The following is a 115,343-nucleotide window of genomic DNA, read 5'->3' as shown; positions in this document are numbered from 1 at the left end:
AATGCTTGAGGTTGGTGGTCAATTCCTACTTGCACTACGAAGCAGAATATTTCTAAATAGACGAGCAGTTAACCCTATCCTTGTTGAGTATCTTAAATATGTAAACCATTCTAGGGAGCCAAAAACTAGGTTTTTATATCCATTTCAGAAACCTAAAAATCTTGATAAGAATTCGATTTTTATCGCCTCTTGTTGGGGCGAGTGTTCAACTAATAAAAATAATACGAAACGGCGTCTTTTAATTCAAGGAGATTCCTGGATGGAACTCCTGGACAGAAATGTCATTAATCAATTTAAGGATTTCTTCAATTCAGGATATGAGATAATTAATGGAGGTACGACTTCCTTCTCTCCCAGCCTTATGGAAGCCCAGTTCGGATATCTAATCCAACGGGGTAATAACTTTGAGAAAGTTGTAGCATTTGTCGACCATACTGATATAGCAGACGAGTATTATAATTATAGAAAGTTACTTCAGACTAGTGGAAGGTTTGCTAAAGTCAGACCCATCCAATTGATAAGAAGTAGGTCAGGGATTGAGTTCATACTTACTAAACTTGGAACAAGATTCATACCAGGAATGATGGCTCCAACTTTTTCTGAAATTCAAGATCCAATAAGAAATCAAAATTTAGAAGTTATCAATCATTTTAAGAATCGTCTAAGATCATATATTCAATCACTTGTTGATAATAATGTTAAAGATATTTTCCTTGTTACTCATCCACACTATCAACACTATACAGGCGAATATACCGTCAATCTCAAGCATATTGTGTCTGATGTTCTTAAAGACGTCGAAAAGAAATTCGCTAATATCTCTTTAATCTATATCGATCCAAAAGCAGAAGGAGTCTGTAAAAAGCAATTTTGTGAAGATTATTTTGCCCCTGGAGATTTAGCTAGTCATCCTAGGGGTGAATCATTTAGATTCTTTGCTAAATCGCTTATAAATAAAATGAATACTAATTTACGTTAAACTTTTTATTTACTATAACATTACCCTAATTAATCTTTATACCTAATTTTCTTTTATTTAGTTTTTGCCCATATTCTTATCTATCTATTACTTTACTAATCTAAATAAACTGTTTGCAAATATGTCACATATAAATTAGGGTGTCGTGATCAAAAAAACCTTTTTACCACATTTGTTTTCAAACCCTTGCAAAGATTCTTTCATTTCACTGGAAATTTGACCATAGAAATATGGGTTCTTTATAAGTTTCTCGTATAAACTACAGGCCTTCTGGGTAGTACCTGTATCAAAATCTTTTTTAATTTGGTTAATCTCAGATAAAAATTTTAACTCCTGAGAATCTTCATGATTTCTTGAGGTTTTCTGATCTGGTGTCAGAAAATTGGAACATGAACAACATGAAAATATAATCACCAAAAAACTGATTCGATAAAGACTCATTTTTCTTTTAAACCCCCATTTCATTAATTTTACCTCTTATCCTACCTTTTGATGGCAAGTTTACACACCAAAGTTAATTACTTTGTCTTTAAGTTTCCTGATCCAGCACCAATCAATTAGAACTCTCAGGTAAACCTTGAATAAAAAAGGACCATGCACCAAAGGGTGTGTCAGTAGTCTTTAGATACTCTGGGAAAATTCATAGGATTTCACCTCTAAAAAAAAATGCAGTTGTCAGCTCAAAAAGTAAAATTGAAAAAATTGTGTTCAGTATTATGATTCTATGAAATTTTGTCATTAGAGGCCAAAGTTTACATACGGAGCTAAATCCAAGTGCTGTGCGATCAATGAGATAGTTCTTTCTTGATAATTACGAGTTCTGCTTGTATCCAGCCCATATCCCAGGAAAGCCTATATATCGATTCTTAATTTCAAGCCTTATGACGATAAAGAAAAAGTGAATCTCCAATTTTTAAAATACTCTATGGGGAGGCAATCCCAATGATCGCTCAATTCAGAAAGTTCCAACAATTCCAAAAAATTTCCGGCAAATGAGATGGCCTCCTAATCAAGCATGGACATCTGCAAGCAAGCGAGAAGGCTATCGCCACTTCGAGGTGAAACAGTTCGGAGGAAAAGGATCTGAGCGATGGGTAGAGCTATTTCCAGTCAATAAAAAAGAACTTCGAATCAAAGTTTCTTGGGACGAATTGAAGACTCACACCAAGTGGACTAGTGGTTGGTTACAGCTACCGAAAGATGAGGACGCAGTGGCAAAACCGAAGATATCACTGACTTCCTAGAAGAAAGTCAATAGAAAACGCTAGACGAAATTGTCCTCTTTTCGTCCTCCGCTAGGTTATGCAACTCGTGAGAAACCAGTCGGGGCGACAGGATTCGAACCTGCGACCTAGTGCTCCCAAGACACTCGGTGGACTTTAGGTATCCGTTTAAAATCTTCTAGAAGTCAGATGACAATGATTTTTGCTGATAACTGGGCGAGAGTATTTGTTGTGATTACCTTCCTAGGTTTTGGGGAGGCACAGATTATTGGAGGGATTGTTCCCAATATGATTGCTTTTGGATTGTTTGTTGGGGCTATTGGATACTTTGCTTTAACTGGCAAGATGGCAGAAATGTTCGGTCTAAAGAAACCATCCAAATGAGTGAGCAGTGGAAGCCAACAAAGGAACAAAATACTGGGCCTATTTCTCGTGTTTCTGAGTTCTTCATTGATGAACTCAACGAATTACAAGAGGAGCTTGAATGCCCTGACGAATTTATTTACGACTTCATGGAAGCGATAAGAAACCGTTTGTCGCCTGATAGTTGCCATAGCAAAGCGAGAAAGCTCAAAAGAAACAATCCTGATGCGAACTAAACCTTTTCAGGTTCTCTATAAATACCCAGAGCCCCTAATAGTCCACCTATAAATCCACTGAAATGTCCTATCCAGCTAATACCTTGGGGCACATTCCATGGCAGCAAAGATGGAAGGAAGTGGCCATACATTCCAAAACAAATCACGGTGAGGACAATTGCAAGAAAATGTTTTTCTAAAAAACCAATAATCAACAAGTATCCAAGGAGGCCGAACACCACTCCTGACATCCCATGTGCTGGAGTAGCCCAAAAGAACACTTGGAATATTTCGACAAATAAAACACACGCCCACACGGAGATGTAATCACGTAGTCCTTTTGAAAGAACTAACCAACTCAAAGGGAGAAACAAAAGTGTGTTTGAGAGCAAATGACTAAATCCGCTGTGACTGAAAGGAGCAGTAAACAGTCCCCACCATGGATACCCACCTCCCATTAGAAGGTTCCAATTCCCACCAAGCCAGACCTGATCAATTAGCTCCTGAACCCAAGCGATTCCAATCAAGAACAAAGGAACTAAGAATCGCAATGATTTACTAGCACTGTTCATTTCTAAGTTGTGATTAGTCAAATCTCTTCTCGGTATTTTCCATTCGAGCAGCTTGCGCTACGAAAGCTTCTAGTCTTCCATGGTTTTCTCTGAACAGAAATCGTTTAACAGGTTCTTCTCAAAAGGGTGGTTGTGAGATGGAACCTTTAGAGCTGCTAAGCAAATTGCTGATGTGATGTGTCACACCTTGGATACTCACCTCATGAGCTACGCCAGGTTCATTCCAGATGGGACAGCTGACCTCTATGCGAAAAGGAATACTGCCAAAAAACGCAGGACTACTTAGAAATATGCCTCGTTATAAGTTGCTCAGCCATTTAGCCGCATGACGATCAGAGTTTTAGAGCTAGCTGAGCAGCTCAAAGTTGGTACTGATGACTTGCTGGCTGTTTGCACGCTTCTAGAAATACCAGCAACTTCAAGGATTAGTTGCCTTAGCCCTGAGCACATCAAAAAACTCACGGCCTACTACCAAGAGGAACTGGAGAAGAAATAGGCATTAAGGCGGATTGCAGTTTTGTAACGGTTGATACATAATTATTTCACTGACACACGGAGGGATAAATGATCGACACTCCGCCTGAGTATCAAATAGAAGCGAATTGACTTCTGGTCCCTGCTCCAACATTCTCATTTTATAAGTGGGCTGGTCGTAGATGCTTTCCTAAGCATTAATGACACTCTTATGCATCGTTTTAGGTGCCCTTAATTGAGTTTTATCAGCCTTACACCTAGAAACTTGGCCCCAGGCGATCAAGAGCAAGAAACTTCTAAAAATATGCACATTAAACCGACCTCTTTGCTTCAAAAGGAAGGTCGGTTTTTGTTATTTGTATACGACACTTCAGACTATATTTAATAGCCCAGATAAGGTTAAATCTTAAAACTTTATTAAGTCATATTTGCTGGTAAGGATTACCTAATCACTGCATATTTTGTTACTAAATTTCTAAAATACAATTTTTTATGATAGGTTCTGCTTCAATCTTAAGGAGGTGCAAGTCATGCTTACAAGAATACCTTATGAGATGCAAGATATTAACATCGAACACGATGCCATTGATGACTATTTTGAATGCATTACTGCCTGCTCTTTAGGTGATGATGGTATCCAATGTGTCACTCAATGTATAGAGGTTCATCTTAAAGAGGAGGCAAAAAAATGATTACGACAAATCCCTTATTGATTAGCCCTAAAGGCGGGTCAATTACTTGTTTTAGAGGTGATACTGGTCGGATCTTTCGATCATGCTCAAGAGGCCGCTGTGTGTATTCAAGTGACTTACATTCTGCTAAGGCATACTTGGATGATTTGGAAGATAAAAATAGTTTGATTACGGAAGTTTCTAATAAGGTTTCTCCTCAAAGGAAAACCACATTGAAGTGGAGCAGTGAAGGTGAACTTTCCGCAGTGGACATGACAAGAATTCTCGATCGACTCGCTAACCCAGAATTGACCGAATGTGATTTGGCTTGTGATTTAAAGGATCCCTCTCTTAAAGATCAAGAAGGCATATCTTCTATGCCACTGCCTGCAAGTTCTTGGCTTCCATGAATAGATTATTGAGTGTAAGTACTTTAGTAATAGCACCATAGACATTGTTGCTATTAACAATTAAAAATTAAGTAGAGCCTAGATGGGCAATAAATACAAGGTTAATGCTCTGACTGGCTTTAGGGGGGCTTTGGTCGCAAGCCCCTCGCAAAACTTCCTCAGGAGGTCTGTAATGAACTATCAAGAAGGACTCAACTTAATTGAATCTATTCTCCCAATAGCTGTTGGTGTTTCTCTTGGATGCTTGGCTTTTCTAGGTGCCCGGGAGTTCTGGCATGAATTTGCAGTTGCATGCAAAGGAGGTTTCCAATGAAACTAACTACAACATTCGACATCCTTGGGGATGCAATGAAGAACAAACCACTAGATAACATCGTTTGTACGATCGATGATGTTGATGTGCCTATTAAGGAATGTGGTCTCGAATTAGAGGTAAATAACCAAGAGCCAAATTTAGATTTTTGGGATGAAGAATGCGAAGAGCATCCAACCAATTCTCATTGCAAGGTTTATGACGATTGAGTTTTCTTCCTTCGAGATCAAAGCCTTAATCATTTCTATTCTTCCTCAGTCGACTTTTTCTGCTTTTTGAAATTTGTAAATCTGAAATTGCAAGAAAAAGGGACCCTCTTAGGGCTCTCTAGACGTCATTAGTGATCCCCATCACTCAGCTAGCCGAACGGCTTAATCCTTAACATCACACTTTTCAGTCTCTTCAGTAGAGAGTTCAGGGGTTTTTTCTCCTGGGGCTAACGCTTTGAGTTCTTCTTGAAGCTCATGCTCTCGCTCATCAATGATTTTGATGCGAGATTGATAGGTCTTTTCCAGTCTCTTGCGGGAAGCTTCAAGATTGTCGAGTTCCTCCTGCCGTTGCTTAAGCTTGATCTCCTCTAGTTGGCTGTCAGAGACCACATAAACAGTCCTCATTGGAGAAAAGAATGAGTCAGCAAAAACTGCATCGAATAAGGATGTGTACATGATGTTTTATGCGGGAACACCATTATTCTGCACCAAGTTTCAGCAAGAACTAATGATGTAAACCGAAGAAATCTATACGGTAAATATCACCTGATTCGGTTAATAACACTTTAGTGAGTGAGAACCGTAAAGCATAAATACTTTCGTAAGAACCCTATATTTAATTCACGCAAATGTGTTATAAATGAATCAGCCGAACAGGAGAATTATGAAATTAAGAACTCCTTTTACTGTAATAGAAAATGTACTGAGAGATCTTGATCGCATCCATGATTTCTCTTACAATTTGCCGGATGAAAAGCAACTTAAATTTTGGGAAGAGGAATGCAAACTTCATCCCACAAAATCCTCTTGTAAGCTCTACGAAGTGTAGACAGGATTATTTGTCGATATCTAGGAGATTTGCATTCAGAAGCTAAGCATGTGCAGTCTGGAGAAACTCTTAGGACCGATGCACCTATTGACCATGCAGGTAAAGGAGAGAATTTTGCTCCTACTGATTTATTAGCTACAGCTGTAGGGACTTGTTTCCTTACAGTGATGGGAATCACTGCCAAAGAAAAAGGTTGGAAATTAGATGAAATAACAATTGCAATTGATAAGAAGATGACAACTCAAGGTCCTCGCAAGATTAGATCTTTATTACTTCAAATTGATATGCCAACTAATTTAGGAGCTGATCAATTAAAGGTCCTTCAAAAGGCCACGAAGGACTGTCCTGTTTTGAGAAATTTAAATGACTCAATAAAAATCAAAGTCAAGTGGAATCAATCAAAAAAGAAAAAAAAGACTTCTCTGAATTTTGTCGCTACTAATGTCTTTCGTGAAACTCCTCAAGTCACGTTCTTTGATGCAGGAGTCAACGGCTCTAATGGAGCTGATGTGGTAATTCATCACGGAGCTGCAATTTCTCCTCCTAACGACAATGAATTTGAGCAGTATTACGTTCATTACCATCAGATTGATCACAACTTAGTTTTAGAAGGAAGTCGCACTTTTACTCTCCTCAACCCTGCATGGGATGAGCCTCATCACGTGATTTACCTCAATCCAAAAATGGGTGCTCTTCAAATACCTATTGGGACTTATCACCAATCTGTTTCAGGAACAGAGGGCAGCATGGTATTGAACCAAGCAGTAAGAGATAAGAATTTTGATCCAAGTAAGGAATTTATTCCTGTCAGTTTGCGAGATAGGGCTGATTTGCGTAATGCAAAAGCAGCTGAGCCTGTTTATTGGATTTGGGATGATGGAAGAATCAGAAGATTGAAAGTAGGTCGTGCTAGCAAAGCTAATGTTTTTTGTAAAAGAAACGCTGCTCCAAAAGTCGGTTAGATATTTAGTTTTCAAGATGCGTATTCAAAGAGAGAAAGTATTGCTATCAAGCTAAGAGCAACCTGAATTGATAATGCAGCACCATCTAATCGCGTGGGAGTTTCCAACAGTTGAAGGTGCATGGTCTTCTTCTCCATGCTTCGCCGACTACATCAACTCTGGTGCTCCTGGAGACAAGTTCGATGGCTTTGAGCTGAAGTATCGAGTTTGCGAACCCATCAGCGGCAGCGGTGTTGCAATAGCAATAGCTACTGATATCGGCAAAGTCTGGGCTCATCTTGGACCTTGGATCAAGGAGTACGGCATCCAGTTTGAGGTCAAAGCTGTTGTATCAGATGCAGAATTTGCCTCTATGTGGCCAGGAGTTTCTGTTGCAGCATCTGTCGAATGAAGTGAGATAACCAATGCGTCCTAAGTAGCTAGTCTTCAAGAGATTGACAGTCGACTTTCAAGGGGGCCAACTCAGGTCCCTTTTTAATGTCTGGGTCCTTCCTAGATCTTTCATCGTGGGTCATCCGAAGGCTCGGGATTTTCCTAGGCGCTGAATTTCAAATAATGAGAATGGATTGGTATTCTCACGTCTGCAAAACGTCAGTATTTAACGGTTTTAAGAGTGATTAGGGATTAACTATGGCTGCTTAACTTTGCTGCTCTTGTTTGCTCAAACTTGTCTCGAACTCTTTGCAGTGAAACCTCTTCTTTTGGGTCGAACATAAACATTTCATGCTCACCTTTGAAATTAATGAGTGATCTAACTCGTTTTTCCAGTGTTGGTCGCTGACCTCTACTTCCCATCTCCAAATACAGGACGCCTTCTACATACTCGATGTAGTCATCCAATAGCCCATCTCTAATGAGCCTATATAACGTTGCTGGACTCTTGTAGTTGAGATAGTAAGCAGCTTCAGTTGGAGTGCAAAGCATTGTTGTTGTTGATAGTAAAAATGCTTGGTATGACTTGGATGTTGGTGGTAAAATGATCGATTTTTGTTCGCTGATTCTCAATCAAAAAAAGCACGCTAGTTAAAAATTGAGATTCGAATACCCCTCTTGAACAAAGCTCTACGAAGGACCCATAACCAGCTCTATTGTCTCTATCGCTTCTGAAAAATGACAGACAGGTTATTGGCAGGCATTTCAAAAACATCATGGTTCTCAAATCCGTTCTTTATTCCTACTTCACTGACCACATCTAAATCCCGAACACCCCAAGTTGGGTTTTGTACCTTTAGTGACTGGTCAAATCGCGCATTGCTTTCATTAGTGTGTTCACCATTCCTTTTGAAAGGTCCATATAACATCAACCATTGATCCTCCTTTAAGAGGTTCCCAGATTCTTCAAACAACGCTTGTGTACAACCCCATGGAGATATATGGATCATATTGATACAGACGATGGCTTTAAGAGACGATCGAAATTCGTGAGTTAGGGGCCAAGGTCTTTTTTGAACATCCAGATCTAATGGTTGGGGCATCTTGGCAATCAATGCTTGATGCTTAATCCACGCGCTAATACTTTTTCTATAGGAGGGATCCGGATCACTTGTTTGCCAATGAATGTTGGGAAAGCGTTCTTGAAATGTCACTCCATGCTCTCCACTACCACTAGCTATTTCTAGAACAAATCCATTTGAAGGAAGGATTTTCGAAAGGACCTCTCCTATGGGGCCTCTGTTTCGTTCAGTTGCCGGAAAAAAGATTCTTTCGTCCATTGGTGCATCTAGTAAGAATCATTTAAGCCTGATCTCCTAACTAAGCATTCAGCTTCTCTAGAAGTAAACCCCAACCAAGTTCAGAAGCCTCGGCATTAAAACTTGAGCGTTGCTCACACATAAATCCGTGATCGGCAGACTCAACTTCGATATAGGTCATTCGGCTCCCTTCTGGATCTTCTTTCCTCAAGGCTTCTTGTATTGAGGTTCGATCAGATAGGGGAATTAGAGGATCAGAGGTGCCACATAGACAAGTCAATTCTCCTGAAACAGTTGGGAGTAATTCCAAGCTGGGCGAACCACCACCAGGCCGACTGATACTCACGCCTGCACCATAAAAGTCAAAAGTGGAGCTGACTGTTGGGAGTGTTGAAGTAATCAGTGCAGCATGACCACCAAAACAAAATCCAACGACCGTGATCTTTGATTGTTGATTTTGCTGTTTTAACCAAGCAATTGCTGCAGAAGCATCGGCAAGAATCTGCTCAGTAGTAGTGAGTTCTTTGTGTCGTCGTCCTTCAATCAAATCGCCTTCGCTATAGCCAAGATCCAATTCTGGAGCTGTACGAGCAAAAAGAGGCATCGCCAAAGAAGCGATACCTTTCTCCTCTAATCGATCAACAACAGAGCGAACCCAGCTATTAATTCCAAAGACCTCAGGCAAAATCAATACAACATTTTGATTACCTTTATTTGGGTTGCCCCACCAGCAGCGCAAGGGAACTTGACCACCATCGATTACTACCCATCTTCCTGCCATTAGTCAGAACACAAACTACTGAACTCACTACACACCCTATGTAGAAAAAGTCTTAACGCCATAAACCCATAACGGTCGCCCGCCTCCTGATTGAATGGAGAATTGACACCAAGGCAGGTAGTGATCTGGATGTGCCTTAGCTCTCGCAATGCGAAGTTGCCAAATAACTATTTCAATCGAGAGTTCTCTCGGTAAGCTGGGGCCATTACTTTTTGCCTCAGCCACCGTTGCAGCGGTGGCTTTTTTCATAAAACGAGGGCATCAGGTCTACAAGCTTTCTGATACGGAAATGGCTGCATTTATGGGGCACACCGTTCAAGTGCATAACGCTGCGTATGCACAATGGAGCAGTGAATCAATGCTGGAAGCATCGATGGAGCGCGGCATTCGATTTAGGGATCTGACCGGCAAGGTCTTCCCCTAATCAGGAGAGGTGGAATCAGATATTCATCTCCAGAACTAGAAATTATTGAACTACTACCCAATGAGATGTCCAAGCTTAAAAAATCATCATGCGAAATAAAAATCACTTACAATAACGTCATTTGCTTTTCATTTAATAAAAACAGATTATTCAAGGAATCGGTCAAGTATTTATATGATGCAATACAATCTATAAAGCAAATAAATGGAATAGAGAGAGGAATCATAGGCAATGAATTGTTAGATGAGACAATAAAGAAATTAGAAGAAAATATCACATTGGATAATACAGATCATGCAAGTTATTTCAATCTAGGGTTTTGCTATCAATTGTTAAATAACCATCAAAAGGCAATTGAAAATTATGACAAAGCTATTGATATTTCTCCAGATATTGCTCTTTATTATAACAATAGAGGATGTTCTTTTGGGGCACTAGAAGAATTTAAAAAGGCGCAAGATGACTTCCGAAAATCCATAAATATGGCTCCAGAGAGAACAATCAGTTACTTGAATCTAGCTGATACACTAATTGATAGTAGAGACAACCAAAATGCAATTATAAGCTATACAAATTTCATTAATAATAATACTACTCTAAAGGAAACAGATCAAACATATGTTTCAGGATATATGGGAAGAGGATTTGCATATAGGAGAATAGAAGACAAAGCAAATGCATACTTAGACTGGGCTTATGCTATGGAGTTAGGAGAAGCTAGTGCAGCCTACTTTTTTTCTAGAGATAGGCTCAAAGATCTTACAACTCATGATGCATTATCAGAATTAAATACGTCTGAAAAATTATTACTTCATGAAAATACAGATGAATACAAAAACTGGTTTGAGAATGAATATGATTATGAACAGGTGGAAAAGATTAAGCTTAAAAAGCATGTAGAAGTTAATTCTCTAATTAGAGATGAAGAGAGAAAGCTAAAATATCTAGAAAGATTTGTATCTAAAAAGGATTATAATCGCTATGATTTCTGCCTAATTGTTTTATCCTATGCAGACAGTGATGGGAAAATAAATAAACAAATTGCCGACAAGCTTTTGACTCTACATAATCTCAGATGGAATGATGAGTTGAATCAATTGTGTGAAACTCAATTAGTCAAGTTCGGCAAAGGAACCAAGAAAATTAAAACGCTCAGAGCAATCTCATTGCTGGATTATATTGGTTACTAAGAGTTATAGGGATGACCAGGACTTGTTCCCAATTGTTGAATTTACATCTTATATATAATTAAGTTGTTTCTTTTAGATCAACGGGATATTCGATTTAAGGATCTCAATTCTTAAACAAAGCAAGAGCCCTATAGCACTCCTAAAAGGGCGCTTTTTCTAGGCTGATAATTAATTAGTTTCATATCAAGAAATTTAAGCCAAATAAATTTTTCCAGCAAAGTCAAAACAACACTCGAACAATAATCTGAATCTTTGGAATCAGTTGGATAGAGAAGGAACTAGATAAAAGAGCTTGGCTTCACTTTCCCATCCTTATCTATTCGTTAGTAGCACCTTAAATTATGAATAAATCAAATTCTTATGATGACAAAAGTAAAAAGAAAAGGATCGGGAAGAGGTTTAAACTATCAACAGAAAATTTACCTATTAGGGTTTTAAAATATGTTAACGAAACAATTGAACTATTAAACATTCTGAAAGCTCTAGAAGAAGAAGAAGAAGAAGAAGAAGAAGAAGAAGAAGAAGGTTTCTCTAATGTGAATAGCTAAAGCAATGAATGAAAAAATGTCGAACTCATTTCAAAGTGCATCCAAAAAGGACAGCATCAGAGTCTCCATGGACCTTCCCAAATCACTAATTCCTAAACTAGAAAGATTGAAAAGCGAATGGGGTCTACAGTCCAGAGGCTCAGTAGTAGCACGCCTTCTCGAGGAGATTCTGCAGGATAATAAAGACAATCTAGAGAGTTAACGAGGAAACTAGGCCTCAGTATTTTCTACCTCTGGCGAGCTCAAAATTTTCTGGTTTAGATGATGAGCTATCCAAAAAAAATCAATGGTGAAAAAGGCAAAGGCCAAGAAAAAAAAGAAGTCACTCGAGCTCAAAGGAACTGAACAACTCAAGCATTCAGACGAACTGACTGCTCTCGAAAGCATCCTGACCACAACCTTTAACGAGATCGAAGGTCGTTCGCTTGGTACCTCTGTTGCAGGAATTCCAGTGAATTTCTACGACTTCGATGCCATGACGCAAGGTCTGCAAAGAGGTTCTTTAGTTGTCGTTGCTGGCAGACCTGCAATGGGCAAAACCTCATTGGTGACAAACATTGCTAAAAATGTGGCTCAATTACATGAGCTGCCTGTTTGCTTTTTCAGCTTGGAAATGAGCAAAGAGCAAATGACCTATCGCTTTCTTTCAATGGAAGTCGGTATTGAAACAGGACGCCTGAGAACAGGACGGCTAGAACAAGATGAATGGCCAATCCTTGGAAAAGGCATTGAATCTCTTGGAGACCTACCCCTGTTCATCTGCGATAAAGGCTCGATAACAGTCAACGAGATGTTGGCTAAAAGCCAAGAGATCAAGGAAAAATGGGGTAATGGTGAACTTGGGTTGGTGGTAATCGACTTTGTCCAATTAATGGATGGGCCGAATAACGAATCAAGAGATGAAGAACTGTCGAAAATCATCTTGGATCTCAAAGAGATGGCCAAAATCCTTGATGCGCCAGTGGTTCTGATGTCTCAGCTCAATCGACACGCTGAATATCGAGAAAACAAGCGCCCCATGCTCAGTGATCTGAGAGAAACCGCAGCACTAGAGAGTCATGCGGACATAGTGGTCATGCTTTATCGAGATGAGTACTACAACCCTGAATCAGATGAAAAAGGGATTACAGAATTAATCATTTGCAAGCATCGCAATGGTCCCGTCGGAACTGTAAAACTCCTATTTGAACCTCAGTACACACGATTTAGAAACTTAGCCGCGTAGTACGCCTAATAGTGTTAAAGCCTTCCATTGGAATCACCTTGAAAAGCATAGAACTAAGTATTGACAAACTAAGTCAACTTATCCCAATCCTTCTGTGAAGGTACTGATTTGGAAATTACAAAGACAGAATATAAATGCGTGATTCATGGTTCAGAGCACTTGTTGGAGTCATCGCTCTTGGAGTCATGGCGATAACTATTGAATTAGCTCCTATTTCTCGTAATGCAGAGATCAAATATCAGTGTGCTTTGAAGGGAAGTCGTATGGGTGGAAAGCTCGATACAAAAGCAAGAGAGAAGCTGGCTTCAATCTCAGGTTTAGATGATTTACGGATTGATATTCTTTGCTATGACTGGAGTGGCATTCGAGGTGCGCACTAGTTTTGGAAAAAAAATTTCATTGGAATCACTTTTAGAAGCACAGAACTAAGTAATAACAAGTGAAGACAACTTTCCCTATTAATTCTGGGAATCATAAAGTTATGAATGACAATGATTATTGGCAATTATATCAAAAGATTGCTGATGTTAGTTATAAGCATAGAAATTATAGAAAGGCAGGAGAATTTTACCTACGTGCTTTAAATATCAACAAAAATGATCAGGAGACTATTGTTTCATTAGCGTATTCGAAGTTATCTGAGAAGGATTACGATGGGACAATACTTGCTTGTACAAAGTTATTAGAGTTAAATCCTAAAAATTATGGATCATTATGCATGCGAGGTGTTTGTCGATACGCTAAAGAGGATTTTATACAGAGTCTAAATGATTATAATAAAGCTATTGAAATTCATCATGATTGGGCAACATTTTACCGTTATATTGGATATTTTAAATATATATTAGATGATTATGAAGGAGCTATAAAGGCTTTTGATGAAGTGATTGATATGGGATCAATTTATTATTATGATTATTTCCTTAGAGGTATCTGTACATCCCATACTGGGGATAATCTTAGAGCCTATTACTATGTAACCAAAGCAATTGAATTTGCATTGGATTACAGAGCTGTTTATTTATATCTATTTAGAAGTCGCTTACTGATTAGCCTAAATGATTACCCAGGCGCCTTAACAGATGCCAATAAAGCAGTTGATATTAATCCTGACAAACATTTTTGCTATATAAATAGAGCAAGCATTCATGTAAGTCTTAAAAATAAAGATCTTGTTAAAGAGGATGTTAACAAGGCAATGTCTATAGGAGTCAAATATGGGTCTACGTATTCATACTTAGGTAATATACTTGATGAACATGAAGATTTCAAAGGAGCAATTGATGCTTATACAAAAGCAATAGAAATGGATTCTGAAGACGATATGAATTTCTATTGGCGAGGAATTTGCAAATATAAACTTGGAGATTATGAAGGTTCTATTTCTGATTTTATGGACTCAATTGACTTGGAAGATACGGATTCCTCTTTTGAGGTTATTCCTGATGTTGACTATTTTCAGCCTGAAGAAGTTAGACTTTATGTATGTTGTAAGTTAATGAAAATCTTTCCAAAGAAACTTGTTGGCTACAGGGTAGCTTGCAGACTATTGTGGGAGAAAAATGAATTAGAATTAGCAATTGAATTATTATCAAAATATATGAGTTTTAAACCTAATAATACATCAGCTTTATGGGCTAGAGCTGGATTATTATTTGAATTAAAGAGATATAGTCAGTCCATACAATTTATAAATAAGTTGATTAAAAATATTAAAAGTAATAGAATGCTTAAAAGCAGCTATCTACTTAAAGCTGATAATTATTTTTGTTTAGGTGAGTTCAAGAAGGCTGTTAAATACTATTCAAAGGGTCTGGAGATGAAGAAACCTAATTGGTCATATTACAATATATTCTTGTCTGAAAAATATCTAAAGAAAGGAGCTTCATATTTAAATTTGCAAATAATAGATAAATCCCTTAAAGAATTAAAAACATCACTTAAGCTAAATTCTGAGTTTGAGAATATTATGAAAATAATAGATATTTTATGTCAGTTTGACCAAAATAATAATGCGCTTATTATTTGTAATAAGGCTATAAAGCTTAATCCTAGAGCTAAGGACTCTATTCTAGAGAGAAAAGGAGATATCCTTTTTGACAAAGGGAAATATGATCAAGCTATTACTGCGTATAGTGATATCTCAAGTAAGTACCTCAACTTATTTGAAATTTATGAAAAGATGGGCGATTGCCTATTTAAGCTCGGCAAATATGATGATGCTATAGATAATTACTCAATGTCGATTAAAGAAAATCCTATGGGGTATTACAAAAAGCGCTCTTGCTATCAGAAAAGGTCAGATGCTATTTGTCAATCAATCAAACTCTATAAAAAATAATATAGAAACAGAGGGCTTGATTTTGGGAATCACTTTCAGGCCCTCAGAACTATAAGCAGATAAGCCAACCTCAACAAAATGACTAATCCCTTGATTAGAACAATCCAAAAGAAGTTTCATCAGACTTCTCCATCAATTCCTCAGATCAGCCTTATGGAACCGACAAGTTTTGATGAGATCCCACGAATTGGTGATGCAATCCTGGAAGGTAAAACTCTAATATTGAATCTCACATTGATGTCTCCGGATCTAGTCCAAAGAACCTTGGACTTTCTTTCAGGAGCAACATTTACTAATAAAATGGTTCCAAGAAAAATAAGTGAAAATATTTTACTTTACACAAATAACTCTGTTGTTATTAAAAAATCATATGCAAGTTGCCCAAAACCCGCATGGAAAAAAGATCCACAAAATAAATCTATGTTGGCAGCAGATCTATCGAGAACTTTTAAAAGTTAATCTTATTTATCAGTCTATTGATAATAAATTATTATGTCAAATAGAATTGATTGTACATGTATTCATTTCCATTGCCAGAAAATTATTCTTATTCCTTGCTTTATGTTGTCTTACCTTACAATGTGATTATGAAATTAGAATCTTTCCACACGCTTACTGGAAATAGATGCAATTTAGATGAGACAATATCACAACTAATGATTGATAAGATAGATGCAATGAACATCGCTATCTTTCCTGAAGAAGACTTTCGATATATCTCTTGCGAAAAACTAATTAGGATTGCTCTGCCGCTTGAATTAGAAAGGAAAATATCTAACTTGGCAGGTAAGCTTCGACTACCTTTCTCAGCTATTGTAAGGAAAATACTTATAGAAATCATATATAATGATTGTTCCTAAATTAGAAAGTTTTATCTCTGTATTGGATTCGATAGGGTTAAACCTATTTGGAGTAGAACTAGCTGATTTAGGTGGGCTCTATAGAATGATCATGGCGATAAACGTTAATTGGCCAATCTCTACACCGAATTATGCATAATTGATTCCTTTAACCAAGGTGTTGGTCTAAAGAATTTTGAAGGAGCTTCTCTAGCGCTCAAAACCAATACAGAGACTGAGTCAGAGGAGACAGACAGAAGACTTTGGCAACATTGTCAAGACAATGAGTATCTTTCAGATGCCCTGCTATGCCTGAGATGTCGAGTAAGTCATCCAATAGTAGGCAAGGTAAAACAAATCTTTAATCACAATCGTAATGAGTATGAACTAGATCTCTTGGAAATTTTGGCTTGTGTTCTTGATGATTGCGGAGAGAACTTTTTAAGAATCCCAAAAAACAATGATGAGAAAAGCCTGGATTCCATACGCAAACCATTTTGTTGGAACTCTCTTGCCTTATTTCCAGGAAAAAAGATCAGGCCCTTTGGAGCTGAGGTTATTTATAGCTTTGACCCGTCCTTATCAAATCTCTCAACATGGGCAAAAAACAAAGTTCAGTCCAATGCTGAACTGAAGTCTTGCTTACGTAATTCCGGCTTGCTTTTAATCAGCAAATGGGCCTTGATTGCAGATAGCAGTCCTACCAGGGTTTCTCAGGCTTGGATGAGATACGGTCGTGGTTCAATGCAACTAGAAGGAGTCGAGAAGCTTCATGCCTCATATTTAGTTGAATATAAGATTGCCAAACAGATTTATAAGAAACGCACGGGTAGAAATTCTGGCTGGGAACCAGATAAAAAGTTTCTTGTCTCGTTAACGCCTACTCAAACCGACCTCAAGAATCTAGTTTTAATCGACGATGCTATTCGTAAATATCTTTCAGGGGCCAATTACGGAGTTGAAGAATTCAAAGATGACATCCCTCAAGCCAGCTCTGATCAAAACTCAGAATTTAGTGAAGAGCTTATAAACCAAATTCTCCAGTCACTCACCAGGACAGCTTTTAAAACAGTCAGTCATGAAATCAATTCAGATCGGTCTAGATGGGAAAAAGACCCTAATCGGAAATTAGCCTGGCAGCTTTACTCCGAAGGCTTAGGACAAAGAGATATCGCTCTTCGTTGTGATCACAAGCAGGGTTGGGTGAGTAAGTTGCTCAAAGAAAAAATGCTTGCCGAAATCATTGCCCAAGAATCAGCTGAAGAACTAATAAGAAGAACTGATTTCATCTCTATCCGAGTCGATCCTGTAGGACTTGATCGCATGATTGAGCAATTGACTATTTATTTGACTACTTCTAAACAAGAAAGTGGTGTCTCTTTATTGCGGCAATCAGTCGCTACCGCCTTGAAACAATGATTGACAGCCCTTCCAATAATCAACCTATGGAAGCTGTTCCTATCCCAGAAGGTGCTGTGGCATTGCCTCTTGCAGAAGGGGCAACCCTAAAAGAACTCGCTATCGCTGCTCTCAAGAAGACGCTCGAAATTAGAAATTTAGATTTGCCTTTAAACACTGGCTTTAGCCCTAAGAATCTTAATCAGCTCTTAAAGCTGAATCATTTTGCTGTTCAAGTCGTAGCTACAGGCTTTACATCTGATCAAATCACTATCCCTCTCAAGCCATGGTTTAAAAAAGGATCGGCACCTCAGCTTCTACTTATTGCCCAAGTTGATGATGAAAATAATGTGGTGCACTTTCCTGGAGCTCTTACAGCAGAAGAGTTTGTGGCACTCGTCTCAAGTTCAATAACCGAGAAACAGAACATCACGATTCCGATCGAGAAGTTTTCAGGAGGTGTTGATCGACTGCTGAGATTTGTTCGATTCCTCGAGCTCAGTGCTATTTCGCAAAACGGTTTAGCAGTTAACCAAGAATCTTCGTTATTAGGGTCAGAAATCTCTAAAAAGATTAAAGCTACCCTTTCAATAGCTGCACTTTTGGGAGGAGCATTAATAGTTGGGCCGGAGATTTTCAGGCCAAGACTTTCACTAAATTTGGCCTCGTTACCTATTAACTCAATCAAAGTCTCCTCTTCAAGATCAGCCTTGTCCTCAACTCAACAAGCAATTTGTTTGTTATCACCTGCCATCTCAGACACCGAAAGCAAAGCGGAACCAACAGCAGAAATCTCTATTGATCAGCCATTGATTTTCTCCCTAACCCCTTTAAGTGAAATAAGTATTTTTAGAAATGGACAAATTGCTTGGAGTGAAATTGCCTCGCCAGGAAAAAGTATTCAGGCACCTATCTCATGGCCTATTGAACCAATTGAAAGTGGTCAAGAATATTCTTTAAGGCTCAGACCAAAAGGCACTTCTATTGGCGAGCAAGTAAATCTGAAGTTGAGGTTAACTACTAAACAGTCTCTACTAAAAATTACACCGATAATTTCATCTCTTGGAAAGAATGAGTCATTATGGGTAAAGACTATTAACCGAAAATTAAAGCAAGATAGCAATCTAGCTTTGGCTTTATTATTCTCAGAAGATGCTCCAAAAATAAAAACTCTTAATTTTGGCAAGCAAAAGCTTTCGAATATCAACACCTGTTCGGAATGATTAATTTCCCTAAATACAACGTTGATGAGACAGGAATGGCACTTCCTAAAGGAGGGATAAAGAAAGAAGCATTAGATGTCAGAGCATATACAGAGTCACAGCTTTACTCCCCTTACAATCCTTATTTAGATGACAAGCAAAAAAATATTTGTGAGATATGGTATACCCTTCCTACGGTTACCTTTATTCTTTCCTTCCTATTATTTTCTATATATCCAGTAGGTATTAAGCCGGTCTTCACTTCGATCTATATATCTTTATTGCTCGGATTTTTAATGACGATAGTTAATAAAGAGATGATTTCCAAATTGATACCTGTCCATTATTTCTTGTTCGCAAACCCATTCTTTATTTTAGGCCTTATAGGGTGGGCAATACTCTCAGGAAGTATTAGTTGGATAAGTGGCTTTGGATTGGGAATTATGTTTTTTACTGGGCTCTTTACTCCTGGTCATACGGTCTCTAACAACTGGGCCCGCAGCAAATATCCAAGACTTAATTCAAGATATGGAGCTGCTAAAGAACTTTTTAAGATTGAGTTTCCGTTTGAAAAATATCTTCCACAATCTAAGACACTATTAATTGAAGATTTAGCCTCAGCTAGAGGCTCTCAAGTATTAGCTTGGGTAAGTCTATTCCTCGTTGTATTTACAAGTGTTGTTTGGGGAGCGACTTGATAGAGCTTAATTTGATAAAATCTATTTTTAAACAATATTTATTTATTAATAGGCCTCCAATCACCACTAAGTTGAAATGCTGCCCAATAGTATGGTTTTTTCCAGTCAAATATTATTGGATTAGAACTTGTAATTCGCCCATCTCTAAAGTCTCTTTGTGTTAAAGCTAAGGCATCTGCCTTACTGGCTCCATTACTCAACCTCTTGTAAAAAGTTTGCATAAATACTGAAGTTGCCTCATCATCAACTTCCCATAATGACAATAGACTGGATCGAGCTCCTGCAACTGCGATAGATCGTTTTAGACCATATACTCCTTCTCCAAAACGGAAATCACCTCGACCAGATTCACATCCAGAGATCGTTACAAGCTCAATTCCATTCCAATCTAGGGTTGAGACTTCTAACGCATTTAGGAAGCCATCATGCCTACTCTTAACATCAAGTTGGTTTACACCAGCTAAAACAATCCCACTCCTTAGTAATGGATTGTTGTATTTACTAAATAGTGGTGAATCATAATAGGCATGACTAGCTATATGAAGAACTTTAGGTGGTTGCTTCAAATTTTGAATAACAGATTCTGTAGCGTCCTCGCTCACTAATAATTTGGCTTTTAGTAAATTAGCAACTATTTCTCCTTCTTTTTGCGTCTGCTCAAGTTGAGTAATTTTATATCTAACCTTTTTACCAAAATTGGGATTTGCAAGTACAAGTGATTGATTATTTGTTAATTCTGATATTTTATTGAGATTTAGCAATTCTCTTCCGGTAGATAAAGGATGAATTTTTAGATCATCACCTAAGAATCCTTCACCATTTACAGAACTCAAGAGAGCAAATGGAATTTTGTTCAGATCTGCATCTGCGGTAATAAATAACCTCTGACTGCCTGCTATTGCATCTTGAAGGGGTTTAATAACAAGATCAGTAACTTCATCCCAAAGAACATATTCGGAATCCTTTCCTTGTGTTGTAGCAAATAAAGCTTCATTGATTTTACTTTCTATAGCGGATGCTGGTCCTAGATCCACCAAATCAATATTACCGTCTGGTTTAAGTATTAAAGATAAATACCCCTCTTTTGATTCAAGTTCCTTAAATGGGTTTTTCCAGCGAATATCATATTTCTGAAATTCAATTAATACAGCATTTTTGGGTAAGACTTGTGCGATCTGTTTTACCTCCACTATTCTTGGCTCTAATTCTGGAAGTGAGGTATATAATATTTTCTCTAGAGCGATTCTTTTTATCTCTAACTCTCTACGTTCCTTCGCTAAAAGATTAGGAGATGTAATCTGATTAGTTATTAGTGAGATGTCTTTTTTTAATTGGATATCTTCGTCACTTAACTTCTCTAATTTAGACTGTCTATTCTCCAATTCTTGCAACAATCCATAATGATTTAAGCGTGAGAATAAAGCAATTTCATTATAAGACTTAGCATCTAATGCCCAACCAAATGGCATCATATATGGACCTGCGTAAGAAACTAGAAAACTTTGACGTTCTGAAGTGGAAAGATTTTGGGATTCGGATTGAATGAATTTAAATAAAATTTTAATTCCTTTATTTGCAAAATCAATTGCATCAACTTCTTTGTCTTGTAGTTTATATAATAAAGCCAAACTATTAATTGGTTTAATGTTATTTTTATTCTCTTTACCATGCAAGATATCATTTAGTTTTATCGAGCTCTGAAATGCTTTTTCAGCAGGCGAGTATAAACCATTGGCTAGAAAATTATATCCCAGATTATTTAATAAGCTGGGTTGAAGATAATCTTCTAAGGTAGAAAGATCATATTTTAGTAGTTGTTTGTAATAAGGAAGTGCTTTTGCAAATAGTTCAAGACTATCGTAGTGCCCAGCTAAAGTGGCAAGATTCAGTAATGTTGCAGGGTGATCATTTCCTAAGGTTTCTTGACTTGACTTCAAAAGTCTAAGCAAAATTTCTTCCGCTTCTTGATCTTTTCCTTGAAGAGTTAGAGCTGTAGATAAAGTCCTTAAAACTGTATTTCTTTCTTTATGCTCTGGATTTAGTTGTTCTAATAAATCCTTCAATGTCACCTCTGCAGTTTGAAATTTTCCTTGTTGGATATATATTTTAGAAAGCCCATATTCAATTTTATCAAGGATAGACTCCTCAACTTTATCTAAATCCTTTTTATCTAGTTTATTTAGCCCATTCAATGCAATAGCATAGAACTTCTCAGCCTGAGCTAAATCTCCCTTGATTTCAAGAAGTTCTGCTAAATCTTTAGTTACTTTATAAGTCAGTGGACCTTCCTTTCCCCAATATTTGTACATAATCTCCAGTGCAATTAGATTTGAAGCAATTGCTAAATCGTATTGATTAGCTGATTTATATAGTGCTGACAAGTCAATATAATTAGTTATTAGCTCGGGAGAATTCTTTCCATATAGATCTCTTTCAAGATCTAAAGCTTGTCTGTATGACTTTTCTGCAAGAACAAAATCCCCTAATGCTTTGTGATATTCTCCAATCTTTTCTAATGTAGCAGCTGCATAAATACTTTTTTGTTTAGACGTTGTATCTAGACTTTCAATTTTGGAAAGAATTTGATAAAAGATCTGAAGAGCCTCTTCATTGTTTTTTGCATTTTTTGCCTTTTCTAAAAGTGGTAAGAGTGCTTGATAAGACTTATCTGTAGATTGTAATGAGCTTTCTTCTGAAGAACTTAATCTGGCATAATTATCCAAAACTAATCTAAAAAAGCGTCCGGAAAATAAAGCCGCGGAAGTGACGATTAGAAATATAGTTGCTGTTATGAATTGCTTTCTCATCTATTTTTAGGCTATTGAAAAGCCTATGAAGTTGTCTTGTTCGAAAATACCGTTGTAAAGCAATAAATTCTTTTTCTTTTGTACTGGAATCACTTTACGAAAGATGGAACTACATCGGTTTAGATAAATATGTGCTGGCACAGCAATGTCTCCTAGTGAATTAATCGACTATCTCACCAAGTTAATTCAAAATTCAATACCTATCAGCACAATGATCTGGGGGGCTCCAGGAATTGGGAAGTCTTCAATTGTTGCTTCAGTTGCACGCCAAGCAAAGATGGGGTTCATCGACATTCGCTTAAGTCAGCTAGCTCCTACAGATCTAAGGGGTCTTCCAGTGCCAGAAGCCCCATCAACCGACAACGAGCTTGGTATATCCAAATGGTATCCGCCTGAGTTCTTACCAACAAAAGGGAAAGGTATTCTTTTTCTGGATGAGCTCAACATGGCTCCACCTGCCATGCAAGGTGTTGCTCAGCAATTAATTCTTGATCGACAAGTAGGTAGTTATAAGCTTCCTGATGGTTGGTTTATCTTTGCAGCAGGCAATCGAAAAGAAGACCATGCTTCTGTATTCGATATGCCTGCTCCCCTTGCTAATAGGTTTCTACATCTATGTGTTGAAGTTAATTTCGAGTGCTTTCGAAAATATGCCTTAGAACACAACTTCTCAGAAGAGGTCATCGCGTTTTTAGGGTATCGCCCAAAGTTATTGCATCAACTTCAATATGAAGAGTCAGCCTGGCCATCTCCAAGAACATGGGAAATGGCTAGCAGCTTGTTCAAGGCAAGTCTTCCTGTTAACCCTGCAATAGGAGATGCAGCAGCATCAGAATTTAAGACTTACCTAAAAATTTATAAGAAGCTTCCTGATCTCAATGCAATTTTAAATGGCAAAGGAGAAAAGATTGCCTTCCCTAAAGAGGTGTCTAGACGTTGGGCAACTGCTACTGGTCTAACTTCTCGCTCCAAAACACCTTTGCAGGTGAAAGAAGCTTTTCATTGGTTGATTCACAAAACCACGTCAGAGTGGATTCAACTTTATGCAACCGATGTTATTAATCAATTCAAGAAGCGTAAGAAGTTAGTAGATCTTGCCGGTGTTCTTGTGAATGACGAATCAATTGGAATGTACATCAAGCAATACGAAGAAATTCTATCCACATGATCATCAACAATAGTTCTAAGGCAAAGCAACTTGAAGATTTAATTGTTGCTTCAAGACTGAGATTGCGTAGATATTCGCCCTTCTTTGCGGCTCTTGCACTATATGCAAAAGCTATTTTCACAAGAAAAGTAAATGTTGCAGCAACCAATGGCAGGGTAATTTTTTTTCATCCTGAGAGGTATGGGAATCTGCCCAAAGAAGAAAGAGATGCTGTGTTCTTACATGAGCTATTACATGCAGCCTTGCTACATCCAATGAGGCGAGGAGTTAGAGATCAAAAGATTTTCAACATAGCTGCAGATATAGTTGTTAACGGAATGGTTGCTAAGGAATCGAATGTCGAGCTGCCTAAGGATGCAATATGTGATGAGCAGTTAGAGCATTTAAGTGTTGAAGAAATTTATACCATCCTCTTGAAAGATCCCAAATCTCTTGAAGACAAACAAAATCGATTACTTTCAGACTTGTTAGATCCTTCAAAGGATATAGAGACTTCTTATACCGAGGATGATTTAGAGGACCTAGAGGCGCAATCGGAGATCAAGGAATATTGGACTGGAGCAATCCAAGAATCATTAACTTTGATTGATGCCGACGAAAGGCACAGATTACCTACAAGTTTTACTAGACATTTAGATGAGGTATCAAAACCACAGATTGATTGGAAGACTCGGTTGTCTAGGCACTTAATTCGTACACCTACAGACTTCAGTGGATTTGATAGACGTTTTTTGTATAGAGGTCTCTACCTGGAACAGCTTGAAGGTGAGAAGGTAATGGTCTTTTGTTGTATTGATACAAGTGGGTCAATTGGTAAAGAGGAACTCAGTCAATTCCTTGGTGAGCTCAAAGGTATTCTTTCAGGCTATACACATCTTGAGTGTCACCTTTGGTATGCCGATCACGATTGTTATGGGCCCTATAAGTTGGAATCCATAGAAAAAGTTCCTAAGCCCAAAGGTGGCGGTGGAACAAATTTTATCCCTTTTTTTCAAGCAATAGAGAAAGACTTTCCAAATGAAAAACAAGCAGTTTGTGTCTATCTAACTGATGGGTGGGGATATTACCCAGAGAAAACTCCTGAGCTACCAGTTCTATGGATCATTAATGCTGGTGGCTTGGATAGTGAGGAAGTCCCATTTGGGGAAGTTTGCAGACTGCCTTTATAAGAAACTTTTGATTTGGAATCGTTTTTTGGAATCAGAACTAAAAAAAATTAATTGCAATAAAGAAAATCAATGGAAATACTTAAAGCAAACAAAGAAATCATTGGAGAAAAGGATGTAATAGAATTATCAACAATATTAGAATTAATAGAAGATATTAAATTCAGAAGGAATCTATACCCTTCCTTAAAAGAAGTTTCTGAGATATATACAAGTTTACTTTTGCTTAAATTAGAAGGTTCTGATGATATCAATATAGATTTTATAACGGAAGCATTTGGAGTTAAAAATTTTCAAAAACATTATAAAAAGATGTTGAATTTAAAAAAGTTTCTGCTGGATAATCATATTTATTTGGTTGAGAAAATAGCGCTTTATTATACTAAAGATAACAAGGAAAGTAGAATAAACTTAATGCAAGAAGGTATGATCGGACTCGAGCGTGCAATTTTAGGCTTTAAAAGCTATTTTAGGGACAGAAGTATTAATAAATTCGATAGATCAATGAAGTTGTCATGCTCAAATTTTAATACTGATAAGATCAATACTTTCTCTAAATATGCCTTCGGGACAATTGTAGGGTCTATTATTCAAGCAATAAGTTGGGAAGAGTACCTAAATATTGTCAAACCAATCTTTCGGTTCAAGATCGAAAAACTAATCAGTTGTTCAATATCATTTTCAGAGAAACATAGAAGAAGACCAAATCTAATTGAAATATATAAACTTATGGGTGGTTGTTTTGCCTCATTCGATATATTTGAAGACTTTATATTACATCCAAATCTATGGGAACTACCTTTTAAATATGAATATATACCAATAGAAGATGCCAGCGAAATAGTTGCTTTATATAAGACAATATTTAATGATTCCCTAGACTATGCAACGATAAGATTTACACAGAGACGTCATAGTTATTTCTATAGAAGGAGAGAAAACGATTATTTTTTGGATACCAAATATCATTCTAATGCTTGGCTTGGTGGAGATATCAGCAAAGTTCATTATTTTATTGATTATCATAATAATGGAACTTGCTCAATTATTTCTTAAAGATTGACAGAGATCAAGCTATAAAGTTTGGAATCGGACTAACAATTCAAGAACTATAAGGAAATGTACATACGCCTCTTATGCAGACTTAAAGCCATGTTATTGAAAGATTTAAATGCAGCAACGATTCATTGTATTTTTGAGTCGTCCCCACAAATTCAATCTGAGATTGTCGATGATGACATGTGCTTAGTAATGAAGGATGCCATTTCGAGCGTTTGGGTAGATCTAAAGAAATCTGTTTTGAAATTTTCTTCTTATATTCCAGCAAGAAATTTTACTAAGCAAGAGATTGATGAATTAGTTTCTTTTTTAAATAGAAATCTTCCACAATTAAAAGTTAACTACGATGAATATACTAATCCCGATGGCTCTAATGATCTAACTCTTTCTGCAGAAAAGTTCATCCAACCCTCTGAAGAATTTAGCTTTAGCTATATACACTTTCTCCATCATTGCTTCGAGGAACTTGTAACAGAAGCTGCTTTAAACTATAGAGAAAAAAGCATCTCAAGAAAATATAAATTCAAACAGTTAGAACTAAACCTATCTCCTATTTAATGAATTATTATGATGAACTAACTGAACTTAAAGTTTCTGAGAATCAAACCCAAGCAACATTGTATGAGTTAGAATTAGAATTAAAAGAGCTCCAATCGCATTGGGAGGGGCTGTGGCGATGGGATTTAGATGTGGAGAGAGCAGATAGGATATCTGAGCTCTTGGATCAAATCTCTGTTCTTAATGGCATATTGGAAACAATCCAAGTGCAAAGAAGACAGATTGAGGTCCTATTACACCTTTGTGGTGATGACTGACTAAAAGCACAAGATTAAAGTCGAGCTTTTGGAATCAGGTTTTCAAACTCAGAACTAATAACAAATAGCTCATAGGAATCTAATGCAACAATCATGCTTGGTTGGACAAGAGTTGATTAACAAGTTTATTGAGTTTGGGAAAACATCTAAAGCTAATATTGTTAGGTCTTGTGGTTATATTAAATACGATAGATATGGGAATGCCGTCCCTGACTTTACTACATTTTATAATAATCTTTTAACAGCTAATGGTTTGCTTATATCTAATCAAAATGAATCAAATACCGATGGTACTGAATACGTAATAGCACAGCCATTATTAGAACAAAGCCTTAATGAATTAGAAAATCTAATAGGTTTATCTTCTATAAAAAAAGAAGTACACGAAATCATTTCTTTAACTAAGATCATACAAGAACGGAGATTTCATGGACTCTCCAATGATAGTAACTCTAGGCATATGGTTTTTCAGGGTCCTCCTGGAACAGGAAAGACAACTGTTGCAAGAATTATAGGTAAACTATATAAATCACTAAGCGTTTTATCCAAAGGGCATTTTGTAGAAGTAGATCGAAACAAACTGATTGGCCGATATATAGGTCAAACTACACACAAAACCTATAAGCTTCTTGAGAGAGCATCCGGTGGTGTCCTTTTCATCGATGAAGCGTATAGCCTTTCAAAAAGCTGGGGAGATAACCAGTCAGACCCTTATGGTGAAGAAGCTATTGAAATATTGCTTAAGTTCATGGAAGATTTTCGAGATGATCTTATAGTAATAGTTGCTGGGTATCCAAATTTAATGGAGAGCTTTCTAAAAAGTAATCCAGGCTTAAAGAGTCGATTTAGTACTTATATATCCTTCCCTAACTATACAGAAGATGAACTTTTAAAAATCCTGATTAAAAAAGCATTCCAAAGTGGTTATATACTTAGTAAAGATTCTAAACCTATAATAGATCAAATTATAAAGATACATATGGCAAACAAAAAAGAGAATAATGGTAATGCAAGATCTATGCGTAACCTTTTAGACCTTGCCATCAAAAAACAAGCATTTAGGTTAATGCAAAAAGTTTCAAGAAGTAAAGAAGAACTTATGAGATTAACCTCTCAAGATTTCCATCTTTCGGAAATAGAGCTAACTAATCTTTAGTATATCTATGATTGCAATATTTTGAATTAACCAAAAATTAGTTTATATTCTCAATAAATAACAACTATTAATGTAGTAATAGATTTTATGGAATCAGTTAAGACACTCTAGAACTACATACAGACAACAACATAAAGCTAAAGTGTCTAATTCTAAATTTAATGAATATGCTGAAGGAATCTTTAATGATGTTTCAAAGAAAATAATGCTTTATCGTTTTAATCAACTAAAGTCAGGTGAAGATATATCTAAAGACTCTGAAGGGAAATTCCCTAGATTAACTGGTCAAATAGTTATTGATATTCTAAAAGGATACAACCAATTAATGTTTGTAGATGATCATCGGGATCTACAGGTCCTCGGTAATAGTAAAGACTCTGATAACAATGAGATTCATTGTTATATGTTTACACGTAATTGTAGTAATCATTATTTACTCTCATTAAAAGAAAAGTATAATGGTAATGTCAATGACCTTAATCTTTGCTCTCATTATGCAATGCTTCTTTATTTTGAAAGAAGCTTGACGAACCAATTTAATATTGATTTAGAAGCCATAATAAAAGGCAAGAGCCAGCTATTGTATGACCACCTTATCTTTTTATTGAATCAAATTAATCCTATAGGTGAAGAACATCCATTTGGTTTAAATGAATGCTGGGTGAAATATTGGGAGCAATCGATAGAAGGTATGTTTTCTGCAAGGACAAAGAAAAATAAACAGTTTAATTACGAATCATACATAACGAAACAACCCAGTTTTGTTAAATCTCACTCAGAACTATTGAATCAAGAGGTGATCTCTAATGATTTAATAGATAAAATTAATAATTGGTCAGATGCCTATGAAGAGGCTTATAGAGACACAAAGATAGATATGAGCTGTTTACCTGAGACAATTATCCAATATGATTGGGATACGAGATTTCTTTGGCTGTCAACTCATTTAATGCTCTTTATACATTGGGGTGGAATGATAGACAAATTAAAAACAACTCCCCTAGCTTTTGTCTATGGACAATTAGTTTCGAATACACTTTGTATACTAGATGATATTGGGGTTGATCAATATCAAGCAATCAGAATTATTCCAAACTTTTTTATAAGGCTATATGACTATCTAGTAATGCATTTTGGAGCCAGACTCGGCTATACCGATGATGATCTAGATCATCAAGCATTTCAAGCTTGGTATGCCATAACGGCCTCTGACCTTTTAGAGACCAATCATCTATAAAAAGCATCCCAAACTCTCAAATAACGATTTCTTCTTCCTCAAACCAAACTTGTCTTGATGCCTTTGACTGAATCAAAGCTCAATTGAAGCAAAGATCATTCATCGTCTTCCTTACTCTCTTTAAACCAGCCCTGCTCTGTTCTTCTCTCATTAGGGAAGTGATCAACGCACCAACAAAAACGCTCCATTAATTCCATGATTAACAGCAGCGGGGAAGGGGCATTCCCTCCAGTAACTTGGCTTAATGGGTCAAGTGTATCCATTTGAGGAGAGCTGTCTCTTCAATGTTAATGAGTCCTAAACATCAATAACGCTGCCGCCCTCAAGTGCATTCAAAGACTCTCTAATAGCCCGTAGTTGTTCTGCATTCTCCCTGTCAGTGACACTCTTATCGATGATGGCAAACACTGCCTGACAAGCACTGACAGCGGCATAGTTTTTGGTATTGGGATCTAAGGCAATTTGGAGTAGACGCTCTGCCACTGCGGGGGCATTGGCAATCAAAACTGAATGACTTTGATCGAGGTGATCTTTAGTTTGCTCTTCGAGGAATTGCAGACTGTCTGGATGTGCTCTCACATATCGCCTCAATGTTCTGTAGTCCATATCCACTGCGGCCGCTGCATCCTTCCAAGACGCACCACCACTCCTGAGAGTTAATGCCCTTTGAACATCAGGAGGCAATGGGATTTCTTCTATGGGTGGACGACCTCGACTCTCACGTTTTCCGTGGTTTGTAATTGTCATCAATTCATCAATCTAGGAATACTTTTATGAGCTCAATATGGCCGCTAATCATAAGCTGAGGCTTGAAATCTTGCGGGGTGTAGCACATTAGAAATCATTGACGAAAATATTGAGAGCTAGATACAGGTTCCCTGGACGCTGATCCCAATCCCAAGAATCTCTTACCCTTCCCCCTTCTTACCAAGACAGCTAAAACAGCTGCTATAGCTTTCGCTTAATCAAATAAACCGCTATCCCAATTAAAACCAACGTATCTACAACACTAATTCTTATGAGCAGGGATGGACTCATTTGGGTTCGTCCTGCTTTTTCATGCCTCGCCACACCAGCGGGTTATTCCCTTTCGTCATTACTGTTATAGCTTTGCCTAAAAACCAACTTCCCACCAGGAAGCCCACAGCGGCTACGGCATACAACACATTTGCTTGTGTAGTAGTGGCTAGAAAAGTTGGAAAGTTCATATCCCTATTAAAGAGGGCCGCCAAACTATTTTGCTACTTCTCTTTCTTGGAAGAATCTTCCTTGCTCGAATCATTTTCTATTAGCGGTACAAGTGCATCAAGAACACTGCGGGCCACCTTCATGCGTGCCCTGTTTAACCCGTCCCACAAGAGCTTGAAGGGGTTCATTTATTTTGCCCTTGACGTTAATTACTAAATCCCATTCTGTGAGGTCATCTGGATTCGGTTGGGCCTCTGCTGCATTGTCTTTAACAAACCTGAGGATGGGGGGATGTTGAGCAACTGAAAGCTTTGCAACTTTGGCTCGTAGACGTTCCAATCGAAGTGTGTAATTCATCTAAGTAAATTTGTTTCCTGAGAGATTAAACAGTCTTCAAAATGGCGATAAATGACATTAATGAATTAACTCAGTTTTACGAATCCATTAGCTGACGTTCCAGCGACTTACGCGCGTGGAGAGGTTGTAGATAGGTGTACCACCCTAGGAAAAGATAGTGGTGGAGCGGAAATAAGGGGGGTACAACCCCCTGGTACAGAGCCAAGTTGTACCCCCTCTGGCATAAACGAACCTGTACCCCCCCCACCTGTACCACCCCAAAACCCAGTGGTGGAGAGGAAAGTCCCCTAGATGGTACATCTGGTAAATATCCCCGCGCGCGCGTAGGGACAGCGTTGCAATCAAGAATGGCGAATGAGAGGGCAGTTAATTCATGAGAGTTGGAGCTGCCCAATTGGCAAAGACCTTTTCTACTTCTTCGAGATTCCAAAGATATTTGCAAGTCTTCGTTATCCCTGATTTGTAGTAGTGAACACCTTGTTCAAAATATCCTTCCTTTCTTTTCTGAAGCAGGGTGAGTGGATGTATTCCCAATGCGAAAGCACATTGAGACGTGCCGATCCATTGGACCGAATTAAGAGTTTGCACGAATTATGCGAGGGGTATTCCTTTTGCTCTTGCTACGGCTTGAACAGATTCCGGCCAATTGCCTAATTCCCAGACAATTCCATCACGCCCTTCAGTAAGACGGTCAAGATCCTTGTCGATTTGAGATGCAGACTGCTGAGAGACAAGTGGGACGGCAACTGATATGCCATTCACTTGTGATCTATTGGCGAACTTGTTCTGTTTTCGTGGCATAGAGCCCAAGGCAACAACAGAACCCGCTCATCAATCCACCAAAAACAAAAGATTTCGAGGCCTTTTGCTGGCAGTCCGACTCCCAAATGGGAGGTTGGTTTAGCAGGACTAACCTGGGCACCCAACTGGATTAAAAGAACTATAGAGATTTTTTTAGTTTTTTAATCGGGCAATAACACCATCTGCAGTGTCTAATCTTCTTCTTCCTCAAAACCTCGTGACAGACTCAATAGAACTCAGAACTAATCGTTCAGGAGGGCCCAATGAGGGCCCAATCCCAATTCGAGATCTCCAAAAAACCAGTCGGGGCGACAGGATTCGAACCTGCGACCTAGTGCTCCCAAAACATCCGGAAAGGTATTAGTACAACTCGGGGGTTGAGTCATACCAATATTTTGAGGATCTACAAGGTGGCATGTGCACACATCAGGAGATATTTTGGATACCTTTTGGGCACTCTGAATAGTTCAATAGATAGAAATTTGCAAAGCAATAGTTAGTTGTCGAATGATTTACCAAGTTCTCATTTAAAGAATTTAGTTTTTGGTTTCTTCTAATTGTTCGATTAGTCGATCCGTTAAACGCTGAATCCAGGTAATACGACGAGATCCCGATGGAGGAATAGACGCACTGTCACTGATATGAAGCTCAACTCCTGGAGCAAGAGTAAATCGGCTCCATCGAGATGATGCCAAACGAGTGCGACTATTCTTCGCAGAACTATTTGAGTCAGGCAAAGCCGTTGATTTAAGGGGGGCTCCAAGCAATTGGAGCAAAGGGTTGGATTTGCCTGAATCTTGTTCTCTACTCTCTGAAATGAGAGAAGCTTTAAATTTCTCTTCTGCTGATTTGTCGAAACTGAGAATCTGTAACTGCATTTCTTCGTTAGGGAGAGCGGCAAGGGGGGCAATAGCAGAAAGACTCAACCCGCGTCTTGCAAGAAAGCGAATTAGGACCAATTGCAAAAGTTGACGTCTCTCATAAATTGCACTACGACCATCTTTCCCAGGCCGATCAATCAATCCCTGAGTCGCATATAAGCGAACGGTTCTTTGGCTGATTTCTTCTCCAAGTTCTTCACTTGCAACTTTAAGAAGCTCCTCAAGGCTGAAGGTTTGAGAATCGCTAGCCAAGATCGAATAGGCAATAACAATCAGACAAGAAACTTACACAGTTGCAGTGCAAGTGTCAATATAGTGCTATTGTTTTTAGTGGGGCTGCAGTCCTTATGCCTTCTCAAAGTCTGTAGTCATTTTTAAATTGGCCATGAAACACTTCCCTTCTAGCTCTGAATTTCCGATCAAAATAGTTGAACTTCCACGTTCTGAACTTGAAACTTCTTACTTAAGTCTTCGTGATTGGTATAAACGTCTGAAGATCAGCAGGGGACTGCATGTCTCTCACTCCAAAACAAAATCTCTAGTTCTTAAGCAAAACCAAACTATTCAAGCTACTAAGTCAGATTTAGAGGCACGTATAAGAGCCATTGCCATTAAAGAAGCTTCAGTAAGCAAGGAGATATACGAGATCCTCGACTTAGTTACAGATGCATTTGAACAATTTGAAGATGCCGGCAATAAGCTTGTCCTTGGATATGAGGAATATGAGACAGGTAGACGAAGCTTCCAAGGAGGTCGATCTCTAAAAAGCTTGCTTGATTCTGTCCGTGACTTCTTCAAAAGTTGGAAAATTATCAAGGACCTCATCAAATCAATTGCACTAAAACAAGTGTCGGTAACAAAGAAATTGGAAGAGAAAAATGGGAGAACTCGCTAACATCCTTCGTGCCAATCTGCGCGAACTTGCTCATTCCCATTCAAGGACTCTTCGAGGGATTGATGCGGAATTGAAGGCTGCTCGTGAATCAGAAGTTCTTCCTAGTGACCAAAATCAAAGTGATTTTTTAAAAGCTCTTCTTGGTCCAGGTACCTTTATGCAGCAAAGCAAAGAGACCCTTAAAGCCTTAGGGAAAAACCATGGGGTCAAAAGGTATGGGAACAAGCCTTTTTCAAAATTGAATAAATCAGATCTTTCAGCAGCCCTTGAAGAAAAAGGAGTGGAGGCACCTCCAAGGCCTATTGAAGATCTGAATAAAAAAGAATTAGTTGTTTTCTCTAAAAATTTGATGGATCTTCTTCTCAAGGCCGAGATCAAGTCAGTCCAAAAAGAATTGGCAGCTTGATTTGGACTGATAAATCTTGGATACACCTTGAAAATTCCCTGAGGCCAATTAGGCATTTGGGACACCTTTTTTAGGCACCTTGGAAATCTCTATTCCTTGAAAAGGCCGCAAATGCTTTGGCAAGGTTTTCCCGTAGTTGACTTGTCTGCGTTTTGTCTGCGCCAAAAAGCGCATTCCTTGAAAAGCTAGTCGGGGCGACAGGATTCGAACCTGCGACCTAGTGCTCCCAAAGCACCCGCGCTACCAAGCTGCGCCACGCCCCGTATTCAATCATTGTAGGGCCTGACATGGCTTGATTTTCATGCAGTGGAGGTAGGGAGAGTCGTTAATCTTTAAAAATAATTCCCAGTTAAAAAAGGGGAGGGGGCTTTTGATCTGTTTGGCTGAGAGGAGTTTGTCTCTGTTAGGGGATCCAAGAAGGTTGGAATAAAAGGATTGCGGAAACTTTTCATGCTTTCTTTAGTTTTTTGGTTGATTGAGTTATCAGAAATGTTGCTCAGCGCCAAACCCTTAAAAACTTAAAGAAACTGATGGTCCAGGCATCCCATCTTGTCTTTCCTGAACTGTCTTGTTGATGACGAAGATTATTGTCGCCTAAATTCACTAGCGCCTCTTTGTTTTTCCACCAAACCCAATCGCGTATTGGTGGACTTTGTCTCAATTCCTCTCTAGTAAGGTCTAGTTCCAACTGAGATGAGACTTCGAGAAGAATATCAAGCATTGCTTCTGCATCCTTACATTCAGACAAAGTTTTATTGGTCTTCTCGGCTCCATCCAATGACTCAACAAGTAATTTGATCCTCGCTTGCACAGGTAGGTTTTTTGTGTTCATTCTGCCGATCTAATTAACTACAGGATACTGATTAGCTTTGTTAAGGCCACCAAGCTTTGCTTCGTAACCTAGGCTTTTGGATTTCGACTTGTGGGATAGATGTGTTTTCTTTATTCATTCATATGAAGAAGGACGGTAGTTGCTCGATCCAGATTGATTAGGCTCCGTTGTTAGCGCTATTGATCTTCCTGTTAAAATCAGCATAGAAATATCTCTATAGCAAATAAGATTTCTCCTTCTAACGCTTTTATCTATTTAGAAGGGGGGTTAGTTGGCAATTAATAGTCAGTGAGAGGCTTTGCACCTCTCATGCCGCTTGAACGGATCTGACTGAAGGCTTTACTTTGCGGTAGCAGTAGCAGTAGCGGTAGGAGCTCTTCTGGCTCTTCTGGCTTTTCGAGGAGCGGTTGCTTTAACAGGAGCATTCTTTACGACAGCTTTTTTAACTGTAGGTTTTGTGCCAACGGTTTTCTTTGTCACTTTCTTTACTGTTGCCTTCTTAGCTGCAGGCTTTTTAGTAGTTATCTTTGGAGACTTGGCTCTTTTCTGAGGTGCTGGCTTTGCGCTCTTGCGTGTGCGATGAGAGAGTATCAAGGCCCATTCTTCAGCGGTTATGTTTGCAGGCTTGTTTCCATGCACTTCAGATTGTTTGGCGGCTTTTTCAATATCCTTGATGAGATTCTTCCATGAAGCCGCATAACGCTTGTCAGATTGCGATTTTGCACCACTTTCCACAAGTGTTTCAACGACACCTTGAGCCGTTACTTTCTTTCGCCTTCTATTGAAGATTTCCTTTTGAAGTTGAGCGATCATGGCATCTGCCTTGGCGCTCACTTTGATTGTTAATTGAGCCATTAGTTGGTTAACTCCTATCTGTATAACATCTAGCAAGAAAATGGGACTTCAGTCAATTATTAGCTACTGAATAGAGCTGTAACTACTCAATTGTCGATCCTTTAAATAGCTTCAGGAAAGTTGAGGTTAACGCCGTATTGGCCTGCAATACCTATCAAGTCGGCCATTTCAAGACCTAAGAAATAGCCTTTGATGGATTGAGAATTGTTTAAGCTGTCAATGTTACGACAGTCTTGATACATTGCTCTTGTGATGCGTATTGCGAGCTCTTCTTTAGTCATTACGTTACCTCTGGATACCAACCGAACTCCATTGCAAAGCGTTTACTCCATAAAGGACACCTTTTCTTGAGATGTTCTCCATGAGGAATCAGATGCTCACTTATTTGAAATGTAAGAAGAGGTCTGCAATTTCTGTCGGATGAAAAAACAAAATGCTGGCAGGTCATAGAAATACAAGCTGAATGTGATCCTTGGGGAGCACTTTCTTCGACGTATTCCCCATTTTTATTTTCTGGATAGCTTTTCGTGAGGATTTTTTTTTGTGTGTCATGCGGAGACATTGACCTATTCCAATGGGTTGAGGAACAGGAAAACTCCAGTCTTCAGAGCGAAAAACAGCGTATGGAGATGCAGGTGAAGTCATGCAGTAGTAGCAGTACACCTGTACTAGCAAGCTGGGAAGGTTTTGTCAATAAAAGATCAGTTGGGATCAGCTAGTAATTCTTTTAAGGTTGAATGCTGGGTTGTCTCGATGAATGCTTAGCGGTCTATGCAGGTAAAAAGTTGAAGAAAGCTTTAGGAATGTCTATGAAGGGCGAGTTATTCGTTAAGGGGTGATTTTAGTAATGCATTGATTTAGGGGGTGGCATTTCAAAGTTTTGATTAACTTGCGAATTTTTTATAACAGTACAAGCCGATAAATATGGCTCATAACAGTCTTGTTCTGATTATTAGAAGTTCAGATCTGCTGATTGCAGCTATTTAGAACCAAAAAATTTGCCCGTCAGCTTGTATAGGAAAACGGAAGAGGTATAAGCCTTGTAACCTCGATCAGCGAGAGATGAATGGGATTAACGAATGTTGCTTTTCTTGCGTTTCGTTTCGTTGTGCTCGTTGAAGAATCTGCTAAGTCGATAAGTACTTTGCTTAAGAACTCGAATTCGACTTCAGGAACTTTATTAAACCTAGTTTTATATAAATTAAATTTCTAAGCGAAGCTTTTCTTCTAGAAGTGTTGCAATTAATGGCGTATGAGGATGGTTTAGTCCCGATTCTTGAATAATATTGGCTGAGGATAATTATGTGTCACTGACCAGAGAGAGACGTGCTGATTGAAATTTTTAGCCACAGTTCTCCATTTCTTGCCTTACTTCTTTTTGTTTTGGTATTACGCTTTGGGTTGCAGGCTGTAAAGCAAAACCAATCAAACAAAAACTTATAATAGGTCTACCCATTATACCTTTAGGATTTATTTTTTGTTTAATTTAAATAGACTAAGTGTTCGGAATATGAGTTCCTAATCAAATTCCTTTATGTCGATTTTATATATAAGTCCTTTCTCGCAGCTTTGCAAAGACTTTTTTACTTCTTTAATTGTCTCTTGATTCAGTAAATAGGTTTTAGTGAGCTCCTTAGGAATTATTACTTCCCCCTTTTTGTTTAGCCTTATTCTGCCACCAAACCATGCATAATGATTTGGTATAAAGGCTCTGCAACGGGGTTCTTGTGTTTTAGAATCGATTTTTCGCTCTATCTCCCAACGCCCCACTTTGTCTAACGTTGTAAATTTATCAATACCTGCCTTAGTTGAAGCTCCGAGCAGATAAAAAATTAAAATTAAAGTTCTTAAAAGATATTCCATTAATTTTTATGCTATTCGAGGTTCTAAGCAAATCATTAAGAATAATTCCTATTAAGATTAGGTTGTTTAATGATGGTTAATCTATCATCTTAGCATTTTTAAGAAAACATTGCTTGGACTGATTTTGGCTAAATCAACAAAGGATAACCCATTAAAAGACTCGACAAAGAATCCATTGAAATTGTTTTATGAACACTTTTGGGTCCCAATTTTTGGAAGGATTCTTAGTATTTTTTCCGGGTTAATAGAGGGAAATCCTCCTGTTGAGAAGCAATCTTATAACTTGAAAGAAGAGGACTGAAAACCTTTAATCAGAAACATTTGCCTAAGAGTCTTTTCTATTTGTGGTTAGTTAGAAGTTGGTTTTATTCTTTCCCGAGAGTTTTGATAAAGCCTCTTTCCTCTCCATCACTTTTATTTCTATGGATTGATGGATCTAATCTGTGTGATGCCTCTTTTGTCTAAATTTTTACCATAGAAATTATCTTTTTTTATTTTACACGTAAAGGATTAGATTTTAGAGGGGTGAAAATGTTGTTTGAAATCTATTATTAGGAACTGATGATAAGGCTTTGAGAAAAGGCTTTGAGAAAAGGCCCCTTTGTATATGGTGTTAAATAATTTCGAAGATATATCTAAAGTCTTGTGGGCTTCTTAGTATAATAAGGATTATATTGTCACTTTGAACTCTTTTTTCCTGACACAATTATGGCTAGAGATGCATTCAAGTCCTTTGACAGTTATCTTGTTGATTGTATTTTTAATATCCTTGATTGGTTTGTTTTATGTGATAACCAGTGAATAGGTGGCACTTCATAGCGCTTAATGCGTTGATTTGAGAGCTTTGTACTCTTTCCTTATGGTTTTGAGGAGCTCTCTTCGCTTCTTGATAGAGGCGAGCTTGCGTGCTTCTTCAGTTGTCTGCCTTTCTTCCGGACTCATTTCCATCCATGTCTTAATGCTTTGAGTTCTTTTCCTCTTATAATTATATTTCTTCAATAATTTTTGTCTAATTGTCAGAAATAGGCTAATTGCTCCTATAGAAATTACTAGTAATAGGAGTGATGTCGACATTCTCCTCCTGAGTTCATTGTCTTAGTTATTAACTATAGCTCATAGCAGGCTGACGGCTTTGCATTTATTAAAGTCAAAAGTTTTCTTATTCGTATGCGACTAGATTGACTTTCGTGAAACCTTTAAAATTTATGATCTTGCTTATTGTTGCAATTATAGTTGCTTTATTTTATATTTTGATCAGGAGAAAAGGTCTCAGTATTTTTCAACCCAGACGAGAGAATAATGAATTCAATAATAATAAAAATATTGTCAGAGAGAGGTTCCTGATGGGCATTTCTGATTTTCTTATGGCGGATCCTGAGCGTGATATTAAGACAACTATTTGGGACTCTGAGGAGGAACTCCGTGAGAAGGCGGATGTCCATCGTTCTAGGTTGAAAAAATACGGATGTTCTAAGATGAATGGGAAGATGCTTTATCTGGGACCCAAGGGTGGTGTCTTTAGATATACATCTAAAGGTAAAAGAAGATATGTTTAACAATATTCATTATGCCTTAATATTATTTCTTTTTGTTTGTACTTATTACAATGACCAAGGAAGATGTAAGCCAAGCTTGCTAAACAAATATGCTCCAAATGCAACCTTCAAACCTGTAGCGAGTAGTCCCCAACTTATTATTTGTTTTCTTGATAACCCAAAAGGCATTTTTTTAAATGGTCTGTAAAGAGCAGGAATTTGAGATATCAAATTAATCATAGCCTTATCTCAATACCTCAAGTCGAAAGACGTGAAACATATCTTGTAACCCAAAGAATTTATGGGTCGCCTGAGATTCGAACTCAGGACCAGCCGGTTAAAAGCCGGATGCTCTACCGCTGAGCTAGCGACCCATTCCTTTAGTGCTTTACTAGCACAAATGGAAGTTATCACGCGGGGCATCACGACAAGGCACTTCATTCGTTTTTCCAAGTAAATCAGAGTTTTGGCAAATTTCTAAAATGTTCCAATTGCTTAGTTTTTGATCAACTGTTGCGTAATTCGAGACAGTTCTGCCCCCTTGTCCGTAATATCCCCGAATAAATTCAAATTTCTTGTCATGCTGCTTCGGCTAATACTCGTTTCATTCCCGATTCTTGCTGCTCTTGGTTGGGTACTTTTCAACATCTCCGAACCTGCAAAAGACCAGTGGAGGAGTATGGACTAAGCATGCTAAACAGGCAATTTGCCCTCTAAGAACGGCTTGTATAGCTAACTAATTTGTTCTTTTTTGAACATTGAGCAATTACTCTTCTGTAAGAGTTATCGGTGCTGGCTTGGCTGGTACCGAGGCTGCTTGGCAAGTGGCTCAGGCAGGTGTTCCCGTGACTTTGGTTGAGATGAGACCTCTAAGGAGGTCTCCAGCTCACCATACGAATGAATTTGCTGAGTTGGTATGTAGTAATAGCTTTGGAGCTAAAAGTAGTGATCGTGCAGCAGGTTTGCTTCATCAAGAGCTGCGATTATTGAATTCATTGGTTATTGGGAAGGCAGATATAAATTCAGTGCCTGCAGGCGGAGCATTGGCAGTTGATCGATCAAAATTTAGTTTTTCTCTTACTGACGTACTTGCCTCTCATCCTTTGGTGACAATTGAGAGGGCTGAACAAGTAAGCCTTCCAAACCCTCAAGAGATCACAGTATTAGCAACTGGTCCATTGACTAGTGAAACTCTTGCGGAGGAGTTGAGAAAATTTACTGGAATTTCTCATTGTCATTTTTATGACGCTGCCAGCCCAATAGTTTTAGGCGAATCAATAGATCTTTCCGTAGCCTTTCGTGCTAGCAGATATGACAAGGGAGATGCAGATTATATAAATTGTCCAATGAACAAAGAACAATACCTGGAGTTCCGTGAGGAGCTAGTCAATGGGGAACAGGCAGAAGTAAAGGACTTTGATCAAGCAAATGCTTGTTTCTTTGAAGGATGCCTTCCTATTGAGCAACTTGCTCGTCGAGGCGAAGATACAATGCGTTTTGGACCTTTAAAGCCCATTGGGATTTGGGACCCTCGCTGGGGAGATTTTAATGATCGTGATCTTCGGCGAGCTAAGCGGGCTTATTCAATTATTCAACTGCGTCAAGAAGATCTTGAAGGACAGCTTTGGAACATGGTTGGATTTCAAACTAATCTCAAATGGGGAGAGCAGAAGAGGATTTTTCGCAAGATACCTGGTTTGCAAAATGCTGAATTCGTTCGTCTTGGTGTTATGCATAGGAATACTTTTTTGAATTCTCCAAAGTTGATAGAACCAACTTTGCAATTCAGTGAACAACCTAATTTTTTGGTTGCTGGTCAATTAATTGGTACTGAAGGGTATGCAGCTGCAGTCGCTGGCGGATGGCTTGCAGGTACTAATGCAGCACGCTTGGCGAAGGGCATTGAGTCAATTTCTCTTCCTTCTACAACAATGATTGGAGCTTTAATTGCTTTTGTGACAAGTCCAGAAAGAGCTAAACGCTCCAAAGGCGAATTTCAGCCTATGCCTGCAAACTTTGGTCTTTTACCGAAACTGTCAAAGCGGATAAGAGATAAACGGGAACGGTATGGCGCGTATCGTGATAGAGCATTAGCAGAATTAAAAGGTGCGATTAGCTGTGAATTTCTTTAAAGACCTCTTCCTATGAATAAAGATGATCTTCTTGATGCAGTTGTTATAGGTTCTGGTATTGGTGGCCTTGTTACAGCTTCCCAGCTTGCTTCAAAAGGAGCAAAAGTTTTAGTTTTAGAGCGATATACCATTCCTGGTGGTAGCGGAGGCTCCTTCTCTCGTAATGGCTATACGTTTGACGTGGGAGCCTCGATGATTTTTGGTTTTGGGGAAAAGGGCTTTACAAACCTTTTAACAAGGGCTTTATCAGCTGTTGATGAAGCATGTGAAACTTTTCCAGATCCTTCACAACTTGTTTACCACCTTCCTTCAGGTTTTGAATTGGAAGTTAGTAGAAACTATGAAATATTTATTTCAAATCTTATTCAGAGATTTCCTCATGAGGAGGATGGGATTCGCAAGTTTTATGGAATTTGTTGGAGTGTTTTTAATTGTTTGGACTCTATGCCTCTTTTATCTATTGAGGATCCATTGTACCTTGCAAAAGTTTTCTTTAAAGCGCCTTTAGCTTGCCTTGGACTAGCTAGATGGTTGCCAGTTAATGTTGGAGATGTTGCAAGACGATTTATAAAGGATCAAGTGCTTCTCAGATTTATAGATATTGAATGCTTTTGTTGGTCTGTAATGCCTGCTGATAGAACACCAATGATTAATGCGGGCATGGTATTTTCTGATCGTCATGCAGGAGGAATTAATTATCCAAAAGGAGGAGTTGGAGTGATCGCAGAAAAGCTAGTTAAAGGTTTAAGGGCTCACGGAGGTGAAATTCGCTATAAGTCAAGGGTGAAAAAGATAATAATCGAAGGCAAAAAAGCCCGAGGTGTTCAATTGTCAGACGGAGAGATTATTTATGCTAAAAAGATTGTATCAAATGCCACAAGATGGAATACTTTTGGCGGTGAAAAAGTACGAAATTCTTTAGTTGAGGAATCGCAAATACCAAAGTCAGAGATCTCCTGGAGACGTAACTATAAGCCTTCCTCTTCTTTCCTGTCTCTTCATTTGGGTGTCCAAAAATCCTTGATTCCTGATGATTTTCAATGCCATCATATTTTATTAGACTCCTGGAAGGAAATGGATGCAGAACAAGGTGTAGCTTTTGTTTCTATTCCAACTTTACTCGATTCAGAATTGGCTCCAGATAACTCTCACATAGTTCATGCTTTTACTCCTTCTTCAATGGAATTTTGGACCGATCTAAGCCCTTCTGATTATTCAGCCAAGAAACAACAAGATGCTTCTACTCTTATATCCAGATTGGAAAAGATTTTACCTGGCATTACAAATTCTATTGTCCACAAAGAGATTGGCTCCCCTCGAAGTCATCGACGTTTTTTAGGTCGACATCAAGGTAGCTATGGCCCTATACCATCTCGAAAATTATCTGGTCTTCTTCCAATGCCTTTTAATACTACTGGAGTAAAAGATCTTTTTTGTGTTGGTGATTCTTGTTTTCCTGGCCAAGGCCTTAATGCTGTAGCTTTTAGTGGTTTTGCGTGTGCTCATCGAATTGGTTCTGAACTTGGAATTAATGCTTGGAACCTGCCAACATAAACAGAATAAAAATTTTTTTAAGTATTACTTTTAGTGATTTAAATATAGATTATTTCGGTGAGTGATTTATATCAAAATCGATTTGACTTGGTTAGCAATCTTTTAGTTATGAACCTAAGGAATCAAGGCTAAAGCGATAACCTTGTTGTCTTACGGTTGTAATTCCTCCTCCTTCACCAAGTCCTGCCTGCTCGAGTTTTCTTCGTAAGGTTAAAACCTGTGTATCTACTGATCTAGGCCCTCCACTAAAAGGTGGCCAAGCCATTCGAAGAAGTTCTTGTCGACTTCTCACCATGCCTGGAGGCATTAATAAGGCACATAGTAGTGCAAATTCTCGTGGGCTTAATTCAACTGGCTTTTCTCTAAGAGTGACTTGTCTAAGTAATAGATGCACCTCTAGAGGACCAACTGTTACGCGCTCTTGAAGTCCTGTTCTTCCTTTCTTTAGCAAGGTTCTGCAGCGTGCGGCTAGTTCTTCAAGGCCAAAGGGTTTTCTCATCACGTCATCAGCACCTTGATCAAGCAATTCAACCAGCGCTTCCGACCCTGCTCTTGCGGTGAGAACAATTAGTGGACAGCCAATCTTCTGAGCTAGTCGTAATGCAGAACTCTTTGCGATCAATTCCGCCGAAACTAGTAGATCAGGCGTTTGATCTCTGCAAAGCCCAATAGCTTCATCAGTTGTGCTTACTGCAGCAGTGAGATGACCATCTTGCCTAAGTCGCTGAACTAAAACTGTTCTAAGTGTTGGATGAGGTTCCACAACAAGTACCTTTGCAGGGTCTTGGGGCGCTTCCTGCACTAGATACGATTGAGATTGTGAGGTGGTTGAGTGCTCCATTGATGGGAGTTCTTTAGGGATGGAGATCACTGTCAACAATATTGCCTTATTAAGCTAACCAAATTAGATGACGGTTTGTTGGCTTAGTTTGATTTAAATTGAGACCATGACATCTCTCAATCATCCTGACTCGATTAGACATTTCCAATCTCTTTGTGATGCTTGCCAAGAGTTGATCACTCGAAGGCATAGCGTATCGGAGCTTCGTCTTTATGCAGATGGATATATTCATGCTTTGAGGCGTTCTGAGAAGTTAAATCCTAGGGAACAAGAGAAGTTTGAGAGCCTAGTTGATCGCTGGATTCTTGACCCTTCAAGTTTTGTTGGTGTCGATGGTGACATGAGGAATTTGTTTGTCAAGAAGGAAAAAAAGTGGTGAGTATTTGCTGAAGCCTTTAGGAGGCGAGCGCAATTTCTAACTTTTCTTTAAGTTCACCAGAGTTATACATCTCTATCAAAATGTCCGAACCACCAAGAAATTCTCCTTTCACATATACCTGAGGGATGGTTGGCCAATTTGAATATTCCTTGATCCCTTGGCGGATTTCATCATCAGAGAGCACATCAAATGTTTCGAAACTCATTCCTAATGAATTTAGAATTTGCACCACATTGTTGGAAAAACCGCATTGGGGCATCAATTTTGTACCTTTCATGAAAACCATTATCTGATTGGAGTTGATAAGTTCCTTGATTCGATTTGTAGCATTTGATTCCATAGCGATTTTCCTTAAAGAGAATTGATTAAGAGGGTACTGAAGTGGTTAATGCGAGAGCATGAATAGCTTCGCTGGCAATTTCATTACTCAGGGCTTCATAAATTAGCTGGTGTTGACGCACCCTAGATAGTCCATCGAACTTTGATGAAATAACACTTACCTGTAGGTGGTCACCAGTACCACTAAGGTCTTCAATTGTGACTTGTGCTTTGGGTAAAACACGTTGAATCGCAGTCTTTACTTCTTCTGGAGTAACCATTTTTCAAGTGGTGGGTTTAATTAATTGATCTAGATAGATTGTTTGAAACTCTTTAACTAATTAAAGGACTTCCTATCAGCTGAAGAATAAGGAGTTTCAACGAACCCTAATTCTAAGAGACGCTGATAAGCTTTTTGTCCTTCTGGTTTTGCTGGGGACATAAGCCTTACTACTTCAACTAAAACTGGAACAGCAATTTCAGGTTGGTTTTGGCGACGAAAAAGGGCCGCAAGTCTAAGGTTTGTTTTAGCCAGTAGGCCTAGAACTCTTCTCCCTTTTGCATCCATTTCACGCGGTATACGTGCATCTAACCCCCGAAAAGCCCCACTTAGATCTCTATAGAACGAGAGTAGTTGTTTTGATGCAGATCTAGCTTGATCATAGTTTTTCTTAGCTTCTTCTAACTTGCCTGAAGAAGCAGCTGAGTCTCCTTTTTTGATTAGGGATTCAACTGCATCAGCATTAAAGCCAGCACTTTTCTGGGCTAATACTCTTGAGCTTGACAAGGGATTAGTCTCTGCAACAACGGAAGCAGAAGAGCAGCTTAGTGCTGTAAGTAGGGCGAAAATGGTAATCCTTATGCGATATCGCATTAATGGTTTAAGCAATATGAGCCAGACTTTATGCGATTTCTAGATTCTTCCAACAGCTTTAAGGGCAGCTTGTTCAGCTGCATGCATGCGTCGAGATAATTCTTTGTTGAAATACACCGCAGATTCTTTGTTTGAATTTTCTAATTGGAGTTTTTCTCCGAAGCAGATCGCTGCCTTTCCAAAAAGCTTTGGTATGGCATTGCTATAGCCAATGCCTATTGGAACTACAGGAACTTGAACCCCTTTACTTTGGGCCATCTTAACTAGCCTTGCTAGGCCAGGTTGAAGAGAAATCTGCTCATTCCTGCGTCTGATGTGGCCTTCTGGGAATAAAACTAGTTGATGACTGCTAGCCATCAAATCAATTGCATAGCGCAAGCTTTTCAAAGAAGGTTTGTTTTGATCTATTGGGAAACAGCCCAGCCTTTTTAGGAACCACCCTTGTAAACCTTTCATTTCGGTAATGGTGACCATGAAGCGACAGTCTCTACCAGTTACTCTTCGACCAGATGCCATTGGCAACATAAGTGCATCCCAACGTGCTCTATGAGTGGGAGCTAAGACAACTGGCCCAGTTTTTGGCAAAAGCTCTCTACCGATAACAATTCTTTCACGAAAATAGTTCCTCAGAAGCAAATCCTGAGTGAGGACCATTGCAAGTGGACTCCAAAACGGGTCTACTCCAAGACATAAGTTGGTTTCTCGGTTTGTCTGGGCCGAAGCCACGGGCGATAAATTTGCAATGCTATGAACCTAAAGGGCATTCAGGCGAGAGTACGTTTTTTTTGGGCAGTTGATTTTGCGGCTATCTGTAAAAGATTGGATAAAAGGTAATTGTGTGATTTCCTAATTAAAATATCCTTTAATTCGTTTTTATTATGGCTAGTCTCGGAGTCAATATTGATCATATCGCCAATGTTCGTGAGGCTCGTAAAACAGTCGAGCCTGACCCTGTCCCAATGGCATTGTTGGCAGAATTAGGAGGTGCAGATGGCATCACAGTCCATTTGAGAGAGGACCGTAGACATATACAAGATCGAGATTTGGAACTACTACGTCAAACGGTTAGAAGTCGCCTCAATCTTGAGATGGCTGCTACTTCTGAAATGCTTGCAATTGCTTTAAAGATTTCTCCAGACATGGTGACTTTGGTGCCCGAAAAACGTGAGGAGGTAACTACCGAAGGGGGTCTGGATGTTGTTAATCAGCAGTCTCATCTTTCAGAGATGATTAATGAATTGAAATTAGAGTCAATCCCAGTGAGCTTATTTATAGATCCGTTATCTCCTCAAATTGAGGCGTCTTCAAAGGTGGGAGCGAATTGGATAGAGCTTCATACGGGAAGTTATGCAGAAGCAAGTTGGCAGAATCGACAATTACAGCTTTCTAGGCTTATAGAGGCAACAGCTAGAGCAACTTGCTTGGGCCTTAGGGTTAATTCGGGTCATGGATTGACATATCAAAATGTAGAACCAATCGCTTCCATAAAGGATATGGAAGAGTTGAATATTGGCCATTCTATTATTTCTAGAGCATTGGCTGTTGGGCTTAGACAGGCAGTAAGAGAAATGAAGGATTTGATTAGAAATCCTAGAAATAGTAATTCATTAGGCTAACCACTTAAAATTACTGTTTCAAGCTGAATAGATTAGCGTGATTATCTACCAAGACTTTCTAGACATTTCTTATATTAAGCAATAGACGTCTTCTTAGCATGAATAATATTTTGAGTTTATATCTTAGTTTGGAATCGGTGTATTTATGTTTGTGCAAAATATTATCATATGGAGAAATCAGCATTAATATTGGGCTTAAAAGCTAGTAAACCGGTGACACAACTTTGTTAAAAGTCTTTCGAGGGAATCGGATTGAATGGCTAGCAAAAGTTCTTGGGGAGGAGCTTCGGTTAAACCCTCCAAGCCCATTCGATTCAATTGATGTGGTTGTAAGCACTTGGCCAACTAGTCGATGGCTTGGTGAGCAACTTGCAACTGTTAATGGCATTACTGCTCAGGTGCGATTCCCTTTCCCGGGCTCATTTTTGAAGAAGCTTGTTGGCATTATTCTTGGAGCTGACCCTGATATAGATGATCCTTGGAGGCCTAGTCAACTTGTTTGGTATTTGTTAGAGGTATTACCAAATTTTCTTGAGAAGGATGAAGCAGAACCTTTACGAAACTTGTTGGGTAGAAATCCTTCTTTGTCAGGCCAATTGAATAAGGATGAATGGACACTCGTTTATAAGATTTCTAAGGCGTTTGATGATTACGCAATTTATCGCCCTGGCTTAATTCAAGATTGGCTTGAAGGTAGGAATTCTTATGTAAAAGCCTATAAGGATCTTCCAGAATCGATGCAATGGCAACCATCATTAATTCGTTTGCTTGGTAAGGAAATTTCGGCAGAACCTTTTGGAATAAATGCTAGAAAGGCAATCTTCAAGATTCGTAGAGGAGAGGTTGCTTCTTTTGAGTTGCCTAAAGTTCTTCGTTTCTTCGCGATAAGTAGCCTCTCTCAAGTTCAAATTGAATTTATACAGGCCTTGTCTGGGTTGATAGATGTACACATGTATATTTTGACTCCATGCTCAGATCTTTGGCAGAGATTGAGAACCAGGCGAGACAAGCTTGGTCTTTCTTGGATAAACCCTTTTGATGGAGAATGGTTGTTAGAAGAACCGAGATTAGAGGGTTTTCTTGGTCGTATGGGTGCTGAGTTTCAGCAACTAGTTGAAGGGACTGGAGAGAGCCAATTAGGTGAATGCTATACAGAAAATTTGTTTGCTGCACCAGCAAATATTTCTATAGCTGCAGGACATGAGCCATCTTTATTGGAACAATTACAGCAACAGTTGGTTGAGCCAGCTTTAGCTTCGGAACTGAAGAGAAACCCTAAAGATAATTCTCTTCAGTTTTTTAGTTGTCCTGGAAAATTTCGTGAAGTTCAGCTTATCCGTGATCAAATTATTCAGTGGTTTGCGGCTGACGTAAGCCTGCAACCTCGTGATGTTTTGATAATGACTCCTCAAGTTGAGTCTTTCGCTCCTCTTATCTCTTCTATATTTAATGATATTGGTGCGACAGGGGTAAATATTCCTTGGCGAATAACTGATAGAAGTCAATTAGATACTCCAGGTTTGATAAAAGCAATGTTGGATCTTTTGCAATTGGCAAGTGGAAGATTGACGGCATCTTCCCTTCAGGAATTGCTTTCAAATCCTGCTATTCAGAAACGGCATGGTTTGGATCAGGAAGAAGTTTTCAATATCACCAAGGCCCTACAGCTCACAGGATTTAGGTGGGGCCTTGATGAAGAAGAGCGTGGTGGTGATGAAACTCACAGTCTTAATTGGTGCTTAGAACGTTGGTTGTTGGGATTAGTTTTCTCATCAAATGCCTCAATTGCTCCTGGTGGTTTGGCACCATTCTCTGAGGGATTGGATCCATCTCAACTGATGAGCTGGTGGGACCTGCTTTCAAAGCTCTCTAATCAAATAAAAGATTTACGTCTTCCACGAGTTTGTTCTGAATGGGTTGGGTTGCTTAAGTCTCTTTTGGATGAAAATTTTAGCGAGGCTGAAAGTTGGCATTGGGAGAGAGAAAGCTTTCTGACTGCCCTTAATGATTGGCTTAATTGTGCAAGAGAATGTCCTCTTTTACTTGACTCAGGAGTCGTTTTAGATTTATTAGCTGATTCTCTTGCACTTCATAGTGGCAGATTTGGTCATCGAAGTGGCGCATTGACTATTAGTGCATTGGAACCGATGAGAGCTATCCCCCATCGGGTGATTGTTCTTATGGGATTAGATGCCAATTTTTTTCCAAGACCTTCGCGAAGATCGGCTTTTCATCTTTTAGAGCAAGAAAGGAATCTTGGCGATCCAAGTGGTAGTGACCAAGATCGCTATGCTCTTTTAGAGGCTTTAATGTCGTCAAGGCAGCATCTTCTGATCACGTGGAATGGGAGAGAGGAGCGAACGGGCGAGTATCTTCCTCCATCAAATCCTGTTCAACAAATGATTTCTCAGTTGAAGAAAGAGCTTGGGCCTCTTTCTTTTGAAGGTCTTTTATTACAGCATTCCCCAAACCCTCTAAGTCGTGAAAATTTCGTCTCATCCAATAATCGTCCTCCTGTCAGTTGTGATCGACGTTATCTAGACGCGAGGCTTTTGTTGGATAGCTGCTCTTCTGTTCCTCAAAAGTCATTCGCAGTTCCATTGGAATGGAAGAAACCTGATTTAAGTGTCTCAAAAGAAGTGCCAATTAATATTTTGCATAGGTGGTTAAGTGCTCCTCAACGTATTTGGCTAGAGCATTTAGAATTAAGGCCAGGCGAATGGATTGACCCTATAGAAGATTTGGATTCTGTTTCTTTAGAGGAATGGCAAAGACAAACCTTATTTACTGAATACCTTGACCATTGCTTTGATCAAATCGAATCCAATGATATACAAATAGTAGATCTAAATATGTCTTTGTCGAGATGGGAGGAGAGGTTTGTTGGACAGGGTAAATTACCTTATGGAGCTTCTGGAAAACTAGAGATAAGACAACTTTTCTCTAGATTTAAGAATTTGGAGGAAACTATTTCTACAATAGGTAAATGCACTATTAGGACTTTAGATTTAGGAGATATTCGTAAGAAGACTTTATGGGCTGGAGAAAATATGTTAATCATTCAACCGGGTAGGATTACATCGAAATGTATAATGGAAACGTGGATAAACCATCTCCATATTTGTAGTGGCGAATTCAGTTCTCCATCAACATATATAGTCTCAAGAAGTTTATCTTCATTAAAGAAAGATGAATTTGATTTGAGCATTAAATTCTCACCTATTTCGCCTTCAGAAGCCTTTGAAATGATTAGAGGAATCAAAACCTTAGCTTCGATTTATATACATGAGTGTTGGCCTGTTCCTCCTGAGAGTGGTTGGGAATATTCAATTTCAGAGAACAAGCTTTGTGGAACTGGCTTTATTGCATTTGAAAAAAAATGGAAAGGTGGCTTTATGCATAAAGGTGAATCTAAGAGGGCAGAGATGCGTTTATGCTTTGGGGATAGTTGTGAAGCCTCTGACCTTTTTGAGATAGAGGGTTTTATAGATGCAATGTCATTTCTTTATCAGCCAATAATTGATAACATTAACTCCTGAAATTTTTTGTATTCTTTTGAACTCTCAAAGATATATAAGGATTTATAATTGTCTAAATAAGAAGACGATTGTTGAACTTTTACTGTTAAGTACATTAAGTTGTAAGCTCTAAGGCCCTATAATGTTTTAATTGCTACATGCTTGATTAGTAGCTTTGGTAATATAAAATCCAAGTAAAAGGTTTGAAATTATTTTGGCTTCTTTCGAAAAGGTTTATCTAAAACCCGCTCCCAACAAATGGATTAGGCAAACTTCAATTGATGCAGGTAGGCGTTCGTCGGTTGTTGTCTTTGCGACTAATTGCCCTATGCAAATTGATAGGAAAGCGAACTTTAAGGCACCTAAAAGCTAACATTTTTGTCTTGTAATGTATCTTTTTTGGATTTTCTTGGTAAATAGTGATTGAATGAAACTTCAAAAAATTGGTTTTTGCTTCTTTTTATTTATTGTTCATGCGTAGCTTCTTTGACCAGTTCGGCTCCTTTGATTTTCGTAGTGCATTTTCAGGATGGAAGATTTCTTGGCAAGGCTTCATTGATAACTCTCAGGGTGAATGGTTTTTAGTAATTCAATTAATTCTCGTATTAGCTCATCTTTTTCCTGCCTGGCCGGTTTTTATTGACCTTAATCTATTTTTGTTGCTCTTTTTGAGGATTTTTGGTTCTGTACTTTTCTTTTTTGGATTTTTTAGAGCGTTGACATCATTTCTGAGATTGGGCTCAAGTCTTTCACCGTTCCCGGAACCGAAATCAGGCGCAAGTCTTGTTACTGAAGGGATTTATAGTCGTTGTCGCCATCCTCTTTATCAGGCTTTATTGCTTTGTTCAATAGGAGTCTGTATTTTTCTAGCGAGCTTGTTTCATCTACTTTTATTTTTGATTTTTGCAATTATTTTGCGAGCTAAAGCTTTGAGGGAAGAAGCTCGGCTCAAATTGATCCATACAAATTATGTTAAATATATGGCCAAGACACCAGCTATAATAAAAGGTCTAATATTTTTAGATTGGAGATTTTGAGTACTAATGGTGAGTATTTATTTCGAAGTGTTGTTGCTAATGAAATATTTTTCTTAGTGCAAAAAGATATTAAATTCAATTCTTTTAATTTCCAGGTGACTGATTGAATAAATTGGTCTCGAAAAAATACTTCTGCCTGGAAACCTCTTTATGCTTGTTATGCAATGTGTTCCTATATGCAGTCCAGCAGTTTTTGCAGGTTCAATCTCTTGATCCCTAATAGTTTTGTGGATACCAGTAATGGATGATCTTAGATGTCGTTCAGAAGTTCGATTTGAGCCAAATGAATACCCTTTAGGCCAAGGCTTAAGGCTTCTTGAGGCAAGTGCAGGTACAGGTAAAACTTTTGCTTTAGCTCATTTAGTTTTGCGCCTGGTCACCGAGAGGACAGTTAACATTAAGGAAATTCTTGTTGTCACCTTTACAGAGGCAGCAGCAGCAGAGTTAAAAGCCAGGATTTGTAATCGCCTTGAACAGGCTTTAGAAGGTCTTGAGTCTTTTGAGGGTGGAATTGATTACACCTACCCAGATGAAGTCCTTAAGGTATGGTTGGAGACAAGTCGTAAAAATACGTCTCAAAGAATCTCATATATACAGCTTCTACTTGAGGCTTTGGAAGGCCTTGATTTTGTTGATATAACTACTATTCATGGTTTCTGTAGCCGTACTTTGCAAAAAGACGCACTGTATAGCTCTGCTGGTGTCGATCCCGTTCTTGAGGGGGATGGACAAGAAATTATTTTTGAGGTAGTTAACGACTACTGGAATCAGAAGATTCTTACTTTGGACCCAGATGATCTTAGAGGCTTTTATGATGCTGGTTTAAATATAGACACGCTATCAGAATCGCTACTGAGATTAGATAATGACCCAAGTATGACTTTAAATGATGATGATTTAACTTTCAATAATTCTTGTCAATTTGAAGTTGAGTTCAAAGATTATTTAGAAACTTGCTTGAAAAATTTTCTTGATCTTTGGCGCTTAGAAGGGCAAAAATTAGAAGAGGATCTATGCCGTCAAGCTCAAGAATGGCGAAGTCTTGGATGCGATAATACAAAACCCTTTAGTTCTAAACCTAGAAAGAATAGATTTGAGATCGTAAATAACTGGGCAGAAACCTTTTTTGAGAACAGAGATCTTGATCAAAGAGGCTTAGATATCTCCTATGGATTTATAAGGGACCAAACCTTATTAAGGAATTATTTCCACCCTGCAATTTTTTGTGATACTGCGCGTAGGTGTGGGGAAGACTTTCCTAAACTTATTCATCCACTTTTACAGAAATCTATAAGTGCATTAGTTGATTCTCCTGCTGAAAAGGTATGGACTCATTCTCTTCACTTCTGTCTAAAGACTCTTGAGGAACGTCGTCATCGTCAAGGGGTTATTTCCTATGGAGGTCTCCTTAGAGCTGTTGAGAATGGTTTAAGGGACTCATTTACCTGCAATCCTGAAATAAAGAAGCAGAACAAATGGTTAAAGACTATTCAACTAAGGTATAAGGTTGCTTTGATAGATGAGTTTCAAGATACGGACCCTCTTCAATGGCAAATTCTTAGAAGGTTATTTGGGACAAGCCAAGATCATCTTTTGTTGATGGTCGGCGATCCCAAGCAGGCAATTTATAGGTTTCGAGGAGGTGATTTGAATGTTTATTTAGAGGCTAGAGCTAATGTAGATCGTATAGATGTTCTATTGGATAATTTTCGTGCAACGCCTACTTTGATGAGTGGATTGAATTGCTTTATGGCTAATGGCCTTAGAGTTTCAAACCTCCCGATACCTTCATTAAACTCTTGTGGTAAAGATGATCCTATTCGACTGAATAAAGGTGAGTACCCTCTCCAGTTGATTACTCTAGAGAGTTTTGATTCAGGAAAAAATAACCTTTCTTCAAAATTGCTGTCAAAAACCAGAATTGAAGAATTTATTCCAGAGGTTGTTGCAAATTCTGTTTTAGATCTTTTGGATCGACATAAAGGCGAACTTAAGCCTGATGATTTTTGTATTTTGGTGAGTCGTCATGATCAGGCTAGCGCTATTCGATCAGCAATGTCTTCAGTTGGATTGCCAACACGACTTGTAAGCAGTGGCGATGTCTTTCAAACCGAAGGTGCTGAGTTGCTTCAATGTTTCATGGATTGTATTGCTAAACCAACTGATACAGCTTGCCTTCGACTTTTAGCTTGCTCAGCATTGTTCCAATGGAATGTTTCCAGATTAGAGGCTTCCGAAATGAGCGGAGAATTAGATGAATTGGCTGAGAGGTTTTCTGATCTTTCCCAGAACTTCTCACACTTAGGACTTCTTGGCTGCTTAGCAGATAGTCTTAAGGGACAGACTATTGCTAATCTTTCGGAACAAGGGCGTTTGTTGGGGGATTTACAGCAATGCGCACAACTTGTACAAGAGAATATACATTCAAGATCATTAGATCCGTTAAGTGCAGCTATATGGTTTAGGCGTGAACGTCTACAACCAAAAGCCCATATTCCTGATAATCGACAGCCTCATAGTGATCTTGCGGACAAAGCTGTTTCTGTTGTCACTGTTCATAGGAGCAAGGGGCTTGAGTACAGAGTGGTTTTATGTCCTTATTTATGGCAAGCTCCTCCTCACGAAAGGAATCCTCTTTTACGAGACGCCGAAGGACCTTGCTGGAGACTGGCTTTAAGTCATGGGTGGGGTCAAGGAAGGATTATTTCTCAACAAAATAGTATCGCTTCGATACAAGAAGCAGAGAGAATTGCATATGTTGCAATGACTAGAGCTCGATCGATGTTGATTTTGTTTTGGGCTCGTGGATTAGGTCAGGATGACAATCCCTTGAAGAATTTCTTGCATAGTCCATGTGATAACAAAGCATCTAATGAGAAACTTTCTATTGCTCAGATGAGAGCATGGCTACTTACTAATAAGGTCCCAATTACTATCTATGAAGCACGGGCGAATTATCACAATAGACGATGGGTAGATCAGGAAATTAAAGGGGAACTTTCCTTGGGACCGATACCTTCTAAAAGTCTAGATACAAGTTGGGGCCGGAGTAGTTATTCCGCTTGGATCTCTGGAAAGGATAGTGTTGTCAATGCAGAATCTCTTGATCCTTTTGTCATAGAAGTCGGGCGTGATACTCAACAAGAGAAGTCTGACTTGTCAGACTCTTTTGAGTTAATGGATGACGTTCTAGAGAACTCTTGTAAAAGTGAATGGTCAACAAAAGGACCTCTTTTTGATTTTCCGAGAGGTGCTGTACCAGGGGATTGTTTACATCGGATTCTGGAAAAGGTAGATTTTTGTCGCGCATTGGATGCTTCGTCAACTGCTCAATTGATAACCACAGAACTCTCAAGAGCAGGGCTAGAGAAGGAACTCTTGTCTTCTGTCCAAAATGGTTTGGAAATGGTTTTCAATACTCCTTTGGGTGGCCCCTTAGGAGGGTTGAAATTTAAACATTTGACTAAGAAGAGGCGAATTCATGAAATGAGTTTCGATCTTCCAATAGCGCAAAATGGCAAACTGGTGAGTTCAGATGATTTGGCTGATGCTTTTAGGCAGGGTTCATCTGCTCGGTTTTCAACTAATTATGCTGATATCCTTTCTAAACTACAAATCTCTAGCAAAGGGTTTTTTACTGGATCTATAGATCTTGTTTTTACAGATAACGATGATTTAGCTAAAGCTCGATGGTGGGTTGTCGATTGGAAAAGCAATTGGATTGGCGAAAGGGATGGAGAAGGTAATTGTCAAGCATGTGGTCCATTTCATTACACCAATACTGCGATGGAGAAGCAAATGCTTCGTCATCATTATCCATTACAAGCCAATTTGTATTTGGTTGCCCTCCATCGATTTCTTCGATGGAGGCTCCCAAGCTATGTTCCATTGAGACACCTTGGTGGATATATCTATGCTTTTATTAGAGGCATGCCTGGAGAGGTGGCGGTTTCTAAGCAAAGTCCAAACAATTTTATCCCTGGGTTAATTGTTGAAACAACTTCTCTAGAGCGAGTCTTGGCTTTAGATCGATTGCTTGAACAGGGAGGGAGATGAGCCTTTTCGATTTCGATTCTTGGTCTCCAAGATTGGCTAGTGCTACCTACAAGCTACTTTTAAAACGTTTGCCCCCAAAGGTGAGATCATCCCATCTAGAAGACATCGTAGATGTTTTGATCTATTCTCTCTCTAATGGCGAATTGTTTTTTGACTTAACTTCTGATTACCCAAATTGTGAGTTGAGACAACCTGGTTGGCCTGAGACACATCTAAAGGCTTTGCGCGAAAGTGGTTGGATCGATGGAGATTTAGCGCCAATAGTGTTAAGTAAGTCTCGACTTAGTTGGAATAGATGCCATGAGGATTTGAAAGTTGTCTTGGATGAACTTTTAAGGAGATCTCAGGGATCAAAAAAACTTTCATCAGAAATTCTTTCAATTGATTTTGATTTGCCATCTGGACTTAATGAGGAGCAAGCCAGAGCTGTTGCAGCAATTGATGACCATGGTCTTCTGTTAATTAGTGGGGGTCCAGGTACTGGAAAAACGAGTACTATTGTCCAAATAATTGCAAGGGCAATAACACTACGTCCCGATTCCAAAGTAGTTGTATCAGCCCCCACAGGTAAGGCAGCTAGGCGTCTACAGGAATCTATGCAGAAAAACATTGAGAGACTTGATTCGCTGCAGAGGGAAAAACTTTATAAACTTCCTTGTATAACTCTCCATCGTCTGCTTGAGGCTAGCAGCGAAGGTTTTCGTAGAAACAAGAGAAACCCACTGGCTATTGACTTGTTAATCGTAGACGAGATGTCGATGGTTGATTTAAGCCTTATGAGTGTCTTGTTAATGGCTTTGCCTTCTAAATGTCAACTGGTTCTTGTTGGTGACCCTGACCAATTACCTCCTGTTGGAGGTGGTTCGATTTGGCATTTACTTCAGTCTGAGGCTTTCAAAAATTATCATGATTGTTCTGTTCATTTTCATCATGTATATAGAAATAAGGGAGCCTTAAGCTATTTAAGTAATCTTCTTCGCAAGGAAGGTTTATCTTCATTTTGGAAAGGAATTATTGATTCGTCTCAGTCATCTAATTTCTCTTTGCACAATTCTCAACTTAATGGGATACCCTCTCATCTATCTAGCCAATTAGAGGCTTATAGCTATCAGTTGAGCAAATTATCGGGGGAATTGGTAGCTAAGCAATTCAAGCACGATATTCCCACAATCATTACAAGACCAGACACCTTAACCATTGCTTCTCAGCTTTTTGATGTTTTGGATGAATATATGGTGTTATGTCCTCGACGCAGTGGGGTATGGGGTATAGATCACGTTCACCAAAGTTTTTTAGGGAAGAAATTTGGGTTAGGAGTTATGTATTGGCCTCAGGGATTTCCTGTAATGTGTTGTGAAAATCAGCCAGAGATAGCTCTTGCAAACGGAGATATTGGGCTAGTTATTGGCGACGGGAAAAGACGACGTATTTTGTTTAGGGTTTCTATTGATGAGGTAGGGGGATCCATTATTTTAATAAATCCTTCCCGGATAAAGGCTTTAGAGCCAGCAATGGCTTTGACAATTCATAAATCTCAAGGAAGTGAGGCCAAAAATGTTTTTGTTTTATGGCCAGAAGAATTTCAGGTTGCTCAGTCTCAGATAAATACATCAAAGAACACCAATCAAGAATATGAGATGAGATTGTTATATACAGCTATAACTAGGGCCAGTGATCACGTTGATTTATTTATGCCAATTGGTAAAGATGGCTGAGAAAACTTTTTATCAATTTATTTAAATCGAAAATTTACTTTGTCAATCAGGTTGGTACAGCATTCTTTTGCTTGGAATTCTAATGAGTGGTAGGCCTCGGGTGATAAAGTCAAAAGGAACCTTTAAAGCAAAGGCAAAGCAACACTGCGGGTTTTCTGCCGATTGGGAGTTGCTGGCCTGATTTGAAGGATTAATCAGGCTAATGATTTCTAGTCATGACTAATGCAAAACCGCATGAGGGATCCTCGTGCACTGAGGACATAAGTGCGTCTAAGATCCTGTCTCTAGAGGATGAGATTTCAGTTGACGAAAAACGGCCAGATTTAAAAAGTTCTGACCAAAGCCCCTCCAAAGAAATAGAGGGCTCTGTTCAAGGTGACGATAAATCTATTTTTGAGACAGGTTTTGATGGGTTTGGTTTTAGCAGTACTCTTTTGAAAACCCTCTTAGAAAAAGGGTACAAGAACCCATCTCCTATTCAGAGAGCGGCTATTCCTGAGCTAATGCTGGGCCGTGATTTAGTTGGCCAGGCTCAAACTGGTACAGGAAAAACAGCAGCCTTTGCGTTACCTTTAATTGAAAGGCTTCAGGAGCATCAAGTTAGTCCACAAGCATTAGTTCTTGCTCCCACTCGTGAGCTTGCATTGCAGGTCGCAGATTCTTTTAGAGCCTATGCAGTTGGGCATAAGCACTTAAAAATTCTTGCTGTTTATGGAGGTGCAGACTTTCGCTTTCAAATTAATTCTCTCAGAAAGGGTGTAGATGTTGTAGTAGGTACACCCGGAAGGGTAATGGATCACATTCGTCAAAAGACTTTTGATACTTCTAATTTGAAGAGTTTGATCCTTGATGAAGCTGATGAAATGCTGCGTATGGGATTTATTGATGACGTCGAGTGGATCCTTGAACAGTTACCTTCAGAGCGACAAATGGTTCTCTTTTCAGCAACCATGCCTACTGAGATTCGTCGGCTATCTAAGAGATATTTAAATGCACCTGCTGAAATTACGATTAAAACGAAAGCCCAGGAAGCTCGTCGAATTCGCCATCGTTGTATAACTATTCACAATAGTCGTAAGCTGGAGGCTCTTAAAAGGGTTTTGGAGTCTTTTGTAGGAGAGGGAGTCATTGTGTTTGCACGTACTAAGGTGATTACTCTTGATGTGGCAGAGTCTTTAGAGGCTTCCGGACATGAAGTAGCCGTTTTGAATGGAGATGTGCCTCAAAATCAACGAGAACGTACAGTTGAAAGTTTAAAAAATGGCCGAGTTAATGTTTTAGTGGCGACAGATGTTGCCGCTAGAGGCCTTGACGTTGATCGGGTTGGTCTAGTCGTTAACTATGACATACCTTTTGATAGTGAGGCTTATGTGCATCGAATTGGACGAACAGGAAGGGCTGGACGAAAAGGAGAAGCAATTCTTTTCATTAACCCAAGAGAAAGACGCTTCGTAAGCACCCTGGAAAGAGCTGTTGGACAGCCTATTGAGGCCATGGGAATTCCCAGTAATTCAGAGATTAATGAAAGCCGTGTTAATCGTTTGAGAGAACGACTCACTTTGACCTCCAAAACACTTGACTCCAGTAATGAAGAAACTGAGCTTCTGAAAGAAATCCTTTCAGGCTTAGCAAAAGAGGAAAACCTTAATTTAGAAGATATTGCACTTGCAGCTCTTAAACTTGGTATAGGACCTGATTCTTTGCTTTTTGATGGTGACGAAAGATGGATAGATGAACCATTACCTAGAGGCCGACGTGTTGATCGTCGACAGGATCGTCATGGTTCAGGTAGACGTCAGGATAGGAACGCAAGGCCTCCTGAGGAAAACATGGAACGTTTTAGGGTCGAGGTGGGTCATAGAGATCATGTGAAACCTGGTAATTTGGTAGGTGCAATAGCGAATGAATCAGGTTTACATGGAAGAAAGATAGGAAGGATACAGATTTTCGATACGCATAGTTTTGTGGACCTTCCAAAGGGGATGCCAGAAGATGTTTTTAAAATTTTGAAGAAGCTAAAGGTTATGAATCGAGAGTTGCAAATACAACGGACCAGCTAGGCCTCCTTCTTATCCGTGATCAAAAGGCTTAGTAGTTTGGTTAAGAGAAGTTTTTGAAAATTTTTTGCTGGATTTTCTCAAGAACTAGTTCACTCTAGTTGAGTAGTTCATTAGAAGATGAACTCTTTTTTTGCAGCAAACAGAGATTTTTTCCTGCTTTCAGGAAAGATTTTTGACTTTTTAATTATTAATTATTTGTTTTTTGAACTTCTTTTATTTCCCTTTAGGTAGCTTTGTTGAGTAAAGTGTTTTTGTACATAGGCCCTGAATGGCTCGCTCCCTAGGCTTCAGCTAATAAGCTATTGCATCAAAGGACTTTCCTTTTTGGACCAACGTTTCACAGATCAATCCTCATCGGTCCAATTAGGCAATGACCATTTACATAGGCAATTTGTCCTTCCAGGCAGAACAAGAAGACCTGATCCACCTTTTCAGTCAATATGGTGAGATTAAGCAATGCAGCCTCCCTTTAGATAGGGAGACGGGTCGCAAACGTGGTTTTGCGTTTGTTGAAATGGATAACGACGCTGATGAACAAAAAGCAATTGATGATCTTCAGGACGTTGAGTGGATGGGGAGAATGATAAGAGTCAATAAAGCAACACCTCGTGAACGATCATCTGGAGGGAGAGGAGGCCCGAGCTGAAAAAAAAACTATCTCCTCTAAGAAATTAAACTGCCTTAATATATATTGTTAGCATTTTGATTTACTTAGTTTAAACTTGTGAGAATTTACTATTCGTCTTAGAAGAAATTTTCAAATCTGAGTATTGAGGACATTGTTTAAGCGATTAGTGTATGTAAACAGGCTCAGAGAATTAATCTATTTGAGGATTGCATCACTTAGTAGTAAGAGTATTCTTCAATAAACTAAGTTGTATATACTTATGCATTATCTTGATCAAAATGATCTTTTTCGAGAATGGAGTTAGTTTCTGATGTCTTCACGGGCTAGATTAAGAAAAAGTTCTTTAAGAAGATTAATCGATAGCCTTAGAAGTAGGCATAGATTAATTGTTGCTGCGGCAAGTTGTTCTGTTCTGAATAAGTTTTTTGATCTCGCTCCACCAGTAATTATTGGATTGGCCGTTGATGTTGTAGCAATGGATCAGAATTCATGGCTATCTAAAATCGGATATGAAACTGTACCTGCTCAATTAATATTTTTGGCTATACTTTCTTTCTTGATTTGGAGTGCAGAGTCTTTTTTTGAATATTTATATGGAGTCCTTTGGAGAAATTTGGCTCAAGTTGCACAACATAATTTAAGGCTAAAGGCTTACGGACATCTTCAGAAACTTGAGATGGCTTTTTTCGAATGCGGCAGCACTGGCCAAATCATGGCCGTTCTTAATGATGATATTAACCAGTTGGAAAGATTCCTTGATCATGGAGCCAATCAAATTCTTCAATTAATTACAACGGTTGTTCTAGTTGGAGGGGCCATGGCAGTTCTGGCACCTGGGATAGCATTTCTGTCATTTATTCCGATACCCATAATCTTATTTGGATCTATTTATTTTCAAAGGCTCTTATCACCAAGATATAGAGAAGTTCGAGAAAAAGTAGGTGATCTAGCGGCTCGATTGAGTAATAATCTTGGTGGAATACTTACTATAAAGAGTTTTGCTACTGAAGATTGGGAGTTGGAACGTATGCGTATAGATAGTGAGGCTTATAAACATAGTAATGCGAAGGCAATAAGGCTTTCGGCGGCTTTTATTCCACTTATTAGATTCGCTATCTTATTTGCATTTCTAGTGATCCTGATATTAGGTGGACTTCAGGCTTGGCAGGGAAAAATCGGGGTTGGAGCATATAGTTTTCTGGTCTTTATTACACAAAGGCTGCTTTGGCCTCTTACTACCCTTGGCCAGACATTGGATGAGTATCAACGCTCTATGGCCTCTACGAATAGAGTCTTAGATTTAATTGATACACCAATAAAAATATTAGGTGGTCTAAAGAGACTTTCTCCTGAAAAGATTAAGGGAAGGATTAGATTTGAGAATGTATGTTTTCAATATCAAAATAGAGATCCTTTGCTTAATAATTTTAATTTAGAAATACCAGCGGGTAAAACTTATGGAATTGTGGGTAATACTGGATCAGGAAAGAGTACATTGGTTAAACTAATGCTTCTTCTTTACTCACTAAACTCCGGCAATATCTATCTTGATGATATGTCTATAGATTCCTTAAATCTAACTGATTTGCGGAAGTGTTTTGCTTTAGTTAGTCAAGAGGTATATCTTTTTTATGGAACAGTTGCGGATAATATTTCATATGGAAGTCAAGAAGCAGGTCATGATGAAATTGTTAGAGCTTCGGAACTTTCTGAAGCCAAGGAATTTATTGAGGCTTTGCCACAAGGCTTTAATACTTTAGTTGGTGAAAGAGGTCAGCGTTTATCGGGTGGGCAACGCCAACGAATTGCTTTAGCTAGGGCAATTCTTAAAGATTCACCAATACTGATATTGGATGAAGCAACAGCCTCTGTGGATAATGAAACGGAAGCTGCCATACAACGATCTTTAGAGAAAATAACAAGGGGAAGAACAACTATAGTAATAGCTCATAGGCTAAGTACTGTAAGGCATGCAGACGCAATTATTGTTATGGATAAAGGGCGCATTGTTGAGCAGGGTACGCATGATGAGTTGATAAAAGAAGGTGGTTTTTATTCTGATTTATGGAGGATTCAAGCTGGTCTAAGAGTTGACGATAAAATTTTATTTTAAAAATGATTGACGTAAAAAATATTCCAAGATAAGGATTTATAATTAATCCTATTAATCTGTTAATTTATTTTTTAGGATCAAGATTCTATTAACGAGAATTTAATTTAGTTTTCGACTTCTAGATTAAGAAAGTAAGTGATGTGACAACTGTTTCAAATAAATTCTTTACTCGTAACCATCTAGTTTCATTTGTACTTGTTGCAAGTGTATATAGGGTGCCCCTGTCAATGACGACAGTTGCGAGTTCATGCCGGTCTCTATTTTGTAGATGAACTATGTATTCCAGGTCGTAGAAAGTATGGTCATTATTGTCTCTTGCTTTTGCCTCGACCAACTCAATTTCTCTACCTGTTCCCTCGGGTGCGATTACGTTATTAAATATCGCTACGCCAACTGAATCAGGATCTCCCAGTTTTGACAGATCTATCGATTCATCGACTTTTGAGACGACGAGACTCAATGTTTCATCGCTGTTGATTAGATCATGAAAAACGACTTGGGGGCCATCGTTTACAGCTACCCTTGTCCATCCAGTCGGGTATAGAAAAGCGTAGCGTCCATCGGGGCTTTGGAAAGATTCCATTCCACCTGTATTGCTATTACAGGCAACTAGCAATATGGCGAGAAAAAAAGCAAACAAGAATCGTGATGAGGTTCGGAGAAAATTCACCATTGATTTCGCTAGAGGTCTATCCATTCTGCCGGAGATCCTAAATGTTGACTTCTTAGTAAGATAAATGCCTAGTCCAATTATTTGCTTTTTTGTTCTGAGCGGTTTTACGCGCCCACTTGCCCGCCTGATTGATCAATTTGAGCGGTTACCTGGGATAGGCCCTAGGACAGCTCAAAGACTTGCGCTTTATTTGTTAAGGCAACCCGAAGAGAAAACCAGAAGTTTTGCTGATGCATTGCTTGCTGCAAGGTCTCAGGTGGGACAGTGTCAAAGGTGTTTTCATTTGAGCTCAGAACCGCTTTGCGAAATATGTAAAAGCTCATCCAGGAAGAATGATTTGCTATGTGTAATTGCTGACTCCAGAGACTTACTTGCCTTAGAACGTACTAGAGAGTACAAAGGCTTTTATCATGTTCTTGGAGGATTAATTTCCCCTTTAGATGGCGTTGGTCCAGAAATGTTAATGATTTCAAGTCTTGTTAGAAGGGTTGATCAAGAAGGAATTGCTGAGGTAATACTTGCGTTACCTCCAAGTGTTGAAGGCGACACTACCAGTCTTTATCTTTCAAAATTGATCAAACCTTTTGCGAAAGTCAGTCGTATTGCATATGGGCTTCCTATGGGAAGTGAATTGGAATATGCTGATGAAGTAACTCTTGCTCGCGCTCTTGAAGGGCGAACAGCTATGGAATGAAGGAACAACGAAACGATGTCTATCGGCCGCAAAGAAACTCGCTATAGCCATATTCTTCCAAGCGAGAAGTTGCCTCTATGGTTAAGAAGATCTATTGGCAGAGTTTCAGAGTTAGAAAGAGTTGATTCTCTAGTGAAGGAATCTCGCCTGCATACCATATGTGAAGAAGGAAGATGTCCCAATAGAGCCGAGTGTTATTCCGCAGGAACCGCTACTTTTTTGCTTGGTGGATCTATTTGCACGAGAAGTTGTGCTTTTTGCCAAGTGGAAAAAGGAACCCCTCCTCAAAAGATCGATCCTTTAGAGGCCGAGCGAGTCGCGAAAGCTGTCATTAAGTTAGGCCTTCGGTATGTAGTTCTTACCTCTGTTGCTAGAGATGATTTGCAAGATCATGGTGCAAGTCTTTTCACAAGTACGATAGCCGCTATTCGCAGGTCTAATCCTCTTATTGCCATTGAGGTTTTGACTCCAGATTTTTGGGGTGGGACTTCTGATTTCTTTATGGCTACAAGGAAACAGAAAGAACGTCTGAAAATTGTTTTATCTGCTAAACCGGTTTGCTTTAATCACAATCTTGAAACGGTACAGCGACTACAAGGGGAGGTTAGAAGGGGCGCTACGTATGAGCATTCATTATCTTTATTGAAATATGCAAAAGAAATTGCGCCTCAAATACCTACAAAGTCAGGCTTGATGCTAGGCCTTGGCGAAGAATTTGAGGAGGTTATTCAAACACTCAAAGATCTTCGTGAAGTTGACTGTCAGAGGGTGACTTTCGGACAGTATTTAAGGCCTTCATTGGCACATATTCCAGTTTATCGCTATTGGACACCAGATGAATTTTCCTCTTTAAGGGAGATTGCTATTCAGTTAGGCTTTTCTAAGGTTAGTAGTGGTCCTTTGGTACGAAGTAGTTATCATGCAGAGTATGGCGAAAAGTAAGGCTAAATAGCAATGATAGATTCTCCTGAGTTCAACAAACGTCGAAGACTTCTTTCGTAAACCAATTTGCATTCTCCTGTCATAAGAGTTCCTGCACCTCCCCAAACCATTCTAATCGGAAGGTCTGATGGACTTGAGCCAACTTGCCTTGTTTTGCTGAAACCTCTTTGCCTGAAATACCTAACTAGTTTTGTGTGATGATTTTCTTCGTCTCTAATTGCGAGTAAGCGAGCTTTGCGACATGGGGTCTGTTCAATCGCCCATGCCATTGTTGCCGCCCAAATAAGGTCACCAATTCCAGTTTTTGAGTTTGGAGAAACTCTCATTGTGTCTAGCTGCAATCCATTCTCCCCTTTATAGGCCCACGCCTTCATCTCTCCAAGAATTCTGATGCGCTCTTCTGAGATTTTTTCTGCCACGACAAGTCTTAATGACCATAAGTTTAGAGGTCTTTGAACTTGTAGACGAAGAAGGAGGTCTTGCTTTGCAGCGTGTCTTTCTAATTCTGCTAATGATGTTGTAGTTAAATTCATTTCATTGATTTAGAGTTGACCACCTTGTATGTGGTTTTGCTTTTCATATTGGCGTTGACGCTCTGCAAAACGTTTTCTGTCAGATTCATTAAATAGATCTTTACATTGATGACATTGAACTCCAGGTATGTAGCATTCTTTCTTCAAATCCTCAGGTGCTAGTGGAAATCCACAAGCATGGCATAACTTGTACCTTCCAGGCCCAAGATCATGGTTTAGAGATACTCTTTGGTCAAATACATAACACTCACCCTGCCAACGGGATTGGTTGTTGGGAACCTCTTCTAGGTAACGAAGAATGCCACCTTTTAAATGATGGATGTGAGTGAAACCTTCTTGGATTAAATATGAACTAGCTTTTTCGCACCGGATCCCGCCAGTGCAGAACATTGCGATTCTTTTAGGTTTATTTTCTTTGAGAAAAGAGGCGAGATGATTTTTCACCCATTTTGGAAATTCTCTAAAGTTGTCTGTATGTGGGTTTAAAGCATTTTGAAAGGTTCCAATTCCTATTTCATATTCATTTCTGGTGTCAATTAGAAGTGTTGATGGATCATCTATAAGTTCATTCCATTTAGAGGGCAAAACATATTTCCCAACTGCAATTAGGGGGTTAACCTCAGGGATCCCCATCGTAACAATCTCCTTTTTTCTACGTACTCTTAGCCGTTTAAAAGCGAATTCATTTGACCAACTAAATTTCTTATCTAACTTCTTCTCAGGAAGATTAGACTCAAGTTTCTCAAATAATTTCTTTACTCCACTTTCAGATCCACATATAGTTCCGTTTATGCCTTCTTCGGCAAGAAGAATAGTGCCTTTTATCTGATATAGGTCTCCGAACTCCTTTGCCTCTCTGAGTATCAGGTTAATTTCCTCATCTGACAAAGGTGTGAATTTATAGAATGCTGCTATTAGGTACAAACTCTTGTGGCTTTTTTCTGTAGATGAGAGCACTATTTCTATCGACTGATTTTTGTGTTTACTCCAGCTTGAGAAAGTAGCTCACGATCGCTTCCGATGTCAGGATTTCCGGTTGTAAGGAGTTTGTCACCATAAAAAATTGAGTTTGCGCCTGCTTGAAGACAAAGGATTTGGGCCTCTTTTCCTAGCTGTTGTCTACCAGCGCTAAGTCTAATTTTGCTTTTAGGCATAAGGATTCTTGCTGTGGCAACCATGCGAACCATTTCTAATGGTTCTACTTTTGATTGATGTTCTAAAGGTGTGCCTTCAACTGCTACAAGGGAATTGATAGGAACGCTTTCAGGGTGTGGATCTAATGAAGCTAGCACTTTCAATAGAGATGCTCGGTCTGAAATTGTTTCACCCATACCTATGATCCCTCCGCAGCAAATATTTATTCCTGCTCTTCGAATTCTTGCCAAAGTATCAAGTCTTTCTTGATAAGTGCGCGTAGTAATTATTTCACCATAGTTCTCTGGACTTGTATCTAGATTGTGGTTGTAAGCGGTTAAACCAGCTTCTGCTAGGCGAGAAGCTTGTCGCTCAGTAACCATTCCTGCAGTTACACAGGCCTCCAGTCCAAGGGACTTAACTCCACGAATCATGCTGAGCATTTCTTCAAACTTTTCCCCATCTCTTATTTCTCGCCATGCCCATCCCATGCAGAACCGATCTGCACCAGAATCTTTGGCTGTTTTAGCTTGTCTAAGTACTGAATCAACTTCTAGGTCGGGCTGACCAGATACGTCGCTACTGTTATGTATCGATTGAGGGCAATAAGAGCAATCCTCTTGACATCCACCGGTTTTGACACTCAGTAGTGACGCTAGTTGTACTTGATAGCCTGGATTTGCTTTTCTGTGGACATTCTGAGCTTTCCAAAGAAGATCAATTAGTGGTCTTTCTAATAGTTCTTTTATTTCATCAAGAGTCCAGTCATGACGTTGGATGATTTCATTGGATTTAGCAACTTCTTTTGTAGACACTTTCTTTCAGGGTTTTAGTTAGAAGATAGATTTAGGAATTGATTTGCTCAGAGGGAGAGATTGGATCCAAACCTCCAAAACGTCTAGAGCGTGATTGATAATCAATCAGTGCCTTTTTGAGCTCAACCGAGTTGAAATCAGGCCAAAGAACTTCTGTTACATGAATTTCTGCATAGGCCAACTGCCATAGAAGGAAATTGCTTATACGATTCTCCCCGCTTGTTCGTATTAGTAGGTCTGGATCTACTTCATCTGCTGTGAGGAGTTCCGCAGAAAAAATATTCTCGTCAATTAAAGCCGGATCTAACTCTCCACTAGCGGAACGTTCAGCAAGTTTCTTCGCGGCCAGTACTAGTTCTCGCCTACCTCCATAGTTTGTGCATACATTGAAATGAATTCCTTTGTTTAAAGCAGTCCGCTTTGTTGCTTCTTCAATAAGATTTTGCAAACGCTTTGGAAGGGCTTCAAGGTCTCCTAAAAACCGAATTTGAACCTGTTCTTTTTCAAGAGAATCTAGTTCCTGTTGTAGTACACGTTCAAACAGTGTCATTAAAAAACTTACTTCGTCCCCAGGTCTAGACCAGTTCTCTGTGGAGAAGGCATAGGCAGTAAGCGCTTTTATCCCCCAGTCATTGCAAAGGCGAAGCGTAGTTTTAAGTGCCTCAACCCCTGCGCGATGACCCATCATTCGGGGAAGACCACGTGCCTGTGCCCACCTTCCATTGCCATCCATGATGATGGCTACATGGGCAGGCATCCGATGTATGTCCAGATCCGATGGAATTCTGGAAACTTGAGGATGTCCTTGGCTGGTGGTCGAAACGCAGCTCACTTAAGGGAGTGTCTTTATAACCTCTTACGCTAACCCTTTACGGAGAATTAGTCTCGCTAGGGGCGGAAGAAGGCTGTTTAGATGCGCTAATAGAGCTTTTTGTGCTTGTTGGTGAAGCTACTGATCCACCTGTTAGCTCAGTAAGCAAATCACCCAACCTGCTACTTGTTATGGGTCTTTCAAGCTTTCCTTGGCTCGCAAGGGAAAGCGTCCCTGTCTCTTCAGAAACAACTACACAAATACATCTGTCGAAACGTTCTGTTATGCCAAGGGCGGCTAGATGTCTTGTTCCATATCGGCTTATGCCTTGTCTAGAGAGAGGAAGAATCACTCCAGCAGCGATTATTCTGTTTCCCTTAATTAGTACAGCACCATCGTGTAGAGGAGTGTCTGAAGCGAAAAGATTAAGTAGCAATTCGCTGCTTAGTTGGGCATCAAGGGGTATACCAGGATAAAGAAAGTCTTCTGGACGCAAGTCACTTCCCATGTCAACAACAACTAGGGCTCCTCGACGGCTTTGAGAAAGTCGTCCTGCTGCTTCGGTAAGTTGAGCAACGGTACTTGCAGTTGCTCGTAATTCTTTTTGAGGGTTTCCTAGGAGGACTGCCAGTCGACCTGTCCCTAGTAATTCCATTAATCGTCTCAATTCTCCCTGCCAGAGAATTGCAAGCGATAAAGAGCAAGCTAATACAAGAGCATCAACTAGCTTCGAAGTAAGCGGAAGGGTCTCTAATCTTTGTATAAACCAAGCACTGGATACAAGTAATAGATATCCTCTGAGCAGCCACAGGGTTCGTGGTTCGTTGACTCTTGAAAAGAGCAACACCCCCAGCCCAAAAGCTAAAAGTATGTCAAGAAGGAGGCGCGCATCGAACACCCCCCATGTCATCTTGACTCCTAAGCAGACTTACTTATTTAGATTACCTTCCGAAGGTGCTCAGGAAAGACATCGTATCTCAGAAGTTCTTCTGGCTGCTCCCTTCTTTGGATTAAGTCAGAGCTCCCATCGTGAACCAGGACTGTTGCTGGCTTTGGGATACGGTTGTAATTAGAGCTCATTGATGAGTTGTAAGCGCCTGTTCCAAATACAGCCAGGATGTCTCCACTGGAACTCTGTGGTATAGAAAGATCTTTTATGAGAACATCTCCAGATTCGCAATGTTTTCCTGCAAGGGTGACAGTTTCTTGGGGAGTGTGTAATGGGCGGTCAACCAGGCATGCTTCATAGGCAGACTGATATGTAATCGGTCGAGGATTATCACTCATTCCACCATCAATAGATAGGTAGGTTCTTATTCCTGGAATATCTTTTCTAGAGCCAATTTTATAAAGAGTCACCCCAGATGTCCCTATTAGAGATCTTCCTGGCTCGCAAATTAGCCTTGGAAGTTTAAGGTTCCTTTTCTCACATGCTTTTGTGATTGCACGAGCTACTGCTTCAACCCAGTTTTGGATAGTTGGAGGGTCATCAGAATTTGTATATTTGATACCTAGCCCTCCTCCTACGTTTAGATCATTGATCTGATGTCCTATTCGCTTAGCTAGCAATAAAGTCTCTGAAAGGACTTCAGCTAGATCTTGATGAGGTTGTAACTCAAAGATTTGGGAACCAATATGTGAATGAAGGCCCTCGAGTTTTGCCCATTTGCAATCCCTTAATTGATATAGGATCTCCTCAACCTTTTCAGGGTCAAATCCAAATTTACTATCAAGGTGCCCAGTGCGTATATATTCATGGGTGTGACATTCTATCCCTGGAGTTACCCTTAGCATGAGTTTTACAGGTGTCTCTCCTCTTGGAATGAGTCGTCCTAGTTCAGTTATATCCTGCTCATTATCAATTACTATGGTTGATTGACTTTTGTAAGCTAGAAGCAATTCTTCTTCGGACTTATTGTTGCCGTGTAGAAAGATTTTCCCCCCTTCAAATCCGCCTTTAAGGGCTGTAATTAATTCACCTTCAGATACTACATCAATACCCAAGTTTTCGGATTTTATAATACTACTAATAGCTATAGAACTATTTGCTTTAGATGCATATATTGCTAGAGAATCTCCTGGGTAATATTTGCATAGGGCCTCTCTATACGCAGCACAGGATAGTCTTATGGTTGATTCATCTAAAATATAAAGAGGTGTGCCATACTTCTTAGCTAGATCACTTAGCAAGCATCCTCCAATCAATAGTTTTCCCTCCTTATTCAGGATGGTTGAGGTTGGTGCAATATTTCTATTCGGACTTAAAAGGTTAGGCTCTTGTTCATATGGTTTTTGATCGGCCATGGAAATTGATAATTGGCTATTACTCAATCAATTTAGGTATATGGTGGTCAAAATGATACTTTTGTGTGATCTACTAGGCAATTATGGGCAAAGGGCCTCAGCATTTAGTCACTCTTGACATAGATGATTTGAGCTCTTGCATTGATTTAGATCAATTGGTAATGGGTGGATTTTGGAGTAAAGCACAATGGCAGGCAGAATTGGTTAATCAAAAATGTCTATGTTTAGGCTTGAAGAACTCTTCATATTTGTATGCAATCGCCTGTGGTCTGCTAGTAGTTGATGAGTTGCATTTAAATCTAATTGCAGTGCACCCATCTCATAGGAGAGCTGGGAGTGCGAAGAAGCTTCTTTCAAGTCTTTTAAAAAGGGCTAAAGCGGCTGGTGCAAAATGGGCAAGCCTTGAGGTTTCAGGCTTGAATCTAGAGGCACAGTCTTTCTACAAGAATTTTGGCTTTAATACTAGGGGTGTCAGAAGGAATTACTATCGTGATGGTAGTGATGCTTTTATCCAATGGGCCAATTTGGGAACCTAATGAATCTTCAGGTATAGATTTTAGATAGTTCGGTTTACCCACCAGAAAAAGTTGGCCATTTTTTCAGAAAGAGATTTTTATTTTCAACTTTTACAATAGGTTTTTTAAAAAGGATCTGATTGAAAACTTAAATACATCGCACTGAACTCTAGGCCCTGATAACTTGGTTATACATATACGTGGCTTAGCCCATGTTTGAGCGGTTTACTGAGAAGGCAATCAAGGTGATAATGCTTGCCCAGGAGGAGGCTCGTCGTCTTGGTCATAATTTTGTTGGCACTGAACAGATCCTTTTAGGTCTGATTGGTGAGGGTACTGGTGTTGCGGCAAAAGTACTCAAATCAATGGGGGTCAACCTTAAGGATGCTCGCGTTGAGGTGGAAAAGATTATTGGTCGAGGCTCAGGATTTGTTGCTGTTGAAATTCCGTTTACCCCTAGAGCTAAAAGGGTTCTTGAATTGTCTTTGGAGGAAGCCCGACAGCTTGGCCATAACTACATAGGTACTGAACATTTGTTGTTAGGTCTTATTAGAGAAGGTGAGGGTGTGGCTGCACGGGTTTTGGAAAATGTAGGAGTAGATCTTTCGAAAATACGTAGTGAAGTTATAAGGATGCTGGGCGAGACGGCTGAAGTCGCTGCAGGTTCCGGAGGTGGTGGTGCTAAGGGATCACAGAAGACAGCCACTCTTGATGAGTTTGGTACGAATTTGACACAACTAGCTAGTGAGTCAAAACTAGATCCAGTTGTTGGACGACAAAGTGAGATAGATCGAGTAGTTCAGATTTTAGGAAGACGCACAAAAAACAATCCTGTATTAATTGGAGAGCCAGGTGTTGGTAAGACTGCTATAGCAGAGGGCTTGGCTCAGAGAATTCAACAAGGGGAAATTCCAGATATTCTTGAAGAAAAGAGAGTTCTTACTTTAGATATTGGATTGTTAGTTGCAGGAACCAAATATAGAGGGGAGTTTGAAGAGAGACTTAAAAAGATTATGGAGGAGATTAAATCAGCAGGGAATGTAATTCTCGTAATAGATGAAGTACATACCTTAATTGGTGCAGGTGCTGCGGAAGGAGCAATTGATGCTGCAAATATACTCAAACCAGCTTTGGCGAGAGGCGAACTGCAATGCATTGGTGCTACAACTTTAGATGAATATAGAAAACATATAGAGCGGGATGCTGCCTTGGAAAGGCGTTTCCAGCCTGTGATGGTTGGGGAGCCTTCTATAGCGGATACCATTGAGATATTGCGTGGATTGAGAGAGCGGTATGAACAACATCATCGACTGAAAATTACTGATTTAGCCCTTGAAGCAGCAGCAAATTTGGGAGATAGGTATATTTCTGATCGCTTTCTTCCTGACAAGGCAATTGATTTAATTGACGAAGCAGGAAGTAGAGTTCGATTATTGAATTCAAAGCTTCCTCCAGAGGCAAAAAAAGTTGATAAGGAACTTAGAAGTGTTCAGAAGCAGAAAGAAGAAGCTGTTCGTCAGCAGGATTTTAATAAGGCTGGAGAGTTGCGTGAGAAAGAGGTAGAATTAAGAGAAGAGATTCGGAATGTTTTACAACTCAAACGGAAAGAAGTTGAGGTGCAAGGGGAAACTTCATCAGAGGGGCTTTCCGCTCCGACCGTTAAAGCAAGTGATGAATCTGTAAAAGATAACCTAATAGAAAATACTACTTCTTCTAAATTAACTACCCCTCAAGTTGATGAGGATGACATTGCACATATAGTCGCATCATGGACCGGTGTTCCTGTTCAGAAGCTTACTGAAAGTGAGTCGGTAAAGCTTTTAAATATGGAAGATACTCTTCATCAACGATTGATTGGCCAAGATGAAGCAGTTAAAGCAGTTTCTAAAGCAATCCGTAGAGCAAGAGTAGGACTTAAGAACCCAAATAGGCCTATAGCAAGTTTTATATTTTCTGGCCCTACAGGTGTCGGTAAAACAGAGCTTACTAAGGCCTTAGCTGCATATTTCTTCGGTAGTGAAGAAGCGATGATTCGATTAGATATGTCTGAATTCATGGAGAGGCATACTGTTAGTAAATTGATTGGCTCACCTCCTGGTTATGTGGGTTTTAATGAAGGTGGACAACTGACTGAGGCTGTTCGTAGGAGGCCTTATACAGTTGTTCTTTTTGATGAGATTGAAAAAGCTCATCCGGATGTTTTTAATCTTCTTCTTCAATTGTTAGAGGACGGAAGGTTGACTGATTCAAAAGGAAGAACTGTTGATTTTAAAAATACATTGATTATTATGACTTCTAATATTGGATCAAAGGTAATAGAAAAGGGTGGTGGAGGTCTTGGGTTTGAATTTTCAGGAGAGAATTCTGAGGAAACCCAATACAACAGAATTAGGTCATTACTAACTGAAGAATTAAAGCAGTATTTTAGACCAGAGTTTTTAAATAGATTGGATGAGACAATTGTCTTCCGTCAGCTGACTCGAGAGGAAGTTAAGTCAATTGCAGAAATAATGTTAAAGGAGGTGTTCCTTCGTATGCAAGACAAGGGAATTGAGCTTACTGTTACTGATGCCTTTAAGGAACGATTGGTTGAAGAAGGTTATAACCCAGCTTACGGTGCTAGGCCTTTAAGAAGAGCTGTGATGAGGTTGCTAGAAGATAGCCTGGCGGAAGAAGTGCTCTCAGGGAGGATAAAGGATGGAGATAATGCTGAAGTGGATGTAAATGAAAACAAGGAGGTTATAGTTCGACATTTACCTAAAGGTTCTTCTACACCAGAATTAGCGGAAGCTAGTGCTTAAGGCAATGCTCTCCTATATTTGCCATTAGTTATAATCAATTGAGAAATTTTTCTAAAAATAATATTGCACCAAATGTTGTTTTCAGAGGTGAAGGAGCATGGGTAGAGGGCCGAAAAATAATTCCTGATTTATGTAGGAGGCCTCTATTTATTGGAAGAAGTCAAGATACATTTGATTTGAGAAATAACCTCTTTGAAGATCTGAGAGGAATGTGTTTAGAACCTTTCTTCGCTGAGCTAGAGAATGATTGTTGTGAAGAAGACTTGTCTTTATTAGAAAATATTATGAAAGACCACTCTTCTGATGGAATTGTTGCTGCAGGAGGAGGTAAAGTTCTTGATTCAGGAAAACTTCTTGCTAATCGATTAGATATTCCCTGTATTACTGTTCCATTGAGCGCATCTACCTGTGCAGGATGGACTGCTTTGTCAAATATCTATTCAGCTAAAGGTGCTTTTATAAAGGATGTTGTTCTTAATACTTGTCCTCAGCTTCTGATTTTCGATCATTCTCTTGTAAGAACAGCTCCTACAAAAACTCTTGCAAGTGGAATAGCAGATGCGATTGCAAAATGGTATGAGGCATCTGTAAGCAGTGGCTCAAGCGATGATGGACTTGTTCAACAGGCCGTTCAGATGGCAAGAGTGTTGCGAGATCAATTGTTATTGGATGGTACAAGAGCCTTGCAAGATATACATAGTAAAGAATGGATACGTGTTGCTGAGGCCTGTTCTATCACAGCAGGTTTGATTGGTGGAATTGGAGGTGCTAAATGTAGAACAGTTGGGGCACATGCAGTACATAATGCATTAACACAGTTAGACTCTCCCTGTAAATCTCTACATGGAGAAAAGGTAGGCTTTGGAGTCTTAGTGCAGTTAAGACTTGAAGAGTTATTAGGAGGAAACCATTTGGCAGGGCAAGCTAGAAAGCAGTTAATCCAACTATTTAAACAACTTAATTTACCTACATCTCTTGAATCTCTTGGGTATGAGAATTTAGATAAAATTACTCTTAAAGAAGTTTGCAATTTCGCCTGTAGGCCTGGATCAGAAATTCATTATCTTCCTTTTGAAGTTAATCAGGATGCTTTACTTATTGCCTTGTTAGAAGCTGGTGAAAAAGACGTGCCTAAACTTCCCTTAAAAGTTTAGGAGTTTAAATTAAATTGAGCCCTACAAACCAGAAACTATCCGATCAAGTCTCTTCAGGAGAGGTCTTATTTAGAGAACTCACTAAAGAATTAATTGATCCTTTGGCTAAGGACTTAGCTCAAGAAGTTAAATGGATTCCTCTTAAAGGTATTTCATCCAAGACTGATAATTATCCAGTCGTGATTACCGGACAGGGGAACCCTTTACTTCTCTTGCATGGTTTTGATAGCAGCTTTCTTGAATTCCGTCGCCTTGTGCCTTTGCTGAAGAAAAATCATCTATTGATCATTCCTGACTTATACGGATTTGGATTTTGCCCTCGACCAGTTGATGTTGATTTTGGGCCAGAAGCCATTTTTCAACATCTTCGAGAGCTTTTGGAACGAGTCATTCCTTTTTCAAGGCCTGTTGGTTTGATTGGCGCTTCAATGGGAGGCGCAGTCGCTATGGAGTTGGGAAGAAGATATCCAGAAAGAATTCAAAGATTGCTTTTATTGGCACCAGCGGGACTTACAGGTAAACCTATGCCATTGCCCCCAGGTTTGGATCAATTAGGTGTTTGGTTTCTCAGTAGACCTTTTGTGAGAAGATCATTGTGTAGACAAGCTTTCTCTGATCCTGATCTGAGCGTAGGAGAGAAGGAGGAACAAATCGCTTCTCTTCATTTGTCTGTACCTGGCTGGGGCAGGTCTCTTTCTTCTTTTGCCCGTTCTGGAGGCATGGCTAATTGTGGAAGCCCGCTGCCGGATAAGGCTATAAATGTGATTTTTGGGAAAAATGACCGTATTCTGAGTTCAACTATAAAAAAACAAGTTCATAAACTCTTAGATCCAAACGTAGAAGAACTTAAGGATTGTGGTCACTTGCCCCACCTGGATTGCCCAGAATTTGTAGCGAGAAGATGGCTTGAATTTTCTAGATCTGTATGAATGATTCCCCAGGGAGCAAATCAGATCCATTACTAAATATCTTAGCTAAGGGATTAAAAATTTGGATTCGTTCCAAGTGTGAATCGGTAGCCGACTTATCTTTGGTCATAAATGGATCAGGTTTAGAGTTGCTTCGAGGTAATCTTTCAGGGGTATCTGTTAATGCTAGGGAGATTAGTTTTCGGGGACTCCAGATTGATGATGTTGAGATTCAAAGCAATTCGTTAAAGCTTTCTTATAATTTAAAGAAAATAAATAAGCTTGTTTCACTTAATGAGCCCTTTCACATTAATGGGTGCATTAAACTTTCTAATGCTGGCATTAATGAATTTTTCTCCTCTGAATCATTCAATAATTTGGGGCAGACAGTTTTGGATAAATTATTCGGAAGTGTCAGTTTTTTTAAGGCGAATATTAAGGATGATAGCCTTTTCTTAAAAGTTATAAAAGACACAAATTCAGAGATGATTGAGGATAGGTTTACTATTAGATCTGATAATAAAACAATTCTAATTTTTAATGAATGTAAAGAATTTTCCTTGCCAATGGATAGTTCGATATCAATTAAGACAGCTTATATTTATCAAGATAGTCTTTGTATTGATGCGGAAGCAGAAGTTAGACCTTAGTTGTTTGCAAAAAACAATGGTAAGACTAAGTTTATTGAATAGTAGACAACTGCTGGAGTAAAAAGATAACTGTCAATTCTGTCAAGGATCCCACCATGTCCGGGAAGTGCCGCACCTGAATCTTTAAGACCTGCGTTCCTTTTCATCATTGACTCGGTTAAGTCTCCTACGAGTGCAAATAATGCCACTAATCCGCCTAGTATTCCTCCGATTAAAAATCCATATGGCCATCCGATTATTGAGCCATTTATGCCTCCCATAATGATTGCGCAAATTCCTCCGCCGATCGCCCCTTCAATAGTCTTTCCTGGTGAGATTGGTGAAAGAGGAAGTCGCCCATAGTTTTTCCCAAGAAAATATGAACCAATGTCACTCGAAACAATTATTAGGCAAGCCATGAGGGTGATGGTCATTCCTGGAGTTAAGAAATCAACCCATCTTTCTGTTATCAGAGTTAAATTCGGAGTAAGATCAGGGCTGGTAATATTTCTAAGTTTTAGCCAATGGCTGGGAAGGAAGCCAAGATAAAATAATCCAAAGATTGATACCGCTATATCAGCAATTGAACCTGTTATTGGTTGCAGTAACAACCATCCACAAATAGCCGCACCCGATAATGGTAGAACTGCGGAAGTGAAGTCAGTAGATAAAATTCCAATTGCCGCCAATTGTGTGCTAAATATTAATAATTGACATGCTAAAAGAGTTGTTTTAGTGGCAGGTCGAATCCCCGCAAACTGAGCCATTCGAAAAAATTCTAAAAGGGCTAGATGAACTATCAAACTTACTGCGAAGGTGAACCACCAGCCTCCTAGACCAACAATCAAAAGGCCAAAAGCTCCGGCAGCAAGACCGCTTTTTAGTCGGTTGTTTGGTGAGACTGGTGCCATCAGAATTTAAAACTAGATCAGAGTTTCTTCACGGCAAACAACTGAGATCTCATCGGATATCTGATTGGACCAAAATAATCGTTGTTTTAATAACCAGTGAACTAAGTTCATGTCAAGGTACATGCCAGGAATCACTAAGGGGATTCCTGGAGGGTAAGGACATATCAATTCTGCTGAAATTCTGCCAATAGCCTCTTTTAATTTCACCTTTTGTTTCTTTGAGAACCAGGCTTTTGTAGGGGATATTGATGGAATTGTCAGCAATCCATTAGGGGGACATTCAAATGGACCTAGTGGGTTTGTTGGTCCAACAGAATCTAGAAGCTGAAACCACTTACGAGAAATGAAATTTGAAAGACCTTTATGCCGAACCATTCCTAGACAGAACGTGATACATCCAGGTTCAGGAAGCTCAGCCACTAGTCCATGCTCAATAAACCAACCATCAGCGATTAAGCCATTAATACCATGTGGTGCCGTATGGAGGATTAGTCGTAAAGGGTCTTGTGTAGTTAGTAGTGGTACTCCTCGTTCAATTAATTGTGAGTAGATTATTCTTGCTTCATAGAGCCGTTGCTGTAAATTTTTCAAGGCTTTCGCAGAAAGTAATTCTCGGATTGCAGAGTCACAAGAAGCCATTAATAGGGCACTTGGACTTGTTGTTTGTAGGCACTCAAGATTTTTTTCTATTTGGTTGGGATTAATTTTATTGCCTTGTAACCAAAGGACTGCAGTTTGATTTAGCCCACAAGCGGACTTGTGTAATGAGTGAACAACTAGATCCGCTCCTGACCCTAGAGAGGATGCAGGCAGGTCATTGTCGATGTTGCCTGCCAAATATGATCCATGTGCTTCGTCTACCAAGACAGGCACTCCTTTTTTTTGCAGAAGCTTGACTAATGGATTTAAGTCCTTTGCATACCCGTGGTAAGTAGGGTGAATCAATACAGCAGCATCTATTTGGATATCGTCCTTTGTAAGTTGTTCCAAAACTTGTTCTAGCCAATTTAGATCAGGAGGAGAATAATGGCCTCTATCAGGCAAGAAAGGAATGTCGAAAAGAACCGGAGATAAATTTCCAAGAACACATGCGTGGATCAAGCTTTTATGAGTATTTCTCGGCATTAATACCTTGCCTCCTGGCTTTGTCATTGAAAGAAGGCCAACTTGAAGGAGACCAGTTGCTCCATTTACTCCGTACCATGCGTTTTTAACTCCCATCGCATTAGCTACGAATGATTGGCTTTCGGCGATTATTCCGTTTTTTTCAGTAGGGCCTCCAATCTCATTTAGTTCAGGTAGGTCCCATAAACCAGGTTTTTTTTTGAGTAATGCAATTAGATCTTTTGGGAGCGCGAGACCACGACCGTGTGCCGGGAGGTGTAGAGACCTGCTTTTGGTATGAAGTTGCGTCAACAAAGGAAGAAGTCTCATGAAAGAGTCTTTTGGTGATTAGAGTTTGATTAAATGTCATTCCCTTCGTTCTACTGAAGGTCTTGAGGAAGCCGTTAAAGCCATTAGCAAGTAATACTTTGACTTGCTATGACCCAAAGGGTGATTTTATATGGCTTATATGTAGGCCATTGATATGGTTGCCTCGATTAATTCAAGTAAGTAGTTCTTTCCTTATATTTGTTGTTAACCTTCTTATATATGGCTCTAGTCAAAAAGAACGTGTTCAGAGAAACCTTGCTCAGAATCTTTTTTCTACTTTTACAAGTTTAGGACCTTGTTTTATTAAACTTGGCCAGGCACTGTCGACAAGACCAGATTTAGTTAGGCGTGATTGGTTAGAGGAATTAAGCAATCTTCAGGATAATTTACCCCCTTTTCCACAAGATGTTGCCTTAGACATTTTTGAAAATGAACTTGGCATAAGCCCTTATAAAATTTTTAAAGATTTTCGAGGCGAACCTGTTGCTGCTGCAAGTCTCGGACAGGTTTACAAGGCAAGGTTATATAGGAATTATTGGGTTGCTGTTAAGATTCAACGTCCAAATTTAGAATTTATAATCCGGCGTGATTTAGTTTTAATAAGATTCTTTGGAAAAATTTCAGCTCCTTTCTTGCCGTTAAACTTAGGTTTTAGTTTAACAGAAATTATAGATGAATTTGCTCAGAGTCTTTTTGAAGAAATTGATTACGAACAGGAAGCAAGAAATGCAGAAAGGTTCTCTAATCTCTTTTCAGAGAATCCGACTATAACTATACCTAAAGTAGAATACTCTCTTTCTTCTAAAAAGGTTATTACAACAAGTTGGATTGAAGGTGTTAAATTACGAAGTAGAGAAGATCTTGAGGCTCACCATTTAGATCCTAAAGCTATTATTAGGACAGCAGTAATAAGTGCTATTCAACAGTTATTAGAATTTGGATATTTTCATGCTGACCCTCATCCAGGGAACATATTTGCTTTAAGAGGTAAGTCTGGAAAGTTAGGACACCTGGCATATGTTGACTTTGGAATGATGGATTCAATTAGTGATTATGATCGTATTAGTCTCGTGTCAGCAGTCGTTCATCTTATTAACCGAGATTTTTGTGAATTAGCAAATGATTTTAAAATACTTGGCTTCTTAAGTCCTTCGACTGATATAAAGCCTATTATTCCTGTATTAGAAAATGTTTTAGGGGCTCAATTAATAGACTCTGTTAATTCATTTAACTTCAAAAAAATCACAAACCAGTTTTCAGCGTTGATGTATGACTATCCGTTTCGTGTTCCTGCTAGATTTGCATTAATAATTCGTGCTGTTGTAAGTCAAGAGGGGTTAGCACTAAGGCTTGATCCTAATTTTAGGATACTTGCAATTGCATACCCTTATGTTGTAAAGAGACTTTTAATGGGTGATACCGAAGAGATGATAGAAATTCTTTTAGAAGTTATTTTTGACTCAGATGGTCATCTTAAGCTTCAAAGAATTGAGAGCTTGCTTTCAATTTTAACGAATCCGAATTCCGACTCTAAAGATGAGTTACTTCCATTAGCCGCATCAGTTTTGAAGCTATTACTTAGTGAGGATGGCTCAAAACTAAGGAAAGCTTTTCTTATGGCACTTATAAAAGATGACAGAATTGATGTGTCAGATTTTAAGAAGTTAATTAGGCTATTAAAACAAAAGATTGGCAATGAATTCTCATTAGGAACTAGTTCTTGAAATACATTTGATTAAATTAATTATTTAGACTGATGTGTATTATCTGATTTAAGTGGCATTGAAATAGTCGGTCTCTATTTGTTTCTCCTTTAGTTTTTTTAAGCCATCTCTCTCTAGTCTCCTTGCTCGATCACGACTCATTCCCAAATCTCTCCCGATACCAGTAAGGGTCATGGGATCATCTCCATCAATCCCATATCTCTTTCGCAATACAAGACCTTGTATTTCTGGTAACTGATCAATTAATGCATGTAAATCTCCTTTCATGCAATCAGCTTCGACTTTTTCACTAGGTAGGCTTTCTTCTCCTGGAAGTAAGTCAAGCAGGATCGTGTCATCACCCTCTCCTACTTTCTTTTCCAAACTCATTGGTTGACTAGCTCTATACATCAATTCCTTGACTTCTTCTTCTTTTAGCTCAACAAATTTCGCCAATTCCGATATAGAAGGAGTCCTTGCAAGCTTTTGACTTAATTCTCTTTGACCTTTTTTCAGTTTGTTCAACATTTCAGTGACGTGAATAGGCAAACGAATAGTTCGGCTTTTCTCAGCCAATGCCCTTGTTATTCCTTGTCGAATCCACCAGTAGGCGTATGTCGAGAATTTATAGCCTCGAGTAGGGTCAAACTTTTCTACCCCTCGCACTAATCCGAGAGTACCTTCTTGGATTAGGTCCAAAAGCTCCATATTCCGTTTCGTATATTTCTTTGCAACGCTGACAACCAAACGCAAGTTTGCAGCGACCATACGCTCTTTAGCGCGTCGCCCAGATTTAAGTTTTTTCTTTAGCTGGGTAATGGAAATCCCTGCTGCTTTAGATAATTCGTCAAAACTGGGCTTCTCACCATTGGTTAGTTCTAATTCGGTGCCCAACTGCTCAAGAGACATCAGCTCCTGGACTTGTCTTCCTAAAGTAATTTCTTGATCATTCGTCAACAAAGGAACACGACCTATATCACGTAAATATGAGCTGACCAGGTCTAGATTTAGTTGTGAGGCCGAACCACCCATTCAAATTTCGAAACTTTTTAGTTTCCTAATTTACCACCTTTTAAAATATTACGGAAGTAGCTTTATGGTCTTGGTGATATGTGGTACTAGGCTCCAGTTCGTTTTCCTGTTTTCTGCAAACTTGCATTTCCTTGCTTCATTTACATCCTTATATATAAAAAGCTTGCTTATATATACTTCTTATTTTATATAAATGATAAATTGCAAAAATATTTAGTAGCTAATGCCCAAGTTAAGGCTTCAAAAAGCAATTGCTAATTCAGCAATATGCTCAAGGCGTAAGGCCGAGGAGTATATACTGCAAAAGAGGGTTAGTGTTAATGGTAAGATAGCAACGATAGGTCAAACGGCAGATCCAATTAAGGACCTTATCCTTGTTGATGGAAGGAAACTTCCAACTCCGCTTCCTCCAAGGGTATTTCTATTAAATAAACCTTTAGGCCTTATAAGTAGTTGTAAAGATCAAAGAGAAAAAAAAAGTGTGTTATCACTTATTCCTAGAAATATTAGATCAGGACTACATCCAGTTGGAAGATTAGATTTTGACACTCGCGGAGTTCTTTTGTTGACAAATATAGGAGATTTGACATTACGGTTGACGCACCCAAGATACCAACATGAAAAAATCTACCGAGCTTTGGTAAATGGAAAACCATCACAGGATAAATTGTATCGATGGCGTAATGGTGTTGTGTTAGATGGGAGATTAACTATGCCAGCATTTGTCAAGAATTTGCAATTTGTTGATGGTAAGAGTTTATTGGAGATTCGAATTAGGGAGGGGAGAAACCGCCAAATAAGACGTGTAGCAGAAGTATTGGGTCATCAAGTATTGGATTTGCAAAGAATCGAGTTCTCAGGGATTTGTTTAGGAGAACTACGTGAGGGGAGTTGGCGAGAGCTCCATAGGACAGAATGGTTGCATTGGTTGGGTCCAATAAGCTGATTCAGAGGTATTTCTGAAACGTTTCCATAATGAACAACTAACAAGAATGCGTTTTAAATCATTTTGGAGATCAAAGAATAAGCCTGTTGCGGCTTTTTATTCGCCAGATAATATTTCTTTGGAATCGTTAAGAGAACTTGGCCTTTTAATCAGAAGTAGGCGTGAGAGTCAGGGAAAAACTATCGCACAGTTGGCTGTTAGTACTCGTATCTCTATAACTGTACTCGAAGCAATTGAAAGAGGTTGGATTGATCGTCTGCCAGAGCCAGCATATCTTTCTTCAATGCTTGCATTATTGGAGGCGCAGCTAGAGATTCAAGGTGGAACCTTAGATTCTTTGCTTAAGGCTACATATGAAAGGAATAAAGAATTTAAGAGTGGAAAACCTCTTCCATTCACGCCAGGTAATATTGACATCTTAACTACTTGGCAAGGAGCTATTGTTTATTTATTCCTTATGATTTCAAGTGTTTTTCTGCTTAACCAACAGCATAAACATATTGCAGAAATTAACAGCATTTCGTTAAGACCTTTTGCCTCAAACAAATCGGTTTCAATTCCTGATTCTTATGAAACACCTCTTGATCAATATAAGCCTGTTGTTTCTGCAACTCGAGGGTCTAAGAAAGCTTGGCTGGATTTAGCATCTAGAGTTCCAAAGAAACTTTATAACTCTGGGCTTTTGGTTATCAACTTAACTAAAGCAAGGTCAATATCTTTAAGAAGTTCAGGCGGCTCTAAGTTAGAGCTAAAAGAAGTTATAGGTAAGATATCACTAAGGATAGTTCCTCCACTATTGATTGAGATAAACCCTCCATTACCTTCTACTGAAAGTATTTATTGGAATGGTAAGAAATATTCTTCTGACATAAGGACTCCTGGGGTTTACCGACTCCCTAATGACTCAGATAGTTTTAAAACTGATTCATTTGATCTTCCCCAGAAAGAGCCTCGTTCTTGAAAATCTTTTAAGGCGTTCTCAATAGGCAGACCAAAAGAGGATAATCTCCAACTCCAATTTCCAGATGTTGTTCCTGGGGTATTAAACCTTGCTTCGTCGTCTAAATTTAATAAATCTTGTATGGGTACTATGACTAAAAATGCTTCAGTTTTGAGTGCTAGTTCTAAAAGTTGCCACCCTGGAGCCTCAATATTGCATTGGACTGTCTCACGGACTCTATCTTTAGATTCTTTCTCTAGGTTCTGCCACCAGCTCAAAGTGGTTGGGTTGTCATGAGTTCCTGTGTAAACAACCCAATTATTACCCTTAATATTTTCTGGTAAGTAAGGGTTCTCTGGATTGCCATCAAAGGCAAACTGGAGAATTTTCATGCCTGGAAGAGAAAATTTGTCTCTTAATCTTTCTACTTCAGGAGTAATTAAGCCTAGGTCTTCAGCTATTAAAGGAATCTTTCCATGGAAATCATTCCTTATCGTCTCTAATAAGTCTATCCCTGGAGAGGATTGCCAGTGTCCTTTGACTGCATTTGTCTCCTGACCAGGCACAGCCCAGTAAGAATCCAGAGCTCTGAAATGGTCTAACCGTAATAAATCAAATTGTTGCCATTGACGTCTTAATCGCTTCCTCCACCAGTTAAAGCTACTTAGACGATGAACCTTCCATCTGTATATAGGAGTTCCCCATAGCTGACCTGTCTCGGAAAAATAATCAGGTGGAACTCCACTTTGTACTTCCATTTGTCCATTAGAATGGATTGAGAAAAGTTCACGATTTGCCCATACATCGACGCTGTCTCGAGCAACATAAAAAGGCAAGTCGCCAAAAAGGATTACTCCAAGACTTTTTGCAAGTTTTCTAATTGCCTGCCATTGTCTATCAAGATGCCATTGAACAAGTTGATGTTCTAACAAGGCTTCATTGTTGTTTTCCTCCCATTCTTTTAATGCAAGTGTTTTATGTTGAGCTAATGAGTTAGACCATTTCCACCATGGGAGGTCATCGTTTTGTCGACGCAGTTCCATAAATGCGCTGTGATCTTTCACCCAAGGATTTTTTCCAAACCACTCTTTAAATGCTTTATGCCGACTTTGTCCTTGTTCGCACCAGGATTCTCTTAACAGTCTTCCTAGGTATCTACTCCGGTCATTTGCCAGGGCTAAATTCAATGATGAGTGGCATTTTGAGGACGCTCTTTCTTGTGGAAGCTCGTGAAGTGCTGAGACAGTTATAAACCCTTCCGCGGCAAGATCTTTGGCATCTAGGAACCATGGATTTATCGCAAATCCAGAGGGTGAGCTATAAGGTGACCCTGTTCCATCGGTAGGGCTTAGTGGTAATAGCTGCCAAACACCAATGCTGTTGTTCGAGAGAATCTTTAGCCACTCTCTAACAGGATGGCCAAAAGTTCCGCATGCTGGCGATCCAGGAAGGGCTGTTGGGTGTAGTAAAACCCCTGTAGTTCGAGTTGAAGGCAAATTAATTAGGGTTTAAGGAATCCAGCATCTTTGGTGAAATTCATAATGAATGCATTAGCTTTAAAACAAAGCTAGAAACAAATGGCATGATTTTTAGACTAATATGCTAATGCTATATGAATCCTCCATATGATGGTCTTCTGACTCAGCCATGTGATCCCCCTTAGTCTTTAGAAGTCTTATTTTTACGTTGCATTTAAAACTAGGTTTTCTTCATTGAATTCAGTCTTCTAGAATGTACAAACCTTTGCTAAAAGTTATTCTTCAAAAAGGATTTAGAGTTTTCTACTCCTCTACTTTTGGATATGGAGGACATTTCTTTGCTTGTAGAATACGTAAATTTCTTTTGACTTAGTCAAGTCTAACGTTGAATATAAAATGGATAAAATTACAACCAAAATCAGTAGAAATAAAAAGAAAAGTAGATTTATTTTGGGTCGTTACCCTGGAAGAACTCTTCAACGACTGGGTGCTGCGGTTACAGGTTTTTGGTTAGGAGGGTTGTCTTTGAATCTTTTCTGGAATGAATTTAATGAAAGTAGTTTATATGAGAATAGATCTGAGATTAAACTGGAAGATAGCGTCTATAGATTAAAGAAAAGAATTATTTTACTTGCCATATTGGTTGACGGCTTTAACGATGAACCAGGTAAAAGTAGAATAAATGAAGAAAGAATTAAAGCAGAGTCTACTGCTTTAATTCAATTTTCTCCAAATGGAGATGTTGACATACTCCAGGTCCCATTAGAGATTCAAATAACATTACCAGGTGATAAGAGTTTAAAACCCTTATCTGATATGTACTTTAAAGGCGATGTAAAGCTTATGTCAGATATATTATCAGATTTAATCGGTCTAGAAAAAGGTAATATTGATCGGTATATTGTTTTCTCACACAATAGCTTAAGAGAATTCTTGATAGGTTTTGGTTCTTTCCGGATTGTAACAAGAAAACCCTCATTGATTAATGATAAATATTCCAATTTGCCTCTTTATCTTCCTCCAGGATCACATGTCTTGAGTGGTTCAATGTTGGCTGATTATTCAACTAGAATTCCAAGGGAATTTTCTTCTGAAGGCAGATCAAGAAGAAAAGTTATGGTTAACTCTTTATTCTCTAAGATTAATTCAGCAGAAAAAGAATATAGCTACCCTGTTTTGTTAAATAATTTGATTAGACAAGTTAAAACCAACCTTTCTTATGAAGAAATGGTTAGCTTGCTTTATAGCATCTCAAAATCAAACCACGAACCTAGATGGGAAACCTTACCTTTATCTAAGCAACTTTTCAAACAAGTTCGTAGACGCTTGGAAAGTGATTCTATTCAACCCTTATGGCCAAATATTGACTAATTCTAATAAGTCTTTCAAATCTTTAATATAGATAACCTTTGCTCTATTACCTTAATAACTAAGTCTTGATGACTGTTTCTCATGGACAGGTCCTCAACATCTTGTTTTGTTGGAGCTTTCTCTTCAGGTAGCCATCCACACCATGGAAGCCCGTCTGATTTTCGCTTTCTGGGTTCCCATTCCCCTGCTATTTGGATTATCCCTATCAATGGCAGTTTAAATTTTTCGCACAAAGCTACATAAGCAGATGCTGTCCCAGGGATTTTTCCTGTCCCCAATTGCTTAGTAAATAAAAGTGTGGGTTTTCGCCATGAGCTCAGAGCCTCAATCCAAGTGCAATTATTTTGATTCTCTGCAGCGGGGTCTCCGCATATTTGTATTACAGAGGCTCTTTCCGGAAGCTTTTTAAGGACTTCATTCGGGTTCACAGTGGAATGATGATGAGTGTGCTCACAACCCCATGAATTTGCTAGAAGACTTGTTGCATATTGCATTTCTGTTCCTGTAACAGGACCAGTGTTTAGGAGAAAAAGCGTTTGGTTAGTCATCTATAGAAAATTTTAGATGAAAAAATTTGGATAGCGGCTTCATCAGCACTAGCATCGGTATCAAGTTTTGGCTGCGACTACCGTGAAGACTTTCCTTAGCGCAGTAAGAGACGAGCATAAGAATGTAAGTCTTGATTCGCAGCGCCTTCGTTTGTTCAGTGGGACTTCCAATCCTTCTTTAGCAGATGAGATTGCCACGTATCTGGGCCTGTCAGTAGGCCCAAAGGTTTGCAAACGATTTGCTGATGGTGAGCTTTATCTTCAGATACAGCAATCAATTCGTGGATGTGATGTGTTTTTGGTTCAACCTACTTGTGCTCCAGTTAACGACAATTTGATGGAACTGATGATTATGGTCGATGCCTGTAAACGAGCATCAGCTAGGCAGATAACGGCAGTAATTCCTTATTACGGGTATGCAAGGGCAGATAGAAAAACAGCAGGACGGGAATCAATTACTGCAAAACTTACGGCGAACCTGCTAGTTAAATCCGGTGTTGACAGAGTTCTTGCAATGGACTTGCATTCTGCACAAATTCAAGGCTATTTCGATATCCCCTGTGACCATATCTATGGATCACCGGTTTTAGTTGATTATCTTTCAAAAAAGGACTTAGGAGAGATCGTTGTCGTTTCACCTGATGTAGGAGGTGTAGCCAGGGCAAGAGCATTTGCTAAGCAAATGATGGACTCTCCTTTGGCCATTATTGATAAAAGGCGCGCTGCTCATAATGTTTCCAAGAGTCTTACTGTGATTGGAGATGTGAAAGGGAAAACAGCAATACTCATAGATGACATGATCGATACCGGGGGAACTATTTGTGCTGGTGCAGAACTTTTAAGAAAGGAAGGTGCAGAAAGAGTTATAGCTTGTGCTTCACACCCTGTGTTTTCCCCTCCAGCATCTAAACGTCTTTCTCAAGAGGGTCTGTTTGAGGAGGTTATTGTCACAAACAGCATTCCATTAAGCGAAAAAAATGTATTTCCCCAGTTAAAAGTACTTTCTGTTGCAAATATGCTTGGTGAAGCAATTTGGAGGATACATGAAGAAAGCTCGATTAGTTCAATGTTTCGTAAATAAGAAGAATATTATTTGATGAGCTCAATAATCTCTCTTGTGTTTGAAGATATTTTTTCCTGAGCAACAATTTCAATGGCTTTCTTCATCTTACTCCTATGTGAATGGTTATATTTTTTCCAATTGCTAAATATCTTTACTAAACGAGATGCAGTGATAGCATTTTTTGAGTCAAGAATGATTATTTGTTCAGCCATAAATGTATAACCACTTCCATCTATTGCGTGAAAATTTGGCGGATTATTCGTAAACCCACCTAGGACGGCTCTTATTGCATTTGGAGCAATAGGGTCAAACTTAGGATGTTCCATTAGCAGTTTGATTTTATTAATAGAATTTAAATGTGGATTAGAAGCATTTAGGTTAAACCAAGTATCTAGAATTACAGGGGAATCTTTCCATCTCTGATAGAAGATCTGGAGTGCCTCTTCCCTTTGAGGGCAGTTTATTGGATTCAATGCATCAAGACCAGCCCTTGCTATGGACATTGAGTTTGAATTAACTGCCTTTACTGCTTTTTCGTAGATTGATTTGTCCCCAGATTGCGCAAGCCATTTCCAAGCAATAGCGGTTATTTCTCTTTGCCCTACTCCCTGTGGCCAAGAAAGCTTTAAGTTGGCTTTTATTTTGCTAAGTAATTCATGAAGTTGATTAGAAAGCTTTTCTCCAAGTAGGGCTTGGAATTTCTGGTAACCAATGAACATTGCAATAGGGTTCACTATCTCTTGCTCTGATTCAAGTTCAGATAAGCAAGGCAAGCTTAGGATTTTCGCTAGAAATCTAAGATCATATTTGTCGCTATTTGATAAAATCTCAGATAAGGTAGAGATAAAGGCATGTTCCACTTCCAATAGAATATTACCTTTAGCTCTACTTAACAATATCTTTTTGATAACTTTTTGTGCTGCATCCCATTTCGAAAAGGGATCATCATCAATCTTTAAAAGTTCTAATAAATCATATTCACCAATGTCAGATTCCCAAATTACAGGTGCTGAAAAGTCTCGAAATAGTGATATGTATGGGGACTCCTTTTGCCTAGGGAGGTTGTCAATTAATAAAGTATCTCTCATCTTGTCAAGTATAAATAAGTGCTCTTTAGTGAGGGCTTTTATTTTGTTGAAAACTTTGATTTTAATTGGTATAAGAAATGGGGTATTTTGATCATCACATACTTCTAGACATTGAGAAAATGTTACCTTAAGTTTTCCCTGCACAGGGTCCCAATTGTGCTTAATTTTAATTTTAGGGGTTCCTTTCCTATAGTACCAAGTCTTAAATTGATTTAGATCAAACTTAATGCTTTCGCGAGTACTTTCAGCAATGGAATTTATGAAATCTTCTGTAGTAGCGGCACTGCCATCATATTTTCTTAGATAAAATCTTATGCCTCTATTAAAACTCTCTTTACCGATAAGTATTTCCAGCATTCTTATAAGTTCAGCACCTTTCTCATAAATTGTAGTTGTGTAGAAATTATCAATAGACTTGTATCTTGACGGCTTAACTGCATGCGAGGTGGGACCATTGTCTTCCTTAAATTGTATATTTCTAAGGACAGAAACATCCTCAATTCTTTTAACTGAGGAGGAATGTAGGTCTGAAGTAAAACATTGATCTCTATAGACTGTGAGACCTTCTTTTAGTGATAACTGGAACCAGTCTCTACAAGTTACCCTATTGCCGGTCCAATTATGAAAATATTCATGAGCAATGACACTTTCGACTCTTTCTAACTCCCTATCAGTAGAGATATCTTCATTAGCAATAATTAGCTTAGAATTAAATATATTCAGACTTTTATTTTCCATCGCACCCATATTGAAATGTCTCACCGCTACTATGTTATATTGCTCCAGGTCATATTCTAAGTCGTATACTTTTTCATCCCACTCAATAGCTTTTTTTAGTGAGGACATTGCATGGCTTAGATTCTTAAGATTAGATTTTTCCGTGTGAAATCTAAGCAAGGTATTTTTTCCTGACTTTAACTGATAAATTGTTGTCTTCTCATATAATTTCCCTAGGACTAATCCGAAAAGATATGAGGGTTTGGGATAAGGGTCTTCCCATTCAACCACCTTGATACTTAAGTCTTTGTTGTCAAACTTATCGGAGAGAAGATTTCCATTTGAAAGGATTGTTGGGTAATCCTCTTTTGGGGCACTGACTTTTACATTATATTTACTTAATACGTCTGGGCGGTCAGGGTGGTAGCATATCCTTCTGAACCCTTCGGCTTCACATTGAGTTGTTAGTAGTCCTTCACTTGCGTATAGCCCCTCTAATGATGTGTTGTTAAATGGATCAATTATACAAGTGACTTCAAGAACAAAATTTTTATCAAAATGCCGATTAATTGTTAGTTGATCTTCGTTAACAGAATAATATTCTTTTCCTAATTCCTTGTGATCTAACTTTAAGCTTATTAGCTGTAGATCTATCCCTTTAAGAATCAATTTCTGATAACCTTCTTTTAAACTGCTAAATTTCATTTTACTTATGACTTTAACCTTCTCTTCCCCAATTTTGAATTCGAGGCATATTTCAGGTAAATTAAATGGATATGGCTTGTATTCATGTATATATTTAATGGTATTTTCTTTCATAGCACTTTAAATACAGTGGTCAATCTTCCTTGTACATCTTAGTCTAATGGTTCTCTTCCTTTAAATATTTTTAGTATTTTCTTTTGAAATTTATTTTCTTTTTTTCTTTTCACGATCTATTAACTCTTTGTTTGCTTTCGCAACTTTTTTCTTGACATCTTCAGGTACAAGCTTCGGGCAGTATTCAACAGCGGCGTTGACAAGTTGGAATTCTGCTCCCATAAAAAGCTGTTTGTTGGAAAGCTTTTTATCTCCAGAACTGGCAATCTTGCCAGCATGTCGGCCATTAAGCACTTGTGTATAAGTTGCTGCAGCAATTCCAACCGACTTGGGGAACTCCACTCCTATTCGAAGGGCATTGCATACATATGAAGCGCCTAAACCTCTATAGAGAAATATATCGCTGTTTGTAGCCGCTGGTTTTGCAGACGAATCGTTTTTAGCCTCTGCAAGTGCCGGAGAACTCAAGAGTCCTATTGGAATTACTAGAAGAACTCTTGTTATGAGTAGAAGCCGATGGGATTTCAAAATGCGTAATGCTTTTACTACATCTTGCCATGCTGCCTGATAGACCTCCTTATTTGTTGATCTTAAAAAGGTATTAATTTAAATAGATTACATATTCAATATGGATTTTTTTCTAACTAATATCCTTGGTGTAATTGAAGTCTTTATCTAGCTTTTAAATAGAATCTGGATTAATAATTTCCATTAGTAAAGCTGCTTTAAGAATTGTTTGCTTCAAAGATTTTGCTTCTTTGAAGTAGGATTTGCTACTTTTTGTTCTTTTTGCACTTCGATCAGATACAAAAGACACACTCCTTCTTTCGACTCATGTATGAATTTGCCTGAATTGCAATGAGAAAAGCGAATTTTCATATAAAAATCAATAACATTGTTAATTAGTTTTTTTTAGTTCTTAAGAAAATCAGTCAACGGACACCAAAAAAACATAAGGTGTGCTTTAACTTTCACAATTCACAGTAGTTTTGGTTCGAGATCATCCCATTGAAAGACCTCGGCTTCAATTGCTTCTTGTTGCTGCTCGTCATCACCTTTCTAGAGGTGACCTCAGAGGACTTATAAATTATTTAGAGGGTGATGACTGTGAGTTTGGAGTGACTCTCCAAATAATTGACCCTAAAGAAAAGCCAGAATTGCTAGAGCTACATCGTTTGGTGGCGCTTCCTGCTCTGATTAAGTTGTCGCCAACTCCTAAGCAGATTTTTGCTGGATCATCAATTTTTAAACAGTTTCAAAGTTGGATTCCACGCTGGCAGCAAGAAGAATTTGTTACTGGTTTGGGCTTAAGCCTTAAGCCTTCTCAACTTGACACCAGCCTTACACAGAGAGAATTGCAATTAGAGGATGAGCTTTTGGTTCTTCGTCAAGAGAATCAAACTCTTATAAAGCGAATTCATTCGCAAGAAAGGTTGCTAAGGATGGTCGCACATGAATTACGAACTCCTCTTAGTGCAGCGAGGCTTGCAGTACAAAGTCAGCAATTAGGTCAAATTGATTTAGAGCACTTTCAAGATGTAATCACAAGGAGACTGGAAGAGATTGAATTCCTCTCCAAGGATCTTCTTGAGGTTGGGATTACACGATGGGAGGCATTATTTAATCCTCAGAAACTTGACTTGGGGAGTGTTTGTGCAGAAGCGATTTTGGAGCTCGAAAAGCTTTGGAGGACAAGAAATATTGAAATTAGAACTGATATTCCGTCTGATTTGCCAAAGGTTTTTGCTGATCAACGGCGAATGCGGCAGGTTTTGTTGAATCTTTTAGAAAACGCTTTGAAATTTACTCAAGACGGAGGAAATATCTCTTTAACAATGCTTCATCGCACTAGTCAATGGGTCCAAATTGAGGTCTCTGATAGTGGACCTGGTATTCCAGAAGACGAACAACAAAGAATCTTCTTAGATCGTGTTCGACTTCCTCAGACCTCTGAGCAAACTTCTGGGTTTGGGGTCGGGCTCTCAGTTTGCAGAAGAATTGTTGAGGTGCATGGTGGGAAAATATGGGTGGTATCAGAACCTGATAAAGGCGCATCGTTTTATTTCAAAGTTCCAGTTTGGCGGGGTCAAGGAGAAGAGTCTCATCAACTGCCTTGACGTAGGGAGAGGCTGAACCGTAGTTTTCAAATGTGATTAAAAGAGCAAATTCTTTTAATTACGGCCTCGCCCCCATCGTCTAGAGGCCTAGGACACCTCCCTTTCACGGAGGCGACAGGGGTTCGAATCCCCTTGGGGGTATACAAAGATGATTAGACGTTGGTAATTCTTGTTGGGATGCTATGTAATTGCGGCTTGATATTCCGCTATTTAATCACTGTCGAGAAGTTTGAAGATTTTTTCTCTTTTATTGGCTTCTTTCTCGACTGAAAGAAGGTTTGTAGAAAGGTCTTCTCTAAGTCGTTGTTCTATTAGGCCCACAGGCATCCCTAGGCATCCTTGAACTGTTAATTCGTAAAGCAAAAAGGTCCCTTCGCCCTCTATCTGCGGTCTAATTCTCCATGCGCCTTCAAATCGCCTGAAATCTCCCTTTAATAAACAAAATTCAAGATCTCCGATTTTCTTATTTTCTGTTAGTTCAATCTGTACTTTTGCTGAGAATTTCACCCCAACAAACTTTTGAGTCCCAACTTGTTTTAATTTAACTTTGTTCTCGCTGCGAGAAATTAGTTCGCTGGTGGAGAGGTTTGGTATGAAAGTATTTAAATTCTCGTAGTCGGTAAGGACCTCCCAAAGTGTGCTTGCTTTTATAGGGGTTCTTAATTGTGCTGCTAGCCGCCTTGTTCCGTTAGGGAGGCGCTCCATTGTCTGCTGGATTGTCTGCCGTTCCAAAAGAAGCGATTCTGAGGTCTCAGCTTTCGCTGAAATCGCTTGACTTAGGTTCGATTGGGTAGAAGTCAAATGAAAAGCTTCTTTCGACAGGAATAGAGAATACAGAATGAAGGTGAATTTGGACAGAATTACGTGCTTTTTGACTTGTGCAATCTGACAAAGTGACCTTTATCTGGCGAATTAAGAGTTATGAGAGAGGGGGGGTTGGTAATCTCGCCATCGGTATTTAGTTTTTGATGGCTTACTCGGAAGCAAGTGTTGTAATCGGTGGACTGGCTCATGTACCAGTACTTATTGGTGCATTTTGGCTTTTTCAGAACTGGAGAAGCGGCCTGGTTAATGATATTTCGCTAAGGGAGCCTCCTAAGGCAGCGGAACCTACGCCTCAGCCTTCCAGCTCGATTGCACCTCCAGAGGCCACTAGGAAGTCGCGACATAAAGATGTTCCGGTCAACCTTTACAAGCCTAGGAGCCCTTTCATTGGTAGTGTCTTAGACAACTACAGCCTTTTGCAAGAAGGAGCTATTGGTCGTGTTAACCACATCACCTTTGATATATCAGGAGGTGATCCGGAATTCAACTATGTAGAAGGTCAGAGTATTGGAATTATCCCTGCAGGTGAGGATGCTAATGGTAAACCTCACAAAATAAGGCTTTATTCAATAGCTAGTACAAGACATGGCGACAATTTCGAGGGCAATACAGTTTCATTATGTGTTCGCCAGCTTCAGTACGAAAAAGATGGCGAAACTGTAGATGGTGTCTGCTCTACATACCTTTGTGATATTAACCCTGGAGACAAAATTAAAATCACAGGACCTGTTGGCAAGGAGATGCTTCTTCCTGAAGATGAAGATGCCAATGTAATCATGCTGGCTACTGGAACAGGGATAGCCCCTATGAGGGCTTATTTACGCAGGATGTTTGAGCAGGCAGAGATTCAAAAGAATGGCTGGAATTTTAAAGGTAAAGCTTGGTTGTTTATGGGAGCTCCAAAAACTGCAAATTTGCTTTATGACGATGATTTTGAACGTTATAAGAGTGAATTCCCTGACAACTTCCTTTATACAAAGGCGATTAGCCGTGAACAAACCAATGCTAAAGGTGGAAGGATGTATATCCAAGACAGGGTGTTGGAGAATGCTTCAGAGATCTTTGAAATGATTGAAAATAATAAAACTCATATTTATCTCTGTGGCTTAAAAGGCATGGAACCAGGGATTGATGAAGCGATGACACAAGCAGCAGCAGAAAAAGGGATGAATTGGTCAGAATTGAGACCTCAACTAAAGAAAGCAGGACGTTGGCATGTAGAGACTTACTAGGATTTAATTAAATATTTTTTGATGGCCATAACATCTAAGGTGTTAATTTTTAAGCCCTTACTTGTAGCCTCGATATAAAGAGTTTTTTGGGCATCCGCCAACAAACTGTGGCGTCTCAGCCCAGAGCGTTTTTGAATTTGTATGTTAGCTGTCATGAAATCGCGAGAGGGCAGTCCTAATGAGCTTTGCGATTACAAATCCTTTAAGGCTTGGTTTACGGCAGGAAAAGGTCATAGCGCCTCAATGCCTTGTAATTTTTGGAGCCACTGGAGACCTGACTCACAGAAAATTGGTCCCTGCTCTTTTCGAACTTTTTAATCAGCGACGATTGCCTAGTGAATTTGCCATTCTTGGCTGTGCCAGGAGGGGATGGAGTGATGAGGAGTTTCAGCAGAAGATGTACCAGGCTTTAGGTGCTAGGGCTTCAGAGAATCCTATTGCTTGGGATCAATTCAAAGCTTGCCTTTTTTATCAGTCATTGGATTTACAAAATTTAGGTGACGTAAGAAAGTTAAAAGACCGGCTTGAGGAGATTGATCGCTTAAGGGCAACACATGGGAATAGAACTTTTTATTTATCAGTATCACCAGACTTTTATAGTTGTGGATGTAAAGCTCTTGCTGCAGAAGGTCTTTTGGATGATCCGAAACGTAGTCGATTGGTTATTGAAAAACCATTTGGAAGAGACTTTGGAAGTGCTCAGGCCTTAAATCGGATAGTTCAGAGTTGTGCTAATGAATCCCAGGTTTTTCGAATTGATCATTATCTAGGCAAAGAGACTGTTCAAAATATTTTGGTTCTTAGATTTGCGAATGCAATATTTGAACCTATATGGAACCGTAATTACATTTCTAGTGTTCAAATTACTGCTGCAGAGACTGTTGGGGTAGAAGATCGAGCTGGCTATTACGAGTCTTCAGGAGCTTTGAGAGATATGGTCCAAAACCATTTAACACAGATGCTTTCATTAACAGCTATGGAGCCCCCAGGTCATTTTGATCCAGAAGCTATTCGCAATGAGAAAGCAAAGGTTTTACAGGCTGCACGATTGGCTGATGATTTTGAGCCATGGAACTGTTGCGTAAGAGGTCAATATTCAAAAGGCGGTAATCATTTATCACCTTTAGTTGGATATAGAGAGGAGCCTGGGGTAAACCCAAACAGTACAACGGAAACATATGTTGCGATGAAATTATTTATTGATAATTGGCGCTGGCAAGGAGTCCCTTTCTATGTCCGTACAGGAAAACGTTTGGCAAAACGTTTAAGTGAAGTAGTCCTTACTTTTCGAGAGGCTCCGGTTCATCTTTTTGATGCGGTAGGTGGATCACCTACTTCTAATCAACTCATTTTGCGAATTCAACCCAATGAAGGAGCTGAATTTCGATTTGACGTTAAGTCACCAGGCTCTGGTATGAGGAGTAGGCCAGTGGAGATGGAATTCTCTTACGAAGAATCATTTGGTGAGCCTTCAGATGAAGGTTATGTTCGTTTACTTGCTGATGCAATGCTTGGTGATCCGACACTATTTACTCGTAGTGATGAAGTTGAGGCGGCTTGGCGGCTCTATACCCCATTGCTTGAATTAATTGAAGAAAGTCCTTGGCTCTTACCTATAAATTCCTATGAATCAAGAACTTGGGGGCCTGCTGCCGCTGATGCCCTTTTAGCTTCTGATGGGCTTCTTTGGCGTCGTCCATGATCAAGTAACTCTTTGGATTGCTATGTCACCTCAACTTACCCTTCAGACACCGCTTCAACTACCTCCCGAGGAGATCCCTGTCTATTTAGAGAATTTATGGGCATATGAAAAGGACCAGCCTGGTACTACAGGAGCTAACACTTTTTGTTTATTGGTTTGGCAACCTGCTTGGTTAGAACAACACCTAGTTAGAACCGGAAGGATAAATGGTCCAATTATTGGCTCGCAAAGAAAAGGATTGGTAACAGCAGCTCGAGAACTTGTTTTAGAGGGAGATTTGCCTCATAGTACGCCACCTTTTGATCAAAGAGTTACAGATGTTATCTCTAAAAATGATGTAGAAATTTCTTATGAAGATCTAAGAGGTCAACATATTGATTCTGCTATTAGTACGTTGCACCCTAGGAGGTTAATAACTTTAGCCCCTACATTGGATGATGAGCAAAAACTAGACACACTTGTCGCAGCATATTGCCCTCTCCCAGAGGATGGGAGAGGGCCTTCTGCGTGTGGTGACGTTATTGTTTTCAGAGGAGGTCTTAAGTCTCTTAAGAAGCGAATTGAGATAATAGACCCTTTAACCTTTACTGATTTACCTTGCTGGTTGTGGTGGAATGGCCGATTAGATGAAGCTCCTGAATTACTAGATAGCTTAGCTTTGTCCCCAAGAAGACTAGTTGTAGATAGTGCTCTTGGGAAACCCGATAAATGTTTGCTTTTTTTGACTGATAGGGTTCAAAAAAATCAAGCTATTTATGACCTGAATTGGTTACGTTTTAGAAGTTGGAGAGAAACTCTTGCAATAATCTTTGATCCACCTTTTCGACACTCCGTACTCCAAAATGTGGTCCAATTAGATATTGATATTGAAGGGCGCCATCCAGTTCAAGGGTTATTACTTGCAAGTTGGTTAGCGGACCGTCTTGATTGGAAACTTGTTGATACCGTTAATACTAATGGAGAGGGAATTGCTTTCGAGTTTCAGCGGAGGGACCTTGAAAAAGTTCAATTTCGTCTTTCACCTCTACCTGTAGGTAAACCAAGTATTCATCCTGGGCAAATAGTTGGCATAAGATTGATTTGCAAATCAAAGCATGATCCAAAGGATGATCTTTGTGTGATCCTTGGAGCTGAATCAGGAGAGTGTATGCGTCTTGAGGCTGGAGGGATGGCAAACATGGAGCTTCTTGAGGAAGTTGTCCCAAATCAGAATATTTCTGTAGAGAGAGATGTAGCACGTCTCTTGGGAACTAGCAGAGGATCCACAGGTCCTCTTTTTGCTTCAGCCTTGCCTTTAGCAGAAAAGATGTTCAATCTTTCTAAGGAGTCTTTTTAGTTCTATATATTTAGAATGCTATGGCATTTGTAGTTGCAGCTCCATCTAGTGGTAGCGGTAAGACGATACTAAGTCTTGTCCTTTTAGCCTGGGCAAAAAGTCAAGGATTTAGGTCTCAACCCTTTAAGATCGGGCCTGATTATCTTGATGCTGAGCATCTTACTAAGGTCTCTGGAAGTCGTTGTAGGAATTTAGATATTCCTCTTTGTGGTTTTGATTGGGTAAAAAAAAGTTTTCAAGGATATGGAGGACAAGCTGATTTTGTTTTAGTTGAAGGAGTCATGGGACTTTTTGATGGTGTTGGTGCTTCGGATTATGGCAGTACAGCCTCTGTAGCTAAATATCTCGATTTACCAGTAGTTTTAGTCGTAGATGCATCTGGCCAAGCAGCTTCTATCGCTGCATTGCTGAATGGTTTTTGTCTTCATGATGAAAAACTTCGGATAGCAGGCGTAGTCCTTAATAAAATAAATTCCAAAAGGCATTTAGAGCTTTTAACCCAAGTACTTACAAGATCAGGGGTAAGGGTTCTGGGTCATTTGCCAAGAGATTCTCAGTTAACAATTTCTAGTAAGAATTTGGGACTTGTCCCAGCGCATGAACTTGATGGTTTTGAAAAAAGATATGAAGGATTGGCTTTTTTAGCGGAAAGACATCTTGATCTTGAAACTTTCAAGAAACTTCTACTTTCTCCACAAGCATGTTTTGATCCGGTAAAATCATTGTTTGAGAACGAAAATGAGAATTTTTTCAGTCAAAAATATTCTGTTGCAATAGCTCAAGATAGGGCATTTCATTTTCGATATGAAGAAATGAAGGAATGCTTGTCTTGCTTAGGGGTGGAATTAATTCCATGGAGCCCACTGAACGATGAAGCGTTACCCCCTTCCGTAAGTGGTTTAATGATTCCCGGAGGGTTTCCTGAAGAGTTCGCTGAATTGTTGTCAACTTGCAGAAGAAGTTTGAATGAAATTAGATCCTTTTATGGGAAGTTTCCAATCTATGCTGAGTGTGGTGGCATGATGCTATTGGGAGAATCTATTTATGATACAGAAGGTAATAATTTCAAGCTTTCTGGCATCTTGCCTTATTCCTTTACTAAGAGTTCTTTGAAGGTTGGCTATCGAAAAATGATTGGAATTAATGATACTCTTCTCATAAAAAAGAACGAGCTTTTAGTTGGCCATGAGTTTCATAGGTGGCACCTGGTTAGTAGTCCAAACCCTTTAAATGATTCGTCCGATCAATACTTAGATGCTAAGAGTTCAAGCCTATTTAAGCCTTGGAAGATGAGTGGTTACTTACAATTAGAGGAAGAAGAAGGATTTTCTAACTGTTTACTTCATGCGAGTTGGGTCCACCTTCATTGGGCAAGTAATATAAAACTTGCTAAAAGATGGCGTAAATCACTTGAACTTGTCATCACCCAATAAATTTGGGAGGTGATTTCTTTTATGATTCCTATAACCCAAGGTTTAGGATTGACGTTTTAGGTTGCGTTTCTGTAGGGCTTGTTCCCATTCAACTTTAAGGTGAAGATTATTGTTCTCACCTACTAACCATACTGCACTTTTTGCGCGACTGACGGCTACATATACGAGTTGCTTTCGTAAGGTCATTTCTTTAGGCCAAAAAACATCAGGAGCAACAAATACCTCATCAAAACTGCTGCCTTGACTTCTATGAACAGTTAGTACAGCAGCTGGACCAAGTGAAGCAAATGCATCTCTAATTAGAAAGAATTGCCTCCAAATAGGTTTTCCTTCTTGCTTTGGCAACATCTTTGCCTTGATTTTTATTTTATTGAGTGTTGCATCCAATAGTTTTCTTGCGTTCGTCCCTACACAAGGAAGCATTCTTAATTCTAATTGTAAATCTCCAGCTTTTGCTTGGATTAATTGAGTTTTTATAATAGGAACATCCCAGTTTGAATCTTTATTCAAGCCAAATTTCGATAAGTCACAATCGTGAGGTGAAACATCAATTACTTGTAATTCTCTATTGGAGCCTAAAACCATGTCAGGCTCTCCTCCTTCTTGGGAACCTTGGCTTGCAGCTGGTGCCATTATTGCGTTTCTACTGATTAGAATTTCCCCAGGAAGTACAGGTAATTGGTCTGCCATCTCACCATGGAGAGCTCTTCTGGCATGTGGTACTAATTTCTCAAGAATTCTATTTGTATAACAAAGAATTCTAGCCCCATCAGGATTATTTTGATAGGAAGATTCTTTTAATGCTTCTTGAGCTTTCTCAAGCCAATGTTGCTTACTTAAACAACCAACAATCTCATTTTTGCTTTTTATTATTGGAAGGTATGGTGGCGGTATACATGGGATTTTTCCCTGACGAAAACCATTAGCAAGGTTTAAAACTACCCCATGATGCCGAACTACATTTGTTAGTTCAACCTGGGCGCATTTTTTCATTGAGAATACAGGGCTTACCTCTTCATTGATTGGTGGTAATTGTGCAGGGTCGCCTACGAAGACAAGGCGAGTCTTGAATGGTTGAGCGCATTCGAGAATTATTGTTAATAATGAGCTGTTAATCATTGAAGCTTCATCAATAAGAACTAACCCCAATTGTTCAAGAGCGCTCGAAGTTTGTTCTGTCTTTTCAAAATGTTCTATGTCTCCTTTTCTTTTTAGTCTCAATTTAAGGAGGCGGTGAATTGTTGATGGATACCATGTAGGTTTTAATTTTTCGTTCTCTAGAGCTTGTCTTATTACTCCCACAGCTTTGTGAGTTGGGGCAACAACTGTCCAGCAAAGCTTTGATTTTTCAGCTATACGTAGAAACCTTGTTGATAGGAATGTTTTTCCGGTACCAGCAAATCCACTGAGAACAAAACTTGTTTCTTTCTTTTCGCCAGTTTCGCCTAGCCATGATTTGAAATTTTTGTAAACAATCTTTTGCTCTTCTGTGAGCTTTGATGTAAGGGAAGAGTTTTTCTTTATATTGCCTTTCACCCAGGAGTCAATGTGATGCTTTGAATTAAATGTAATGGTGAACCAATAAATACAAGACCAGGCAAGGCCACCGTAGGCCCAATTAAACTTCCAACTACGACCTCTAATCTGCTGTGTCCAAGATTTTCTTTGAGTTCACTACTGTCTAAATTCTCCCAAATATTTTTTGGAAGTAAATTAACTTTTGATGCTATTAAACCTGCTTCACGTCGTATACCACTTGCATCGTACATAACTACAAAGGCCATAGTTACTGCTAGAGCAAATGCAGGATGACTAAACCCCAATTCCCAACCTATGCCAGCTGTTGTTCCAGTTACTAGTGCAGAATGACTTGAAGGCATTCCTCCAGTCTCTATTAAGACAGAAGGGCGCCATCTTCGATTTTGAATGAGTTCTATAAAAAGTTTGGAAACCTGAGCAAAGCCACATGCAACTAGCCCCCATGCGAGAACCCCATTGTCGAAGATTTCGATTGGGTTGTGTGTGGTGCTTGCGGGGAATGTCATCTATCTCGTTTTGTTATGTAATCTGCTAATGCGAGCAATGGTGCAGAGGCCTTTCCCCAAGGCTTTAGTGCTTCCTTTGCATCGCTAACAAGAGCCTCTGCTCGTTTTTTCGATTCACTTAGTCCTAATAATTTTGGATAAGTAGTTTTATCAGCAAGAAGGTCCTTGCCTGCAGTCTTTCCAAGGACCTCACTACTGGCGGTCACATCAAGAATGTCGTCAATAATTTGAAAGGCTAGTCCGATTCCTTTCGCATACTTTCGTAGGGCATGTAATAGATTATCCTCTGCCCCACTAATCAGTGCGCCACATATAACGCATGCATTTAAAAGTGCTCCAGTCTTATGAAGATGGATAAATTCAAGAGTTTCAAGATCTACTTTTTTGCCTTCACTTTTAAGGTCAACAACTTGTCCCCCAACTAAGCCTGGAGCTCCTGCTACAAGAGAAAGTTCTCCTACGACCTTTATCAATCTTGAAGCGGGAACATTTGGACTTCTGAGTGAGACCATTTCAAAAGCTCTTGTCAAAAGAGCATCTCCAGCGAGGATTGCGACAGCATCTCCAAAAACTTTGTGATTAGTTGGGCGCCCTCTACGTAGATCATCGTTATCCATTGAGGGAAGGTCATCATGAATCAAGGACATCGTATGGATCATTTCAAGCGCTACTGCCGTAGGTATGGCATTTTGCGGATCACCGCCTGCAAGTTCGCATGCAGCGAGGCAGAGAATTGGTCTTAATCTTTTTCCGCCTGCCAAGAGGGAATATCGCATCGCTTTTCGGAGTTCTTCAGGCTCTTCTGGTCCTAAAGACTCGTCCAGGGCAATCTCTATAGAGGCTTTGGCCTTTTCCAAATAGTTGGAGAAGTCAAAAGAATTTTTTATTGCTTGTTCCATTGCCATATTTTGTTGACTGGATTCTCTCAGGAGTAATGGTTTAAGGGAGAAGATCTTTGAGGCTGAAGGGCAAATTGCAATGCTGCTGCCAACTATTGACAGTGTTTACTAGCAACATTGTTACCGTCATTGGCCCAACTCCACCCGGAACTGGCGTGAGAGCACTCACTATTGAGGCTACTTCTTCAGAACGTACATCTCCACAAAGCGTTGCTTTTTTTGCACTCCCTTTAGAAAGCTCTTTTTCGATGCGATGAATTCCAACATCAATTACAACACCTCCTGGCTTGACATGCCTCGCACCAATCATTTGGGCGCAACCTGTCGCTACAACAAGAATGTCTGCTTGTTTAGTTAAAACAGAGAGGTTCTCTGTATGTGAGTGGGCCATAGTGACTGTTGCGTTGGCAGCTTGAAGCATTAAAGACATTGGTTTGCCAACAAGGACGCTTCTACCAATTACCACTACATTTTTTCCTTCAATTGATACTTTGTTGGCTTTTAATAAGGCCATAATTCCTGCAGGGGTGCAACTTCTAGGGCCTGGTTCGTTTTTCACAAGTCTTCCAAGATTTAGGCTATGGAGGCCATCAACATCTTTTTCTGGGGAGAGGTGAGCGAGTAGTGACTTTTCGTTTATGTGCTTAGGAAGTGGAAGTTGCAATAAAATTCCATCTACTTTTTCATCGTTATTTAACAGGTTTATTTTTTGAATAATTTCTGATTCAGTGCTTTTAGCGTTGAGGTGCTCACCAAAATTTTCAATGCCTATTCGATTGCATGCCTTTTCTTTATTTGATACGTATACTTTGCTAGCAGGATCATCACCAACTCGAATCACAGCTAAACCAGGAGGACGTTTTGCTAGGCCTGAATGGGTTCTAATTTCAGAGCCAAGTCGTTCTTCTATTTCTGAAGCCAATTTTTTACCATCAAGTTTTAGGGTCATATGAAGTTAAGGAAAAGTACTTTTAGGCACCAGTTCTGAAGAGAGATATGCTCCAGTGAAACCTTCTTTTGCCATTTTTAAGACTTTCAAAAGGCTTTGGCGGGTTTGGTTGCGGAATGAGTCACCTCACCATCGTCTAGTTGCATGGTCACCATCACAGAAGGCTGGATTGATAGTAGTTGCTGTTTTGGTTGCACTTATTACAAGTTGGCAATGGCTTGGTGAGCCTAATTTGAAGGTTGGCAGCCCCGCTCCTTTTGAGGCAAGGGCGCCAAGAGATGCTCTTGTAGAGGATAGTCAGGCCCTTCAGCAAAAACGTTCTGATTTAGTACCACGAACATTTGTTCAGGTGATAGATCAACAGCAGTCAATGGCATTAATGCAAAAGCTTGAACGGCAATTGGGTGAGATTGAGCTTGTTGCTTTAAGTAGTGAAGGAGATCGAATTGGTCCAGTAAATCTTAATTTACAAGAGCAAAAATGGCTTTCTCAAAGAACCCAGGAAGCTCGGAATATTTGGGAAATTAAAATTCGTGAAGGGGCTGAGCGAATGCTTAGCCAGGGTCTTGTAAATACTTTGGCTAAGGAGCAATTGCTAAAGGCTGTGTCCATGCAGTTGTGGGATATAGGTGCGCCAGAGAGTCCCTCTCGCACTCTTGGCAGTAAATTGCTTGCAAGTACTTTTCAAGGGACTAGTAATCTTCGAACGGACGCCATTAAAAGTCAGAAATTATTGGAGGATTTGATTACTAAGCAGGGTATTCCCATAATTGAGGTTAATGAAGGTGATTTGATTACAAGACAAGGAGAACGGATTAGTCCACAGGCCTACGATGTACTTGATTATTTTGGAATGATTAAAAGAAGCCCTAGGCCTCTTACATGGTTTTGGAAATATAGCGAAGCTCTTCTCGGTTGTTTTCTTTTGATATTGATAATGCGTAGAGAGAAGCCTGCTTTGCAGGCTAGGCATGCGTTGTTACCTCTTTTATTGCTTCTAGTTGCTCAGGCCAGCAAGGTTTGGTTCGGAGCCGCAGTTAGTCCTTTGGCTGTAATTGTTCCTCCAACACTTCTTATCTCGCAGGGGCTTGGAACATCTTGTGCCCTTATATGGATGGCTATAGGGAGCCTTCTTTGGCCAGTCCCTGTTAGTGGATTTGGGGATGGTCGAATGTTGGTTGCTTGTGCAGTAGCGTTTTTGGTTGCATTGCAGGCAGGGAGATTGCGAAGTCGAGCACAATTATTTCAATTGGCAGTGCTTCTACCTTTAGGGGCACTTTTTGCAGAATGGTTTCTTTTGGCGAGTCAAATTAATCCAGCAAATACAGCTTGGGGGAGGTTGGCTCCTAACTCAGAGGCCCTTTTCTCTGAAGCGATTTTGATGGGTGCTCTCTTAATGTTTGCTATTACTTTGATTCCACTAATTGAGAATGCTTTTGGATTGGTGACTAGAGCTCGTTTAATGGAACTAGCTGATCAGGAAAGGCCTTTATTAAGGAAGCTTTCTATCGAGGCTCCGGGAACTTTTGAACATACTCTTATGTTATGTGGTTTAGCAGAGGAAGGGGCAAGATCTATCTACGCTGATGTTGACCTTACCCGTACAGGAGCTCTTTATCACGATATCGGAAAGTTACATGCACCTGAATGGTTTATTGAGAACCAAGAAAATGGAATAAACCCGCATGAAGAATTAAATGATCCTCTAGCTAGTGCGAGCATTCTCCAGGCTCATGTCGATGAGGGCTTAAAGCTAGCAAAAAAATATCGCTTGCCACAAAGTGTTGTTGACTTTATTCCTGCACATCAAGGGACTATGAAGATGGGATATTTCCTACATCTTGCGAAGGAAAAGAATCCAGAAATTCCTGAAAGTAATTTTAGATATAAAGGTCCTTTACCCAGATCTAAAGAGACAGCAATTTTAATGCTTGCAGATGGATGTGAAGCTGCACTTAGGTCTCTTGATCAAAACATAGACGATTCAGATGCCAGTGAAACAGTGAGAAGAATTGTAGAATCTCGATATTATGATGGACAACTTATTGAAAGTGGTCTGACGCGAGCTGAGATTGAATTAGTCATACGTTCATTTGTTCGTGTTTGGAGAAGGATGAAGCACAGAAGAATAGTTTATCCATTACCTGCTAAAAATATATACAGAAACAATTAGATAAAAGGAATAAATATTCTTTATCAAAATTATCGAAAATAAAAGAGAAATGAGAAATGAGAAATGAGTTAGATAATGGACATTGGATATTACTAATTATGCTTAGTGAATCTTTATTTTTCACTATATGACTTTAATTAGTAGAATTTGCTAACTATTAATAGGTGGTATAGTTTATCTTTTCAAAAAGAGTTTGCATTTTTCTTAAAGCCTTCTTGTACGGCGATGTATAGGCCTGCACCAGTATATTAATGATAATAGATTTAACAACGCCATGGCTAAAGATAGACCACTAATTGTTTGAGAGTCATTCACAATTATTAAGCGAACGATTCCATATGGTAATGAGGCTGAAAGTGCCATTGAAAGTGCAATTATTGTAAGAATCACACCCCATTGACGTTCAGCTAGGAGTCCTGAGCATGCAACAATTCCAACTATTGCGGCAGGCCAAGCGATGCTAAATGCCAGGCTAATGTTTGCTGCTTGTAAGGGAGGACCTGCAAAAGCTATTACTCCAATGATTGGGAGCGCTGAAATATTGGCAAAAAGCCCAAGCCATGTCATTGCCCAGTAGCCGCGAACTATTTTGCTCATGAATGATTTTTGCTTTATTTGACTTTAGGCTTTTATTATTGAACAACAATAATAATAATCTTACAATTTAGGGAATCTTAAAAAGCATATGAAAGCCCAAAAAATATTTTTGATCCACAAAAATTAAATTTCTACACTCTTTGCTGATAATTCTTTTCTTATAATTGAATTACACTTTCAACTTTTTCAGTAAAGGATTGCTTTTTATCTGTTCTTGTGTTGACTTTTAGAGTTGTGTAAATACGAGGTGCTCCGAGATTATGAACAGCTGTGTGACATGCCTTCACACAATCAAAAACTTCTTCCCAGTTCCCTTCAATAGCGGTTCCATTTGGCCCTAATTCATAGTTAAGGCCTGCTTCTTCAATGGTCTTTTGGCAAGTCTTAATATAAGGTGCAATTGAGACCCCTGTCCCTACTGGTATTAGGCAGAGGTCAATGCTGACCCATAATTTTTGGCTATGAGATTTCATTTTTGAAGTCTCTACTGAGCATAAAGTACTGTTCTCCATTCTCCGCAATGAGTCATTACTTCAATTCCATATGCTCTTTCACCTGTTGATAGACGAAGCCCTTGTCCTTCGCACCAATTTTGAGCAGCTCTCATGGCAGCCTCTAGAGACTCGTATGGAGCATCAAGAACTGGATGCGGACTTCCATCTAGGCCAATAAGCCTATAAATACTGCTTTTCAGGGCCATGTATGTGCACATGCTCAACTGTCCAATATTTTCCCATGGTCTTCTTCTGCTTGCCAAGTAGGCAAGCATTTATTAACCATTTAATATTAGCCAACTTTGAGAGTATTATTACTCATGTAATGGCTCGCTTTTCTTTTTTCAGGTTATAGAAATACTCTAGATTTTCGAGTTTTATACTAAAGTTTTTTCTATATACCTGAAATAGATTCGTCTGAGATTAAATCATCTTTTTGAGGATGAATTGCGAGGGATGATTCTTTGGCGACAAGCCTATTCAGTGCATTTACGAAGGCTTGAGCTGCGGCCACTACCACGTCTGTATCTGCTGAATGCCCTGAGTAGAGTTTGTTATTTCTCCGAAGCCGGATTGTTACTTCACCCATTGCATCTATTCCTTCGGTAACAGATTTCACAGAGAATTCGATCAATTCATTGGGTTCACCAGCCAGTGAATTTAGAGCTCGACATACAGCATCTACTGGTCCAGTGCCTACAGCAGCAGTACTTCTTTCTGGTCCGTTTTGATCGCTGAGAGTCACTGTTGCAGTGGGCTTTATGCTGTTTCCGCAACTGACTTGAACTAAGTGTAATTGAAAACGAGCCTCCGGTTGTTGAACTTGTTCACTAACAATTGCCTCAAGGTCTCTATCAGTGATGTCTCGTTTTCTATCTGCAAGATCTTTGAAACGTGCAAATGCCTCATTTAGGTCATCCCGAGTAAGGTCATAACCAAGTTCTTCGAGTCTTGCTCTTACTGCACTTCTGCCGCTTAGTTTGCCTAAGGAGATTCGATTATCTGTTAAGCCAACTGTTTGCGCATCAACTATTTCATAGGTAAGTCGGTTCTTTAGTACACCATCTTGATGAATACCTGACTCATGAGCAAAAGCATTGGCTCCAACAATGGCCTTGTTGGGTTGAACAACCATTCCAGTGAGATTAGAAACTAGTCGTGAGGTTTTCGTGATTTCTTCAGTACGAACTGCTGTTAATGGAGTTGGACTGTTTGACTCTCTACCAAAGAATGGGTTGAAATAATGACGTCTAACATGCAGTCCCATTACCAATTCTTCTAGAGCGGCATTGCCTGCTCTTTCTCCTATCCCATTAACAGTACATTCAAGTTGTCTTGCACCACATTTAACTGCTTCAAGGAAATTTGCGACTGCTAATCCTAAGTCATTGTGACCATGTACAGAAATTATCGCTTCATCAATATTTGGAACTTTTTTGTTGATATTCGAAATTAACTCCCCAAATTCTGATGGAGTTGTATATCCAACAGTGTCAGGGATATTGATAGTATTTGCGCCTGAAGAGATAGCTGTTTCTATAACTTGATATAAGAATTCTGGATCGCTCCTTCCAGCATCTTCACAGGAGAATTCAACATCATCTACAAAAGATTTTGCATAGGAAACCATTTCAGGAACTATTTCAAGAACTTCATCTCTAGATTTTTTTAGTTTGTGTTCTAGATGAATATCGCTAGTAGCAATGAAGGTATGAATTCGTTTGTTGCGTGCTGGAGCAATTGCTTCAGCGCAGGCTTTGATGTCTTTGCTGGATGCTCTTGCTAGCCCGCAAATAATGGGTCCTTCACCTCCACCGACCTGGTCGGCAATACGGTTTACTGCAGCAAAGTCTCCTTGGCTAGCAAAAGGAAAGCCTGCTTCTATAACATCAACGCCCAGTCTGGCAAGTTGTTGAGCTATGGCTAATTTTTCTTCCTGATTCAAGCTTGCCCCAGGGGATTGCTCTCCATCCCGGAGGGTGGTATCAAAAATTAGAACTCGTCCTGGATCCTTTGCCATTCATGCACCTTAAAGAGTGTCAGTCGACATGTGGAAAATTACCTTCATTCTAAGCTAGGAATAATTTTTTTAAGGGACATTGGATTCTTAATTGCTGTTCTTTACTCAATCCTCAGTGAGTGTTCATGGGCATCGTTTTGATCATTCTTTGACGACCTTTACCTAGATGGGGCTAGTGACATCCTAAATTCAATCAGCGGAGCACAGAATGTGTCCAAAGGACAACTAGCTCTTGTTTTACACGCGCATCTCCCCTATGTGCGTTCTGAGAATCCAACTTCTTTAGAAGCTGATTGGTATTTTCAAGCACTGATTGAGTGTTATTTGCCTTTATTGGAGTTGCTTGAGGAATCTCATGCAGCCGAGGATCAGTTCCCTCATATGACTCTGGGGATTTCGCCCACACTTCTTTCTTTATTAGCTGATAAGGAGCTTCAAGAGAGATTCCAGCCTTGGGTTTTACTTAGACTTGACCTTTTAAAGGAGGCGCCCCCACAGCTTTACAACGCAGCTAATCACCTTTCTAAGAGGATTAAGAAGCAATTGCTCCATTGGCAATCTATTAATGGAGACCTGATAAGTCGGTTTTCGTTTTTACAGAAAGAAGGAGTCTTAGATCTTTTGACATGCGCTGCCACTCATGGATATCTTCCTCTCTTGAGGGAGCATCCTGAAGCGGTTCGAGCTCAATTATTAACTGCTGTTAGAGAACATAGCAGGCTTATAGGTTCTCCACCATTAGGAATATGGCTACCTGAATGTGCTTATTACGAGGGCTTGGATAAGTTGATGTATGAGGTGGGTTTACGTTATGCAGTTTTAGATGGTCATGGTTTGCTTAATGCCAACCCTCGACCTCGTTATGGCATTTATGCTCCAATTTGTAGCACTAAAGGGGTAGCATTTTTTGGAAGAGATGCCGAATCCACTTTCCCTGTTTGGTCCTCTAGAGAAGGGTATCCCGGAGATTCCTCTTATCGTGAATTTCATAGAGATCTTGGTTGGGACTTTCCAAAAGAAAAACTTCAAGAAATTGGAATTAATGAACCAAGACCCTTAGGCCTCAAGCTTTATAGAGTTACTGGAGTCTCAACTCCTCTTGAGAATAAGGCTCCTTATGAACCTGATTTGGCAAGTTCTCTTGTGAAAGATCATGCAAGAGATTATTTACAAGGGCGGAAAAGCCAATTGAAGCAATTGAAAACATCTATGGTAGTTAACCCTTTGTTAGTGGCCCCATTTGATGCTGAGCTTTTTGGACATTGGTGGTTTGAAGGCCCAGAGTTTTTGTCTGAACTTTTTCGTCAAGCCCCAAGAGAAAACATCTCCTTTACGCGTTTAGTGGATTCGCTCTCAAATTCTCCTCGATTACAGTTAAGTGATCCATCGCCATCGAGTTGGGGACAAGGGGGGTATCACCATTATTGGCTTAATGAAACTAATGCTTGGGTTATTCCTGAGTGGAGCAAGGCTGGAAAGGCAATGATTGAATGTTGTGATCGTTTCAACGGTATAGGAGGAGAAAAGGATCGTCTTTTGAGGCAGGCAGCCAGAGAATTGCTTCTCGCTCAGTCCTCTGATTGGAGCTTTATTCTTAGGGCTGGAACCACTACTCAAATAGCCAAAGAGCGTATCCATAGACACCTCCAACGTTTCTGGAGCTTAGTTAATGCAGCTAATGACAAGGAAGATCTCTCGGATTCTTTGCTTTTAAGATTTGAGAACGAAGATTGTCTTTTCCCATTTGTTGATCCAAGAGATTGGACTCCTATGAGGAATTAGCTACTTGAACTAGGTATTCCGAAAACCATACCTCTACGTACTCGCCATGATGCTATCCAGAAAAGTTTCAACATAACCAATATAAGCTTAGGAAGTGGCAGGGTGTTTGCCAAAAAACGTGACCAATCTTTTCTGGGTAAACGGAAAAAAGTTGCAAAGAAATCTCTTAATTCATCTTCTTTAAAACTCATAAGACGACGAAGTCCGAATTGATATAAGCGATGGCGATTTACTAGCTCTGGGGACCATAGGACTTCCCATCCTTTTTTAGCTAAGGCTGATGAGTCAAGACTAGGTTTAACGGACATGGCTAAAGCAAGCTCTGCACCTAAAGCCGGCGCTCGGCGCAAAAGTGCCCCTACCATGTATCCAGAGGCAGGATGGACCATGCTTGCAGCGCCCCCAAAGGCTAGAAGAGGTTGATTCCTGTCAGGGAGGGGTAGATTCATTGGAAAAAGACAATGCTCTTCGTGAAGAATCTCCTTTATCTCAATGCCTCTAGATGAAAGACGTCTTTGCAACCTTTCTCTAAGAATATTCCAAGACAAGGGAGGTGAACATGCTAAGGATGTTTCTTCGGCAAAGAAAATGTCATCTCCAAAATCCATGGCATAAAGAAATGAGGGTGGTTCACATTTTTCTTTTTCTGTTAGGTGGTTTGGTCTGAAATCCATCAATACAAATTGATCCTTGCTGACTGGTGGAGAGCTGAATCGGCCAACCACTCCATAGGCAGCTTGCTCAGCAACTGGACCATGGTCAGGACGTCGTATAAATCGACTACGATGTCCACTTGCATCAATAACAAGTCTTGCCTTATATTTTTTCCCCGATTTACATAGGACCTCAGTTTCTGTACCTAAAACCCTTATTTCTTCAGCTGTTTCAAGATTCCAACTAAGATTTCGGCATCGTTTGAGGAGTGATTGTTGCAACGAGTTCTGATCAAACAGTCCATAATCAAAGTTATGGATAGTTGGATTTTTCCCTTGTCTACCAATACCGTCACCAAAATAGCTAACTGTATTGCTCCAGCGATGTCCTAGTAGCGATTCCAAACCTAGCGATTCAACTTCCTCTGCCCATATTCCATAGGTATTTGGCCACGGCTTATCTGGTGTATGTGATGCAAGAGCGGTGACATTTAGTCCTTGTTCAACTAGTTCAGCAACAATACAAAGGGCCGCAGGCCCAGCTCCCATTACAAGTACTTCGGAAAAATTGATCAATTTCAGTCTTTGGAAGAGTCTGCTGCTTGAGAAGGAGGAGCATTGTCTTGTTCAGTTTTTTCCTCGTCTTCATCAGCCTCGATTTTCTGTGGGACAAGAACTACTTCTGATAGCCGATCTCCTTGATCCAGCTTTTGGAGCCTAACCCCTGTAGCCGCTCTGGATTGTTGAGGAACTTTATCCGCACTTGTTCTTACAATCACTCCTCGTTCACTAACCAGCAGTAGCTCTTCTCCAGGTCCTAACACTTTTAGGCCAACTAGCTCGTCTCCCTCCCTGCGGAACTTTATTGCACGTAGCCCCATCCCTGCCCGTCTTTGAAGTCGAAATTGTGTTACGGGAACTCTTTTCCCAAGACCACTGGCAGAAGCAACTAGAACCCATGGCCCATCATTAACGTTCAAAGAATTGTTTTCATTGCTCTCGCTTAAATCATCTTCTAGTGACTGAGCAATTTGATCGGCTAATTCTATGGGAAGGACGTCCATGCTTACTAAGGAGTCATTCAAGCGCAAGTTCATGGCTTTTACTCCACGAGCAGTTCTGCCAAGTGGTCTGAGCTCTTCATCACTGACCCGAAAATGAATAGTCATTCCAGCTTTTGAACCAATAAGAACACTATCCCCAGAAAGAGCAAGCCTGACCCAAGTAAGAGAATCCCCATCTTCAAGACCAATCGCAATCAGTCCATTTGATCGGATTTTGCTAAAGGCTGAGAGTGGAGTTCGTTTAATAAAACCACCTTGAGTAAGCATTAAAAGGTAGTTGTCTTCCTCAAATGATGAAACAGATAGAAGAGACGTAATTGCCTCTTCTCTAGGGATTGGCAATAGTTGGACTACAGGGGTGCCTTTTGCAGTGCGACTACATTGAGGAACTCGATAAGTAGGGAGTGCATATGCCACTCCTCTATCGCTAAATAAAAGAAGAGTGTCATGATCATTGCAACTGATAAATAGTTTTACTGCTTCTTCAGCTTGACTCCTTGTCCCAGCTTTTCCTCTTGTTCCTCTGCTGGTAGATTCAAATTCACTTACAGGCATTCGTTTTAGATAGCCTGTTTCAGTAAGAAGAACTACAGAACGCTCATTAGCAATAAGATCAATATCCTCAAGGCCAGCCCCTAAATCGAGAATTTCAGTTCTTCTTGGCGTGTAGTACTTTTCACGAAGTTTAGTTAGCTCTTCTTGAATGATCCCAAAAACTCTTTCTCGACGATCCAGAATATCTTTGTAGTCTGTGATTTTTTTCAGCAGGTCTTCATGTTCCAGTCTGATTTTATCAGCTTCTAATGCCGTTAACCTACGAAGCTGCATCTGAAGAATTGCATCTGATTGAATTGCTGTTAGGCCATGTTGCTCTTGTAATTGATTCTTTGCAGTTGCAGTATCAGAAGCAGCTCGAATAAGTGCAATTATTGGGTCTAATTGGTTAAGTGCTAATAGTAATCCAAGTAAAATGTGATCTCTTTCTTCAGCTCTTCTTAGTAGGTATTTAGTTCGTCTTTCAACAGTTTCAACTCTAAAGTCTAGAAAAACTTGCAACATTTTGCGCAGGGTAAGCAAAATTGGCTCATCATTTACTAAAGCCAATAGATGCGCACTAAAGTTACTTTGCAAAGGAGTTAGTTTGAATAGGTTATTCAGAACTACTTGTGGATAGGCATCTCTTCTAAGTTCGACAACTATTCTCATGCCGTCCCTGTCACTTTCGTCTCGGATATCCGAGATTCCTTCGAGTTTTTTTTCGTTAACCATTTCTGCAATTCTTTCTATAAGTGCTGCTTTATTTGTTTGGTATGGCAATTCTGTAACGATTACTGCGTCGCGATCTGGCCGACCAGTCGCTTCAATGGTTTCTATGTTTGCCACGCCTCGCATTGTTACGGACCCTCTGCCTGCAAGATATGTTTCGCGAATGCCACTTCTTCCTAGAATCTGTCCCCCTGTTGGAAAATCTGGTCCAGGTATTATTTCTAAAAGTTGTTTTTCCTCTAATTCGGGATTTTTTATTAGTGCTTGCAGTCCATCAATAAGCTCACCAAGATTATGGGGAGGAATGTTTGTTGCCATTCCAACTGCTATTCCTGATGATCCATTTAGAAGCAGTTGTGGAATTCTTGCCGGTAAAACAGTAGGTTCTTGTTGTGAACCATCAAAGTTATCAGCAAAATCTACTGTTTCGGATTCGATATCTTCTAGAAGACTGTCAGTTGTAAGCGCCTTTAGGCGTGATTCTGTATATCTCATTGCTGCAGGTGGATCGTTGTCAACAGATCCAAAATTTCCATGCCCATCAATTAATGGCATCTGCATTGAGAAGTCTTGCGCCATTCGCACAAGGGCGTCATATACAGCTGTATCCCCATGTGGGTGATATTTACCAAGTACCTCGCCTACGACACGGGCACATTTTCGATAAGGCCTATCGCTGGTAAGCCCTAACTCGTACATTGCATAGAGGATTCGCCTGTGAACAGGCTTTAAACCATCTCTCGCGTCTGGCAGGGCTCTACCAACGATCACACTCATCGCGTACTCCAGGTAGGAGCGCGACATTTCATTTCGTAGGTCAGTTTGGATGATCCGGTCGTCGGAATCTCCGGGACCGCCGCTACTTGGTCCCAATGGATCAGCCATATAAAAGCTGTTTACCAGACATAAGGTTATCTCGGCGGCTGTTCAGTTGCGCAAAAGCTTCTAAAAAGCTATATCTTCCGGTAGTTGAAGCTTTTTATCCTTTCGCGATCATCTTATCCTGAGCTTTGTTTTTGGGGTGTGATAGTGAGGCTCATTCCCTTGCAGTCGATTAGAGCGAAAGTGTGCTTAAAGTTTTTTTTGAATCTGATCTGGATCCACCACATCTCCAGTCCTCTTCCCCCTCCAGTTGTTATTTTGGCGGAACTTAATTGAGGCAGTGGTGAATATTCAGCTCGGGCGCTCCAAGGTCGTTCGTCGTGCCTATGGAATTGATGAAATCGCATTAGTGCCAGGGAGTCGGACTGTTGACCCCGAAGTCACTAAAACTAACTGGACCATTGGAGGGATTGAACGTGAGATCCCAATTATTGCAAGCGCTATGGATGGAGTTGTGGATGTAAATATGGCAGTTTCTTTAAGTAAATTGGGGGCTCTAGGGGTCTTGAATTTAGAAGGTATACAGACTCGGTATGCCAACACTTCATCTGTATTGGAAGAGATTTCATCAGTAGGGAAGAACGATTTTGTTCAGTTGATGCAAAAAATTTATAGCGAACCCATACAGAAGGAATTAATTCGCACGCGTATAGTTGAAATTAAGGCAAAGGGAGGCATCGCAGCTGTTAGTGGTACCCCTGCAGCTGCAATTAAATTTGGCGAGATTATCTCTAAAGCAGGCGCTGATATTTTCTTTGTTCAAGCAACGGTTGTATCAACTGAACATATAGGTCCAAAAGGTCGAGAAATCCTTGATCTTAAAAAACTATGCTTAGAGATGGGAATACCTGTTGTAATAGGAAATTGCGTTACTTATGAAGTGGCCTTGCAGCTTATGGATGCAGGAGCTGCGGGTGTAATGGTAGGCATTGGCCCTGGTGCTGCTTGCACTTCTAGAGGTGTTCTAGGTGTAGGGATCCCTCAGGCTACGGCTGTAGCAGATTGTGCAGCTGCTCGTTCTGATTATGAAAAAAAGACAGGCAGGTATGTTCCTGTGATAGCTGATGGTGGAATTGTGACAGGCGGGGATATCTGTAAATGTATTGCTTGTGGCGCTGATGCTGTCATGATTGGATCTCCTATTGCTAGAGCGGAGGAGGCCCCTGGCCGAGGTTTTCACTGGGGAATGGCAACGCCTAGTCCAGTATTGCCAAGAGGAACTCGAATAAACGTGGGTACAACAGGAAACCTTGAGCGTATTCTTCGTGGACCAGCTTTGCTTGATGATGGCACCCATAATTTATTAGGTGCTTTGAAGACTTCGATGGGGACTCTTGGGGCAAGAACTCTTAAGGAGATGCAGAACGTAGAAGTGGTTGTAGCACCTTCTCTTCTTACAGAAGGGAAGGTGTACCAAAAGGCACAGCAATTAGGGATGGGAAAGTAATTCGTTATTGCCAAATTAATTGGTCTCTGCTTAGCCAAGCGCTAGTATTTATATGTGAGGGCTTCGGCCCACACACTCCTCACACACACTGCCCGACGCGTTCGGGCTTTTTGTTTTTTAGATACGTTACCGTCACATTTCACACAGTTAACGGGCCAATCCCTGAAAAAAGCAGCAACGGTTGCTAAGTTTCATCGAGATAATTGGCTTTAGGAATGTCAACTGCTTCTGCTGTTACAGATGCCTCTTTTGAGCAGGACGTCCTTCAGAGTTCAGTCCCTGTTTTGGTTGATTTTTGGGCTCCTTGGTGTGGTCCTTGTCGAATGGTTTCACCAATAGTTGATGAAATCTCTAAGGAGTTTGAGGGGAAGATCAAGGTCTTCAAGCTCAATACGGACGAGAATCCAAATGTTGCCAGTCAATATGGAATAAGGAGTATTCCCACATTGATGGTTTTTAAGGGGGGGCAAAAAGTCGACACTGTTGTTGGTGCCGTGCCTAAGGCGACTCTCTCTGCAACAATCTCAAAGTACCTTTGACTTAAGACTAGTTAAAAGCTTGGGCTGTAAAGCTTTAAATAGCTAGCTACTAGTCAAGTGCTCGATTTTGAGTACTAAAAGCAATTAAACGTTTTCTTCTGATGGTTCGCCTTGGCCTAATTGATTACGGCATGGGCAATATGCATTCTGTGCAACAGGCCTTCTTTAGGTTAGGGAGGTCTCTAGAGCTAGTTAAATCTCCTTTGGATCTCAATCAGTGTGATGCATTGATTTTGCCTGGAGTAGGTAGTTTTGATCCCGCAATGGGAAATTTGGAAGAATGCAAATTAGTTTCACCGATTAGAAATTGGGCAAAAGAAGGTAAGCCTCTTCTAGGAATATGCCTTGGTTTGCAATTGTTGTTTGAAGGCAGCGATGAAGGTCAGTCTGAGGGATTGGGAATTTTTAAAGGGCAAGTGAGATTGCTCCCAGATGATGTTGGGGAACGTATTCCCCATATGGGATGGTCTCCTTTGATCAAGAGAAAATCGTGCCCTCTTTTTGAT

General features: G+C 39.5%; 113 protein-coding genes, 3 tRNA genes and 1 pseudogene (2 of these 117 cut by a window edge). 65 read left to right on the top strand and 52 right to left on the bottom strand.

Annotation, left to right across the window (positions count from 1 at the left end):
* The 4 genes from SOI84_RS02905 to SOI84_RS02890 form a co-directional block, all read left to right on the top strand.
* A protein-coding gene (locus tag SOI84_RS02905) for a hypothetical protein (protein WP_320674918.1) crosses the window boundary here: on the top strand, positions 1-979 show its 3' portion. It extends 50 nt beyond the left edge of the window; the window shows 979 of its 1,029 coding nt (coding positions 51-1,029); the start codon falls outside the window, past its left edge; it ends in the stop codon at positions 977-979.
* A gap of 992 nt (positions 980-1,971) precedes the next feature.
* The gene (locus SOI84_RS02900; protein WP_320674917.1) at positions 1,972-2,223 is read left to right on the top strand and encodes a TIGR02450 family Trp-rich protein; all 252 of its coding nucleotides are present in this window, start codon (positions 1,972-1,974) and stop codon (positions 2,221-2,223) included.
* A 168-nt stretch (positions 2,224-2,391) separates the two neighbouring features.
* Positions 2,392-2,586, top strand: a complete 195-nt coding sequence (locus SOI84_RS02895) for a hypothetical protein (protein WP_320674916.1) — start codon at positions 2,392-2,394, stop codon at positions 2,584-2,586.
* Positions 2,583-2,801 carry a hypothetical protein gene (locus SOI84_RS02890; RefSeq protein ID WP_320674915.1) on the top strand — a complete coding sequence of 73 codons (219 nt, stop codon included), beginning with the start codon at positions 2,583-2,585 and terminating at the stop codon, positions 2,799-2,801. Before SOI84_RS02895 ends, SOI84_RS02890 begins: the two co-directional genes overlap by 4 nt.
* Here SOI84_RS02890 and SOI84_RS02885 read toward each other — a convergent pair.
* Positions 2,798-3,373: a rhomboid family intramembrane serine protease gene (locus tag SOI84_RS02885; protein ID WP_320674914.1), complete on the bottom strand. Its 576-nt coding sequence runs from the start codon at positions 3,371-3,373 to the stop codon at positions 2,798-2,800. The two genes, SOI84_RS02890 and SOI84_RS02885, sit on opposite strands and share 4 nt — an antisense overlap.
* Before the next feature lie 304 nt (positions 3,374-3,677).
* On the opposite strand from SOI84_RS02885, the gene SOI84_RS02880 reads away from it, so the two are divergent.
* From SOI84_RS02880 to SOI84_RS02865, 4 genes are all read left to right on the top strand, one after another.
* Positions 3,678-3,848, top strand: coding sequence for a hypothetical protein (locus SOI84_RS02880; protein ID WP_320674913.1), 171 nt, complete (start codon positions 3,678-3,680; stop codon positions 3,846-3,848).
* A gap of 666 nt (positions 3,849-4,514) precedes the next feature.
* Positions 4,515-4,907: a hypothetical protein gene (locus SOI84_RS02875; protein WP_320674912.1), complete on the top strand. Its 393-nt coding sequence runs from the start codon at positions 4,515-4,517 to the stop codon at positions 4,905-4,907.
* An 82-nt stretch (positions 4,908-4,989) separates the two neighbouring features.
* On the top strand, positions 4,990-5,220 hold the full coding sequence (locus SOI84_RS02870; protein WP_320674911.1) for a hypothetical protein: 231 nt from the start codon (positions 4,990-4,992) through the stop codon (positions 5,218-5,220).
* The gene (locus tag SOI84_RS02865) at positions 5,217-5,429 is read left to right on the top strand and encodes a virion host shutoff-like protein (RefSeq protein WP_320674910.1); all 213 of its coding nucleotides are present in this window, start codon (positions 5,217-5,219) and stop codon (positions 5,427-5,429) included. The genes SOI84_RS02870 and SOI84_RS02865 overlap by 4 nt, the downstream gene beginning before the upstream one ends.
* Before the next feature lie 162 nt (positions 5,430-5,591).
* Here the strand turns inward: SOI84_RS02865 and SOI84_RS02860 are convergent, their stop codons facing one another.
* Entirely contained in the window at positions 5,592-5,885 is a 294-nt protein-coding gene (locus tag SOI84_RS02860; RefSeq protein WP_320674909.1) for a hypothetical protein, read from the bottom strand.
* 423 nt (positions 5,886-6,308) lie between these two features.
* On the opposite strand from SOI84_RS02860, the gene SOI84_RS02855 reads away from it, so the two are divergent.
* Both SOI84_RS02855 and SOI84_RS02850 read left to right on the top strand, forming a co-directional pair.
* Positions 6,309-7,220 (top strand): OsmC family protein, encoded by a 912-nt coding sequence (locus tag SOI84_RS02855; protein ID WP_320674908.1) that lies wholly within the window; start codon positions 6,309-6,311, stop codon positions 7,218-7,220.
* A 73-nt stretch (positions 7,221-7,293) separates the two neighbouring features.
* On the top strand, positions 7,294-7,611 hold the full coding sequence (locus SOI84_RS02850; protein WP_320674907.1) for a DUF3303 domain-containing protein: 318 nt from the start codon (positions 7,294-7,296) through the stop codon (positions 7,609-7,611).
* Between the two features lie 233 nt (positions 7,612-7,844).
* On the opposite strand, the gene SOI84_RS02845 is transcribed toward SOI84_RS02850, so the two are convergent.
* The 4 genes from SOI84_RS02845 to SOI84_RS02830 all read right to left on the bottom strand — a co-directional run bounded on the left by SOI84_RS02845 (position 7,845) and on the right by SOI84_RS02830 (position 9,941).
* A complete protein-coding gene (locus SOI84_RS02845; RefSeq protein WP_320674906.1) occupies positions 7,845-8,144 on the bottom strand; it encodes a hypothetical protein in 300 nt (99 codons plus the stop codon).
* A 170-nt stretch (positions 8,145-8,314) separates the two neighbouring features.
* Positions 8,315-8,932: a DUF938 domain-containing protein gene (locus tag SOI84_RS02840; protein ID WP_320674905.1), complete on the bottom strand. Its 618-nt coding sequence runs from the start codon at positions 8,930-8,932 to the stop codon at positions 8,315-8,317.
* Between the two features lie 40 nt (positions 8,933-8,972).
* On the bottom strand, positions 8,973-9,692 hold the full coding sequence (locus SOI84_RS02835) for a dienelactone hydrolase family protein (protein ID WP_320674904.1): 720 nt from the start codon (positions 9,690-9,692) through the stop codon (positions 8,973-8,975).
* Between the two features lie 36 nt (positions 9,693-9,728).
* The gene (locus tag SOI84_RS02830) at positions 9,729-9,941 is read right to left on the bottom strand and encodes a hypothetical protein (RefSeq protein WP_320674903.1); all 213 of its coding nucleotides are present in this window, start codon (positions 9,939-9,941) and stop codon (positions 9,729-9,731) included.
* Between the two features lie 240 nt (positions 9,942-10,181).
* On the opposite strand from SOI84_RS02830, the gene SOI84_RS02825 reads away from it, so the two are divergent.
* The 10 genes and pseudogenes from SOI84_RS02825 to SOI84_RS02780 all read left to right on the top strand — a co-directional run bounded on the left by SOI84_RS02825 (position 10,182) and on the right by SOI84_RS02780 (position 19,557).
* Entirely contained in the window at positions 10,182-11,306 is a 1,125-nt protein-coding gene (locus SOI84_RS02825) for a tetratricopeptide repeat protein (RefSeq protein WP_320674902.1), read from the top strand.
* 341 nt (positions 11,307-11,647) lie between these two features.
* A complete protein-coding gene (locus SOI84_RS02820) occupies positions 11,648-11,854 on the top strand; it encodes a hypothetical protein (RefSeq protein WP_320674901.1) in 207 nt (68 codons plus the stop codon).
* A gap of 346 nt (positions 11,855-12,200) precedes the next feature.
* Positions 12,201-13,079 (top strand): annotated as a pseudogene (locus tag SOI84_RS02815) (replicative DNA helicase); the annotation flags it as partial.
* 134 nt (positions 13,080-13,213) lie between these two features.
* Complete coding sequence (locus tag SOI84_RS02810; protein WP_320674900.1) at positions 13,214-13,459, top strand: hypothetical protein; 246 nt, start codon at positions 13,214-13,216, stop codon at positions 13,457-13,459.
* A 101-nt stretch (positions 13,460-13,560) separates the two neighbouring features.
* Positions 13,561-15,420, top strand: coding sequence for a tetratricopeptide repeat protein (locus SOI84_RS02805; RefSeq protein WP_320674899.1), 1,860 nt, complete (start codon positions 13,561-13,563; stop codon positions 15,418-15,420).
* Between the two features lie 78 nt (positions 15,421-15,498).
* Positions 15,499-15,879, top strand: a complete 381-nt coding sequence (locus SOI84_RS02800) for a cell division protein SepF (RefSeq protein ID WP_320674898.1) — start codon at positions 15,499-15,501, stop codon at positions 15,877-15,879.
* A 128-nt stretch (positions 15,880-16,007) separates the two neighbouring features.
* Positions 16,008-16,280 carry a hypothetical protein gene (locus SOI84_RS02795; protein ID WP_320674897.1) on the top strand — a complete coding sequence of 91 codons (273 nt, stop codon included), beginning with the start codon at positions 16,008-16,010 and terminating at the stop codon, positions 16,278-16,280.
* A gap of 108 nt (positions 16,281-16,388) precedes the next feature.
* On the top strand, positions 16,389-17,678 hold the full coding sequence (locus SOI84_RS02790) for a hypothetical protein (protein WP_320674896.1): 1,290 nt from the start codon (positions 16,389-16,391) through the stop codon (positions 17,676-17,678).
* The gene (locus tag SOI84_RS02785) at positions 17,675-18,880 is read left to right on the top strand and encodes a hypothetical protein (RefSeq protein WP_320674895.1); all 1,206 of its coding nucleotides are present in this window, start codon (positions 17,675-17,677) and stop codon (positions 18,878-18,880) included. The genes SOI84_RS02790 and SOI84_RS02785 overlap by 4 nt, the downstream gene beginning before the upstream one ends.
* Entirely contained in the window at positions 18,877-19,557 is a 681-nt protein-coding gene (locus tag SOI84_RS02780) for a hypothetical protein (protein WP_320674894.1), read from the top strand. Before SOI84_RS02785 ends, SOI84_RS02780 begins: the two co-directional genes overlap by 4 nt.
* A gap of 38 nt (positions 19,558-19,595) precedes the next feature.
* Here SOI84_RS02780 and SOI84_RS02775 read toward each other — a convergent pair whose 3' ends face one another.
* Positions 19,596-22,364, bottom strand: a complete 2,769-nt coding sequence (locus SOI84_RS02775) for a CHAT domain-containing tetratricopeptide repeat protein (protein ID WP_320674893.1) — start codon at positions 22,362-22,364, stop codon at positions 19,596-19,598.
* A 145-nt stretch (positions 22,365-22,509) separates the two neighbouring features.
* Here SOI84_RS02775 and SOI84_RS02770 point away from each other — a divergent pair, with 145 nt between their 5' ends.
* The 7 genes from SOI84_RS02770 to SOI84_RS02740 all read left to right on the top strand — a co-directional run bounded on the left by SOI84_RS02770 (position 22,510) and on the right by SOI84_RS02740 (position 28,965).
* On the top strand, positions 22,510-23,532 hold the full coding sequence (locus SOI84_RS02770) for a MoxR family ATPase (protein WP_320674892.1): 1,023 nt from the start codon (positions 22,510-22,512) through the stop codon (positions 23,530-23,532).
* Positions 23,529-24,701, top strand: coding sequence for a DUF2201 family putative metallopeptidase (locus tag SOI84_RS02765; RefSeq protein WP_320674891.1), 1,173 nt, complete (start codon positions 23,529-23,531; stop codon positions 24,699-24,701). The genes SOI84_RS02770 and SOI84_RS02765 overlap by 4 nt, the downstream gene beginning before the upstream one ends.
* Positions 24,702-24,770: 69 nt before the next feature.
* Positions 24,771-25,754: a hypothetical protein gene (locus tag SOI84_RS02760; RefSeq protein ID WP_320674890.1), complete on the top strand. Its 984-nt coding sequence runs from the start codon at positions 24,771-24,773 to the stop codon at positions 25,752-25,754.
* Positions 25,755-25,850: 96 nt separating this feature from the next.
* Positions 25,851-26,315: a hypothetical protein gene (locus SOI84_RS02755; protein ID WP_320674888.1), complete on the top strand. Its 465-nt coding sequence runs from the start codon at positions 25,851-25,853 to the stop codon at positions 26,313-26,315.
* The gene (locus SOI84_RS02750; protein WP_320674887.1) at positions 26,315-26,572 is read left to right on the top strand and encodes a hypothetical protein; all 258 of its coding nucleotides are present in this window, start codon (positions 26,315-26,317) and stop codon (positions 26,570-26,572) included. Before SOI84_RS02755 ends, SOI84_RS02750 begins: the two co-directional genes overlap by 1 nt.
* Before the next feature lie 82 nt (positions 26,573-26,654).
* Positions 26,655-27,728, top strand: coding sequence for an AAA family ATPase (locus tag SOI84_RS02745; RefSeq protein ID WP_320674886.1), 1,074 nt, complete (start codon positions 26,655-26,657; stop codon positions 27,726-27,728).
* Positions 27,729-27,870: 142 nt separating this feature from the next.
* A complete protein-coding gene (locus tag SOI84_RS02740; protein WP_320674885.1) occupies positions 27,871-28,965 on the top strand; it encodes a hypothetical protein in 1,095 nt (364 codons plus the stop codon).
* A gap of 95 nt (positions 28,966-29,060) precedes the next feature.
* On the opposite strand, the gene SOI84_RS02735 is transcribed toward SOI84_RS02740, so the two are convergent.
* The 6 genes from SOI84_RS02735 to SOI84_RS02710 form a co-directional block, all read right to left on the bottom strand.
* A complete protein-coding gene (locus tag SOI84_RS02735; RefSeq protein ID WP_320674884.1) occupies positions 29,061-29,228 on the bottom strand; it encodes a hypothetical protein in 168 nt (55 codons plus the stop codon).
* Between the two features lie 34 nt (positions 29,229-29,262).
* A complete protein-coding gene (locus SOI84_RS02730; protein WP_320674883.1) occupies positions 29,263-29,712 on the bottom strand; it encodes a hypothetical protein in 450 nt (149 codons plus the stop codon).
* Positions 29,713-30,270: 558 nt separating this feature from the next.
* Positions 30,271-30,510 carry a hypothetical protein gene (locus SOI84_RS02725; RefSeq protein WP_320674882.1) on the bottom strand — a complete coding sequence of 80 codons (240 nt, stop codon included), beginning with the start codon at positions 30,508-30,510 and terminating at the stop codon, positions 30,271-30,273.
* 76 nt (positions 30,511-30,586) lie between these two features.
* Complete coding sequence (locus SOI84_RS02720; RefSeq protein ID WP_320674881.1) at positions 30,587-30,952, bottom strand: hypothetical protein; 366 nt, start codon at positions 30,950-30,952, stop codon at positions 30,587-30,589.
* 149 nt (positions 30,953-31,101) lie between these two features.
* Positions 31,102-31,311, bottom strand: coding sequence for a hypothetical protein (locus SOI84_RS02715; protein ID WP_320674880.1), 210 nt, complete (start codon positions 31,309-31,311; stop codon positions 31,102-31,104).
* A gap of 536 nt (positions 31,312-31,847) precedes the next feature.
* A complete protein-coding gene (locus SOI84_RS02710) occupies positions 31,848-32,444 on the bottom strand; it encodes a MerR family transcriptional regulator (protein WP_320674879.1) in 597 nt (198 codons plus the stop codon).
* Positions 32,445-32,577: 133 nt separating this feature from the next.
* On the opposite strand from SOI84_RS02710, the gene SOI84_RS02705 reads away from it, so the two are divergent.
* Positions 32,578-33,087 carry a hypothetical protein gene (locus tag SOI84_RS02705; protein ID WP_320674878.1) on the top strand — a complete coding sequence of 170 codons (510 nt, stop codon included), beginning with the start codon at positions 32,578-32,580 and terminating at the stop codon, positions 33,085-33,087.
* Positions 33,071-33,493: a hypothetical protein gene (locus SOI84_RS02700; RefSeq protein WP_320674877.1), complete on the top strand. Its 423-nt coding sequence runs from the start codon at positions 33,071-33,073 to the stop codon at positions 33,491-33,493. The genes SOI84_RS02705 and SOI84_RS02700 overlap by 17 nt, the downstream gene beginning before the upstream one ends.
* Before the next feature lie 189 nt (positions 33,494-33,682).
* Here SOI84_RS02700 and SOI84_RS02695 read toward each other — a convergent pair.
* From SOI84_RS02695 to SOI84_RS02665, 7 genes are all read right to left on the bottom strand, one after another.
* Positions 33,683-33,756: transfer RNA gene (locus tag SOI84_RS02695), tRNA-Pro, on the bottom strand.
* Between the two features lie 233 nt (positions 33,757-33,989).
* The gene (locus SOI84_RS02690; protein WP_320674876.1) at positions 33,990-34,325 is read right to left on the bottom strand and encodes a hypothetical protein; all 336 of its coding nucleotides are present in this window, start codon (positions 34,323-34,325) and stop codon (positions 33,990-33,992) included.
* 339 nt (positions 34,326-34,664) lie between these two features.
* Positions 34,665-35,180, bottom strand: coding sequence for a hypothetical protein (locus tag SOI84_RS02685; protein ID WP_320674875.1), 516 nt, complete (start codon positions 35,178-35,180; stop codon positions 34,665-34,667).
* A gap of 101 nt (positions 35,181-35,281) precedes the next feature.
* The gene (locus tag SOI84_RS02680) at positions 35,282-35,461 is read right to left on the bottom strand and encodes a hypothetical protein (RefSeq protein ID WP_320674874.1); all 180 of its coding nucleotides are present in this window, start codon (positions 35,459-35,461) and stop codon (positions 35,282-35,284) included.
* Complete coding sequence (locus SOI84_RS02675; protein WP_320674873.1) at positions 35,461-35,742, bottom strand: galactose oxidase; 282 nt, start codon at positions 35,740-35,742, stop codon at positions 35,461-35,463. Before SOI84_RS02675 ends, SOI84_RS02680 begins: the two co-directional genes overlap by 1 nt.
* 956 nt (positions 35,743-36,698) lie before the next feature.
* Positions 36,699-37,043 carry a hypothetical protein gene (locus SOI84_RS02670; protein ID WP_320674872.1) on the bottom strand — a complete coding sequence of 115 codons (345 nt, stop codon included), beginning with the start codon at positions 37,041-37,043 and terminating at the stop codon, positions 36,699-36,701.
* A gap of 822 nt (positions 37,044-37,865) precedes the next feature.
* On the bottom strand, positions 37,866-38,117 hold the full coding sequence (locus SOI84_RS02665) for a hypothetical protein (RefSeq protein WP_320674871.1): 252 nt from the start codon (positions 38,115-38,117) through the stop codon (positions 37,866-37,868).
* Between the two features lie 269 nt (positions 38,118-38,386).
* On the opposite strand from SOI84_RS02665, the gene SOI84_RS02660 reads away from it, so the two are divergent.
* Positions 38,387-38,599: a hypothetical protein gene (locus tag SOI84_RS02660; protein ID WP_320674870.1), complete on the top strand. Its 213-nt coding sequence runs from the start codon at positions 38,387-38,389 to the stop codon at positions 38,597-38,599.
* Positions 38,600-38,644: 45 nt separating this feature from the next.
* Here SOI84_RS02660 and SOI84_RS02655 read toward each other — a convergent pair whose 3' ends face one another.
* Positions 38,645-38,818 carry a hypothetical protein gene (locus SOI84_RS02655; RefSeq protein ID WP_320674869.1) on the bottom strand — a complete coding sequence of 58 codons (174 nt, stop codon included), beginning with the start codon at positions 38,816-38,818 and terminating at the stop codon, positions 38,645-38,647.
* Between the two features lie 62 nt (positions 38,819-38,880).
* Positions 38,881-38,952: transfer RNA gene (locus tag SOI84_RS02650), tRNA-Lys, on the bottom strand.
* Between the two features lie 206 nt (positions 38,953-39,158).
* On the opposite strand from SOI84_RS02650, the gene SOI84_RS02645 reads away from it, so the two are divergent.
* The 3 genes from SOI84_RS02645 (at position 39,159) to crtH (ending at position 42,264) form a co-directional block, all read left to right on the top strand.
* The gene (locus tag SOI84_RS02645; RefSeq protein WP_320674868.1) at positions 39,159-39,266 is read left to right on the top strand and encodes a photosystem II protein Y; all 108 of its coding nucleotides are present in this window, start codon (positions 39,159-39,161) and stop codon (positions 39,264-39,266) included.
* 70 nt (positions 39,267-39,336) lie between these two features.
* Positions 39,337-40,710 (top strand): FADH(2)-oxidizing methylenetetrahydrofolate--tRNA-(uracil(54)-C(5))-methyltransferase TrmFO, encoded by a 1,374-nt coding sequence (gene trmFO / locus SOI84_RS02640; RefSeq protein ID WP_320674867.1) that lies wholly within the window; start codon positions 39,337-39,339, stop codon positions 40,708-40,710.
* Positions 40,711-40,722: 12 nt separating this feature from the next.
* Complete coding sequence (crtH, locus tag SOI84_RS02635) at positions 40,723-42,264, top strand: carotenoid isomerase (RefSeq protein ID WP_320674866.1); 1,542 nt, start codon at positions 40,723-40,725, stop codon at positions 42,262-42,264.
* A gap of 106 nt (positions 42,265-42,370) precedes the next feature.
* On the opposite strand, the gene SOI84_RS02630 is transcribed toward crtH, so the two are convergent.
* Positions 42,371-43,105, bottom strand: coding sequence for a response regulator transcription factor (locus SOI84_RS02630; protein WP_320675331.1), 735 nt, complete (start codon positions 43,103-43,105; stop codon positions 42,371-42,373).
* 106 nt (positions 43,106-43,211) lie between these two features.
* On the opposite strand from SOI84_RS02630, the gene SOI84_RS02625 reads away from it, so the two are divergent.
* Positions 43,212-43,484 carry a DUF6761 family protein gene (locus tag SOI84_RS02625; protein ID WP_320674865.1) on the top strand — a complete coding sequence of 91 codons (273 nt, stop codon included), beginning with the start codon at positions 43,212-43,214 and terminating at the stop codon, positions 43,482-43,484.
* Between the two features lie 16 nt (positions 43,485-43,500).
* On the opposite strand, the gene grxD is transcribed toward SOI84_RS02625, so the two are convergent.
* The 4 genes from grxD to SOI84_RS02605 are packed head-to-tail and all read right to left on the bottom strand — an operon-like array spanning position 43,501 to position 45,402.
* Entirely contained in the window at positions 43,501-43,824 is a 324-nt protein-coding gene (grxD, locus tag SOI84_RS02620; protein ID WP_320674864.1) for a Grx4 family monothiol glutaredoxin, read from the bottom strand.
* Between the two features lie 25 nt (positions 43,825-43,849).
* Positions 43,850-44,083: a BolA/IbaG family iron-sulfur metabolism protein gene (locus SOI84_RS02615; RefSeq protein WP_320674863.1), complete on the bottom strand. Its 234-nt coding sequence runs from the start codon at positions 44,081-44,083 to the stop codon at positions 43,850-43,852.
* A gap of 56 nt (positions 44,084-44,139) precedes the next feature.
* Positions 44,140-44,676, bottom strand: coding sequence for a hypothetical protein (locus SOI84_RS02610; RefSeq protein ID WP_320674862.1), 537 nt, complete (start codon positions 44,674-44,676; stop codon positions 44,140-44,142).
* A 39-nt stretch (positions 44,677-44,715) separates the two neighbouring features.
* Positions 44,716-45,402 carry a lysophospholipid acyltransferase family protein gene (locus SOI84_RS02605; protein ID WP_320674861.1) on the bottom strand — a complete coding sequence of 229 codons (687 nt, stop codon included), beginning with the start codon at positions 45,400-45,402 and terminating at the stop codon, positions 44,716-44,718.
* Positions 45,403-45,554: 152 nt separating this feature from the next.
* Between SOI84_RS02605 and SOI84_RS02600 the strand changes: the two genes are divergently transcribed.
* The 8 genes from SOI84_RS02600 to SOI84_RS02565 all read left to right on the top strand — a co-directional run bounded on the left by SOI84_RS02600 (position 45,555) and on the right by SOI84_RS02565 (position 61,419).
* Positions 45,555-46,292 (top strand): pyridoxine 5'-phosphate synthase, encoded by a 738-nt coding sequence (locus SOI84_RS02600; protein ID WP_320674860.1) that lies wholly within the window; start codon positions 45,555-45,557, stop codon positions 46,290-46,292.
* Positions 46,293-46,516: 224 nt separating this feature from the next.
* Positions 46,517-49,831, top strand: coding sequence for an exodeoxyribonuclease V subunit gamma (locus SOI84_RS02595; RefSeq protein ID WP_320674859.1), 3,315 nt, complete (start codon positions 46,517-46,519; stop codon positions 49,829-49,831).
* Between the two features lie 452 nt (positions 49,832-50,283).
* Positions 50,284-50,847: a methyltransferase family protein gene (locus SOI84_RS02590; protein WP_320674858.1), complete on the top strand. Its 564-nt coding sequence runs from the start codon at positions 50,284-50,286 to the stop codon at positions 50,845-50,847.
* Positions 50,848-51,072: 225 nt separating this feature from the next.
* Entirely contained in the window at positions 51,073-54,903 is a 3,831-nt protein-coding gene (locus SOI84_RS02585) for a UvrD-helicase domain-containing protein (RefSeq protein ID WP_320674857.1), read from the top strand.
* Entirely contained in the window at positions 54,900-56,618 is a 1,719-nt protein-coding gene (locus SOI84_RS02580) for an ATP-dependent DNA helicase (RefSeq protein ID WP_320674856.1), read from the top strand. The genes SOI84_RS02585 and SOI84_RS02580 overlap by 4 nt, the downstream gene beginning before the upstream one ends.
* A 215-nt stretch (positions 56,619-56,833) precedes the next feature.
* Positions 56,834-58,678, top strand: a complete 1,845-nt coding sequence (locus tag SOI84_RS02575; protein ID WP_320674855.1) for a DEAD/DEAH box helicase — start codon at positions 56,834-56,836, stop codon at positions 58,676-58,678.
* 370 nt (positions 58,679-59,048) lie between these two features.
* Positions 59,049-59,324 (top strand): RNA-binding protein, encoded by a 276-nt coding sequence (locus SOI84_RS02570; protein ID WP_320674854.1) that lies wholly within the window; start codon positions 59,049-59,051, stop codon positions 59,322-59,324.
* A gap of 292 nt (positions 59,325-59,616) precedes the next feature.
* Positions 59,617-61,419 carry an ABC transporter ATP-binding protein gene (locus tag SOI84_RS02565; RefSeq protein WP_320674853.1) on the top strand — a complete coding sequence of 601 codons (1,803 nt, stop codon included), beginning with the start codon at positions 59,617-59,619 and terminating at the stop codon, positions 61,417-61,419.
* A 118-nt stretch (positions 61,420-61,537) separates the two neighbouring features.
* Here SOI84_RS02565 and psbP read toward each other — a convergent pair whose 3' ends face one another.
* Entirely contained in the window at positions 61,538-62,092 is a 555-nt protein-coding gene (gene psbP, locus SOI84_RS02560; protein ID WP_320674852.1) for a photosystem II reaction center PsbP, read from the bottom strand.
* Positions 62,093-62,156: 64 nt separating this feature from the next.
* Here psbP and recR point away from each other — a divergent pair, with 64 nt between their 5' ends.
* Both recR and lipA read left to right on the top strand, forming a co-directional pair.
* Complete coding sequence (gene recR / locus SOI84_RS02555; RefSeq protein ID WP_320674850.1) at positions 62,157-62,786, top strand: recombination mediator RecR; 630 nt, start codon at positions 62,157-62,159, stop codon at positions 62,784-62,786.
* Positions 62,787-62,801: 15 nt separating this feature from the next.
* Positions 62,802-63,728 (top strand): lipoyl synthase, encoded by a 927-nt coding sequence (gene lipA, locus SOI84_RS02550; protein ID WP_320674849.1) that lies wholly within the window; start codon positions 62,802-62,804, stop codon positions 63,726-63,728.
* A 2-nt stretch (positions 63,729-63,730) separates the two neighbouring features.
* On the opposite strand, the gene SOI84_RS02545 is transcribed toward lipA, so the two are convergent.
* Genes SOI84_RS02545 through lysA form a run of 6 tightly spaced genes read right to left on the bottom strand, consistent with a single transcriptional unit; the run spans position 63,731 to position 69,325 of the window.
* Positions 63,731-64,261, bottom strand: coding sequence for a hypothetical protein (locus tag SOI84_RS02545; protein ID WP_320674848.1), 531 nt, complete (start codon positions 64,259-64,261; stop codon positions 63,731-63,733).
* A 9-nt stretch (positions 64,262-64,270) separates the two neighbouring features.
* A complete protein-coding gene (locus SOI84_RS02540; RefSeq protein ID WP_320674847.1) occupies positions 64,271-65,218 on the bottom strand; it encodes a rhodanese-related sulfurtransferase in 948 nt (315 codons plus the stop codon).
* A gap of 5 nt (positions 65,219-65,223) precedes the next feature.
* Positions 65,224-66,210: a biotin synthase BioB gene (gene bioB, locus SOI84_RS02535; protein ID WP_320674845.1), complete on the bottom strand. Its 987-nt coding sequence runs from the start codon at positions 66,208-66,210 to the stop codon at positions 65,224-65,226.
* 31 nt (positions 66,211-66,241) lie between these two features.
* The gene (locus SOI84_RS02530) at positions 66,242-67,042 is read right to left on the bottom strand and encodes an isoprenyl transferase (protein ID WP_320674844.1); all 801 of its coding nucleotides are present in this window, start codon (positions 67,040-67,042) and stop codon (positions 66,242-66,244) included.
* Positions 67,043-67,079: 37 nt separating this feature from the next.
* The gene (gene cdaA, locus SOI84_RS02525) at positions 67,080-67,931 is read right to left on the bottom strand and encodes a diadenylate cyclase CdaA (RefSeq protein WP_320674842.1); all 852 of its coding nucleotides are present in this window, start codon (positions 67,929-67,931) and stop codon (positions 67,080-67,082) included.
* A 26-nt stretch (positions 67,932-67,957) separates the two neighbouring features.
* Positions 67,958-69,325 (bottom strand): diaminopimelate decarboxylase, encoded by a 1,368-nt coding sequence (lysA, locus tag SOI84_RS02520; RefSeq protein ID WP_320674841.1) that lies wholly within the window; start codon positions 69,323-69,325, stop codon positions 67,958-67,960.
* Between the two features lie 83 nt (positions 69,326-69,408).
* On the opposite strand from lysA, the gene SOI84_RS02515 reads away from it, so the two are divergent.
* From SOI84_RS02515 to SOI84_RS02495, 5 genes are all read left to right on the top strand, one after another.
* Positions 69,409-69,861, top strand: coding sequence for a GNAT family N-acetyltransferase (locus SOI84_RS02515; protein WP_320674840.1), 453 nt, complete (start codon positions 69,409-69,411; stop codon positions 69,859-69,861).
* Positions 69,862-70,052: 191 nt separating this feature from the next.
* Entirely contained in the window at positions 70,053-72,641 is a 2,589-nt protein-coding gene (locus SOI84_RS02510; RefSeq protein ID WP_320674839.1) for an ATP-dependent Clp protease ATP-binding subunit, read from the top strand.
* A 38-nt stretch (positions 72,642-72,679) separates the two neighbouring features.
* On the top strand, positions 72,680-73,795 hold the full coding sequence (locus SOI84_RS02505; protein ID WP_320674838.1) for an iron-containing alcohol dehydrogenase: 1,116 nt from the start codon (positions 72,680-72,682) through the stop codon (positions 73,793-73,795).
* Between the two features lie 14 nt (positions 73,796-73,809).
* A complete protein-coding gene (locus SOI84_RS02500) occupies positions 73,810-74,724 on the top strand; it encodes an alpha/beta fold hydrolase (protein WP_414153609.1) in 915 nt (304 codons plus the stop codon).
* Entirely contained in the window at positions 74,721-75,353 is a 633-nt protein-coding gene (locus SOI84_RS02495) for a DUF2993 domain-containing protein (protein WP_320674837.1), read from the top strand. The genes SOI84_RS02500 and SOI84_RS02495 overlap by 4 nt, the downstream gene beginning before the upstream one ends.
* Here SOI84_RS02495 and SOI84_RS02490 read toward each other — a convergent pair.
* On the bottom strand, positions 75,350-76,243 hold the full coding sequence (locus SOI84_RS02490) for a phosphatidate cytidylyltransferase (RefSeq protein WP_320674836.1): 894 nt from the start codon (positions 76,241-76,243) through the stop codon (positions 75,350-75,352). The two genes, SOI84_RS02495 and SOI84_RS02490, sit on opposite strands and share 4 nt — an antisense overlap.
* 12 nt (positions 76,244-76,255) lie before the next feature.
* The gene (locus SOI84_RS02485) at positions 76,256-77,677 is read right to left on the bottom strand and encodes an aminotransferase class I/II-fold pyridoxal phosphate-dependent enzyme (protein ID WP_320674835.1); all 1,422 of its coding nucleotides are present in this window, start codon (positions 77,675-77,677) and stop codon (positions 76,256-76,258) included.
* Positions 77,678-77,739: 62 nt separating this feature from the next.
* Between SOI84_RS02485 and SOI84_RS02480 the strand changes: the two genes are divergently transcribed.
* On the top strand, positions 77,740-79,401 hold the full coding sequence (locus SOI84_RS02480) for an AarF/ABC1/UbiB kinase family protein (protein WP_320674834.1): 1,662 nt from the start codon (positions 77,740-77,742) through the stop codon (positions 79,399-79,401).
* Between the two features lie 48 nt (positions 79,402-79,449).
* Here SOI84_RS02480 and SOI84_RS02475 read toward each other — a convergent pair whose 3' ends face one another.
* The gene (locus SOI84_RS02475) at positions 79,450-80,412 is read right to left on the bottom strand and encodes an RpoD/SigA family RNA polymerase sigma factor (RefSeq protein WP_320674833.1); all 963 of its coding nucleotides are present in this window, start codon (positions 80,410-80,412) and stop codon (positions 79,450-79,452) included.
* Between the two features lie 223 nt (positions 80,413-80,635).
* Between SOI84_RS02475 and SOI84_RS02470 the strand changes: the two genes are divergently transcribed.
* Both SOI84_RS02470 and SOI84_RS02465 read left to right on the top strand, forming a co-directional pair.
* The gene (locus SOI84_RS02470) at positions 80,636-81,358 is read left to right on the top strand and encodes a pseudouridine synthase (protein ID WP_320674831.1); all 723 of its coding nucleotides are present in this window, start codon (positions 80,636-80,638) and stop codon (positions 81,356-81,358) included.
* Positions 81,359-81,404: 46 nt separating this feature from the next.
* On the top strand, positions 81,405-82,319 hold the full coding sequence (locus SOI84_RS02465; protein ID WP_320674830.1) for a helix-turn-helix domain-containing protein: 915 nt from the start codon (positions 81,405-81,407) through the stop codon (positions 82,317-82,319).
* Here SOI84_RS02465 and malQ read toward each other — a convergent pair.
* The gene (malQ, locus tag SOI84_RS02460; RefSeq protein ID WP_320675329.1) at positions 82,244-83,800 is read right to left on the bottom strand and encodes a 4-alpha-glucanotransferase; all 1,557 of its coding nucleotides are present in this window, start codon (positions 83,798-83,800) and stop codon (positions 82,244-82,246) included. The two genes, SOI84_RS02465 and malQ, sit on opposite strands and share 76 nt — an antisense overlap.
* Positions 83,801-84,172: 372 nt before the next feature.
* Between malQ and SOI84_RS02455 the strand changes: the two genes are divergently transcribed.
* Positions 84,173-85,147, top strand: coding sequence for a hypothetical protein (locus SOI84_RS02455; RefSeq protein ID WP_320674829.1), 975 nt, complete (start codon positions 84,173-84,175; stop codon positions 85,145-85,147).
* Between the two features lie 14 nt (positions 85,148-85,161).
* Here SOI84_RS02455 and SOI84_RS02450 read toward each other — a convergent pair whose 3' ends face one another.
* Complete coding sequence (locus SOI84_RS02450) at positions 85,162-85,695, bottom strand: hypothetical protein (protein WP_320674828.1); 534 nt, start codon at positions 85,693-85,695, stop codon at positions 85,162-85,164.
* An 82-nt stretch (positions 85,696-85,777) separates the two neighbouring features.
* On the opposite strand from SOI84_RS02450, the gene SOI84_RS02445 reads away from it, so the two are divergent.
* Complete coding sequence (locus SOI84_RS02445; RefSeq protein ID WP_320674826.1) at positions 85,778-86,776, top strand: ribose-phosphate pyrophosphokinase; 999 nt, start codon at positions 85,778-85,780, stop codon at positions 86,774-86,776.
* Positions 86,777-86,784: 8 nt separating this feature from the next.
* Here the strand turns inward: SOI84_RS02445 and pepN are convergent, their stop codons facing one another.
* Both pepN and SOI84_RS02435 read right to left on the bottom strand, forming a co-directional pair.
* Positions 86,785-89,382, bottom strand: a complete 2,598-nt coding sequence (pepN, locus tag SOI84_RS02440) for an aminopeptidase N (RefSeq protein ID WP_320674825.1) — start codon at positions 89,380-89,382, stop codon at positions 86,785-86,787.
* Between the two features lie 90 nt (positions 89,383-89,472).
* Entirely contained in the window at positions 89,473-89,910 is a 438-nt protein-coding gene (locus SOI84_RS02435) for a cAMP phosphodiesterase (RefSeq protein ID WP_320674824.1), read from the bottom strand.
* A 461-nt stretch (positions 89,911-90,371) separates the two neighbouring features.
* Here SOI84_RS02435 and SOI84_RS02430 point away from each other — a divergent pair, with 461 nt between their 5' ends.
* Complete coding sequence (locus SOI84_RS02430; RefSeq protein ID WP_320674823.1) at positions 90,372-91,499, top strand: histidine kinase; 1,128 nt, start codon at positions 90,372-90,374, stop codon at positions 91,497-91,499.
* A gap of 68 nt (positions 91,500-91,567) precedes the next feature.
* Positions 91,568-91,640: transfer RNA gene (locus SOI84_RS02425), tRNA-Glu, on the top strand.
* A gap of 69 nt (positions 91,641-91,709) precedes the next feature.
* Here SOI84_RS02425 and SOI84_RS02420 read toward each other — a convergent pair.
* Positions 91,710-92,300, bottom strand: coding sequence for an SRPBCC family protein (locus SOI84_RS02420; RefSeq protein WP_414153608.1), 591 nt, complete (start codon positions 92,298-92,300; stop codon positions 91,710-91,712).
* Between the two features lie 167 nt (positions 92,301-92,467).
* On the opposite strand from SOI84_RS02420, the gene SOI84_RS02415 reads away from it, so the two are divergent.
* The 4 genes from SOI84_RS02415 to SOI84_RS02400 all read left to right on the top strand — a co-directional run bounded on the left by SOI84_RS02415 (position 92,468) and on the right by SOI84_RS02400 (position 98,027).
* On the top strand, positions 92,468-93,556 hold the full coding sequence (locus SOI84_RS02415) for an FAD-binding oxidoreductase (protein WP_320674822.1): 1,089 nt from the start codon (positions 92,468-92,470) through the stop codon (positions 93,554-93,556).
* A 178-nt stretch (positions 93,557-93,734) separates the two neighbouring features.
* Positions 93,735-95,258 (top strand): glucose-6-phosphate dehydrogenase, encoded by a 1,524-nt coding sequence (gene zwf / locus SOI84_RS02410; RefSeq protein WP_320674821.1) that lies wholly within the window; start codon positions 93,735-93,737, stop codon positions 95,256-95,258.
* A gap of 22 nt (positions 95,259-95,280) precedes the next feature.
* Positions 95,281-96,594 carry a glucose-6-phosphate dehydrogenase assembly protein OpcA gene (locus SOI84_RS02405; RefSeq protein WP_320675326.1) on the top strand — a complete coding sequence of 438 codons (1,314 nt, stop codon included), beginning with the start codon at positions 95,281-95,283 and terminating at the stop codon, positions 96,592-96,594.
* A gap of 20 nt (positions 96,595-96,614) precedes the next feature.
* Positions 96,615-98,027 (top strand): cobyrinate a,c-diamide synthase, encoded by a 1,413-nt coding sequence (locus SOI84_RS02400; protein WP_320674820.1) that lies wholly within the window; start codon positions 96,615-96,617, stop codon positions 98,025-98,027.
* A 42-nt stretch (positions 98,028-98,069) separates the two neighbouring features.
* Here SOI84_RS02400 and SOI84_RS02395 read toward each other — a convergent pair whose 3' ends face one another.
* The 4 genes from SOI84_RS02395 to folD are packed head-to-tail and all read right to left on the bottom strand — an operon-like array spanning position 98,070 to position 101,920.
* Complete coding sequence (locus tag SOI84_RS02395; RefSeq protein ID WP_320674819.1) at positions 98,070-99,563, bottom strand: ATP-dependent DNA helicase; 1,494 nt, start codon at positions 99,561-99,563, stop codon at positions 98,070-98,072.
* Complete coding sequence (locus SOI84_RS02390; RefSeq protein ID WP_320674818.1) at positions 99,560-100,072, bottom strand: divergent PAP2 family protein; 513 nt, start codon at positions 100,070-100,072, stop codon at positions 99,560-99,562. The genes SOI84_RS02395 and SOI84_RS02390 overlap by 4 nt, the downstream gene beginning before the upstream one ends.
* A complete protein-coding gene (gene crtE / locus SOI84_RS02385) occupies positions 100,069-100,971 on the bottom strand; it encodes a geranylgeranyl diphosphate synthase CrtE (protein ID WP_320674817.1) in 903 nt (300 codons plus the stop codon). Before crtE ends, SOI84_RS02390 begins: the two co-directional genes overlap by 4 nt.
* Before the next feature lie 40 nt (positions 100,972-101,011).
* Complete coding sequence (gene folD, locus SOI84_RS02380; protein WP_320674816.1) at positions 101,012-101,920, bottom strand: bifunctional methylenetetrahydrofolate dehydrogenase/methenyltetrahydrofolate cyclohydrolase FolD; 909 nt, start codon at positions 101,918-101,920, stop codon at positions 101,012-101,014.
* A gap of 109 nt (positions 101,921-102,029) precedes the next feature.
* Between folD and SOI84_RS02375 the strand changes: the two genes are divergently transcribed.
* Positions 102,030-104,093, top strand: a complete 2,064-nt coding sequence (locus SOI84_RS02375) for an HDIG domain-containing metalloprotein (protein WP_320674815.1) — start codon at positions 102,030-102,032, stop codon at positions 104,091-104,093.
* A gap of 204 nt (positions 104,094-104,297) precedes the next feature.
* Here SOI84_RS02375 and SOI84_RS02370 read toward each other — a convergent pair whose 3' ends face one another.
* The 4 genes from SOI84_RS02370 to SOI84_RS02355 all read right to left on the bottom strand — a co-directional run bounded on the left by SOI84_RS02370 (position 104,298) and on the right by SOI84_RS02355 (position 107,204).
* A complete protein-coding gene (locus tag SOI84_RS02370; protein ID WP_320674814.1) occupies positions 104,298-104,690 on the bottom strand; it encodes a hypothetical protein in 393 nt (130 codons plus the stop codon).
* Positions 104,691-104,848: 158 nt separating this feature from the next.
* The gene (locus SOI84_RS02365) at positions 104,849-105,163 is read right to left on the bottom strand and encodes an MTH1187 family thiamine-binding protein (RefSeq protein ID WP_320674812.1); all 315 of its coding nucleotides are present in this window, start codon (positions 105,161-105,163) and stop codon (positions 104,849-104,851) included.
* An 11-nt stretch (positions 105,164-105,174) separates the two neighbouring features.
* Complete coding sequence (locus SOI84_RS02360) at positions 105,175-105,459, bottom strand: hypothetical protein (protein WP_320674811.1); 285 nt, start codon at positions 105,457-105,459, stop codon at positions 105,175-105,177.
* A 119-nt stretch (positions 105,460-105,578) separates the two neighbouring features.
* Complete coding sequence (locus SOI84_RS02355) at positions 105,579-107,204, bottom strand: 2-isopropylmalate synthase (RefSeq protein WP_320674810.1); 1,626 nt, start codon at positions 107,202-107,204, stop codon at positions 105,579-105,581.
* 210 nt (positions 107,205-107,414) lie between these two features.
* On the opposite strand from SOI84_RS02355, the gene SOI84_RS02350 reads away from it, so the two are divergent.
* Positions 107,415-108,986 (top strand): glycoside hydrolase family 57 protein, encoded by a 1,572-nt coding sequence (locus tag SOI84_RS02350; RefSeq protein ID WP_320674809.1) that lies wholly within the window; start codon positions 107,415-107,417, stop codon positions 108,984-108,986.
* Here SOI84_RS02350 and crtL read toward each other — a convergent pair.
* Both crtL and gyrA read right to left on the bottom strand, forming a co-directional pair.
* Positions 108,983-110,221 carry a lycopene beta cyclase gene (gene crtL, locus SOI84_RS02345; protein ID WP_414153616.1) on the bottom strand — a complete coding sequence of 413 codons (1,239 nt, stop codon included), beginning with the start codon at positions 110,219-110,221 and terminating at the stop codon, positions 108,983-108,985. The two genes, SOI84_RS02350 and crtL, sit on opposite strands and share 4 nt — an antisense overlap.
* Positions 110,218-112,854 (bottom strand): DNA gyrase subunit A, encoded by a 2,637-nt coding sequence (gyrA, locus tag SOI84_RS02340; RefSeq protein ID WP_320674807.1) that lies wholly within the window; start codon positions 112,852-112,854, stop codon positions 110,218-110,220. The genes crtL and gyrA overlap by 4 nt, the downstream gene beginning before the upstream one ends.
* A gap of 280 nt (positions 112,855-113,134) precedes the next feature.
* On the opposite strand from gyrA, the gene SOI84_RS02335 reads away from it, so the two are divergent.
* From SOI84_RS02335 to hisH, 3 genes are all read left to right on the top strand, one after another.
* Entirely contained in the window at positions 113,135-114,298 is a 1,164-nt protein-coding gene (locus SOI84_RS02335) for a GuaB3 family IMP dehydrogenase-related protein (protein ID WP_320674806.1), read from the top strand.
* A gap of 215 nt (positions 114,299-114,513) precedes the next feature.
* Positions 114,514-114,837 carry a thioredoxin gene (gene trxA / locus SOI84_RS02330; protein WP_320674805.1) on the top strand — a complete coding sequence of 108 codons (324 nt, stop codon included), beginning with the start codon at positions 114,514-114,516 and terminating at the stop codon, positions 114,835-114,837.
* 101 nt (positions 114,838-114,938) lie between these two features.
* Positions 114,939-115,343: the 5' portion of an imidazole glycerol phosphate synthase subunit HisH gene (hisH, locus tag SOI84_RS02325; RefSeq protein ID WP_414153607.1), read on the top strand. Its footprint extends 231 nt past the window's final position; 405 of the gene's 636 nt are visible here — the first part of the coding sequence; the start codon lies at positions 114,939-114,941; the stop codon falls past the right edge of the window.

Source organism: Prochlorococcus sp. MIT 1341 (assembly GCF_034092415.1).
Lineage (GTDB): Bacteria > Cyanobacteriota > Cyanobacteriia > PCC-6307 > Cyanobiaceae > AG-363-P08.
Note: the sequence above shows the minus strand (reverse complement) of the source record. Positions and strands in the feature narration are given on the sequence as shown.

Bases quoted from the DNA above. Each gene is read 5' to 3' on its own strand.
- SOI84_RS02495 (WP_320674837.1), top strand. From the start codon at position 74,721: ATGAATGATTCCCCAGGGAGCAAATCAGATCCATTACTAAATATCTTA.
- SOI84_RS02485 (WP_320674835.1), bottom strand. From the start codon at position 77,677: ATGAGACTTCTTCCTTTGTTGACGCAACTTCATACCAAAAGCAGGTCT.
- SOI84_RS02845 (WP_320674906.1), bottom strand. From the start codon at position 8,144: ATGCTTTGCACTCCAACTGAAGCTGCTTACTATCTCAACTACAAGAGT.
- psbP (WP_320674852.1), bottom strand. From the start codon at position 62,092: ATGGTGAATTTTCTCCGAACCTCATCACGATTCTTGTTTGCTTTTTTT.
- SOI84_RS02785 (WP_320674895.1), top strand. From the start codon at position 17,675: ATGATTGACAGCCCTTCCAATAATCAACCTATGGAAGCTGTTCCTATC.
- SOI84_RS02860 (WP_320674909.1), bottom strand. From the start codon at position 5,885: ATGTACACATCCTTATTCGATGCAGTTTTTGCTGACTCATTCTTTTCT.
- SOI84_RS02450 (WP_320674828.1), bottom strand. From the start codon at position 85,695: ATGACTAACCAAACGCTTTTTCTCCTAAACACTGGTCCTGTTACAGGA.
- SOI84_RS02900 (WP_320674917.1), top strand. From the start codon at position 1,972: ATGAGATGGCCTCCTAATCAAGCATGGACATCTGCAAGCAAGCGAGAA.
- SOI84_RS02610 (WP_320674862.1), bottom strand. From the start codon at position 44,676: ATGCGATATCGCATAAGGATTACCATTTTCGCCCTACTTACAGCACTA.
- SOI84_RS02475 (WP_320674833.1), bottom strand. From the start codon at position 80,412: ATGGGTGGTTCGGCCTCACAACTAAATCTAGACCTGGTCAGCTCATAT.
- SOI84_RS02415 (WP_320674822.1), top strand. From the start codon at position 92,468: ATGGCTTACTCGGAAGCAAGTGTTGTAATCGGTGGACTGGCTCATGTA.
- lipA (WP_320674849.1), top strand. From the start codon at position 62,802: ATGTCTATCGGCCGCAAAGAAACTCGCTATAGCCATATTCTTCCAAGC.
- SOI84_RS02465 (WP_320674830.1), top strand. From the start codon at position 81,405: ATGCGTTTTAAATCATTTTGGAGATCAAAGAATAAGCCTGTTGCGGCT.
- SOI84_RS02755 (WP_320674888.1), top strand. From the start codon at position 25,851: ATGTTATTGAAAGATTTAAATGCAGCAACGATTCATTGTATTTTTGAG.
- SOI84_RS02690 (WP_320674876.1), bottom strand. From the start codon at position 34,325: ATGAACACAAAAAACCTACCTGTGCAAGCGAGGATCAAATTACTTGTT.
- SOI84_RS02660 (WP_320674870.1), top strand. From the start codon at position 38,387: ATGGGCATTTCTGATTTTCTTATGGCGGATCCTGAGCGTGATATTAAG.
- cdaA (WP_320674842.1), bottom strand. From the start codon at position 67,931: ATGACATGGGGGGTGTTCGATGCGCGCCTCCTTCTTGACATACTTTTA.
- SOI84_RS02580 (WP_320674856.1), top strand. From the start codon at position 54,900: ATGAGCCTTTTCGATTTCGATTCTTGGTCTCCAAGATTGGCTAGTGCT.
- SOI84_RS02820 (WP_320674901.1), top strand. From the start codon at position 11,648: ATGAATAAATCAAATTCTTATGATGACAAAAGTAAAAAGAAAAGGATC.
- SOI84_RS02600 (WP_320674860.1), top strand. From the start codon at position 45,555: ATGGCTAGTCTCGGAGTCAATATTGATCATATCGCCAATGTTCGTGAG.
- recR (WP_320674850.1), top strand. From the start codon at position 62,157: ATGCCTAGTCCAATTATTTGCTTTTTTGTTCTGAGCGGTTTTACGCGC.
- SOI84_RS02800 (WP_320674898.1), top strand. From the start codon at position 15,499: ATGACTAATCCCTTGATTAGAACAATCCAAAAGAAGTTTCATCAGACT.
- SOI84_RS02775 (WP_320674893.1), bottom strand. From the start codon at position 22,364: ATGAGAAAGCAATTCATAACAGCAACTATATTTCTAATCGTCACTTCC.
- SOI84_RS02765 (WP_320674891.1), top strand. From the start codon at position 23,529: ATGATCATCAACAATAGTTCTAAGGCAAAGCAACTTGAAGATTTAATT.
- SOI84_RS02630 (WP_320675331.1), bottom strand. From the start codon at position 43,105: ATGGAGCACTCAACCACCTCACAATCTCAATCGTATCTAGTGCAGGAA.
- SOI84_RS02590 (WP_320674858.1), top strand. From the start codon at position 50,284: ATGCGTAGCTTCTTTGACCAGTTCGGCTCCTTTGATTTTCGTAGTGCA.
- SOI84_RS02510 (WP_320674839.1), top strand. From the start codon at position 70,053: ATGTTTGAGCGGTTTACTGAGAAGGCAATCAAGGTGATAATGCTTGCC.
- SOI84_RS02400 (WP_320674820.1), top strand. From the start codon at position 96,615: ATGGCATTTGTAGTTGCAGCTCCATCTAGTGGTAGCGGTAAGACGATA.
- SOI84_RS02865 (WP_320674910.1), top strand. From the start codon at position 5,217: ATGAAACTAACTACAACATTCGACATCCTTGGGGATGCAATGAAGAAC.
- trxA (WP_320674805.1), top strand. From the start codon at position 114,514: ATGTCAACTGCTTCTGCTGTTACAGATGCCTCTTTTGAGCAGGACGTC.
- SOI84_RS02835 (WP_320674904.1), bottom strand. From the start codon at position 9,692: ATGGCAGGAAGATGGGTAGTAATCGATGGTGGTCAAGTTCCCTTGCGC.
- SOI84_RS02625 (WP_320674865.1), top strand. From the start codon at position 43,212: ATGACATCTCTCAATCATCCTGACTCGATTAGACATTTCCAATCTCTT.
- SOI84_RS02875 (WP_320674912.1), top strand. From the start codon at position 4,515: ATGATTACGACAAATCCCTTATTGATTAGCCCTAAAGGCGGGTCAATT.
- SOI84_RS02725 (WP_320674882.1), bottom strand. From the start codon at position 30,510: ATGAATTACACACTTCGATTGGAACGTCTACGAGCCAAAGTTGCAAAG.
- zwf (WP_320674821.1), top strand. From the start codon at position 93,735: ATGAGCTTTGCGATTACAAATCCTTTAAGGCTTGGTTTACGGCAGGAA.
- SOI84_RS02515 (WP_320674840.1), top strand. From the start codon at position 69,409: ATGGGCAAAGGGCCTCAGCATTTAGTCACTCTTGACATAGATGATTTG.
- folD (WP_320674816.1), bottom strand. From the start codon at position 101,920: ATGACCCTAAAACTTGATGGTAAAAAATTGGCTTCAGAAATAGAAGAA.
- SOI84_RS02810 (WP_320674900.1), top strand. From the start codon at position 13,214: ATGCGTGATTCATGGTTCAGAGCACTTGTTGGAGTCATCGCTCTTGGA.
- SOI84_RS02715 (WP_320674880.1), bottom strand. From the start codon at position 31,311: ATGCCACGAAAACAGAACAAGTTCGCCAATAGATCACAAGTGAATGGC.
- SOI84_RS02830 (WP_320674903.1), bottom strand. From the start codon at position 9,941: ATGAAAAAAGCCACCGCTGCAACGGTGGCTGAGGCAAAAAGTAATGGC.
- SOI84_RS02890 (WP_320674915.1), top strand. From the start codon at position 2,583: ATGAGTGAGCAGTGGAAGCCAACAAAGGAACAAAATACTGGGCCTATT.
- SOI84_RS02455 (WP_320674829.1), top strand. From the start codon at position 84,173: ATGGATAAAATTACAACCAAAATCAGTAGAAATAAAAAGAAAAGTAGA.
- SOI84_RS02490 (WP_320674836.1), bottom strand. From the start codon at position 76,243: ATGGCACCAGTCTCACCAAACAACCGACTAAAAAGCGGTCTTGCTGCC.
- SOI84_RS02575 (WP_320674855.1), top strand. From the start codon at position 56,834: ATGACTAATGCAAAACCGCATGAGGGATCCTCGTGCACTGAGGACATA.
- SOI84_RS02880 (WP_320674913.1), top strand. From the start codon at position 3,678: ATGACGATCAGAGTTTTAGAGCTAGCTGAGCAGCTCAAAGTTGGTACT.
- SOI84_RS02570 (WP_320674854.1), top strand. From the start codon at position 59,049: ATGACCATTTACATAGGCAATTTGTCCTTCCAGGCAGAACAAGAAGAC.
- SOI84_RS02700 (WP_320674877.1), top strand. From the start codon at position 33,071: ATGGGAGAACTCGCTAACATCCTTCGTGCCAATCTGCGCGAACTTGCT.
- lysA (WP_320674841.1), bottom strand. From the start codon at position 69,325: ATGGCCGATCAAAAACCATATGAACAAGAGCCTAACCTTTTAAGTCCG.
- SOI84_RS02895 (WP_320674916.1), top strand. From the start codon at position 2,392: ATGACAATGATTTTTGCTGATAACTGGGCGAGAGTATTTGTTGTGATT.
- SOI84_RS02360 (WP_320674811.1), bottom strand. From the start codon at position 105,459: ATGCTTGCCTACTTGGCAAGCAGAAGAAGACCATGGGAAAATATTGGA.
- SOI84_RS02615 (WP_320674863.1), bottom strand. From the start codon at position 44,083: ATGGTTACTCCAGAAGAAGTAAAGACTGCGATTCAACGTGTTTTACCC.
- SOI84_RS02645 (WP_320674868.1), top strand. From the start codon at position 39,159: ATGCTGCTTCGGCTAATACTCGTTTCATTCCCGATTCTTGCTGCTCTT.
- grxD (WP_320674864.1), bottom strand. From the start codon at position 43,824: ATGGAATCAAATGCTACAAATCGAATCAAGGAACTTATCAACTCCAAT.
- SOI84_RS02735 (WP_320674884.1), bottom strand. From the start codon at position 29,228: ATGGATACACTTGACCCATTAAGCCAAGTTACTGGAGGGAATGCCCCT.
- crtE (WP_320674817.1), bottom strand. From the start codon at position 100,971: ATGGAACAAGCAATAAAAAATTCTTTTGACTTCTCCAACTATTTGGAA.
- SOI84_RS02745 (WP_320674886.1), top strand. From the start codon at position 26,655: ATGCAACAATCATGCTTGGTTGGACAAGAGTTGATTAACAAGTTTATT.
- SOI84_RS02705 (WP_320674878.1), top strand. From the start codon at position 32,578: ATGAAACACTTCCCTTCTAGCTCTGAATTTCCGATCAAAATAGTTGAA.
- SOI84_RS02470 (WP_320674831.1), top strand. From the start codon at position 80,636: ATGCCCAAGTTAAGGCTTCAAAAAGCAATTGCTAATTCAGCAATATGC.
- SOI84_RS02680 (WP_320674874.1), bottom strand. From the start codon at position 35,461: ATGACTAAAGAAGAGCTCGCAATACGCATCACAAGAGCAATGTATCAA.
- SOI84_RS02405 (WP_320675326.1), top strand. From the start codon at position 95,281: ATGTCACCTCAACTTACCCTTCAGACACCGCTTCAACTACCTCCCGAG.
- crtH (WP_320674866.1), top strand. From the start codon at position 40,723: ATGAATAAAGATGATCTTCTTGATGCAGTTGTTATAGGTTCTGGTATT.
- SOI84_RS02675 (WP_320674873.1), bottom strand. From the start codon at position 35,742: ATGTCTCCGCATGACACACAAAAAAAAATCCTCACGAAAAGCTATCCA.
- SOI84_RS02780 (WP_320674894.1), top strand. From the start codon at position 18,877: ATGATTAATTTCCCTAAATACAACGTTGATGAGACAGGAATGGCACTT.
- SOI84_RS02665 (WP_320674871.1), bottom strand. From the start codon at position 38,117: ATGTCGACATCACTCCTATTACTAGTAATTTCTATAGGAGCAATTAGC.
- SOI84_RS02870 (WP_320674911.1), top strand. From the start codon at position 4,990: ATGGGCAATAAATACAAGGTTAATGCTCTGACTGGCTTTAGGGGGGCT.
- SOI84_RS02365 (WP_320674812.1), bottom strand. From the start codon at position 105,163: ATGAAATCTCATAGCCAAAAATTATGGGTCAGCATTGACCTCTGCCTA.
- SOI84_RS02565 (WP_320674853.1), top strand. From the start codon at position 59,617: ATGTCTTCACGGGCTAGATTAAGAAAAAGTTCTTTAAGAAGATTAATC.
- gyrA (WP_320674807.1), bottom strand. From the start codon at position 112,854: ATGGCTGATCCATTGGGACCAAGTAGCGGCGGTCCCGGAGATTCCGAC.
- SOI84_RS02770 (WP_320674892.1), top strand. From the start codon at position 22,510: ATGTCTCCTAGTGAATTAATCGACTATCTCACCAAGTTAATTCAAAAT.
- SOI84_RS02685 (WP_320674875.1), bottom strand. From the start codon at position 35,180: ATGGCTCAATTAACAATCAAAGTGAGCGCCAAGGCAGATGCCATGATC.
- SOI84_RS02840 (WP_320674905.1), bottom strand. From the start codon at position 8,932: ATGGACGAAAGAATCTTTTTTCCGGCAACTGAACGAAACAGAGGCCCC.
- SOI84_RS02655 (WP_320674869.1), bottom strand. From the start codon at position 38,818: ATGATTAATTTGATATCTCAAATTCCTGCTCTTTACAGACCATTTAAA.
- SOI84_RS02805 (WP_320674899.1), top strand. From the start codon at position 13,561: ATGAATGACAATGATTATTGGCAATTATATCAAAAGATTGCTGATGTT.
- SOI84_RS02355 (WP_320674810.1), bottom strand. From the start codon at position 107,204: ATGGCAAAGGATCCAGGACGAGTTCTAATTTTTGATACCACCCTCCGG.
- SOI84_RS02730 (WP_320674883.1), bottom strand. From the start codon at position 29,712: ATGACAATTACAAACCACGGAAAACGTGAGAGTCGAGGTCGTCCACCC.
- SOI84_RS02825 (WP_320674902.1), top strand. From the start codon at position 10,182: ATGTCCAAGCTTAAAAAATCATCATGCGAAATAAAAATCACTTACAAT.
- SOI84_RS02760 (WP_320674890.1), top strand. From the start codon at position 24,771: ATGGAAATACTTAAAGCAAACAAAGAAATCATTGGAGAAAAGGATGTA.
- SOI84_RS02795 (WP_320674897.1), top strand. From the start codon at position 16,008: ATGAAATTAGAATCTTTCCACACGCTTACTGGAAATAGATGCAATTTA.
- SOI84_RS02390 (WP_320674818.1), bottom strand. From the start codon at position 100,072: ATGACATTCCCCGCAAGCACCACACACAACCCAATCGAAATCTTCGAC.
- SOI84_RS02750 (WP_320674887.1), top strand. From the start codon at position 26,315: ATGAATTATTATGATGAACTAACTGAACTTAAAGTTTCTGAGAATCAA.
- SOI84_RS02670 (WP_320674872.1), bottom strand. From the start codon at position 37,043: ATGGAATATCTTTTAAGAACTTTAATTTTAATTTTTTATCTGCTCGGA.
- pepN (WP_320674825.1), bottom strand. From the start codon at position 89,382: ATGAAAGAAAATACCATTAAATATATACATGAATACAAGCCATATCCA.
- SOI84_RS02370 (WP_320674814.1), bottom strand. From the start codon at position 104,690: ATGAGCAAAATAGTTCGCGGCTACTGGGCAATGACATGGCTTGGGCTT.
- SOI84_RS02850 (WP_320674907.1), top strand. From the start codon at position 7,294: ATGCAGCACCATCTAATCGCGTGGGAGTTTCCAACAGTTGAAGGTGCA.
- SOI84_RS02545 (WP_320674848.1), bottom strand. From the start codon at position 64,261: ATGAATTTAACTACAACATCATTAGCAGAATTAGAAAGACACGCTGCA.